At 67.8% G+C, this 112623-nt stretch carries 105 protein-coding genes, 1 tRNA gene, 1 pseudogene and 1 riboswitch (2 of these 108 running past the window's edge); of the genes and pseudogenes, 46 read left to right on the forward strand and 61 right to left on the reverse strand.

The window, feature by feature from the left end; translation table 11 throughout:
- The 7 genes in view from FKQ52_RS02210 to FKQ52_RS02240 are tightly spaced (at most 57 nt apart) and all read right to left on the reverse strand, a layout consistent with a single transcriptional unit that may run on beyond the window.
- Positions 1 to 208, reverse strand: partial view of a class I adenylate-forming enzyme family protein gene (locus FKQ52_RS02210; RefSeq protein WP_141625672.1) — the 5' portion only. It extends 1511 nt beyond the left edge of the window; 208 of the gene's 1719 nt are visible here — the first part of the coding sequence; it begins with the start codon at positions 206 to 208; its stop codon lies beyond the left edge, outside the window.
- On the reverse strand, positions 205 to 1695 hold the full coding sequence (locus tag FKQ52_RS02215) for a class I adenylate-forming enzyme family protein (protein ID WP_141625673.1): 1491 nt from the start codon (positions 1693 to 1695) through the stop codon (positions 205 to 207). The genes FKQ52_RS02210 and FKQ52_RS02215 overlap by 4 nt, the downstream gene beginning before the upstream one ends.
- Positions 1692 to 2933: a thiolase family protein gene (locus FKQ52_RS02220; RefSeq protein ID WP_141625674.1), complete on the reverse strand. Its 1242-nt coding sequence runs from the start codon at positions 2931 to 2933 to the stop codon at positions 1692 to 1694. The genes FKQ52_RS02215 and FKQ52_RS02220 overlap by 4 nt, the downstream gene beginning before the upstream one ends.
- Positions 2930 to 4612: an aldehyde dehydrogenase family protein gene (locus FKQ52_RS02225; RefSeq protein ID WP_141625675.1), complete on the reverse strand. Its 1683-nt coding sequence runs from the start codon at positions 4610 to 4612 to the stop codon at positions 2930 to 2932. The genes FKQ52_RS02220 and FKQ52_RS02225 overlap by 4 nt, the downstream gene beginning before the upstream one ends.
- A 2-nt stretch (positions 4613 to 4614) precedes the next feature.
- Complete coding sequence (locus FKQ52_RS02230; protein ID WP_141625676.1) at positions 4615 to 5763, reverse strand: acetyl-CoA C-acyltransferase; 1149 nt, start codon at positions 5761 to 5763, stop codon at positions 4615 to 4617.
- Between the two features lie 11 nt (positions 5764 to 5774).
- On the reverse strand, positions 5775 to 7244 hold the full coding sequence (locus FKQ52_RS02235) for a carotenoid oxygenase family protein (protein ID WP_141625677.1): 1470 nt from the start codon (positions 7242 to 7244) through the stop codon (positions 5775 to 5777).
- Positions 7245 to 7301: 57 nt separating this feature from the next.
- Positions 7302 to 8216: an SDR family NAD(P)-dependent oxidoreductase gene (locus FKQ52_RS02240; RefSeq protein WP_141625678.1), complete on the reverse strand. Its 915-nt coding sequence runs from the start codon at positions 8214 to 8216 to the stop codon at positions 7302 to 7304.
- Positions 8217 to 8331: 115 nt separating this feature from the next.
- Here FKQ52_RS02240 and FKQ52_RS02245 point away from each other — a divergent pair, with 115 nt between their 5' ends.
- Positions 8332 to 10536 (forward strand): TonB-dependent receptor, encoded by a 2205-nt coding sequence (locus tag FKQ52_RS02245; protein ID WP_141625679.1) that lies wholly within the window; start codon positions 8332 to 8334, stop codon positions 10534 to 10536.
- 13 nt (positions 10537 to 10549) lie between these two features.
- Here the strand turns inward: FKQ52_RS02245 and FKQ52_RS02250 are convergent, their stop codons facing one another.
- Positions 10550 to 11506: a helix-turn-helix domain-containing protein gene (locus FKQ52_RS02250; protein WP_240811714.1), complete on the reverse strand. Its 957-nt coding sequence runs from the start codon at positions 11504 to 11506 to the stop codon at positions 10550 to 10552.
- 371 nt (positions 11507 to 11877) lie between these two features.
- Between FKQ52_RS02250 and FKQ52_RS02255 the strand changes: the two genes are divergently transcribed.
- Positions 11878 to 13677, forward strand: coding sequence for an AMP-binding protein (locus FKQ52_RS02255; protein ID WP_240811783.1), 1800 nt, complete (start codon positions 11878 to 11880; stop codon positions 13675 to 13677).
- A 16-nt stretch (positions 13678 to 13693) separates the two neighbouring features.
- On the opposite strand, the gene FKQ52_RS02260 is transcribed toward FKQ52_RS02255, so the two are convergent.
- The 4 genes from FKQ52_RS02260 to FKQ52_RS02275 form a co-directional block, all read right to left on the reverse strand.
- Positions 13694 to 14734, reverse strand: coding sequence for a phosphotransferase family protein (locus FKQ52_RS02260; protein ID WP_205750824.1), 1041 nt, complete (start codon positions 14732 to 14734; stop codon positions 13694 to 13696).
- Positions 14735 to 14745: 11 nt separating this feature from the next.
- Positions 14746 to 15528 (reverse strand): SDR family NAD(P)-dependent oxidoreductase, encoded by a 783-nt coding sequence (locus FKQ52_RS02265; protein ID WP_141625682.1) that lies wholly within the window; start codon positions 15526 to 15528, stop codon positions 14746 to 14748.
- Complete coding sequence (locus tag FKQ52_RS02270; RefSeq protein ID WP_205750826.1) at positions 15518 to 15967, reverse strand: MerR family transcriptional regulator; 450 nt, start codon at positions 15965 to 15967, stop codon at positions 15518 to 15520. The genes FKQ52_RS02265 and FKQ52_RS02270 overlap by 11 nt, the downstream gene beginning before the upstream one ends.
- A gap of 188 nt (positions 15968 to 16155) precedes the next feature.
- Positions 16156 to 16232 (reverse strand) — tRNA-Arg (locus FKQ52_RS02275).
- Between the two features lie 166 nt (positions 16233 to 16398).
- Between FKQ52_RS02275 and FKQ52_RS02280 the strand changes: the two genes are divergently transcribed.
- On the forward strand, positions 16399 to 18162 hold the full coding sequence (locus FKQ52_RS02280) for a gamma-glutamyltransferase family protein (protein WP_141625683.1): 1764 nt from the start codon (positions 16399 to 16401) through the stop codon (positions 18160 to 18162).
- Positions 18163 to 18230: 68 nt separating this feature from the next.
- Here FKQ52_RS02280 and FKQ52_RS02285 read toward each other — a convergent pair whose 3' ends face one another.
- A complete protein-coding gene (locus tag FKQ52_RS02285; protein ID WP_240811715.1) occupies positions 18231 to 19112 on the reverse strand; it encodes a lipid A-modifier LpxR family protein in 882 nt (293 codons plus the stop codon).
- 215 nt (positions 19113 to 19327) lie between these two features.
- Positions 19328 to 21211 (reverse strand): ribonucleoside-diphosphate reductase subunit alpha, encoded by a 1884-nt coding sequence (locus tag FKQ52_RS02290; RefSeq protein ID WP_141625684.1) that lies wholly within the window; start codon positions 21209 to 21211, stop codon positions 19328 to 19330.
- A gap of 270 nt (positions 21212 to 21481) precedes the next feature.
- On the opposite strand from FKQ52_RS02290, the gene FKQ52_RS02295 reads away from it, so the two are divergent.
- On the forward strand, positions 21482 to 22219 hold the full coding sequence (locus FKQ52_RS02295; protein WP_141625685.1) for a phosphatase PAP2 family protein: 738 nt from the start codon (positions 21482 to 21484) through the stop codon (positions 22217 to 22219).
- 58 nt (positions 22220 to 22277) lie between these two features.
- Positions 22278 to 23843 (forward strand): restriction endonuclease, encoded by a 1566-nt coding sequence (locus FKQ52_RS02300; protein WP_141625686.1) that lies wholly within the window; start codon positions 22278 to 22280, stop codon positions 23841 to 23843.
- Here the strand turns inward: FKQ52_RS02300 and FKQ52_RS02305 are convergent.
- Positions 23840 to 24601: a metallophosphoesterase gene (locus FKQ52_RS02305; RefSeq protein ID WP_141625687.1), complete on the reverse strand. Its 762-nt coding sequence runs from the start codon at positions 24599 to 24601 to the stop codon at positions 23840 to 23842. The two genes, FKQ52_RS02300 and FKQ52_RS02305, sit on opposite strands and share 4 nt — an antisense overlap.
- Before the next feature lie 57 nt (positions 24602 to 24658).
- Positions 24659 to 25438 carry a nucleotidyltransferase family protein gene (locus FKQ52_RS02310; RefSeq protein ID WP_141625688.1) on the reverse strand — a complete coding sequence of 260 codons (780 nt, stop codon included), beginning with the start codon at positions 25436 to 25438 and terminating at the stop codon, positions 24659 to 24661.
- A 182-nt stretch (positions 25439 to 25620) separates the two neighbouring features.
- On the opposite strand from FKQ52_RS02310, the gene FKQ52_RS02315 reads away from it, so the two are divergent.
- Together FKQ52_RS02315 and FKQ52_RS02320 are read left to right on the forward strand one after the other, a co-directional pair.
- On the forward strand, positions 25621 to 27768 hold the full coding sequence (locus tag FKQ52_RS02315) for a response regulator (protein ID WP_168196767.1): 2148 nt from the start codon (positions 25621 to 25623) through the stop codon (positions 27766 to 27768).
- 212 nt (positions 27769 to 27980) lie between these two features.
- The gene (locus FKQ52_RS02320; protein WP_141625690.1) at positions 27981 to 29030 is read left to right on the forward strand and encodes a ribonucleotide-diphosphate reductase subunit beta; all 1050 of its coding nucleotides are present in this window, start codon (positions 27981 to 27983) and stop codon (positions 29028 to 29030) included.
- 16 nt (positions 29031 to 29046) lie between these two features.
- Here the strand turns inward: FKQ52_RS02320 and FKQ52_RS02325 are convergent, their stop codons facing one another.
- The gene (locus tag FKQ52_RS02325) at positions 29047 to 29808 is read right to left on the reverse strand and encodes an energy transducer TonB (protein ID WP_168196768.1); all 762 of its coding nucleotides are present in this window, start codon (positions 29806 to 29808) and stop codon (positions 29047 to 29049) included.
- Between the two features lie 157 nt (positions 29809 to 29965).
- Here FKQ52_RS02325 and FKQ52_RS02330 point away from each other — a divergent pair, with 157 nt between their 5' ends.
- Positions 29966 to 31006 (forward strand): oxidoreductase, encoded by a 1041-nt coding sequence (locus FKQ52_RS02330; protein ID WP_141625692.1) that lies wholly within the window; start codon positions 29966 to 29968, stop codon positions 31004 to 31006.
- Here FKQ52_RS02330 and FKQ52_RS02335 read toward each other — a convergent pair.
- From FKQ52_RS02335 to FKQ52_RS02355, 5 genes are all read right to left on the reverse strand, one after another.
- Complete coding sequence (locus FKQ52_RS02335) at positions 31003 to 31836, reverse strand: TonB family protein (protein WP_168196769.1); 834 nt, start codon at positions 31834 to 31836, stop codon at positions 31003 to 31005. The genes FKQ52_RS02330 and FKQ52_RS02335 overlap by 4 nt on opposite strands.
- A gap of 4 nt (positions 31837 to 31840) precedes the next feature.
- The gene (locus tag FKQ52_RS02340) at positions 31841 to 33418 is read right to left on the reverse strand and encodes a carboxylesterase/lipase family protein (protein ID WP_205750828.1); all 1578 of its coding nucleotides are present in this window, start codon (positions 33416 to 33418) and stop codon (positions 31841 to 31843) included.
- 26 nt (positions 33419 to 33444) lie between these two features.
- Positions 33445 to 33924, reverse strand: coding sequence for a hypothetical protein (locus tag FKQ52_RS02345; RefSeq protein WP_141625694.1), 480 nt, complete (start codon positions 33922 to 33924; stop codon positions 33445 to 33447).
- Positions 33925 to 34023: 99 nt separating this feature from the next.
- Positions 34024 to 35484, reverse strand: a complete 1461-nt coding sequence (locus FKQ52_RS02350) for a sensor histidine kinase (RefSeq protein ID WP_141625695.1) — start codon at positions 35482 to 35484, stop codon at positions 34024 to 34026.
- Positions 35485 to 35524: 40 nt separating this feature from the next.
- Positions 35525 to 36247, reverse strand: coding sequence for a TVP38/TMEM64 family protein (locus tag FKQ52_RS02355; protein WP_141625696.1), 723 nt, complete (start codon positions 36245 to 36247; stop codon positions 35525 to 35527).
- Between the two features lie 132 nt (positions 36248 to 36379).
- On the opposite strand from FKQ52_RS02355, the gene rpmH reads away from it, so the two are divergent.
- Genes rpmH through FKQ52_RS02380 form a run of 5 tightly spaced genes read left to right on the forward strand, consistent with a single transcriptional unit; the run spans position 36380 to position 40415 of the window.
- Entirely contained in the window at positions 36380 to 36514 is a 135-nt protein-coding gene (rpmH, locus tag FKQ52_RS02360) for a 50S ribosomal protein L34 (protein WP_123288089.1), read from the forward strand.
- Positions 36515 to 36538: 24 nt separating this feature from the next.
- The gene (gene rnpA / locus FKQ52_RS02365) at positions 36539 to 36940 is read left to right on the forward strand and encodes a ribonuclease P protein component (RefSeq protein ID WP_141625697.1); all 402 of its coding nucleotides are present in this window, start codon (positions 36539 to 36541) and stop codon (positions 36938 to 36940) included.
- A 5-nt stretch (positions 36941 to 36945) separates the two neighbouring features.
- On the forward strand, positions 36946 to 38772 hold the full coding sequence (gene yidC / locus FKQ52_RS02370; protein ID WP_141625698.1) for a membrane protein insertase YidC: 1827 nt from the start codon (positions 36946 to 36948) through the stop codon (positions 38770 to 38772).
- The gene (gene yihA / locus FKQ52_RS02375; RefSeq protein WP_141625699.1) at positions 38773 to 39414 is read left to right on the forward strand and encodes a ribosome biogenesis GTP-binding protein YihA/YsxC; all 642 of its coding nucleotides are present in this window, start codon (positions 38773 to 38775) and stop codon (positions 39412 to 39414) included.
- Between the two features lie 41 nt (positions 39415 to 39455).
- The gene (locus FKQ52_RS02380; RefSeq protein ID WP_141625700.1) at positions 39456 to 40415 is read left to right on the forward strand and encodes an alpha/beta fold hydrolase; all 960 of its coding nucleotides are present in this window, start codon (positions 39456 to 39458) and stop codon (positions 40413 to 40415) included.
- A gap of 200 nt (positions 40416 to 40615) precedes the next feature.
- Here FKQ52_RS02380 and FKQ52_RS02385 read toward each other — a convergent pair whose 3' ends face one another.
- Positions 40616 to 41602 (reverse strand): LLM class flavin-dependent oxidoreductase, encoded by a 987-nt coding sequence (locus FKQ52_RS02385; RefSeq protein WP_141625701.1) that lies wholly within the window; start codon positions 41600 to 41602, stop codon positions 40616 to 40618.
- Positions 41603 to 41828: 226 nt separating this feature from the next.
- On the opposite strand from FKQ52_RS02385, the gene FKQ52_RS02390 reads away from it, so the two are divergent.
- Positions 41829 to 43178 (forward strand): S9 family peptidase, encoded by a 1350-nt coding sequence (locus tag FKQ52_RS02390; protein WP_168196770.1) that lies wholly within the window; start codon positions 41829 to 41831, stop codon positions 43176 to 43178.
- 6 nt (positions 43179 to 43184) lie between these two features.
- Here FKQ52_RS02390 and FKQ52_RS02395 read toward each other — a convergent pair whose 3' ends face one another.
- Positions 43185 to 44117, reverse strand: coding sequence for a pirin family protein (locus tag FKQ52_RS02395; RefSeq protein ID WP_141625703.1), 933 nt, complete (start codon positions 44115 to 44117; stop codon positions 43185 to 43187).
- 37 nt (positions 44118 to 44154) lie between these two features.
- Positions 44155 to 44643, reverse strand: a complete 489-nt coding sequence (locus tag FKQ52_RS02400) for an Lrp/AsnC family transcriptional regulator (protein WP_141625704.1) — start codon at positions 44641 to 44643, stop codon at positions 44155 to 44157.
- Positions 44644 to 44790: 147 nt separating this feature from the next.
- On the opposite strand from FKQ52_RS02400, the gene FKQ52_RS02405 reads away from it, so the two are divergent.
- From FKQ52_RS02405 to FKQ52_RS02430, 6 genes are all read left to right on the forward strand, one after another.
- Complete coding sequence (locus FKQ52_RS02405; protein WP_141625705.1) at positions 44791 to 46026, forward strand: 3-methyl-2-oxobutanoate dehydrogenase (2-methylpropanoyl-transferring) subunit alpha; 1236 nt, start codon at positions 44791 to 44793, stop codon at positions 46024 to 46026.
- 59 nt (positions 46027 to 46085) lie between these two features.
- Positions 46086 to 47153 carry an alpha-ketoacid dehydrogenase subunit beta gene (locus FKQ52_RS02410; protein ID WP_168196889.1) on the forward strand — a complete coding sequence of 356 codons (1068 nt, stop codon included), beginning with the start codon at positions 46086 to 46088 and terminating at the stop codon, positions 47151 to 47153.
- Position 47154: 1 nt separating this feature from the next.
- Positions 47155 to 48867, forward strand: a complete 1713-nt coding sequence (locus FKQ52_RS02415; protein WP_141625707.1) for a 2-oxo acid dehydrogenase subunit E2 — start codon at positions 47155 to 47157, stop codon at positions 48865 to 48867.
- A 151-nt stretch (positions 48868 to 49018) separates the two neighbouring features.
- On the forward strand, positions 49019 to 49426 hold the full coding sequence (locus tag FKQ52_RS02420) for a hypothetical protein (protein WP_141625708.1): 408 nt from the start codon (positions 49019 to 49021) through the stop codon (positions 49424 to 49426).
- Positions 49427 to 49448: 22 nt separating this feature from the next.
- A complete protein-coding gene (gene lpdA / locus FKQ52_RS02425; RefSeq protein ID WP_141625709.1) occupies positions 49449 to 50846 on the forward strand; it encodes a dihydrolipoyl dehydrogenase in 1398 nt (465 codons plus the stop codon).
- 192 nt (positions 50847 to 51038) lie between these two features.
- The gene (locus tag FKQ52_RS02430; protein ID WP_141625710.1) at positions 51039 to 52091 is read left to right on the forward strand and encodes a substrate-binding domain-containing protein; all 1053 of its coding nucleotides are present in this window, start codon (positions 51039 to 51041) and stop codon (positions 52089 to 52091) included.
- 94 nt (positions 52092 to 52185) lie between these two features.
- On the opposite strand, the gene FKQ52_RS02435 is transcribed toward FKQ52_RS02430, so the two are convergent.
- Positions 52186 to 53271, reverse strand: coding sequence for a glycosyltransferase family 1 protein (locus tag FKQ52_RS02435; protein ID WP_141625711.1), 1086 nt, complete (start codon positions 53269 to 53271; stop codon positions 52186 to 52188).
- A gap of 85 nt (positions 53272 to 53356) precedes the next feature.
- Positions 53357 to 53818, reverse strand: coding sequence for an Lrp/AsnC ligand binding domain-containing protein (locus tag FKQ52_RS02440; protein WP_141625712.1), 462 nt, complete (start codon positions 53816 to 53818; stop codon positions 53357 to 53359).
- 109 nt (positions 53819 to 53927) lie between these two features.
- Between FKQ52_RS02440 and putA the strand changes: the two genes are divergently transcribed.
- Positions 53928 to 57053, forward strand: a complete 3126-nt coding sequence (gene putA, locus FKQ52_RS02445) for a bifunctional proline dehydrogenase/L-glutamate gamma-semialdehyde dehydrogenase PutA (RefSeq protein ID WP_141625713.1) — start codon at positions 53928 to 53930, stop codon at positions 57051 to 57053.
- 240 nt (positions 57054 to 57293) lie between these two features.
- On the opposite strand, the gene map is transcribed toward putA, so the two are convergent.
- Positions 57294 to 58061, reverse strand: a complete 768-nt coding sequence (gene map, locus FKQ52_RS02450; RefSeq protein ID WP_141625714.1) for a type I methionyl aminopeptidase — start codon at positions 58059 to 58061, stop codon at positions 57294 to 57296.
- Complete coding sequence (locus FKQ52_RS02455; RefSeq protein ID WP_141625715.1) at positions 58058 to 58270, reverse strand: ParD-like family protein; 213 nt, start codon at positions 58268 to 58270, stop codon at positions 58058 to 58060. Before FKQ52_RS02455 ends, map begins: the two co-directional genes overlap by 4 nt.
- Before the next feature lie 563 nt (positions 58271 to 58833).
- On the opposite strand from FKQ52_RS02455, the gene FKQ52_RS02460 reads away from it, so the two are divergent.
- Positions 58834 to 59616 carry a lysozyme inhibitor LprI family protein gene (locus FKQ52_RS02460; protein WP_168196771.1) on the forward strand — a complete coding sequence of 261 codons (783 nt, stop codon included), beginning with the start codon at positions 58834 to 58836 and terminating at the stop codon, positions 59614 to 59616.
- 8 nt (positions 59617 to 59624) lie between these two features.
- Here FKQ52_RS02460 and FKQ52_RS02465 read toward each other — a convergent pair whose 3' ends face one another.
- From FKQ52_RS02465 to FKQ52_RS02475, 3 genes are read right to left on the reverse strand one after another with little or no spacing between them, the layout of a single operon-like run.
- Complete coding sequence (locus FKQ52_RS02465) at positions 59625 to 59867, reverse strand: hypothetical protein (RefSeq protein WP_240811717.1); 243 nt, start codon at positions 59865 to 59867, stop codon at positions 59625 to 59627.
- 47 nt (positions 59868 to 59914) lie between these two features.
- Positions 59915 to 60832 carry a hydroxymethylglutaryl-CoA lyase gene (locus FKQ52_RS02470; RefSeq protein WP_141625717.1) on the reverse strand — a complete coding sequence of 306 codons (918 nt, stop codon included), beginning with the start codon at positions 60830 to 60832 and terminating at the stop codon, positions 59915 to 59917.
- Positions 60829 to 62505, reverse strand: coding sequence for a glycosyltransferase family 39 protein (locus FKQ52_RS02475; RefSeq protein ID WP_141625718.1), 1677 nt, complete (start codon positions 62503 to 62505; stop codon positions 60829 to 60831). The genes FKQ52_RS02470 and FKQ52_RS02475 overlap by 4 nt, the downstream gene beginning before the upstream one ends.
- Before the next feature lie 91 nt (positions 62506 to 62596).
- Here FKQ52_RS02475 and FKQ52_RS02480 point away from each other — a divergent pair, with 91 nt between their 5' ends.
- Both FKQ52_RS02480 and FKQ52_RS02485 read left to right on the forward strand, forming a co-directional pair.
- Entirely contained in the window at positions 62597 to 63325 is a 729-nt protein-coding gene (locus FKQ52_RS02480; protein ID WP_141625719.1) for a glycosyltransferase family 2 protein, read from the forward strand.
- A gap of 104 nt (positions 63326 to 63429) precedes the next feature.
- Positions 63430 to 63870 (forward strand): hypothetical protein, encoded by a 441-nt coding sequence (locus tag FKQ52_RS02485; protein WP_141625720.1) that lies wholly within the window; start codon positions 63430 to 63432, stop codon positions 63868 to 63870.
- A gap of 306 nt (positions 63871 to 64176) precedes the next feature.
- Here FKQ52_RS02485 and FKQ52_RS02490 read toward each other — a convergent pair whose 3' ends face one another.
- From FKQ52_RS02490 to FKQ52_RS02500, 3 genes are all read right to left on the reverse strand, one after another.
- Positions 64177 to 64524, reverse strand: a complete 348-nt coding sequence (locus FKQ52_RS02490; protein WP_141625721.1) for a hypothetical protein — start codon at positions 64522 to 64524, stop codon at positions 64177 to 64179.
- A complete protein-coding gene (phaR, locus tag FKQ52_RS02495) occupies positions 64521 to 65120 on the reverse strand; it encodes a polyhydroxyalkanoate synthesis repressor PhaR (protein WP_141625722.1) in 600 nt (199 codons plus the stop codon). Before phaR ends, FKQ52_RS02490 begins: the two co-directional genes overlap by 4 nt.
- A gap of 168 nt (positions 65121 to 65288) precedes the next feature.
- Positions 65289 to 66005, reverse strand: coding sequence for a hemolysin III family protein (locus FKQ52_RS02500; protein ID WP_141625723.1), 717 nt, complete (start codon positions 66003 to 66005; stop codon positions 65289 to 65291).
- Positions 66006 to 66153: 148 nt separating this feature from the next.
- Between FKQ52_RS02500 and FKQ52_RS02505 the strand changes: the two genes are divergently transcribed.
- Positions 66154 to 67329, forward strand: a complete 1176-nt coding sequence (locus FKQ52_RS02505) for an acetyl-CoA C-acetyltransferase (RefSeq protein ID WP_141625724.1) — start codon at positions 66154 to 66156, stop codon at positions 67327 to 67329.
- A gap of 139 nt (positions 67330 to 67468) precedes the next feature.
- Here FKQ52_RS02505 and FKQ52_RS02510 read toward each other — a convergent pair whose 3' ends face one another.
- The gene (locus tag FKQ52_RS02510; protein WP_141625725.1) at positions 67469 to 67660 is read right to left on the reverse strand and encodes a hypothetical protein; all 192 of its coding nucleotides are present in this window, start codon (positions 67658 to 67660) and stop codon (positions 67469 to 67471) included.
- 155 nt (positions 67661 to 67815) lie between these two features.
- Complete coding sequence (locus FKQ52_RS02515) at positions 67816 to 68622, reverse strand: DUF2461 domain-containing protein (protein WP_141625726.1); 807 nt, start codon at positions 68620 to 68622, stop codon at positions 67816 to 67818.
- A gap of 80 nt (positions 68623 to 68702) precedes the next feature.
- Between FKQ52_RS02515 and FKQ52_RS02520 the strand changes: the two genes are divergently transcribed.
- Positions 68703 to 69374 (forward strand): DsbA family oxidoreductase, encoded by a 672-nt coding sequence (locus tag FKQ52_RS02520; RefSeq protein ID WP_141625727.1) that lies wholly within the window; start codon positions 68703 to 68705, stop codon positions 69372 to 69374.
- 242 nt (positions 69375 to 69616) lie between these two features.
- On the opposite strand, the gene FKQ52_RS02525 is transcribed toward FKQ52_RS02520, so the two are convergent.
- The 4 genes and pseudogenes from FKQ52_RS02525 to FKQ52_RS16855 all read right to left on the reverse strand — a co-directional run.
- Complete coding sequence (locus FKQ52_RS02525) at positions 69617 to 70300, reverse strand: hypothetical protein (RefSeq protein ID WP_141625728.1); 684 nt, start codon at positions 70298 to 70300, stop codon at positions 69617 to 69619.
- 170 nt (positions 70301 to 70470) lie between these two features.
- Positions 70471 to 70692 carry a hypothetical protein gene (locus FKQ52_RS02530; protein WP_141625729.1) on the reverse strand — a complete coding sequence of 74 codons (222 nt, stop codon included), beginning with the start codon at positions 70690 to 70692 and terminating at the stop codon, positions 70471 to 70473.
- Between the two features lie 317 nt (positions 70693 to 71009).
- Positions 71010 to 72191, reverse strand: a complete 1182-nt coding sequence (locus FKQ52_RS02535; RefSeq protein ID WP_141625730.1) for a hypothetical protein — start codon at positions 72189 to 72191, stop codon at positions 71010 to 71012.
- 137 nt (positions 72192 to 72328) lie between these two features.
- Positions 72329 to 72421, reverse strand: a pseudogene (locus FKQ52_RS16855) (hypothetical protein); the annotation flags it as partial.
- A 146-nt stretch (positions 72422 to 72567) separates the two neighbouring features.
- Between FKQ52_RS16855 and FKQ52_RS02540 the strand changes: the two are divergent.
- Positions 72568 to 73026 (forward strand): peptidase S1, encoded by a 459-nt coding sequence (locus tag FKQ52_RS02540; protein WP_141625731.1) that lies wholly within the window; start codon positions 72568 to 72570, stop codon positions 73024 to 73026.
- Between the two features lie 73 nt (positions 73027 to 73099).
- On the opposite strand, the gene thiC is transcribed toward FKQ52_RS02540, so the two are convergent.
- The 4 genes from thiC to FKQ52_RS02560 form a co-directional block, all read right to left on the reverse strand.
- Entirely contained in the window at positions 73100 to 75103 is a 2004-nt protein-coding gene (gene thiC / locus FKQ52_RS02545) for a phosphomethylpyrimidine synthase ThiC (protein WP_240811718.1), read from the reverse strand.
- Between the two features lie 65 nt (positions 75104 to 75168).
- Positions 75169 to 75277: riboswitch (TPP riboswitch) on the reverse strand.
- 36 nt (positions 75278 to 75313) lie between these two features.
- Entirely contained in the window at positions 75314 to 75862 is a 549-nt protein-coding gene (locus FKQ52_RS02550) for a phage tail protein (protein WP_141625732.1), read from the reverse strand.
- Between the two features lie 30 nt (positions 75863 to 75892).
- Positions 75893 to 76441: a phage tail protein gene (locus FKQ52_RS02555; RefSeq protein ID WP_141625733.1), complete on the reverse strand. Its 549-nt coding sequence runs from the start codon at positions 76439 to 76441 to the stop codon at positions 75893 to 75895.
- 227 nt (positions 76442 to 76668) lie between these two features.
- Complete coding sequence (locus FKQ52_RS02560; RefSeq protein WP_141625734.1) at positions 76669 to 77280, reverse strand: TetR/AcrR family transcriptional regulator; 612 nt, start codon at positions 77278 to 77280, stop codon at positions 76669 to 76671.
- Between the two features lie 459 nt (positions 77281 to 77739).
- Between FKQ52_RS02560 and FKQ52_RS02565 the strand changes: the two genes are divergently transcribed.
- From FKQ52_RS02565 to FKQ52_RS02590, 6 genes are read left to right on the forward strand one after another with little or no spacing between them, the layout of a single operon-like run.
- Entirely contained in the window at positions 77740 to 78144 is a 405-nt protein-coding gene (locus FKQ52_RS02565; protein WP_141625735.1) for a BLUF domain-containing protein, read from the forward strand.
- A 60-nt stretch (positions 78145 to 78204) separates the two neighbouring features.
- A complete protein-coding gene (locus tag FKQ52_RS02570) occupies positions 78205 to 79203 on the forward strand; it encodes a D-cysteine desulfhydrase (protein ID WP_141625736.1) in 999 nt (332 codons plus the stop codon).
- On the forward strand, positions 79200 to 79562 hold the full coding sequence (locus FKQ52_RS02575) for an energy transducer TonB (RefSeq protein WP_141625737.1): 363 nt from the start codon (positions 79200 to 79202) through the stop codon (positions 79560 to 79562). The genes FKQ52_RS02570 and FKQ52_RS02575 overlap by 4 nt, the downstream gene beginning before the upstream one ends.
- 10 nt (positions 79563 to 79572) lie before the next feature.
- Complete coding sequence (locus FKQ52_RS02580; RefSeq protein WP_141625738.1) at positions 79573 to 80235, forward strand: aspartate/glutamate racemase family protein; 663 nt, start codon at positions 79573 to 79575, stop codon at positions 80233 to 80235.
- A 40-nt stretch (positions 80236 to 80275) separates the two neighbouring features.
- Positions 80276 to 81211, forward strand: coding sequence for a nucleoside hydrolase (locus tag FKQ52_RS02585; RefSeq protein ID WP_141625739.1), 936 nt, complete (start codon positions 80276 to 80278; stop codon positions 81209 to 81211).
- Positions 81208 to 82053 carry a ribokinase gene (locus tag FKQ52_RS02590; RefSeq protein ID WP_141625740.1) on the forward strand — a complete coding sequence of 282 codons (846 nt, stop codon included), beginning with the start codon at positions 81208 to 81210 and terminating at the stop codon, positions 82051 to 82053. Before FKQ52_RS02585 ends, FKQ52_RS02590 begins: the two co-directional genes overlap by 4 nt.
- On the opposite strand, the gene FKQ52_RS02595 is transcribed toward FKQ52_RS02590, so the two are convergent.
- The 3 genes from FKQ52_RS02595 to FKQ52_RS02605 form a co-directional block, all read right to left on the reverse strand.
- Positions 82050 to 82748, reverse strand: coding sequence for a Crp/Fnr family transcriptional regulator (locus tag FKQ52_RS02595; protein ID WP_141625741.1), 699 nt, complete (start codon positions 82746 to 82748; stop codon positions 82050 to 82052). The genes FKQ52_RS02590 and FKQ52_RS02595 overlap by 4 nt on opposite strands.
- 77 nt (positions 82749 to 82825) lie before the next feature.
- Positions 82826 to 83518 carry a Crp/Fnr family transcriptional regulator gene (locus FKQ52_RS02600; protein ID WP_141625742.1) on the reverse strand — a complete coding sequence of 231 codons (693 nt, stop codon included), beginning with the start codon at positions 83516 to 83518 and terminating at the stop codon, positions 82826 to 82828.
- 88 nt (positions 83519 to 83606) lie between these two features.
- The gene (locus tag FKQ52_RS02605) at positions 83607 to 83837 is read right to left on the reverse strand and encodes a hypothetical protein (RefSeq protein ID WP_141625743.1); all 231 of its coding nucleotides are present in this window, start codon (positions 83835 to 83837) and stop codon (positions 83607 to 83609) included.
- Between the two features lie 135 nt (positions 83838 to 83972).
- Here FKQ52_RS02605 and FKQ52_RS02610 point away from each other — a divergent pair, with 135 nt between their 5' ends.
- Positions 83973 to 86813 carry a pitrilysin family protein gene (locus tag FKQ52_RS02610; RefSeq protein ID WP_168196772.1) on the forward strand — a complete coding sequence of 947 codons (2841 nt, stop codon included), beginning with the start codon at positions 83973 to 83975 and terminating at the stop codon, positions 86811 to 86813.
- A 147-nt stretch (positions 86814 to 86960) separates the two neighbouring features.
- Here the strand turns inward: FKQ52_RS02610 and FKQ52_RS02615 are convergent, their stop codons facing one another.
- Positions 86961 to 87635, reverse strand: coding sequence for a bifunctional 4-hydroxy-2-oxoglutarate aldolase/2-dehydro-3-deoxy-phosphogluconate aldolase (locus FKQ52_RS02615; RefSeq protein WP_141625745.1), 675 nt, complete (start codon positions 87633 to 87635; stop codon positions 86961 to 86963).
- Positions 87636 to 87815: 180 nt separating this feature from the next.
- On the opposite strand from FKQ52_RS02615, the gene FKQ52_RS02620 reads away from it, so the two are divergent.
- Positions 87816 to 88475, forward strand: coding sequence for a hypothetical protein (locus FKQ52_RS02620; RefSeq protein ID WP_141625746.1), 660 nt, complete (start codon positions 87816 to 87818; stop codon positions 88473 to 88475).
- 18 nt (positions 88476 to 88493) lie between these two features.
- On the opposite strand, the gene FKQ52_RS02625 is transcribed toward FKQ52_RS02620, so the two are convergent.
- Positions 88494 to 89306, reverse strand: a complete 813-nt coding sequence (locus FKQ52_RS02625; RefSeq protein ID WP_240811719.1) for an alpha/beta hydrolase — start codon at positions 89304 to 89306, stop codon at positions 88494 to 88496.
- A 46-nt stretch (positions 89307 to 89352) separates the two neighbouring features.
- Between FKQ52_RS02625 and FKQ52_RS02630 the strand changes: the two genes are divergently transcribed.
- Complete coding sequence (locus FKQ52_RS02630) at positions 89353 to 89610, forward strand: Lrp/AsnC ligand binding domain-containing protein (RefSeq protein WP_141625748.1); 258 nt, start codon at positions 89353 to 89355, stop codon at positions 89608 to 89610.
- Between the two features lie 432 nt (positions 89611 to 90042).
- Here the strand turns inward: FKQ52_RS02630 and FKQ52_RS02635 are convergent, their stop codons facing one another.
- Positions 90043 to 90546 (reverse strand): GNAT family acetyltransferase, encoded by a 504-nt coding sequence (locus FKQ52_RS02635; RefSeq protein WP_141625749.1) that lies wholly within the window; start codon positions 90544 to 90546, stop codon positions 90043 to 90045.
- Positions 90547 to 90694: 148 nt separating this feature from the next.
- Here FKQ52_RS02635 and FKQ52_RS02640 point away from each other — a divergent pair, with 148 nt between their 5' ends.
- The 7 genes from FKQ52_RS02640 to FKQ52_RS02670 all read left to right on the forward strand — a co-directional run bounded on the left by FKQ52_RS02640 (position 90695) and on the right by FKQ52_RS02670 (position 96833).
- A complete protein-coding gene (locus tag FKQ52_RS02640) occupies positions 90695 to 91879 on the forward strand; it encodes an acyl-CoA dehydrogenase family protein (RefSeq protein ID WP_141625750.1) in 1185 nt (394 codons plus the stop codon).
- A gap of 1 nt (position 91880) precedes the next feature.
- A complete protein-coding gene (locus tag FKQ52_RS02645) occupies positions 91881 to 92180 on the forward strand; it encodes a hypothetical protein (protein ID WP_141625751.1) in 300 nt (99 codons plus the stop codon).
- Position 92181: 1 nt separating this feature from the next.
- On the forward strand, positions 92182 to 93303 hold the full coding sequence (locus FKQ52_RS02650; RefSeq protein WP_141625752.1) for an acyl-CoA dehydrogenase family protein: 1122 nt from the start codon (positions 92182 to 92184) through the stop codon (positions 93301 to 93303).
- Positions 93304 to 93376: 73 nt separating this feature from the next.
- Complete coding sequence (locus FKQ52_RS02655) at positions 93377 to 94630, forward strand: hypothetical protein (protein WP_205750830.1); 1254 nt, start codon at positions 93377 to 93379, stop codon at positions 94628 to 94630.
- A gap of 9 nt (positions 94631 to 94639) precedes the next feature.
- Positions 94640 to 94978, forward strand: coding sequence for a hypothetical protein (locus FKQ52_RS02660; RefSeq protein WP_141625753.1), 339 nt, complete (start codon positions 94640 to 94642; stop codon positions 94976 to 94978).
- Positions 94979 to 95139: 161 nt separating this feature from the next.
- Positions 95140 to 96441, forward strand: coding sequence for a homogentisate 1,2-dioxygenase (gene hmgA / locus FKQ52_RS02665; protein WP_141625754.1), 1302 nt, complete (start codon positions 95140 to 95142; stop codon positions 96439 to 96441).
- Positions 96438 to 96833, forward strand: a complete 396-nt coding sequence (locus FKQ52_RS02670; RefSeq protein ID WP_141625755.1) for a hypothetical protein — start codon at positions 96438 to 96440, stop codon at positions 96831 to 96833. The genes hmgA and FKQ52_RS02670 overlap by 4 nt, the downstream gene beginning before the upstream one ends.
- 185 nt (positions 96834 to 97018) lie before the next feature.
- Here FKQ52_RS02670 and FKQ52_RS02675 read toward each other — a convergent pair whose 3' ends face one another.
- The 6 genes from FKQ52_RS02675 to FKQ52_RS16520 all read right to left on the reverse strand — a co-directional run bounded on the left by FKQ52_RS02675 (position 97019) and on the right by FKQ52_RS16520 (position 103560).
- Entirely contained in the window at positions 97019 to 97297 is a 279-nt protein-coding gene (locus tag FKQ52_RS02675) for a hypothetical protein (protein WP_141625756.1), read from the reverse strand.
- A gap of 97 nt (positions 97298 to 97394) precedes the next feature.
- On the reverse strand, positions 97395 to 98372 hold the full coding sequence (gene glk, locus FKQ52_RS02680; RefSeq protein ID WP_141625757.1) for a glucokinase: 978 nt from the start codon (positions 98370 to 98372) through the stop codon (positions 97395 to 97397).
- Positions 98373 to 98436: 64 nt separating this feature from the next.
- Positions 98437 to 100329 (reverse strand): phosphogluconate dehydratase, encoded by a 1893-nt coding sequence (gene edd / locus FKQ52_RS02685; RefSeq protein WP_141625758.1) that lies wholly within the window; start codon positions 100327 to 100329, stop codon positions 98437 to 98439.
- A complete protein-coding gene (gene pgl, locus FKQ52_RS02690; protein WP_205750832.1) occupies positions 100329 to 101039 on the reverse strand; it encodes a 6-phosphogluconolactonase in 711 nt (236 codons plus the stop codon). The genes edd and pgl overlap by 1 nt, the downstream gene beginning before the upstream one ends.
- Complete coding sequence (gene zwf / locus FKQ52_RS02695) at positions 101032 to 102492, reverse strand: glucose-6-phosphate dehydrogenase (RefSeq protein ID WP_141625760.1); 1461 nt, start codon at positions 102490 to 102492, stop codon at positions 101032 to 101034. The genes pgl and zwf overlap by 8 nt, the downstream gene beginning before the upstream one ends.
- Before the next feature lie 180 nt (positions 102493 to 102672).
- Positions 102673 to 103560, reverse strand: a complete 888-nt coding sequence (locus tag FKQ52_RS16520; protein ID WP_205750834.1) for a peptidase — start codon at positions 103558 to 103560, stop codon at positions 102673 to 102675.
- A gap of 123 nt (positions 103561 to 103683) precedes the next feature.
- Between FKQ52_RS16520 and FKQ52_RS02705 the strand changes: the two genes are divergently transcribed.
- Positions 103684 to 104892 carry an NAD(P)/FAD-dependent oxidoreductase gene (locus tag FKQ52_RS02705; RefSeq protein WP_141625761.1) on the forward strand — a complete coding sequence of 403 codons (1209 nt, stop codon included), beginning with the start codon at positions 103684 to 103686 and terminating at the stop codon, positions 104890 to 104892.
- Positions 104893 to 104895: 3 nt separating this feature from the next.
- On the opposite strand, the gene FKQ52_RS02710 is transcribed toward FKQ52_RS02705, so the two are convergent.
- Entirely contained in the window at positions 104896 to 106431 is a 1536-nt protein-coding gene (locus tag FKQ52_RS02710; RefSeq protein WP_168196773.1) for a bifunctional diguanylate cyclase/phosphodiesterase, read from the reverse strand.
- 351 nt (positions 106432 to 106782) lie between these two features.
- On the opposite strand from FKQ52_RS02710, the gene FKQ52_RS02715 reads away from it, so the two are divergent.
- Entirely contained in the window at positions 106783 to 109086 is a 2304-nt protein-coding gene (locus FKQ52_RS02715; RefSeq protein WP_141625763.1) for a TonB-dependent siderophore receptor, read from the forward strand.
- A 108-nt stretch (positions 109087 to 109194) separates the two neighbouring features.
- The gene (locus FKQ52_RS02720; protein WP_141625764.1) at positions 109195 to 109872 is read left to right on the forward strand and encodes a Fe2+-dependent dioxygenase; all 678 of its coding nucleotides are present in this window, start codon (positions 109195 to 109197) and stop codon (positions 109870 to 109872) included.
- Positions 109873 to 110076: 204 nt separating this feature from the next.
- On the opposite strand, the gene FKQ52_RS02725 is transcribed toward FKQ52_RS02720, so the two are convergent.
- The 3 genes from FKQ52_RS02725 to FKQ52_RS02735 all read right to left on the reverse strand — a co-directional run.
- Complete coding sequence (locus FKQ52_RS02725; protein WP_240811720.1) at positions 110077 to 111438, reverse strand: sulfite reductase subunit alpha; 1362 nt, start codon at positions 111436 to 111438, stop codon at positions 110077 to 110079.
- Positions 111435 to 112439 carry an FAD:protein FMN transferase gene (locus FKQ52_RS02730; RefSeq protein ID WP_240811721.1) on the reverse strand — a complete coding sequence of 335 codons (1005 nt, stop codon included), beginning with the start codon at positions 112437 to 112439 and terminating at the stop codon, positions 111435 to 111437. The genes FKQ52_RS02725 and FKQ52_RS02730 overlap by 4 nt, the downstream gene beginning before the upstream one ends.
- A gap of 86 nt (positions 112440 to 112525) precedes the next feature.
- Positions 112526 to 112623: the final stretch of a DUF4198 domain-containing protein gene (locus FKQ52_RS02735; RefSeq protein ID WP_141625766.1), read on the reverse strand. 703 nt of this gene lie beyond the right edge of the window; only the last 98 of its 801 coding nucleotides appear in the window; the start codon falls outside the window, past its right edge; it ends in the stop codon at positions 112526 to 112528.

Below are 112623 nucleotides of genomic sequence, written 5' to 3' on the forward strand. Positions count from 1 at the left end.
AGAGGCGGTCGACGGCGTCGGCGGTCTGACGCCAGGTCAGACGCTCGGCGGTCCCGCCGACGATGTCAGGGGCGTTGAACGGATCGACCAGGGCCTCGGCGTCTGGATGGGCCTTCACATGCTTCAGGAACAGGTCGTCCAGGGTGACGTCGCCCCACCAGCCCCTGGCCTTCATCTCACGGATGCGGTGCTCGGGAATGACGATCATGGGCGGGCCTCCTCGGCGGTGTTGGCGTCGGGATAGAGCAGGCTGCGGACCTCGCCGCGCACGACCTTGCCGACCGGGTTGCGGGGCAGGGCGGGCATGAGGTGCAGGCGTTTGGGGGTACGGACGGGGCCGATGGCGTCGCGGACGAAGGCGCGGATGGCGTCGTCGTCCACGAAACGGGCGTCGACGGCCACGGCGGCCTCCAGACGCTCGCCCCAGACGTCGTCGGGCAGGCCGAAGGCGCAGGCTTCGCGCACGGCGGGGTGGGCGTTCAGCGCCGCCTCGACCTCGCCCGGATAGACGTTGTAGCCGCCGGTGATGATCAGCTCCTTTGAACGACCGATCAGGGTCAGGCGGCCGTCGGCGTCGATGCGGCCGATGTCGCCGGTCTTCAGCCAGCCCTCGTGACGCGAGGCGGCGGTCAGGTCGGGGGCGTCCAGATATTCGGTGCGGGCCAGATCGCCGCCGACCACCACCTCGCCCTCTCCGCGCGGGACGACGTGCCCCTCGCGGGTCAGCAGGCCGACGGGCGTGCCGGGGAAGGGGCGACCGACGCTGGATCGCAGGGCGGGATCGGCGGTCTCGGCGGCGGTCAGGCCGGTGATGGCCATGGGGGCCTCGGTCTGGCCGTAGAGGCTGGAGAGGACGGGGCCGAAGCGGCAGACGGCCTGCGCGACGCGGCCCGGCGACATGGGGGCGGCGGACCAGGTGAGGTGGCGCAAGCGCGGGAAGTCATCGGGGCCGAAGTCCGTCTCGCCCATAAGCAGGGCGATCAGGGTCGGGGGCATGAAGACGACGCTGACCCGATGCTTCAGCTCGGACAGGATGGCGGCGCGGTCGGGTGTGGCCAGCAGGACGTGGGCCCCGCCCGCCGCCAGCCCCGGCAGCACATAGTGGGCCGCGCCGTGGGTCAGGGGGGCGACGGCCAGGTTCACGTCATCGGCGGTGAAGCCGTAAAACTGTCGGAGCGAGCGCAGGGCGGCGGCGCCGCTGGCCTGAGACTGGATCACGCCCTTGGGCACGCCGGTCGAGCCGCCGGTGAATTTCAGGGCGAAGGGCGCGGCGGGGTCGTCGAAGATGGCGGGCGGGGCGACGTCGGGCAGGCTGTCCAGCCAGGCCTCCAGCGGCAGGGGGCGACGCGTGGCACCCAGCACGCCGATAGAGCCTGCGTCGTGCAGGGTCAGCGCCAGCCCGGCGCGACGCTGGAAGTCCCCGTTCAGCCCGGCGCCGTTGCGTGGATTGAGCGGCGTCCAGACCGCATTGGCGCGCAGGATGGCGAGGTAGGCGACGACATGCCGCCAACTGTTCGCCGCGCACAGGCCGATGCGGTCGCCGGGCTGGATCCCGCGGGCCGTCAGGTCGGCGGCGGCGCGCTCGACGAGGGCGATCAGCGCGCCGTGGGTCAGGGTCACGTCGCCGTCGTACAGGGCTGCCCGGTCGGCCTTGGCGGCGGCGTTTTCGTAAAGGGCGCGGATCGGGTGGGTCATGCGGCCCACCGTTCCAGAACGGTGACGACGGTGGCCGCTTCCTCGACGCCGAGGAAGCCGCCGCCGTTCTCGGCCACGGCGATGCGGGCCTGTTCGACCTGACGCGGGCCGGCCTCGTCGCGCAGCTGGGTGGTCAGTTCGAACAGCTGGGCGAGGCCCGTGGCGCCGACCGGATGACCCTTGGCGACGAGGCCGCCGGAGGGGTTCACGGGGGTCCGGCCGCCCAGCGCGAAATCGCCCGTCGCCACCCGGGCGCCGACCGTGCCGGGCTCGGCGAGGCCGAGGTTCTCGATCTGCTGAAGCTCGGCGTAGCTGGTGGCGTCATGGACCTCGACGACGTCGATGTCGGCGGGTCCGATTTCGGCCTGCTCACAGGCCTGTGTCGCGGCCCGGCGGCCGATGTGGTTCGCGAGGTCGTCGGGTGCGCGGACGCCGGCGCTGACCAGAGCGCAGCCCCGGACACGGACGGCGCGCCCGGCGGCGCCCAAGCGCTTCAGGCCTCTGGCCGAGCAGACGATGGCGGCGGCGGCGCCGTCGCTGACCGGGGCGCACATGGCGCGGGTGAAGGGGAAGACGATGGGCTTGTCGGCCAGCACCTGAGAGGCGGTCATGGCGGTGCGATACTGGCTGCGCGGATTGTGCGCGGCTGCGGTGTGGTTCTTGGCGGCCAGCAGGGCGAGGTCGAGCGGGGTCGAGCCGAAGCGGGCCAGGTGGGCGCGGGCCTGGGCCGCGTACAGGTCCATGAACAGGCTGCGCCCATCTGTCGGCGCCTCGCCGCCCATGGCGCGGATGTAGTCCAGAACGGCCTCGCGGTCGTGAATGTCGGTTCCGCCCGCGAAGGCGGCGGCGACCCGGTCGGGGCGGTCGGGGAAGACCATCTTCTCGACGCCGACGACGAGGCCGACATCGCCTGCTCCGGCGCGCAGCCAGTGGATGGCTTGCAGCAGGGCGGTGGAGCCGGAGGCGCAGGCGTTCTCGACATTGACGACGGGGATGCCCGTCAGACCGAGCGGACGCAGGGCGATCTGGCCGCGCACGGTGTTCTGTCCCTCCAGCATCGGCTGCCGGGTGTTGGAGAACCACGCGGCCTCAATGTCAGCGACGGCCGCGCCCGCGTCCGACAGGGCGGCGGTGACGGCCTCGGCGGTCAGCGTCTTGACGCTGTCGCCCGGCCGCTTGCCGAAGGCGGTCATGGAGACTCCGGCGAGGAAGACGTCCTGTGTCGGGGGGGCGCTCATGCCAGCGGCCGCCGTCGCTGGACGATGCGGAAGCGCGAGGCGACGAAGGCCAGATCGGCCAGGCAGGCGTTGCCCGCCGGATTCAGGCCGGTGACGTGATAGTCGCTGTAGGCGGCGGCGAAATTGATCCACATCGCGCCGGTCAGGTTGATCGACAGGTTGGCGCCGGCGGTTTCGTAGGCCGGAATGGCACGGTCGATAAAGGCCTCGTCGGTCGAGTAGAGGTAGGAGCTGATCGAGCCCTTCGTCTTCGCCAACCAGGTCGCCTCCATCACCGCCTCTTCGGCGGGACGGGAGACGAGGAACAGGACAGGGCCGAAGCGTTCCTCCGCATAGATTTCGGGATCGCTGTCGCCCTCGATGGCGATAACCAGCGGGGTCAGGGTGCGGGCGTTCGGGAATTCCGGATGCGGATAGGGCGCGGCCTCGCGCAGGATGCGGGCGCCGGGCGTGGCGACGGCGGCGCGGCGGGCCTCGGCCACGACGTCAAGGCTGACCTGCCCCTGAATGGCGCCCATAACCCCGGCGGCTTGAGCCGGGTCGGCGGCGAGGGCGTCGATCTGGTCCACGATGGCCGTGGACATCGTCTCGAACAGGTCCGGCGCGATGTAGATGACCTGGGGGCTGGTGCACATCTGGGCCGAGAACAGGCTGGACGAGCGGGCGATGGCGCGAGCCACGGGGTCCACGTCCGTCACGCTGTCGATGACGACGGTGTTCACGCCCGCCGTCTCGGTGAACAGCAGCTTGCCCGTCACTGTCCGCTCCAGATGGCCACCGTATCGGGGGCTGCCGGTGAAGTCGATGATCTGGACGTCCGGGTGATCGACGAACCGGCCCGCGACGGGCGCCGCCAACGTATCGACCGCCAGCGTCACGAGGTTCGGGTCGAAGCCGAAATCAGCCAGCACCTGACGGCAGGTCTCGACCCCGATGGCCATGGGCAGGATGGCGATGGGGTGCGGCTTCACGATCACCGGATTGCCGGTGGCGAGGCTGGCGAAGATGGCAGGCCAGGCGTTCCAGGTCGGGAAGGAGGCGCAGCAGATCACCAGCCCGACGCCGCGCGGAACCAGCGTGTAGGTCTTCTTCAGGGCGACCTGATCGGCGCCGAAGGGGCGGTGGTAGTCGGCCTCCGGCGTGACATCGCGCATGGCCTTGGCGGCGTAGGCGAGGGCCTCGACGCCGCGATCCAGCGCATTGGGGCCGGAGCCGCTGAAAGCCTGTACATAGCTTTGACCCGCCACATGCATGACGGCGTGGGCCATCTCGAAATTGCGGTCGTAGAGGCGCCGGGCCATCTCAAGGCAGAGGGCGAGGCGCAGTTCCGGATCGGCGTCCCGCCAGCCGGTCATGGCCTGTACGGCGGCGGCGGCGAGGGCGTCCGGATCGCTGACCGGATATCGGATGCCGAGCGGCTGTTGCGTGAAGGGGGAGACTTCTTCCCCCACCGTCTCGCCGGTCGCGCCGGGCTGGTTCAGGTCAAAGGTGGTGTTCAGCCGCGCCTCGAAGGCGGCCTTGCCCGCCCCCGGCTTGTCCGGGCCGTGGATCCTGGTCGAGGGCGAGTCGCTGAACGGACTCCACGCCTTGCGGGTGCGGACGGCCTCGATGGCGGCGTCCAGCGTCGCGGCATGGCGCGCGATCAGGTCTGCATGACGATCAGGCGAGGCCCCGTCCATGGTCAGCCGATCCGTTCGACGATCATGGCGGCGCCGACGCCCTGCGCTCCCGCGGCGACGACCAGACCATATCGGCCTTCGGCGGCGTCGAGCGCGTCGAGCAGGGTCGACAGCAGGATGGCGCCGGTCGCGCCCATCGGGTGTCCCTTGGCCAGATGGCCGCCGCCGACATTGACCTTGTCGGCGTCCACGTCCCGCTCGCGCAGGAATTTCACGATGGTGACGGCGAAGGCCTCCATGAACTCGATCCGGTCCATGTCGGACAGGCTGAGCCCGGCCTTGGCGAGCGCGCGGTCCATGGCGGTGAATCCGGCGGTCAGCGAAGCCTCGGGATCGCCACCGGCCTCGGCATAGGCGACGATCTTCGCGCGGGCGCCGTCGGCGGCGGCGCTGACCAGAGCCAGTCCGGCGCCGTCGCACATGGGCGGAGCGTGGGCGACGGTGTGGCGGTGGTCGATCTTCCGGCCGTTCAACGCCTCGGCGTACTGCTCGCCCAGCGGCGCGAAGGCGGCGGGCATGGCCGCGAGGCTTTCGGCGGTGGTCGAGGCGCGCGCGGGTTCCTCGGTGTTCAGGCCGTTCAGCGGGATGCGCGACTTCGTCAGGGCCGTGCCCTCGGCGGCGGCGGTGCGTTGCTGCGAGCGCAGGGCCGCATCGTCCATCTCCTGACGGGTGACGCCGATGTCCTCGGCCAGACGGTCGGCGGCGACCACGACCGGGATGTAGCGGGTGCGCGGCGGGAAGCTGGCGTCCTCATAGTAGTCGGCCTTGTCGCCCATGAAGGGCACGCGGCTCATCATCTCGACCCCGCCCGCAAGCGCGGTTTTCGCATCCCCGGCGGCGATCATGTTGGCCGCCTGTCCGATCGCGGTCAGGCCCGAGACGCAGTAGTTGTTCAGGCTGAAGGCGTAAGCCTCGTCCGGCAATCCGGCGTGCATCTTGGTGACGAGGGCGACATTGGCTCCCTGCGCGCCGACCTGCCCCACCGCGCCGAGGATCAGGGCGCCCACCTTGTGGGCGGCGCCGTCGTTTCGCTGGTCCAGTGCGTCGATCAGGCCGGAGACCAGTTCGTGTGGCTTGAGCGCGGCGAGGCCGCCGTCCGGGCGGGCCTTGGCGCGGGGCGTGCGGACGGCGTCGACGATGTAAGCGGTCATACTTTTGTCCTTCAGGCGACGATCTGGTCGCCGGGCGCCCATGTGCCGTGGAAGCCGGCGGGGACGCGGGCGGGCAGGGGGATGCGGGCGACGGGGCCGGCCTCAAAGTCCTTGGCCGCGATGACCTGGACCTCGGACTGGCCGGTGGCCTCGTCGGTGGTGAAGACGATGACGTAGCCGTCGTCCTCATCGACCGCGCCGATGCGGGGGGCGAAGGCGGGCTCGGAGCCGCCGACGCCGAGGGCGAAGTCATGCGTCTTCGCCGCGCCGGTATTGAGGTCATACTTGATCAGGCCCGAGAAGCGCTGAAGCTCCTGCGGGGCCATGGCGACGTGATAGGACCAGTTGGCCTTGCGGCCGGTGTAGTCGAGATTGACGACCGGGAACTCGCCGACGCGGTCGTCGAGCTGGCGCTTCTTCACCTGGCCGGTGACCATGTTCATCCGCCACTCGACCGGCACGGCGTTCAGGGCCAGCACGTTCACCATCGAGGCATAGGGGCCGTAAGCCGGGTTTGGCGGGAAGCCGTTCGGCGTCATCATGCAGGCGGTCATGACCACCTCGTCGCCGTCCTCCCAGCAGTTGGCGACGTGATAGATGTAGCAGGTGTCGGTCTCGAACCAGCGGACCTGATCGCCTGTCCCGGTCTTCGGCACGACGCCGAAGCGAGCGGGCTGGTCGGCGACCTTGATCTGCCACATCGCGTTGCGCAGCCCGGCGTCGGTGAATACCACGGGCAGGTCGTGCAGGATGATGTAGTTCTCGGTCAGCCCCATGTCGTGCGGCAGGCGCGGTCCGGGCAGATCGACCTTCTGGAAATTCGTCAGCTGATTGTCGGCGCTGACGACGCCGAAGCTCATCCACGGCTCGTAGAGCGAATAGTCGAAGAAGCAGAACTCGCCCGTCTTCGGATCGACCTTGCCGTGGGCCGAGACGTGGCGCGGCAGGGCGCCGCCGAAGGTCTCGTTGCCGATGGTTTCCAGCGTGCGGGCGTTCACCCGCACCGGCTTGCCCGAGATGTACCACAGGGCCATCAGCGAACCGTTGTGGAAGACCAGATCGGTGTTGGCGGTGTCCTTGTAGACGAGGTCGCCGCGACCCGAGGCCGGGTTGCTCCGGGCCGAGGGGGCCAGGACGCCGCCCGCCTGGATAGCGAAGCCGGCCTGTTCGGCGCGATAGTCGTCCGTGCCGACGTAGCGGTTGCGGTACTCGGCCTTGCCGTTCTCGAAGTGGATGGCGTGAACCATGCCGTCGCCGTCGAACCAGTGGTGCAGGCCCGCGGGAGCCTGGGCCGGGTTTGGGCCGTTGCGGACGAAGGCGCCGTACAGATCCTTCGGAAGCTCGCCGATGACGGGCAGGTCGAGCGCCGTCGTCTCCTTCGCCACGGGCTCATAGAGGCCCTGCAGATAGGGGTTCATCTCGTTCAAAGGGGTCAGTTCGCCGGTCTCGATCCGGCGCGACGCGGCGGCGTCATCGGCCATGGTGCGGCTCCTTGGGTCTTGAATTGCAATCTGCCGAAATCGGTCCATCTCTGCAAGTTACTGCAGTCGAACAGCGGTCGCGGGGCGGGCTTTCAGGAAGGCTTCGAAAGCCTGATTCCCGTCCGTCGGCAGGGTCCAGTCCTCCAGTGACATCAACGGCCCCATGGCGGCGGTGAGGTCGTCCGGGGACACCTCGCCGGGCGGCTGGAACTGGACGCCGGGGCCCTCGATCCGCACCGCGCGACGCACCTTTCCGGCGCCCGCGACGAGGGTTTCGCCGTTCAGCGGACAGGCCTCGCTCATCAGCCAGCTGACGACGGGAGCGACGTATTCGGGCGGCATGGCCGAGCCGACCTCGTCGGTGACATAGGCCTCGGTCATCCCGGTCAGGGCGTAGGGGGCGACGGCGTTGGCGTGGACGCCCTTTGCGGCCCCTTCCAGCGCGATCACCCGCATCAGACCGATCAGCGCGGCCTTGGACGACGAATAGGCCGCCATGCCGTGGACCCCGTGCAGGCCCGCCGCCGACGTGGTGATGACGATCCGCCCGGCGCCCTGATCGCGCATGCGCCGGTAGATCGGCAGGGTGGCGCTGACGGTGCCGAAATAGTTGATGTCGAAGACCGCGCGCAGCTCGGCCAGCGTCTGCTTGTGCAGGCTCTTCGCCTCGGGCGCGCCGGCGTTGTTCACCAGCCCGTCGATGCGGCCAAAGGCGGTCAGGGCGGCGTCCAGCAGGCGGTCGCCCGCGTCGTCCTGCTCCACCGCCAGCGGGCAGGCGACGGCCTCGCCGCCCATCTCCCGGATGCGCTCGACCACAGCCTCGGCCGAGGCCGGCTGGCCCGACGCGCGGGGACGGGTGTTGACCACCACCTTCGCGCCCCTGGACGCCAGATCCAGCGCATAGGCCAACCCCAGACCACGCCCCGCGCCCGTGACCACGATGACCCGATCTTTCAATGACCGTTGTTCCATCGGCTTCTCCCTACTTGCGTAAAAAGACTTGCAAACTTGGTCCATTGGCGCAAGTTACTATTCCTGTCGAGCTTCCGATCAACGAGAAGCCGCTGCCCTGGGGAGGGAAACGCCAATGAAATCAGTCCACGCCACCACTGCGTCCGTCGTCGCCCTGCTGATGGGCGCCGCGCTGGCCACGCCCGCGCTCGCGCAACAGGCCCCGCAGGATGAACCCGGCGCCACCGCGCTGGAGGATGTGGTCGTGACCGCGCAGCGGCGCGAGCAGAGCCTGCAGGAGGTGCCGATCGCCATCACCGCCTTCGACGCCGAGACGCTGGAGCGCACGGCGGCGACGGGTATCTCGGACATCGCGGCCAAGGCGCCGGGCGTGACCCTGACGCAGTTCAACATCGGCGAGCCGCAGCTCTACATCCGGGGTGTCGGCACCTCGAGCGACTCGGCGGCCAGCGACCCCTCCATCGGCTTCTCGATTGATGAAGTGTCCATCGGCCGGTCGGGCGCCAGCGCCCTGTCCTTCCTCGACATCGAGCGGGTGGAGATCCTGCGCGGGCCGCAGGGGACGCTGTACGGCCGCAACGCCTCGGGCGGGGCGCTGAATATCTACACGCGCAAGCCGGTGTTCGATAACACGGGCAATATCACCGCCCGCATCGGCAGCTTTGATGAGTACGGGCTGGAAGGCGTGATCAACCGGCAGGTCGGCGACGACGCCGCCATCCGGTTCGCCGCCCGCTACACCACCAATGACGGCTATGCCGAAAGCCTGCCCAGCGGCGACGGTCTGGAAGGCGGCACGTCCTGGGGCGCGCGCCTGTCGTTCCGTCGTGACGCGGGCGACTGGAGCTTCCTGTTCAGCGGCGACTATTCGCAGGACGACATGGACGGCCACGCGCGGATTCCGGTGACGGCGTCCGGCACGGCCCCGGCCTTCGTGACCCTGATCAACACCCTGCGCGCCGGTCTGGATGTGCGGCAGAGCTTCTCATCGCCGGACAATTTCCAGGAGCGGACCAACTACGGCCTGACCGCCCGGATCGAGCACTCGGGCGAGGGGTTCGACTTCGTCTCCCTGACGTCGTTCCGCGACAACGACTACAGCTGGCGCGATAATCTGGGCGGCCTGCCCTTCCCGGCCTTCCCTCTGGAAGTCGATGACCGCGCGAGCGAGGACGCCAAGCAGTTCAGTCAGGAGTTCCGTCTGGTGTCCAAGCCGGACTCGGCGATCAACTGGGTCGCCGGCGTCTATGCCTTCCAGGAAGAGATCGAGCGTACCGAGCGCTTCATCGTGCGCGCGGCCCTGCCGATCGCGCCGCCGTCGTTCGGTGGCGACACCACCTTCTTCCAGGAGGCGACCAACCGCAGCTTCGCGGTCTTCGGTCAGGCCAACATCCCGTTCGCGAACATCTGGGAGCTGACGCTGGGCGCCCGCTGGACGCATGACTATCGCGAGATCCATCAGGTCGCGATCGACAACGACGGTGGCGCCAATCCGCCGGTCGGCATTCCGCTGGGGCCGACGGGCTCGCCCTACAATGTGCGGGGCGACGAAAGCTTCTCGGAGCCGAGCTGGAAGATCGCGCTGGCGGTCGAGCCGATCGACAACGTCCGCTTCTATGCAAGCTATGACCGCGGCTACAAGGCGGGGTCCTTCCCGTCGACGGCGCAGTCGGGCGCGCAGGCGCTGATGCCGTTGGCGTCGGAGCTGCTGGACAACTACGAACTGGGCGTGAAGTCGACCCTGTTCGGGCGCTGGCGCTTCAACGCGGCCGCCTTCAAGCTCGAGTATCAGGACCTGCAGGTCTACGAACTACTGGGTCTGGCGCTGGTCACCTCCAATGCGCAGGCCGAGGTCGAGGGCTTCGAGATCGAGACCGCGCTGGCGATCACGAACAACATCACCATCGGCGGATCGTACACCAGCCTTGACGCGCAGTTCACCTCGAACGCCATCTCGGGCGCGCTGGTCCTGCCTTACGACGGCAATACCCTGCCGCGTTCGCCGGACAGCCAGTACACCCTGTATGTCGACAGCGAGTGGGACGTGGCCGGCGGCGTTCTGGCGGCGCGCGCCGACTACCAGTGGACCGACGACTTCTACTTCGACCCGTCGAACAATCCGGAAGTTCTGTCGCCCGCGCACGAACTCGTCAGCGCCTTCGTGTCGTGGGAAGCGCCCTCGGGCCTGAAGGTCTCGCTGTACGGGAAGAACCTGACGGACACCGAGTATCAGACCCACATCATCAAGAATGTGGGCGTCGGCTTCAGCGTCTTCGGCGCGCCGCGGTCGTTCGGCCTGGCCGTCACGCAGAGCTTCTGACGAATAAAGAGGATCAGGCGGCGCCGGTGGTTTCCGGCGCCGTCGCCTCGACCTCCCAGCGGATGTTTCGCGGGTCCAGCAAGCGGCCGGTCTTGAGGTCGCAGACGACCGGATGAATCGCCTCTCCGGTGCGGGTGTCGACCAGTTTCAGCGGCGGCCCGTCCGGGCACAGCCAGCGTTCGGCCCAACCGTGCATGGCCATGATCATCGGGAACAGGTCCAGTCCGGCCTGCGTCAGCCGGTACTCGAAGCGCGGCGGCGCATTCTGGTAGAGCCGCTTTTCGAGCACGCCGTGCAGCACCATCCGGTTCAGACGGTCGGCCAGGATGTTGGTCGCCACGCCCAACGCCTCGTGGAACTCATCGAACCGGCGCAGTCGGAAGAAGGCGGCGGCCAGCACCGCCCAACTCCAGTAGTCGCCCATGATGTCGGTCGAGCGGTCGATGATCGCCCGGTCCGTCTCGATCGGCTGGGTGCGGCGACGGCGGGAGGTCGGCGGCGCGATCGGCGTCAGACCCTCGCCCGCCTCGCCCCGGACATAGCGGGGATCGACCGGATGGCCGCGCTCATGATCGAAGATGGCGGGGGTGACGGCCTCGCCGGTGTGGCGATCATAGAAGGCGAGGGCGTAGCGTTCCTGCAGCGGGGAACGCGCCCATTTGCGTTCCCACTGACCCTGCATGACCGCGACCCCGAACATGTCGAGACCCATCTCGGTCAACCGGTATTCCATCCGGGTCGGGGACTCCTTCGCCGGGCGCTGCTCCAGCAGCCCCGAGGCGACCAGACGGTTCAGCCGGTCCGTCAGCACGCTGCGCGGCATGCCCAGTCGGTCGCGCCACTGGGAGAAACGGCGCGCCCCGTAGAAGGCTTCACGCAGGATGAGTTGCGTCCACGCATCCCCTGTCACCGCGAACGCGCGCGCGACGGGATTGCCCATGATCAGATCGCGGGTGGAGATGTGGTCCACGAGCCCTCGTTTCAGTCCTGCCCCGGACTGTTCTGGCATAAATTGCACTGTGCCGGGAGCCGCCGTGCATAGCGGCGCTCTCCCTGTCTGGGCTGCGTTTTGCTGCGCCGCAAGACACAATTGGGAAGCCCCCGCCATTGGGGGGATGGCGGGGGCTCGACGGTCACGCGGTCAGGCTGCGGGGGGGAACGTCGCCGACCGCTGAACGTGCTGATCAAACGTGGGGTCGCGCCGGGTCCGTCGCAACGGACCGGACTTTTTCGTCGCACCCTCTCCGAGGCGATAAATCCTGTTTTGCAAGTCAGTCGTCAGGGGTAGGGTGATCCCCAGATCCGGACAACCGGACGGTACGGGAGAGTGGCGTGCGGGATATGGTCGAGGACTTTCATCAGGCCCCCTGTCGGCCCATACGCTTCGGCGATGTCGGGCTGGAGATCGAGCGGCGCGACGACGGAACCCTGATCCTGTCGGCAAAGGCGCCGCTGGAGCCGTATGAGCAGAATCTGATGCGCCGCTTCTGGGCGCTGGGCGAGACGCAGGGCGACAAGACCTGGATCGCGGAGAGAGACGGCGACGGCTGGAAACGCCTGACCTATGGCGCGGCCCGACGTGACGTCTCGGCGGTGGCGAATTGGCTCAGGGCGCGGGGCGTCCCGGCCAGCCGGTCGATCCTCGTCCTGTCGGGCAATACACCGACCCATGCGCTGTGGATGTTCGGGGCCATGGCGGCGGGCGTGCCGATCTGCTCGGTCAGTGTGAACTACTCGCTGCTCAGCACGGACTTCGAGCGGCTGCGTCATGTGGTCGATCTGGTGCGTCCGGCCGTGATCTTCGCCGAGACCGCGGAATTCGCCCGCGCGGCGAAGGCTATCGCGCCTGCTGACGCGGTGATCGTCAGCGCCGAGGCGGATGCCTTCCCGGCTGGGACCGTTGCGATGTCAGGGGTGCTGTCGGAACCGGACGTGGACGGGATCGGGCAGGCGGTCGAGGCGCTCGATCCGACCGCGCCCGCCCGCTACCTGCTGACCTCCGGCTCGACTGGACGACCCAAGGCCGTGATCCACACCCAGGCCATGATGACCGGCAACACGGCCAGCGGCGCGCAGGCCATGGGCGACGCCTTCGACTGGGGCGGGACCATGCTGGACTGGCTGCCGTGGAGTCATATCGCGGGCTCGTCCCTGCTGACCAACATCACCTGGCTGGGCGGGACGCTGCATATCGATGACGGTCGTCCGACCGCGACCGGCTTCGCCGCCACCCTGCGCAATCTGAAGGAGGTGCCGGTCCGCTTCTACGGCACCATGCCCAGCGGCTACGCCATGCTGGCCGACGCGCTGGAGGCGGATGAGGAGCTGCGCCGGACCTTCTTCAGCGAACTGCGCGTCATGCTGTTCGGCGGGGCGGGCCTGCCGCAGCCTTTGCACGATCGGCTGCAACGGCTGGCGGTGGCGACGACGGGTCAGCGGTTCATGTTCGTGTCCGGCTATGGTTCGACGGAGACGGGCTCCGCCATCAGCTACACCTGGTGGGAAAGCACACGGGTGGGGATCGGGCTGCCGGTGCCGGGCGCGGCGCTGAAGCTGGTCCCGGCGGACGGCGCCTATGAGGTGCGGGTCAAGGCGGCCAGCGTAACGCCCGGCTATCACGGCGATGAGGCGCGGACGCGGGAGGCGTTCGACGAGGAGGGCTTCCTCCGGATGGACGACCTCGCCGACTTCCACGATCCGGATGAACCGCTGCTGGGTCTGTTTTTCGCCGGGCGTCGGGTGGAGCAGTTCAAGCTGGCCAACGGCACCTTCGTCGCGGCGGGGCGTCTGCGCACCGACCTGCTGGAGGCCCTGCCGGGGATGTTCCGGGACGTGGTCATCTGCGGCGAGGGACAGGCGGATTTGCGGGTTCTGGCCTGGGCCGACCCGGAGGCCGCGCGTCGGTTGGGCGATTGGGCGGCGGTGCAGGCCGCCGTGGCCGAGGGCCTGCGCCGCTACAACGCGACCCACACCGGCCAGAGCGAGCGGCTGGCGGGACTGCTGTTCCTCGAAACGCCGCCGGACGTCGAGGGGCATGAGGTGTCGGACAAGGGCTCGATCAACCGCGCCATGGTCCTGCGCCGCCGGGCCGGGGATGTGGCGCGGCTGTATGCGGGCGGCGAGGGCGTGATCCTGCCCTGAGCGCGGGGGAGAGGGCTCAGGCCCCCGCCCTGACCGCCTGCGCCCACGCCAGCCGGGCCAGTTCCGGGAACTCGTCCGCGCGCTTGCGGGCCTTGGGCGAGACGGCGTTGCCTCGGATCACCCGGCCGCGGATGCCGTGGATGATGGCGGCGAAGCGGAACATGTTGAACGCCACGAAGACGTCGAGGTCGGGCAGGTCGCCACGCCCGGTCCGCTCCGCATAGGCGGCGACATAGTCGGTCTCCGCCGGGATGCCGAGCGCCTGAAGATCACGGCCCGCCAGACCGCCCAGATGCGTCGGCATCCGGTACATCATCAGATGGTAGGCGAAGTCGGCCAGCGGATGGCCGAGGGTCGACAGCTCCCAGTCGATGACCGCCGCCACCTGGGGTTGATCCGGGCGCAGGATCAGGTTGTCGATGCGGAAGTCGCCGTGGATGATCGCGGTCTCATCCGGCAGTTCGCGGGCTGCCAGCCAGTCGGCCAGCCGGTCCATGTTGTCGTCGCGCCCGGCGTCGGCGTCCTCGCGATACTGGCGGGTCCAAAGGGCGGTCTGGCGCTGGACGAAGCCGCCGCGACGGCCGTAGTCGGACAGGCCCAGCGCATCAATGTCGAGGCTGTGCAGCCGCGCCAATGTCGCGTTCATGCCGTCGAAGGTCGCGGCGCGCTCGCCCGGATCGGCGATGTCGGTGGTCGGATCCCAGACGATCCGGCCCTCCACATGGGCCATCAGATAGAAGGCCGTGCCGATCACCCCGGGGTCCTCGCAGACGCCGAGGATGCGGGGGACGGGGAAGCCCGCCTCGCCCAGCGCGCCCATGACCCGCGCCTCACGCAGCACGTCGTGAGCCCCCTTCAGCAACGGCCCCGGCGGCTTGCGGCGCAGGACGAAGCTGTGCTCGCCGACGGTGACGCCATAGGTCGGATTGGACTGGCCGCCCGAGAACTGGGTGATCGTCAGCGGGCCGGGCGGGACGTCCATCCGCGCCCGCATCCACGCCTCCAGCGCCGCCGCGTCCAGCTCGAACCCGGCGCGCACGCCTGCATCTTCACTCACGGGAACATCACTCAAAGAGATTGGCCGTCGTCGATGACGAAGACCCCGCCGGTGATCGGCGCGGCGTCGTCGGAGCCCAGCAGGATCAGGGTCGGGTCCAGCCCGTCGCCCGGCATCAGGCGGCGGCGGGGGAAGCCCCTGATCTGCTTCTCGCCGCCGGGGCTGGAGAACCAGTCGGAATTCATCTCCGTCTCCAGATAGCCGGGGCAGACGGCGTTGACGTTGATCCCCTCGCGCGCCCATTCGCGCGCCAGTCCCTTGGCCAGCGACACGACCGCCGCCTTGGAGGCGCAGTAGCCGACGAGGCCCGGCAGCTGCAGCCGGGCGCCGATGGAGGCGATCAGGACGACGCGGCCGCGTCCGGCTTCCGCTGCGCCGTTCGCCCTGAACACCCGGGCCGCCTCGCGCGCGGTCAGGAAGGCGCCGCGCACATTGACGGTGAACATCTGGTCGAACTCGGCCACCGGCGCGTCGAGCGCGAGGCCCGGCAGGCCGATCCCGGCATTGGCGTAGACGGTGTGCAGCGGGCCCAGCGCCTGTTCGGCGGCGGCGATGCCGGCGATGACGCCGGCCTCGTCCACGACGTCCATCGCGACGGCGAAGGCTTCGCCGCCGTCGGCCCGGATCGCCTCGACGAGGCTGGCCAGACGGTCGGTGCGGCGGGCGGCGACGGTGACCTTCGCGCCTTCGCGCGCGGCGACGCGGGCCAGATGCTCGCCGATCCCGGACGAGGCGCCGGTGATCAGGATGTGGCGCCCCTCAAGGCGTCCGGACTGTTTGCCGTCAGCGGGCATGACGCAGCCTCGCCGAACGGTCCACGGTCGCCACCGAGGCGGGAGACGTGCCGGCGCCCAGCCCTTCCAGCCCGTCGGCTTCCAGCTCGACCAGGGCGGTGCGGAGGTCCTGGATGCGGGCGGCGGCGGCGGCGATCTCGGCGTCCAGGAAGCGGGCCACGCCATCGCCGCCGTCGGTGGCGGTCAGGGCGGCGTGGATATCCGGCGTCGGCATGCCCAGACGGCGCAGGCGGGCGATCAGGGCCGCTCGCTCGCGCTGGTCCACGTCATAGCAGCGCGCGCCCGAGGGACGCCGCCCGGCGGTCAGCAGGCCGATGTCCTCATAGTGCCGCAGCGCCCGCAGGGTGGTGCCCGTGCGCGCCGCCAGCTCGCGGATGCTGATCGCCGGCCGATGCGCCGGACTGGTGGGGGCCCTGTGGTGCAACGGTACGACCGTCATCATTTCCTCCGTCACTTGCGTAACCGAACCTGCCGTTATCAGTCCGTCTTTGCAAGTGACTTGGGCGCGCGATCTCGCATCTTTCGCGCGGGCGATCGCCGGACGCGCGGAAGCGACCCTGCGGCGCGGGCGAGGACACCAGATTTTCAGGGAAGGCCCAATCTTCCGGTTTCGGAAGACGGAGAGAATGGCGCACCCGGAGCGATTCGAACGCCCGACCCTCAGATTCGTAGTCTGATGCTCTATCCAGCTGAGCTACGGGTGCGGCTGCCTCTCGGCGAGGGCGGGTCTCTACCCCACGTGCGGCGGGGGGGCAAGACCCGATGCCATGCTTTTCTGCACGAAATCCACGAGTCCCGCTTCAAGGGGTTTCGTCGCCCCCCGGGAAGCGGCAGGGTGTTTCCCCTCCCCAAGCCTCCCCAGAGCCTGAAATGCGTCAGAGTCCCTTCCGTCCCTTCCGCACGTTGGCGGCGACCGCCGCGCTTTTCGGGATGGCGGTGGCGGGCTGTACGGGCGGGACGGGGGCGTCACCCGCCACTTCCACCCCCATTCCGGCGCAGGCCGAGGCTCCGCCCGCGCGCGGCCCGTTCGTGGCCGCCGCCAATCCGCTGGCGGTCGAGGCGGGGATGCGGGTGCTGCGCGACGGCGGTTCGGCCGTGGATGCGGCCGTGGCCGTGCAGGCGGTGCTGGGGCTGGTGGAGCCGCAATCGTCCGGTCTGGGCGGCGGCGCCTTCATGATGGTCTATGACGCCGCCTCGGGCGAGGTGACCAGCTATGACGGCCGCGAGACGGCGCCCGCCGCCGCCACGCCGGAACTCTTCTATGAAGACGGTCGCCCGCTGGACTTCGTGTCGGCGGTGCTCAGCGGCCGCTCGACCGGCGCGCCGGGCGCGGTGGCCATGCTGGCCGAGGCGCAGAAGGCGCACGGCCGCCTGCCCTGGAGCGCCCTGTTCAGCGACGCCGAGCGACTGGCGACCGACGGCTTCGTGGTCAGTCCGCGTCTGGCCGGGATGATTTCCGGGCAGGCGCCGCAGGCTCGCACGCGCTGGGCGACAGCCTATTTCACCAGGCCGGACGGCACGCGCTATGTCGCCGGAGACGTGCTGAAAAACCCCGCCTACGCCCGCACGGTCGCCGAACTGGCCGCGCAGGGGGCGGAGGTCTTCTACCACGGTCACATCGCCCGCGAGATCGCCGAAACGGTTGCGCAGGAGCCGCGTCCGGGCGCCCTGACCGCCGCCGACATCGGCGCCTATCAGCCGCTCGAGCGGGGCGCCCTGTGCCGCCCGTACCGGATCTATGTGGTCTGCGTGCCGCCTCCGCCTTCGTCCGGCGTAGCCGTGCTTCAGCTGTTGGCCATGGCCGAGCAAACGCCGGACATCTCGCGGGGACCGGACAGCGTCGCGGCCTGGACCGCCTTCGCCCAGCTGCAACGGCTGATGTACGCTGATCGCGATCGCTACGTCGGCGATCCGGCCTTCGTCGGCGTGCCGGTGCAGGGCCTGCTGGACCCGAGCTATGCCGCGTCGCGCGCGGCGCTCGCGCCCGGCCTGACCGGCGCGGCCCAGCCGGGCACGCCTCCGGGCGGCGTGATGCCGGGACCGGACGCCACGCATGAGCCGTCGGGCACGACCCACATGGTCATCGTCGACGCCGCCGGGAACGCCGTCAGCATGACAACGACGGTGGAAAGCATCTTCGGCTCGGGCCGGATGGTCGGGGGCTTCTTCCTGAACAACCAGCTGACCGACTTCTCCTTCGCCCCGACGCGGGCGGACGGCGGACCGGCGGCCAATGCGGTGGCGGCGGGCAAGCGACCGCGCTCGTCCATGTCGCCGATCATCGTGCTGGACCGTCAGGGGCGGCTGGTGGGCGCCTTCGGGTCGCCGGGCGGCCCTTCGATCCTCGCCTATAACACCAAGGCCCTGATCGGGGTGCTGGACTGGAACATGCCGGTGCAGTCGGCCTTCGCCCTGCCCAATCTGGTGGCGCGTGGGGCCGGCTTCGGCGCGGATACGGACCGCTTCAGCCCCGCCTTGCGCGAGGGGCTGGCGGCCAACGGCATCACCCTGCGTCCCAACGCCAGCGAGAACTCGGGCTTGCACGGCGGCATATGGCGTCAGCGCGCGGACGGACAATGGGGCTGGGACGGCGGCGCGGACGACCGCCGCGAGGGCGTGGCGCGGACGGAGTAGGAAACAGTGGTCAGGCAGCAGGCAGCAGGGTTGATCAGACGGCTGCCTGATCCCTGCTCACTGCTGCCTCATTCCGGCTTGATGCTGATCTGGAAGGCGATCATGCCTTCGTCGACCTTGGCGTCGATGTCCTGGTCGAGGCGCAGGCCCCGGCTCTCGATCTCGCGATACACCAGACCGATCGAACCCTGAACGGGGCCCCGGCGGATGGCCACGCCGATAGAGGCGTCGCCCATGAAATCGCCGGCGTCGTGGCTGACGCCGGACCGTGCATAGTCTCCGTCGCGGGTGCGGGCGAAATTATAGCCTACCGCCCGGCCCGAGCCGGCGATGTAGAGATACCAGCGCTGACGCTCGCCGAAGGCTTCCTGTCCCTCGGGCACCAGGGCCTCCAGATCGTCGCCGATGTCGCGGCCGATGCGCAGGGTGGCGCCGGCCTCGGTCGAGCCGCCCCGGCTGCCGACGCCCACGCCGATGTGCGGGGTCAGGGTGACGCTCAGCCCCGAAGGGGTGCGCCCCAGATTCTCGGTCCAGCCGCGGGTGTAGCTGACCTCATAGTGTTCGGCGTCGAAGGCGGCGACGTCCAGCGGTCCGGGCGGCAGCGGCGCGCCGTCGATCCGACGGATGCGGCCCTCGGTGCGCAGGCGCAGACGATCATTGTAGGCCCCGCCCTCGAACCAGACATCCCGGTTGCTGACCGCCCACGAGTTCGCACGGTCCTGCGGATCGTAGGCGTCGGCGTTGGGCGTGTCCTCGAAATCCACCGCTTCGGCGAAGCGGGCGTCACGGTCCATCCGGGTGAGCAGATCCGAGACGGTGGCCGGGCGCTCGCGGGTCACGGTCCACGGGTCAGGCATCGCGACCTGGCCTGAACGCTCTTCGCCCGCGACGGCGGAAGCCGCACAGGACCCGAACACCAGAACTCCGGCCAAGATCGCCGTACCACGCATCAACGGTCCCCTCAGTCCGTTAACAGATTCAACCCTGCACCAACGGGGCTGGTCCGCCAACAGACATTTTCACGACACTTCCTTGCCCTGATTACGATCCATCGGGGCTTCGGGTTCCGTATGGCCAAGCTGGGAGCAGGGCCTTGCGCCGCGCGCAAACGAAAGGGGCGGAAGCCGAAGCCTCCGCCCCTCGCGATGTCAGATCAGGCGACGCCCTACTGGCAGGCCAGGCACTCGTCGTAGTCTGTGCGGGCCGCCGAGAAGAGGTCGGGCTGGTTCGGATCGACCTCGGCCTCGGCTTTGTCTTCCGAACCGGCGAAGGCGGCCCGCTGCACCGACTTGGAGCGCAGGTAGTAGAGCGACTTCACGCCGGTCTCCCACGCGCGCCAGTGCAGCATGTGCAGGTCCCACTTATCCACGTCGCCGGGGATGAACAGGTTGATCGACTGGGCCTGGCAGATTTCCGGGGCGCGGTCGGCGGACAGTTCGACGACCCAGCGCTGGTCCAGTTCGAAGGCGGTCTTGAAGATGCCCTTCTCGTCCTCGGTCAGCTGATCGAGGTGCTGGACCGAACCCTCGTGCTCGAGGATCGAGTTCCACACCGCCTCGGTGTCGAGGCCCTTCTCGGCCAGCAGCTTCTTCAGATAGGGGTTCTTCACCGCGAAGGAGCCTGACAGGGTCTTGTGGGTGTAGATGTTGGCCGGGATCGGCTCGATACCCGCCGAGGTGCCGCCGCAGATGATCGAGATCGAGGCGGTCGGGGCGATGGCCATCTTGTGGCTGAAGCGCTCCATCACGCCCATCTCGGCGGCGTCCTCGCACGGGCCCTTCTCCTCGGCCAGCAGACGGCTGGCCTTGTCGGCCTCGCGACGCAGATGCTTGAACAGGCGCATGTTCCACGACTTGGCCATCGCGCTTTCGAAGGCCACGCCCTGCGATTGCAGGAAGGAATGGAAGCCCATCAGGCCCAGACCGACCGAACGTTCGCGCTTGGCCGAATAGACGGCGGCGGCCATGGCGGGCGGGGCGCGGCGGATGAAGTCTTCCAGGACATTGTCGAGGAAGCGCATCACGTCCTCGATGAATTTCGGCTCCTCGCGCCATTCCAGGAAGGTCTCGGCGTTGACCGACGACAGGCAGCAGACCGCGGTGCGGTCGACGCCCAGGTGGTCGCGGCCGGTGTGCAGCATGATCTCGGCGCACAGGTTCGACTGCTTGACCTTCAGGCCCAGCGCCTTCTGGTGCGGCGCCAGCTGACGGTTCACCGTGTCGGAGAAGATCAGATAGGGCTCGCCGGTCTGCATGCGGATCTCGAGGATCTTCTGCCACAGGTTCCGGGCGTCCACGGTCTTCATGACCTCGCCGTTCTTGGGCGAGAGCAGATCGAAGGTCTTGCCGTCGCGCACCGCTTCCATGAAGGCGTCGGTGATCGAGATGCCGTGGTGCAGGTTCAGGGACTTGCGGTTGAAGTCGCCCGACGGTTTGCGGATTTCGAGGAACTCCTCGATCTCCGGGTGGTGGATGTCCAGATAGACGGCGGCCGAGCCGCGACGCAGCGAACCCTGCGAGATCGCCAGCGTCAGCGAATCCATCACGCGGATGAAGGGGATGATGCCCGAGGTCTGGCCCGCGCCCTTGACCTTCTCGCCGATGGAGCGGACGCCGCCCCAGTAGGTGCCGATGCCGCCGCCGTTCGAGGCCAGGGCGACGTTCTCGTTCCAAACGTTCTGGATGCCGTCCAGCGAGTCGCCGACCGCGTTCAGGAAGCAGGAGATCGGCAGGCCGCGATCCGCGCCGCCGTTCGACAGCACCGGGGTGGCCGGCATGAACCACAGCTTCGACATATAGTCGTAGATGCGCTGGGCGTGTTCCGCGTCGTCCGAGAAGGCGGTCGAGACGCGGGCGAACATGTCCTGGTAGCTCTCACCGGCCAGCAGGTAGCGGTCCTCGAGGGTCTTCTTGCCGAAGTCCGTGAGCAGATCATCCCGCGAACGGTCAATCTGGATCGAGGGGACGAGCGACAGATGGGGGCGAGCCTCGCCCTCTGCGCCCGCAACCGTCTGGAATTCCACCGTCTTCAACGCTTCGCCGCCAGCCATTTGATCGCCGCCCTGAACAAAAAATCTTCGAGGTATCCCCGCGCTCTCAACCACAAGACCTAGTGGGTGAAGCGCGCCCCGAGCCAACATATGGGGCGCAGATGGCTAACCAACCGTCAACGGGCTTGACGATCACTTTCTGGGCGAATCGCGTTCAAGACGGGGGATGAGCCTGTGGACAGGCCGTAACGCGGGCATGACACGGTTGCGCCTTATTTGATCACGAACGCGTGAGGGGAACGTCTCACAGACGTGACCGTTAGCTTGGCCATGACCGGGGAACAGCAAGTCGTATTCTGGCGCCGCGCACTGCGCATCGCCCGAACCGAAATCGCCGCGCTGAGCGCGCTGCTGGTCATCGCCCTGGGGGTGATGGCCTTCGTGGAATTGGCTGACGACATGACCGAGGCGGACGGCCAGATGTTCGACCTGCAGGTCCTGCACTGGCTGCAGCCCGTGGCCGGAGAGCCGCGCGGGCCGTGGTGGCTGCACGAGGCGGCGGCGGACCTGACATCGCTGGGCGGGATTTCGGTCCTGACCCTGTTCGCGGTGATCGCCTTCAGCTTCCTGCTGATCCAGAGGAAGCGTTTGTCCGCCCTGCTGTTGGTGGTCGGCCTGCTGGGCGGCGTCTGTCTGAGCGAAGGCCTGAAGGCCCTGTTCGAGCGCGAGCGTCCGCCGTTGGCCTATCAGGCGGTCGAGACCCTGAACGCCAGCTTCCCCTCGGGCCACGCCCTGCTGTCGACGGTCTTCTATCTGACGGTGGGGGTCATGCTGACCCGCGCCTTCCCGCAAAAGCGGTTCAAGGCCTTCATTCTGGGGTGTGCGATCACCATTGCGATGCTGATCGGCCTGACCCGCGTCTATCTGGGCGCACACTGGGCCTCGGACGTCATCGCCGGCTGGTGCGCGGGCGCCGCCTGGGCCATGGCCCTGTGGCTGGTCGCCTACGCCGTCGAACGCCGCCAGAGCGCGGCGCACGCGCGGCTGCAGGACGAAGAGGCGGGGTAGAAATACTGGCTCGCCCAGAAGCTGTGTGCGAAGCTCCCCAAATACTCGGGGGAGTTAAATGGCAAGAAGCTTCACAGCGGCATTGATGAGGGCAGGACGGGCCGCCGAACGGGCCCATCGGGCGAATGTCCGGGCCCATGCTGCACATGGCCGGGCGATGGAAAGGCAAGCGCGGGCCGACGCCAAGGAGGCTCGGAAAGCCTACCTTGAAGATCGAGCGTATGAGGCCGAAGACCTCAACGAGGATCTTGATGCGCTGAACGACGAGTTGAACGGGTTGCTCCGTGATGGCCTTCAAAGTTGTCCGGCCATCGATATTTCCCGTCTTAAGAGGACATTCCAGCTATCCGAGTTGCCGCCGGCGCTTAGAGCGCTGCAGAGGCCGGACCCTGAACGCTTCACGCCCAAGGCGCTTACTTGGATCGACAAGCTGGTTCCGGGTGCAACGAAGCGGTTCGAGCTCGATGTAGCTAAGGGGCAGCGCCAGCTCGCAGTCGCCTTGGCCGAATACGAAAGCCTAGTTTCAAAGCGAAGCAACGCCGTCGAAGCGCTTCAGGCATCTGTGGAGCAGCACAATTCTGAGATCGACGCGTTTCAAGAGGGAGTCGATAGCGGGGATATCGACGCGATTACGGCTTACTTCGACCTCGTCCTTGCTAACTCAACCTATCCAGACTCTTTCCCCGTGTCTCACCGGGTCGGGTACATTCCAGAATCCAAGCAACTGATTGTGGACTTCCAGCTGCCGACGATGCTGGAGGCTATCCCCTCCGTTGAGCGCTACACCTTCGTCCGATCAACGGACCAAATCCGGGAGAAGGCAAGGAGCGAGCGTTCAAGGAAAGAGCAATACCTCACAGTCATTTCCCAGATCGCGCTGAGGACCGTTCACGAAGTGCTAGTCGCTTTGGAACCGTCTCCTTTGGACATCGTGGCATTCAATGGGTTTGTGGTCGCTATCGATCCCGCCACGGGCCGGGAAGTCCGTCCCTATGTTATTTCTCTGCGAACAACTCGCGAGGCTTTCACGGGGGTTGAGTTGCGCGCGGTTGATCCGGTGGCGTGTTTGAAAAGGCTGAACGCGACCGTGTCACGCAGTCCCGCGGAGCTTCTCGCGATTAAGCCTGTTGTGGATATCAACATGGCCGATCCTCGGTTTGTTGAAGAGCAAGATGTGCTGTCCGCATTGGATACCCGCCCGAACTTGATGGAGCTAACGCCGGGCGAGTTTGAATCCCTGATCACGAATCTCTTTCAGAGTATGGGTTTGGAAACAAAGCTGACCCAAGCGTCGCGAGACGGCGGTGTTGATTGCGTGGCCTTTGATCCTCGCCCCGTACTTGGCGGTAAGGTCGTTGTGCAGGCCAAACGTTACAAGAACACGGTTGGTGTCAGCGCGGTCAGAGACCTTTTCGGAACAATGCACAATGAGGGCGCCTCGAAGGGGATTCTCGTCACCACAAGCGGTTACGGTAAGGCAGCTTTCACCTTTGCGGATGGAAAGCCGATCGAACTCCTGTCGGGAAGCAACCTGCTCTATCTCCTAAAGGAGCACGCAGGTGTTGATGCCAAGATCGAGGCGCCCGCTGATTGGAAGGACCCGGTCGTGGACGTGTCGTCTTAGACTTCGAACACCCTATACGGCTGGTCGCCCAAGGTCCGCAGCACGGGCAGGGCCACGTTGTAGACCGGCACGCCCTTGTTCGTCCGGCCTTCGGGGGCCCCGCGGTGGGCGTGACCGTGTACGACCAGGCTGACGTTGTCATAGCGGTCGATGGTCTCGCCGAGGCGCGATGAGCCGAGGAAGGCGTGGATCTCCGGCGGCTCGCCCACCACGGTGTCGACCACCGGCGAGTAGTGCAGCAGCACGACCGACCGCTCGGTCCGCAGCATGCGGATGGAGTTCTCAATCTGGTTGGCGTCCTCGACCGCCTCCTGCACGAAGGTCTTGATGGTCGCTTCGCCGAACGAACTGAGCATGTAGCGGCCGAAGCCGCCGACGAAGCCCTTGCCGCCCGCGAAGCCGACGCCATCGATCTCGTAGGCTTGCCCGGTCAGCATCTGGACGCCTGCATCGCACAGCATCTTCGTCACGTGCTCGGGCTGGCCGCACTCATGCTCGTGATTACCCAGCACCCCGACCATGGGGATCTTGCAGGATCGGAGGTCCTCCAGAAGAATCTCGACCTCGCGCGTCTTGCCGAAATTCACGAGGTCGCCGCACAGGCACAGGACGTCCGCGTCGTCGCTGACCCGTTCGAACAGTTCGCGGTACGGCCGGTCGTGGTTTTCGCCGACGTGCAGATCGCCGACGGCGGCCACGCGCAGTTTCTTCTTCGGACCGGCGTCGAGGCCGGGCTGCGGGGTTTGCGGGTCGTTCATGCCACGCCCCCGCGCTCAAGCAGCGAGCGACCGCGTCGCGAGCGATAGCGCCCTTCTTCAATGTATGGGGTCATGACGCTCCTCCAGCCCCTTGCCCACCACGTCGCCGAAGCCCCATTCGCTGATGTCGGCGATATAGTCACGGGGGCTGAACAGGCGGCCGCGGCAGACCTTGACGCGCGGGGCGGGCAGATCGACCTGGGCGCGCAGGCGCTCGTTCAGCTCGACGATCAGCCAGCCGGGCACCCGGTCCCGCTCCGTGGGGTAGGCGAAGCGGAAGTTCAGCAGATGGGCGAACAGGACTTCCCAATAGAGGTCCATCTGGTCGAGCAGGCCCTTCCAGTTGATGGCGTCCGACTGCTTGAGAATGACGTGGTTCACATCCGCGCCGTCATAGCGGTAGCGGTCCTGGATGAAGACCTTGGACAGGATCAGGGCGGTCGGCGGGGTGATGCCGACTTCGTGGCCATAGACCTGGATCGTGTCGCCGCCGAACCAGCTGTCGTTCACGGCGATGGTGCCGTTCGACATGGCGAAGATCACGTCGAAGAAATGCTTCTCGTCCTTCCAGACCTTGGCGATCCAGCGTTCGTCCTCGACGTCGGTGCGGTAACCGCGCGCCTGGAAGAAGGAGAGAATGCGGGGGTAGTCGCCGGGCTTGCAGAAGACGTCCAGATCCTTGGTCGGACGACTGATGCCCGTATAGGCGGTCACGGCGTAGGTGCCCGACAGCAGGAAGGGAATGCCGCTTTCCTTCAGCAGCCGCAGGGATTCCTCATAGAAGGCGAGGGCGTCCTCCGGCGGATGGAAGCTCGGTGCGGCGATCAGGTCTGACATGGCGTTCCTCCGCGGCGCGGCAGGAAGGCGGCGCGGGTCAAAAAACGGTCGTCCCTCACTCACGGTTCCGTACAGGAGCCGACACCCGCGTTAGGTGAAATTCCTCATTCGACCTCAAGCAAGTTTGTTTACGGATCGAACCGTAACGGTAGTGCGACGGGATGGAGACGGGAGGCCTCCAGTTGCAGGGACGTTGGCGTCTGTTCAGGCATGAAGCGGGTCGGGTCGCCGGTCCGGCGCCCTGGGCCTATGTCCTGCTCTTCGCCGCCTCCCAGACCATCGGCCACTGGAGCACCGCCAATTTCGGCGCGGTCACGGTCTGGCTCTCGAACGGCATCATGGTGGCGGCCCTGCTGCAACTGCACCGCCGTCCGGCGATGCTGGTGATCACCGCCTGTTTCGCCATCAACCTGTTCTCCAATGTCCTGCGGGGCGACCCGGGCGTGCTGCTGTGGGTCAATGCGCTGATGAACATGGCGCTGGCCTGGCTGGTGGCCATCCAGACCCGCCGGTTCTGCGGAGCCGCGCTGGACATGCGCCGTCCGCGCCGCCTGATGCGCTTCGCCCTTATCGCCGTTGTCTCGGTCGCCGTCGTCGCCGCGGCGGGAGTCACCGTGCTGTGGGGGATGCGTCATCCGCCGCTGTCGCTGCTGTTCTTCACCTTCCGGTCGCTGGCCGGCGTCGAGCTGATGGGCCTGTTGCTGGTCACGCCGGTGCTGCTGCTTTTCGCCCGGGCGCACCGGTTCAGGGCCGTCGCCCCTCCCTCGCGGTTCGAAGCCGTCGCCCTGATGGGCGGGATGATGGTGGTGACCTTCGCCGTCTTCCTTCAGGACCAGGCGCCGCTGCAGTTCCTGACCTTCCTGCCGATGCTGGCGATCACCCTGCGCCTGTCGCCGACCCTGGCCGGGAGCGCCCTGCTGATCCAGGCCGCGATCAGCGGCGTGGCGACCCTGACCGGGAACGGGCCCGTCAGTCTTTATCAGCCCGTGCCGGTCGAGGGCCTTGAGGCTGTTCCGACCATCGTGCGGCAATTGGGCATCTACCACGTCTATATGCTGGCGATGGTCGCGACCGTTCTGCCGCTGTCGACGGTGATGAGCGAGCGGCGTCGGCTGGAAGCGCGGCTGCGCGCCCGCACCCTGGCCGCGCAGGAGGCCCGCCGCCGGGCCGAGGACGCCTCGGCCGCCCGCTCGCGCTTCCTGGCGGTGATGAGCCACGAGATGCGCACGCCGCTGAACGGGGTCGCCGGTTTCGCCGACCTGCTGTCCACCCGCGCCGACCTGCATCCCGATGCGCGGGGGCAGGTGGATCAGATCCGCGAGGCCGGGGCCGGCCTGCTGATGCTGGTCGAGGACATTCTGGACTTTGCCCATGGCGACGACGCCCTGTCGCCCGAGGCGCTTGATCTGGCCGCCGTGGCGCGGGAGGCGACGACCCCCAGCCGCGCCGCCGCCGATGCGCGGGGCCTGTCGCTGACGGTGGAGGACCACCTGCCGCCGGGCGCCCGCTTCGCCTGTGACCGCCGCGTCTTGCGCCAGACCCTGCATCCCCTGATCGCCAATGCGGTGAAATTCACCGAGACGGGCGACGTGACCGTGCGGCTGGATCATCATTCCGGCGGCGTGGTCATCCGCGTCACCGACACCGGCATCGGCATTCCCGACGCCGCCATGCCCGCCCTGTTCGAGGCGTTCGAACAGGTCGACGCCACCATCGGACGCCGTCACTCCGGCACGGGTCTGGGACTGGCGCTGGTGGCCCGCCATGTCGCCCGTATGGGCGGCCGGATCGAGGTCGAGAGCGAAGTGGGCGCCGGCTCGACCTTCATCCTGCATCTGCCGCTGGCGCGTCTGGAGGATGCCGCGCCGGCCGCTGTCGTGGACTTCCCCGAGCCCGTCCCGGCCGCGGCCGATGCGCCGGGGGATGAGCGCGCGCCCCGCATTCTGGTCGTGGACGATCATCCGGTGAACCGCGAGGTCGCCCGCATCATGCTGCAGGCCTGTGGCTGCGAGGTCGTGGAAGCCTGCGACGGCGTCGAGGCGGTCGAGGCCGTCCAGGCGAACATCTTCGATCTGGTGCTCATGGATGTGCGGATGCCGCGCATGGACGGGCTGGAGGCCACGCGTCGTATCCGGACCCTGCCGCAGGGCTGCGGACTGGCCGTCGTCGCCATGACCGCGGACGCCATGCCCGAGGATGTGGTCCGCTGTCTCGCCTCGGGCATGAACGCCCACATGGCCAAGCCGGTCAGTCAGGCGGGCCTGTTCGACGCCGTCAGTCGCGCCCTGTCCGGCGACCTGCCGGAAGCCCGGGTCGGCCGCGCGGCCTGATCGAGCGCTCCATGCTCAAGTCCTTGGCGGGCCGGCGCAAGTCCGCCCCGAACCATCCCCCGCTTCGTCCCCAGACGCGTATGGTTAAGCTACTACATCTAGGGGTCCTGAAAAAAGTGATCGCTAAATAGCCGCATTTCGGCTTGGCACCGGGGCCGCTCGCCCGCATGGTGAAAATCCATTTTCACGGATTCGCCGTCAGAGCTCCCACGATGAACGCGCACGTCTCGCCCACAGGTCTGATCACGCCCGGCCTGCTGACCCCGTCGGCCGCCTACAAGCCGTTCCGCTATCCGTGGGCGTTCGACATGTGGAAGAAGCAGCAGCAGGTCCACTGGATGCCCGAAGAGGTGCCGCTGGGCGAGGACGTCAAGGACTGGGCCGCCAATCTGGAGGACAGCGAGCGCAACCTGTTGACCCAGATCTTCCGCTTCTTCACCCAGGCGGACATCGAGGTCCAGGACAACTACATGGAACGCTACGGTCGGGTGTTCAAACCGACCGAGGTCAAGATGATGCTGGCGTCGTTCGCCAACATGGAGACCATCCACATCGCGGCCTACGCCCTGCTGCTCGAGACCATCGGCATGCCCGAGGCCGAGTTCGGCGCCTTCATGGAATATGAGGCCCTGCGCGACAAGCACGACTACATGGGCCAGTTCGGGGTGGATTCGGACGCCGACATCTGCCGGACGCTGGCCATGTTCGGCGGCTTCGCCGAGGGGCTTCAGCTGTTCGCCTCGTTCGCGATGCTGATGAACTTCCCGCGTCAGAACAAGATGAAGGGCATGGGCCAGATCGTGTCCTGGTCGGTGCGGGACGAGAGCCTGCATTGCGAGGGCATCATCAAGCTGTACCACGCCTTCAACAAGGAGACCGGCGCGGTCACCAAGTCGGTCGCGGACGACATCGTCGAGTGCTGCCGCACCGTCGTGAACATGGAAGACAAGTTCATCGACCTGGCCTTCGAGATGGGGCCGGTGAAGGGCATGACGCCGGACGACATCAAGAAATACATCCGCTTCATCGCCGACTGGCGCCTGCGCCAGCTGCAGCTGCCGGAACTGTACGGCGGTTCGAACGAGAACCCGCTGCCGTGGCTGCAGTCCCTGCTGTCGGGCGTCGAGCACGCCAACTTCTTTGAAGCCCGCGCCACCGAATACTCCAAGGCCGCGACCAAGGGTTCGTGGCACGGCGCCGACGGCGTCTGGGGCTCGTTCGACGCCCTGATGAAGAAGCGCACGGAAGACGCGGGGGCCTGAGCCCCCGCCTACTGACTTATTCGGCCGCCGTGGCCGGTAACTCGGTGCTGCACGAATAGGCGGCGCAGTAGGCGTTGCGCATATGCGCGGCCAGACGCTCGTTCGCGGCGAAGAACTCGGGGCTGGTCGCCTCGATCTGCCAGATCGTGGGCAGCATGATGTAGGCGTCCGGGCGCGACAGGCGGGCGCGATCGTCCGGCTGGATGGTCTGTACGACGGCCAGAGGCATGGTCGCCCGGCGTTGCGCGCCTTCCGCCTCGAAGGCGCGAGTGACCATCCCGCTGACGACGTTCATCCGATCCACCTCGACCGTACGGGCGGCGCGATAGGCGGCGGACTCCCCTTCGGCCGCGCCGATGTAGGACAGCTGACGGCGCAGGGACGCCACGTCGGCGTCGCGCACCGGTTCACCGGCGTAGGGCTGGGGCGCGGCGGGCGGGTCGAAGCTGATCACGAAGGTGATGGGGGCCGGCGCCGGGCGACCGTCATAGGTCTGGGGCGTGACCGTGTATTTCGCCAGCAGGCGCGACACGCTCTTTTCGAAATTCAGACCTTCCGGCGCGACCGCCACCTGACGGCACCGCTGAAGCGTGCCGGAGATGGTGTATTCACAGCGCATCTTCACCTTGCCGGGGATGCGCGCCATCCGGGCGAAGACGGGATAGGCCTCGTTGATGTCCGACACCGAGGGACGGGCGGCGAATTTGGCCGGGACCACTTCGGGACCCTTTTCGCACGATGCGAGCGTCAGGGTTCCGACGACGGCCGCCGCGGCCATCGCAAGTCTTCGATTCAACATGGCTTTCCCCCTGATACGCCCCGATCCCTCCAGACCGGATGACGTGTGACTTATCGCGTGTGTAGCGCGTGAATGGCAACGTCTTCGTGTCGCAGAAAGTGACCCCATTCCGGCGTCCGACGCGTTAGAACGGGGCATGAGCGCTCGTCCTGTCTCAAATGTCGCCGTCGTCGGCTTCGGCTACGCCGGCCGGACCTTTCATGCGCCGCTGATCGCCGCCTGCGGGGACCTGCGGCTGCACACCATCGTCACCAGCAAGCCGGACGAGGCGCGCGCGCTCTGGCTGGACGCCCGGGCTGAGGCGGACTTCGAGGCGGTGCTGGCCGATCCGGAGATTGATCTGGTCGTGCTGGCCACGCCCAACGACCTGCACGCCCCACAGGCCCGCGCCGCGCTGGAGGCGGGCAAGGCGGTGGTGATCGACAAGCCCTTCGCCCTGTCGCTGGAGGAGGCGCGGGGCGTGGCCGATCTGGCGCGCGACCGGGGGCTGCTCCTGTCGATCTTCCATAACCGCCGCTGGGACGCGGACTTCCTGGGCCTGCAACAGCAGATCGCCTCGGGGGCGCTGGGCGACATCCGCACCTTCGAAAGCCATTTCGACCGCTTCCGGCCCAAGGTCCGCGATCGCTGGCGGGAACGCGACGGACCGGGCGGCGGCATCTGGAACGATCTGGGGCCGCACCTGATCGATCAGGCTCTGGTCCTGTTCGGCATGCCGTCGGGCGTCACCTGCGAACTGGCGGTGCTGCGCGAGGGTGGTCAGGCGACCGACTGGGCCCATGCGGTTCTGCGCTACGCCGACAAGCGGGTGATCCTGCACGCTGACATGACCACCCCCGCCCCGGACATTCGCTTCGCCGTGCATGGCGCGACTGCCAGCTGGCTGAAGGGCGGTCTTGATGTGCAGGAAGACCAGCTGAAGGCGGGCGAGCGCGCCGGCGGTCCCGGCTGGGCCGTTGATCCGCGTCCGGCCACGGTGGTCGATGGGGAGACGGGGGCTCGAACCGAGGTCGCCTGCCCACCCGGTGACTATCCGGCCTATTACGCCGCCGTCGCGGCGGCGCTGGCCGGGCGCGGAGACAACCCCGTGCCGCCGGAACAGGCGCTGGCGGTCATGGCGGTGCTGGAAGCCGGACTCGAGAGCGACCGGCTAAGGGCCGAGGTGGCGGTGGGTTAGTTGCGCAGGCCGCCGCGAACGGCGTCCCGTGGCGGCGGGCCGATGGCCGGGCATTCGTATCGCGCGCAATAGAGGGTCTTCAGCCGCAGGGACTGTTCGGCGTCCAGAGCCATGGCCCGGTCTCCGGCCCGTGTCATCGTCTCTTCGGACGGCGGCGGCCCTGACGGAGGCAGGCCATTCGCGAATGCGGTCAGTTGGGACGGGTTGAGCAGGCGCGCCATGCCGAGCGCGGCGGCGGCCTTCTGCCGGTCGGCGAATTCCGCATCAACCTGACGAACGATGGCGCGGACCGCGTCCTCACGGTCGGTGTCGACGTCGAGGTGTCGCAGCTCTTCCTCGAAGTCCGCGGCCATGTCCGGCTCAAGCTGCGCCACCACGGCGGCGGCGTTGCGGATGTGCTCGGCCGCGGGCTCCGCGCCGGTCCATGGCAGGATCGGTTTGGGCTCTGGCGGCAGGAAGCGGATATTGAACTGAACCCGGGCGCCGACCTCGGCGCCGTTCACCGTGCGGGGACTGATCCGGAACTCCGGGATCAGGGACAGGGCCGCCCGGTCAAATCCCACGCCGGCGGGAGCGGCCCGAAGGACCGTGCATCCGGTCAGGTTTCCATCGGATCGGGCCAGACAGCTCAGGGTCACGATCCCGGGCAGACCGGCCATGCTCGCAAAGGCCGGGTGCGCCTCGGCCATGGTTTCGGCGTCGGGGATGGAGGCCCAGCTGGGGTTGGTGATCATCGCCGGGCGTTGCGGGGCGTTCTGGGCCGAGGCGGCCCCGGCCAGCAAGAGCGCGCAAACGGTCAGAGCCGCCGTCCGGCTATGCGTCATCGTCATCCCCTCAGCTTCCCGGCTGGATATACGGGATTCGACCAAAGAAGCGACGCTCATCCCCGCGCGGATCGTTCTCCATCCGGGAGGCGCGGTCCAGCACCATGGTTTCGCGATGAGCCAGCGAATAGGGCGTCCAGCGCGGCAGGCCGGGATGGTTCGGGTCGCCTGTGCGGGCGAAGGCCAGCAGGGCGTCGGTCATCCGGTCCGACATGGCCTGTCCGTCAAGGCCGGCGGCGCCCGACCCTTCGGCCTCGACATTGTCCAGCATCAGGGGGATGTCGGAGGTGTGGTAGGCGCCCGTTCGCCCGTTGGTCCTGAGGCTGGGGAAGTCCAGCTGGTAGACCCAGGCGGGCGAACCCTGCGCCGCGCGCATCTCCGCCTCGATCACCGCCGCCCGCCAGGACCGGGCCGCGGTGGTGGCGCGGATCAGGACCTGATCGGGGGTCAGTTCCGGATGCTCGGCGCGATACCAAGCGACTACCTCGTCCGGGGCGATGTCGATGCGCATCTGCGACGGGGTCAGTTTCGCGGGCAGGGTCTCCCACGTCAGACCGGCATTGGCCGGATCGTCGCCGAGGAAGGCCAGCGTCTCCTCACGGCAGTTGCCGATCATCATCGGGATGTGGGCCGATTGCGCCGGGGCGTCGGGGAAGAAGGGGTGGCGCGTCAGGCTGCGCCCATCCAGAACCGGCCCGAAATACAGAGAGCCGCCCAGGATGGGATCGGTCGCGCCGGCGGCCTCCAGCAGGCGGGCGACGGGCAGGGCGCGGACCTCGTCGGCGCGTTCCGCCGTCAGGCCAAGCGCCTCCAGCCAGACCTGTCCGCGCCGCGTGGCGTTCAACGGGCCGGAGGCGGTGACCTGCTGGCCGCTCATCGTCACGGCGCGGTGGAACAGGCCCGCGGCGGCGGGCATGGCCATCAGGGTGGCGATCTTGGCCCCGCCGCCCGACTGGCCGACGACGGTGACGCAGGCGGGGTCGCCGCCGAAGGCGGTGATGTTGTCCCGCACCCACTCCAGCGCCAGCACCAGATCAAGCTGACCGAGATTGCCGCTGTCCTCGAAGCCCGGCGCGATCCTGGCCAGTGGCGCATAGCCCAACGGCCCCAGCCGGTGGTTCACGGTGACGACGACCGCATCCCCTCGCGCCGCCAACCGCGCGCCATGGGTCAGGGGGCTGGAGCCCGAGCCGGTCGAATAGGCGCCGCCGTGGATGTAGACGATCACCGGACGGCGGGCCTGATCCAGCGCCGGCGTCCAGAGGTTCAGGCGCAGGCAATCCTCGGACTGGTTGGGCTCACGACCCCGCTGGGGCGAGGCGGGACCGAAGCGGGTGAAGTCAGGCCGACCGGTCCACGGCGCGGGCGGCCCGGGCCGCTCGAACCGGCGCGCCCGGCCATAGGGAACGCCCTTCGCCGACAGCACCCTCCCGTCCGGGGTGGTGCGGACTGATCCGTACCGGGTTTCGGCGACGACGCGCTGTCTGTCCCGCCCGAACGCCGGAGCGGCGCCCAGGGGCGTCGTCAGGGTCAGGGCCGCGCTCGCGGCCAGCCCCAGTCCTCGACGGGTCAGTCGGTGATCGTCCAATGCGTCCCCCGGCGCTTGAACCCGCCTCAGCGCGGCGAGGGCGGGGTGCAGCGGCGGCTGGCCACACAGGCGGCGACCTCGGCCTCATGGGCGGCGCGATCACGCTCGTACTGCTCCCGCGCGGCGTTGGCGGCGGCCACGTCGGACTCCCACTGAACGCGGGCGGTGTTGGCCCGCGAGGACTCTTCCTGCCAGCGCTGGTTCTCGGTGTTGAAGCGCGCCTGATCGGCGGCCTCTGTCGCCTCGGCCTCGGCGTTCCGGGCCGCGATGCCTTCGTTCAGCTTGGCGGTGGCCGAAACCTCGGCCGGGTCCTGCGCGGACTCCGGGGCTGAGTGATAGGTTTCACCCCGCTGGCGCAGCCATTCGTCGGAACCCGGCGTGGGCGCGGCCTGCTGCAGGGAGGCGGAGGGCGCCGTGGGCGTGGCGGTCGGCTTTGCCGTCTGGGCCAGGGCGGGCGTGGCGGCCAGCGTCAGGGCGGCGAGACAGCACAGGGTCATTCGGGTCATGTCGGGTCTCCTGAACAGAAGCGTCATTGACAAGCTGGACCGTTTCGAGGCGCTCCGCGAGCCTAAACGCCGGCCGGGCGATTTGGCTCACGCCTTGGCTCAGTGAGGGAAGCGCAGCTCGAAGGTGGTGCCGGTGGGGCCGGTCTCGATCAGGGTCAGGCTGCCGCCGTTGTTGACCGCCAGTTCGCGGGAGATGGTCAGGCCCAGCCCGCTGCCGCCCGAGGCCCGTCCGCTGACGAAGGCCTCGAACAGACGCTCCGAGATGCGCGGCGGAATGCCGGGGCCGTCGTCGGTGATCAGGATCACGCAGTCGCCGTCCTCAGTGGAGCCCGACACCCGCACGGAGCCCCGCCTGTCGGGGCGGGTGGCGTCGCTCTCGATGGCCTGCCGGGCGTTGCGCAGCAGGTTGACCAGAATGCGATACAGCTGATCCGGGTCGGCGTGGACGTTAAAGCGGGCGGGCAGGGCCTTCACCAGCTTCACGCCGTCGGGCGAGAGGCCCGCGTCCTCCGCCGCCAGCGTCAGGGTGGTCGACAGGGGCGCGCGCACCTTCTGCGGCGGCGGCTCCTCGCTGCGGCCGTACTCCAGCACATTGCGTGACAGGGCGGCGGCGCGGCTCAACGCCCGCTCCAGCCGGGGCAGGGCCTTCGCGACGGCGGGGTCCGGCGAATCGGCCAGCCGCTCCGACGCCATCTGGGCCGAGGTCAGCATGTTGCGCAGGTCGTGATTGATCTTGGCCACCGCCTCGCCCAGCGCCACCAGTCGGGCGCGCGAGCGCAGGGACTGGCGCACCTCCTCCTGCATCCGGGCCAGTTCGCGCTCGACGCGGCCGATCTCGTCCTGCCGCTTGCTGGGCGGATCGCCCTCGGCCTCGGGATCATGGGCGAAGCGCTCGATGGAGCGGGTCACGCGCCGCAGGGGCTGCAGCACCAGGAAGGCCAGGCCGGCGTAGAGCAGTCCCCCCGCGACCAGCGACACGAACAGGGAGGTCAGCAGGCTGTTGCGCAGGAAGGTCTTCAGCTCCGACTTCAGCGGCTGGGCGGGCGCCAGAATCTCGATGAAGTCGCCGGAGCGGTAACGGGGTCTCGCCTGCACCCGGATCGAGCGGTCGGGGTGGCCGAACAGGGTCTGCCACGGGTCCCACAGCCGGGCCAGCGGCCGCCGCTGGCGCAGGTCGATCAGGTCCGGGGTGCGGGGCAGATTGGGCGCCTGTAGCAACAGGCGGCGCACGCCCTGATCGCCGACGACCACGGCCTGCACGCCCCCGATGGCCAGCAGTTGCTCGGCGGTGTCGTCCTCGACCGCCGAATAGGGGAGGGCCTCGACGCCGACAGAGGCCAGTTCGGCCGATTGCAGGCGATCCAGCAGCCAGCGCTCATGGAAGCTGGCCGCGCTGGGTGCGACGATCAGCACCTCGACCGAGGCCGCGAACAGGAAGGTCAGGCCGAGCAGGCGCCAGGACAGGGCGTCGGGCGCATGAAAACGCACGCGCTCGCGCCAGTCGGCGGGAATGCGCAGGCCCTTGCGGACTTCGCTCAGAAAGGCGCGCAGCGGCGTCATTCTCCCCCTAACGCAAGGCTGGCCGGAAGGGCTGCTTCTCTCACGTCGCGGCCTTTCGGCCCAGAGCCGCCTGTATGCCCTTCATCGCGAAGGGAAGCACCACCGCCAGAATGAAGACGCCCGTCATCGGGGCCCAGAACTGGCCGAACAGGGCCTGGAAGTCGGGATCGGGGTTCTCGGCCAACAGGGTGTTCAGCCGCGCGCCGATCCAGCAGTAGATCGTATGGGCCGGCAGCAGGCCGATCACCGTGGCGATGGTGTAGGGCGTCAGGCGCACGGTCATCATGCCGGCGGCGATATTGATCATGTGGAACGGCACCACGACCGCAAGGCGGCTGGCCAGCACGTACCAGAAAGTATCCTTGTCGATGGCGACGCAGACCTTCTGCATCAGACCCTGATTCCGCTCGGCCCGCTCCCGCAGGCTGCGCCCCAGCGCCGAGGTCGCCACGCCATAGACGATCAGGGCCCCGACGGTGGCGGCGATGGAGGTCGAAATCCCGCCCACCCACGGGCCGAAGAGATAGCCCGCCGTGATGGTCACGAAGAAGACGCCGGGCACCACGCTGGCTGTCAGGATGGCGAAGACGGCCATCAGGATCAGCAGGCTCACTATATAGTGTTGGGCCGTGAAGGCGCGGAACCCGGCTCCGTGGTCGCGGATGGTGTCCAGCGACAGATAGCGGTTCCAGCCCATGCCGAAGATCAGGGCGATGACGGCCGCGAGGGCGATCAGGGGCAGAAAACGCTTCAGACGGGCCATATTCTCTCCGTACAGGGGGGATCAGAAGGGCGCTACGGCGTTGACTCCGTCGGATCGTCCCCGTATACGCCCGCCCTTCCTGCGGCGGACGCGTTTCGTCGTACTCGTATTCATTTATCTCAGGAGCCGACCGTGAAGCGGACCTATCAGCCGTCGCGACTCGTGCGCAAGCGCCGTCACGGCTTCCGTTCGCGGATGGCCACCAAGAACGGTCAGAAGATTGTTCAGCGCCGCCGCGCCAAGGGCCGCAAGCGCCTGACGGCCTAAGTCGTCAGCGCTCTGCGCGAGCGCATGGGCGATAAAATGAAAATTTGTCGCCTGACTTCGCGGCCCCAGTTTCTGGCGGCCGCGAAAGGCGTTTCAGAGGCCCGTGGCGCCGTGGTCGTCCAGCGACTGGATCGCGCGGACGGCGACGCCTCGATCCGCCTGGGCTTCACGGCCACGCGAAAGGTCGGCGGGGCCGTGATCCGCAACCGCGCCAAACGCCGTCTGCGCGAGGCCGCCCGCGCGCTTGCGCCGCAGTTCGGCGTGGCCGGCAGCGACTATGTGTTCATCGCCCGCATGGGCACGGTCGACCGTGACTGGGACCGTTTGCTTGACGATGTGAAATCGGCGCTTACAAGGCTGGCGACCCCGAGGTCGGCGCCCAAGTCCGCGCCCCCGACGCCCCCGCCAGCCGGCCAGGATTCCTGACTTCCATGCCCCCTCAGAACAACAGCCGCAACACGATCATCTTCTTCGTGCTCGCGGCGATCATGGTGACCCTCTATTCGGTCTTCGTCGTCGGTCCGCAGCGCAAGGCTGAAGAGACCAGGCGCGCCGCCGCGGTCGCCGAGAAGGCCGCCAACGCCGCGACCCCGGCGGGCGCCGCTGCGGGCTCGACCCCGGGCACGGTCTTCATCGCTGATCGTCGTCAGGCGCTGGCGACCTCGGTCCGCGTGCCGATCCGCACGCCGCAGCTGACGGGCTCGCTGTCGCTGACCGGCGGCCGCATCGACGACCTGTTCCTGACCAGCTACCGCGAGACCCTCGACAAGGACTCGCCCCCGGTCGAGCTGTTCCGTCCGCAGGGCATGCGCGACGCCTATCAGGCCCTGTTCTTCTGGAACGGCGCGAACGTTCGTGGCGGCGTGCCCGGCCCGAACACCGTCTGGCGTCTGACGCAGGGTTCGGTGCTGACCCCGACCACCCCGGTCACCCTGACCTGGGACAACAGCCAGGGCCTGCGCTTCACCCGCCGCATCTCGGTTGATGACCAGTATATGTTCCAGGTGACCGACACGGTCGCCAACTTCAGCGGCCAGCCGATCGTCATCGCCCCGGTCTCGCGCGTCGAGCGTCAGGGTGTGCCGCAGGTGGCCCGCAACCACATCGTCCACGAGGGCGCCTTGGGCGTGTTCGGCGGCGGTGACCAGAAATACGCCAGCCGTCCGCTGAAGTACGCCGACTGGGTCAAGAAGCCGGTCCAGACCTATCAGTCGACCGGCGGCTGGGCCGCGATCACCGACAAATTCTGGATGGCCGCCCTGATCCCGGATCAGGCCGAGCAGATCGAGGCCGAGTACCGCGTCCGCGACGTCAACGGCCTGAAGGTCCACGAGGTTAACGTCCAGGGCGCGCCGGTGACCATCGCCGCCAACGGCAACATCACCGAGACCCGCCGTCTGTTCGCGGGCGCCAAGCGCAATGAAATCCTGTCGGGCTACGAGAAGTCGCTGAACCTGCCGCGCTTCATCTACGCCATCGACTGGGGCTTCCTGTTCTTCCTGACCCGCCCGATCTTCCTGGTGATCGAGTTCTTCTACGGTGTCATCGGCAACTTCGGCCTGGCCATCCTGGCCCTGACCCTGACCGTGCGTCTCATCATGTTCCCGCTGGCGAACAAGAGCTACGAGAGCATGTCGAAGATGCGGACCCTCCAGCCCAAGATGGAGGAGATCAAGAAGAAGCACCCGGACGACGCGCCCAAGCAGCAACAGGAGCTGATGGCCCTGTACCAGAAGGAGAAGATCAATCCTCTGGCCGGCTGTCTGCCGCTGCTGCTCCAGATCCCGGTCTTCTACGCCGTGTACAAGATGCTGTCGGTCACCATCGAGATGCGGCACGCGCCCTTCTTCGGCTGGCTGCAGGACCTGTCGGCGACCGATCACACCACCATCTGGAACCTGTTCGGCCTGATCCCCTGGGATCCGTCGACCGCGCCCTTCATCGGCAACCTGCTGGTCAGCCACGTCGGCGGCGGCTTCAGCCTGGGCCTGAGCGTGCTGGCCATCATCTACGGCGCCACCATGTGGCTGCAGATGGCCATGAGCCCGCCCGCTCCGGACCCCGTCCAGCGCCGCATCTTCCAGTTCATGCCGGTGGTGTTCACCTTCATCATGGTCAACTTCCCGGCGGGCCTGCTGCTCTACTGGGGCTGGTCGAACGTGCTCACCATCCTGCAGCAGTACATCATCATGCACCGCCTGAAGGCCGAGAACCCGATCGACACCTTCCTGGCCCGGTTCAAGAAGGCGAAGGCCTAGGTGGACGATTTCTCGCCCGAGGAACTGGAGCAGGCGCGCATCCTGTTTGCGCGTCAGGCGACCTTCGTCATGGGCTGCGCCAAGATCGAGCAACTGCCCGATCCGGACCTGCCCGAGATCGCCTTCGCGGGTCGCTCGAACGTGGGCAAGTCCAGCCTGATCAACGGGCTGGTCGGCATGCACAAGCTGGCTCGCGCCTCGAACGAGCCGGGCCGGACGCGCGAGGTCAATTTCTTCGACCTCGACGGCAAGATGCGTCTGGTCGATCTGCCCGGCTACGGCTGGGCCAAGGCGTCCAAATCGACCGTCAAGAAGTTCCAGGATCTGGGCCGCGACTACCTGCGTGGCCGGGTGACGCTGAAGCGCGTCTATCTGCTGATCGACAGCCGTCACGGCCTGAAGTCGGTCGACACCGAAGCGCTGGATGCGCTGGATCTGGCCGCTGTCAGCTACCAGATCGTCCTGACCAAGGCCGACAAGCTGAAGAAGGGCGAGGCCGAAAAGGTTCAGGCCGAAACCCTGAAAGCCATCGCCAAACGCCCCGCCGCCTTCCCGGCGGTCATCGTGACCTCGGCCGAGAAGGGCGACGGCATGCCCGAACTGCGCGCCGAGATCATGCGCACGACGGGCGTGGTGCTCTAGAACGGGTTGCACGAGATCGCGCCCAGTGATTCGGTGCGACCATGCAAACCCGCCACATCCAGACCGACTCCCTCCGCCAGCAGGTTCTGGAGGCCGGCTCAGGCCCGCTCGTGCTGTTCATCCATGGCTTCCCCGAGCTGGGGATCAGCTGGCGCGCGCAGGTCGAGGCGCTGGGGCAGGCGGGCTATCACGCCGTCGCCCCGGACATGCGGGGCTATGGCGGGACGGACAAGCCTGAGCAGCGGGAGGCCTATTCGGTCCTGCATCTGGTCGGGGACATGGTCGATCTGGTGCGGGCGCTGGGGCATTCGACCTGCACCGTCGTCGGCCATGACTGGGGCGCGCCGGTCGCATGGCATTGCGCCCTGATGCGGCCGGACGTCTTCACCGCCGTGGCCTGCCTGTCGGTGCCGCTCCAGCCGCGCCGGGCCAAGGGACCGCCGACCGTAGCCATGGCCGCCATTTCGAAGCGGGCCGGGCTGGGCGAGCTCTACATCAACCAGTTCCAGGCTCCCGGCGCCCATTCCGTGTTCGAGGTCGATGTCGAGGCGGGCTTGCGCAAGGGCTTCTGGGCCTATGACGGCGCCACCCCGCCCGAGCTCCAGTCCACCGGCTTCATCCAGCCGGGTGAGAATTTCATCTCCACTGTCCCCGAAGATGCGCCCCTGCCGCCGTGGATGAGCGCCGACCATTTCGCAGAGTATGTCGCGGCGTTCGAGGCGGGCGGCTTCCGCGCTCCGCTGGACTGGTATCGCTGTATCGACCTGAACTGGTCGCTGACGGCCTTCCTGCAGGACGCGCAGGTGCGCGTGCCGGGCGCCTTCATGGTCGGCGACCGCGACCCGGTGCGGCACTACTCCGGCCAGCACGAGGCGGGGCTGAAGGCGCTGGTTCCGGACCTCCGCTCAGAGGTCGTCGTCCCCGGCGCAGGTCACTGGATCCAGCAGGAACGGCCCGAGGTGGTGAATGGGTGGCTGCTGAAGTTTCTGGACGGGCTGTGAGCCGGTTGACGGACCAATTTGCGGCGCCCGTGGATCGGTACGTCCAATTTTGACGTACCGGCGTGCCACACTGTGCCCCGGTCTTTGAAATCGCGATCCGAACCGTTCGCTTCCGGTTGAGTGGAGGCCTCAAGCTCTGCCAAGCGCGAAAAAGTGCACCTTTGTGCACTCAAAAAATATTTGAGTGCACCCTGTGCGGATTACAGGCCGGCGATGGCTTCCGCCGTCACCTCGAGGCTGTGCAGGCGTGCATCCAGATCGTGGATCATGCCGGTGACCATCACCTCGTTCACCCCGGTCGTGGCGATAAACTCGGCCAGCTTGGTTCGCACCGTGTCCACGCCGCCGATGGCGGCATAGGTCAGGCGGCTTTCGACCGCCGCGATCTGGCGGGCGTCCAGCACGGTGGTGATGTCGTCCACCGGCGGCTTCAGCTTGCCGGGCTTGCCCGTCACGACCGCCGCGAACGACTGTTGCATCGAGGTCGACAGGCGCTTCGCCTCCGCATCGCTGTCGGCGGCGAAGACGTTGATGGCGGCCATGGAGTAGGGCGCGGCCAGTTGCTTCGACGGTCGGAAACCGGCGCGATAGGTCTCCAGCGCCTGCAACAGGAGTTCCGGCGCGAAATGGCTGGCGAAGGCGAAGGGCAGGCCCAGATGGGCGGCCAGTTCGGCGCTGAACAGGCTGGAGCCCAGCAGCCAGATCGGCACCTTCGATCCGGCGCCCGGCCAGGCGGTGACGCGCTGGCCCTCGACCGGATCGCCGAGGAAGTTCTGAAGCTCGAACACATCGCGCGGGAACTGGTCGGCGGCGTCGAAATAGCGGCGCAGGGCGCGCGCGGTCTCACCGTCCGTGCCGGGCGCGCGGCCCAGCCCCAGATCGATCCGGTCGGGATAGAGGGCCGCCAGCGTCCCGAACTGCTCAGCCACCACCAGCGGCGCATGGTTGGGCAGCATGATGCCGCCGGAACCGACGCGGATAGTTTGCGTCTGGCCGGCCACGAAGCCCAGCGCCACGGCCGTCGCGGCGCTGGCGATGCCGGGCATGTTGTGGTGCTCGGCCAGCCAGAAGCGGTTGAAGCCGGTCCGTTCCGCCGTCTTCGCCAGTTCGGCGGTTTCCAGAAGGGCGCGGCGGGCGTCGCCGCCCTCAACGATGGGCGACAGGTCGAGCACGGAGAAAGCGGTCATGGCCGACAGATCGGGTCTCCCGCCGGTCATTCAAGTCCTGTCCGGTTACGGATTGCGACGAAACGGGGGTGAAGAGTGAGTGGTGCGTGGTGAGCAGTGCTTATTGGGGCAGCAGGAGGCGGCGGCTCACGGCGCGGCCAGCATCGCCCGCCTTCTCGACTCACCACTCACTCTTCACTCGCCACAAACGAGAGGCGCGCATAGGCTCCCCGGAATGGAGGGCTCCATGACCATTCTTTCGCCGATCCTCGCCGTCGCCGTGGCCGTCGCGCCCGCACAGGTCTCGCCCGACATCACAGGCGCCTGGGAGGGGCGGTTGTCGGTGGGCGGGCAGTCGATCCGCATCGTCTTCAACGTCGCCGCCGACGGCGCGACCACCATGGACAGCCCCGATCAGGGCGCGCGGGGCATTCCCGCGACCTCGGCGGTCGAAGGGCGCACGGTCCGCTTCACCGTCTCCGCCATCAACGGTCGTTTCGAGGGCTTGCTGGCCGAGGACGGGCGCAGTCTGTCCGGCACGCTGGCGCAGGGCGGCGTGAGCGCGCCCATGCAGTTCCAGCGGGGCGAGATCGCCGCCGGGCCGTCGCGTCCGCAAACGCCGCGGCCGCCGTTCGCCTATCGCAGCGAAGACGTGGCTTTCGACAACCCGGCCGCGCCGGGCGTGCGGCTGGCCGGAACCCTGACCCTGCCGCAGGGATCGGGGCCGTTCCCGGCGGCGGTGCTGGTCACCGGTTCGGGCGCGCAGGATCGGGACGAGACCATTCTGGATCACAAGCCCTTCGCCGTCTGGGCCGACGTCCTGACCAGGCGGGGCGTGGCCGTGCTGCGCTACGATGATCGGGGCGTGGCCGCCTCGACCGGCAGCTTCCTGGGCTCCACCGTCGCCGACTTCGCCGGCGACGCCCGCGCCGCCGTGGACTACCTGCTGACCCGGCAGGACATCGACCATGGCCGGATCGGGGTGATCGGTCACAGCGAGGGCGGGACCATCGCCCCGATGCTGGTGCAGGACGGCGCGCCGCTGGCGTGGATCGTGACGCTGGCGGGCCCGACCGTCTCCGGCGGTGCGATCATCGAGGAACAGGCCCACCTGATCCGCGTCGCCTCCGGTGCGACACCGGAACAGGATGCCGCTCTGGGCGACCTGCAGGCGTCCCTGATGCGCGCCGTCGCGGACAACGCCGATGATCCGGCGGCGGTCGCGCGCGAGGTCGAGGCCATTCTGGTTGCGGCGGGCCAGCCACAGGCGCAGGCCGCGTCGACGGCCGCCCAGATGAGCTCGGCCTACTATCGTCAGATGATCGCGCACGACCCGTCGGACTCCTTGCGCGCCGTCCGCGTGCCCATGCTGGCCCTGTACGGGAGCAAGGACCTTCAGGTCTCGGCTGATCAGAACGGTCCGGCCCTGCGTGCGCTCAAGCCGGATGCCGACATCGTCGTCCTGCCCGGCCTGAACCACCTGCTCCAGCCCGCGACGACCGGTCTGATGGCGGAGTACGGGCAGATCGAGACCACCCTCGCGCCAGAGGCGATCTCGACCGTGGTCGACTGGGTCGCGGCGCGCAGCGGGCTGTGAGCCGCCTCAGACGGGGTGGGTCGGTTCCGGCTTCTCCGGCGCCGGTTCCGGCGTGGCGGGCACGTCGGGCAGGGGGATGAACTCCAGGTCGTCCTCGGCGGGCAGGGCCATGCGTCCGGCCTTCCAGTCCGCCTTGGCCTGATCGATCCGCTCCTGCGAGGACGAGACGAAATTCCACCAGATCACGCGTGGCCCCACGGGCTCGCCGCCCAGCACCATGACCGACGACGGGCGGATCGCCTTCACGGTCGGTTCGGCGGTGGGCTCCAGCACGATCATCTGGCCTTCGTGGAAGGTGCGGTCGCCGACCTCGATCTCGCCCTTCACCACATAGAGGGCGCGTTCGGAATAGCCGCCCGCGCCCTTGCCCGGAGGCGGCGCGGTCCGCACGCCTTCGGCCAGTTCCCAGTGAACGTAGAACAGCGGCGACGACACGGGCGCCAAGGCCTTGGCGCCGTAGGCCTCGCCCGCGACCAGACGGGCGAACAGACCCGCGTTCTCATAGGCGGGCTGGCCGTCCTCGCCGAAGTGGTGGAAGGCGGGGGCGGTTTCTTCCAGTTCCTTGGGCAGGGCGACCCAGGCCTGCATTCCGTGCATCGCCCCGCCCTGGCTCTTCTTCAGCGGATCGGTGCGTTCGGAGTGGACGATCCCGCTGCCCGCGGTCATCCAGTTCACCTCGCCCGGGCGGATCGCCTCGGTGGCGCCGGTGTTGTCCCGGTGCATGATCTCGCCCTCGAACAGATAGGTCAGGGTCGACAGGCCGATATGCGGGTGAGGCCGCACATTGATCGCCTCGCTGCCCGGCGCGAACTCCGCCGGCCCCATCTGGTCCAGGAAGATGAACGGCCCCACCATCCGGCGCGAATGGAAGGGCAGCACGCGGCCGACCTCGAATCCGCCCAGGTCCTTGCGGCGCGCGTCGATCACCAGTTCGATCATGTCTGTGTCCCCCGGCCCGTCCCTGGGCCGACCGTCACTATCCGACGTGCGGGGTCACGATGCCAAGGGGGAGGGTGGTCACATTCTTCACGCCCCGGGTGACGATGTGGCTCTCGCAGTCCGACACGATGTTCAGGCTGAGCAGTTTCTCACGCAGGAACTTGTCGAAGGCGTGCATGTCGGAGGTGATGATCCGCAGCACATAGTCCTCGCGGCCGGTGATGGTGGCGCACTGCACCACCTCGGGCCAGTGAGCGACGGCGGCCTCGAAGGTGTCCAGATTCTCGCTTGAAGGCAGGCTCAGCTTGACGATGGCGTAGACCTCGAAGTCCAGGCCCAGTTTGTCGGCGTCCAGCAGCGTAACGCGCTTGCGGATGAAGCCGGTATCCTCCAGCCTCTTGATCCGTCGCCAGCAGGGCGAGGCGCTCAGACCGACACGGTCGGCGACCTCTGCAACCGACAATCCGGCGTCCTGTTGAAGGATGTCCAGAATTCGGGCGTCGACGGGATCCAGCTCTTCGGCCAATGCGTTTCTCCACTTATTATTATAGCGCAATAAAATACCCGCGATGTGCACAAGGCAAGGTCAAAATCGAGCGAGCCTTGGCGCCGACCTCGTGCTAGATCGCTGATTGAGGAAAACGCGCTCGGATCAACCGGACGGCAGGACGGAATGAAGAAGCCCAATACGCCCCAATTGTCATTGCGCGTGCCCGAGCCCTCGGGCCGGCCGGGCGACGCCCCGGATTTCAGCCACCTGCGGTTCGACGCCGCCGGGGCTGTGGATCGCCCGGACGTGGCGTCCACGCCGTATGAGATGCGCGATCACGCCTTCCAGCTGGTCCGCGTGCTGGACGATGACGGCAAGGCGGTCGGGCCCTGGAATCCGAATCTGGACCCGGAGACCCTGCGTCAGGGCCTGAAGGCCATGATCCTGACCCGCGCCTTCGACGACCGGATGCACCGCGCCCACCGTCAGGGGAAGACCAGCTTCTATATGAAGTGCACCGGCGAGGAGGCCATCGCGGTCGCGCAGGGGATGATCCTGCGCCGGGAGGACATGGGCTTCCCGACCTATCGCCAGCAGGGACTGCTGATCTCGCGCGGCTATCCGCTGGTCGAGATGATGAACCAGATCTATTCGAACGCTTCCGACCCGATCAAGGGCCGCCAGCTGCCGATCATGTACTCGTCGAAAGAGTACGGCTTCTTCACGATCTCGGGGAACCTGGGCACCCAGGTGCCGCAGGCCGTCGGCTGGGCCATGGCCAGCGCCTACAAGGGCGATGACAAGATCGCCATCAGCTGGATCGGTGACGGAGCCACGGCGGAAGGCGATTTCCACAACGCCCTGACCTTCGCCGCCGTCTACCGCGCGCCGGTGATCCTGAACGTTGTCAACAACCAGTGGGCCATCTCGTCCTTCATGGGCATCGCGGGCGGTCTGGAGACCACCTTCGCGTCCAAGGCCATCGGCTACGGCCTTCCGGCCCTGCGCGTGGACGGCAACGACTTCCTCGCCGTCTGGGCCGCCACCAAGTGGGCCGAGGAGCGGGCGCGCACCAATCAGGGCGCGACGGTCATCGAGCTGTTCACCTACCGGGGCGCGCCCCACTCCACCTCGGACGACCCCAGCCGCTACCGCCCGGGTGACGAGCACGAGAAGTGGCCGCTGGGTGATCCGGTGGACCGCCTGAAGCAGCACCTGATCGCGCTGGGCGAATGGTCCGAGGCGCAGCAGGAAGAGGCCGAGAAGGATGCGGTTGAACAGGTCCGCGCCGCCGGCAAGGAATCCGAAGCCATCGGCACGCTCGGCCAGTCGCGTCCCAGCGTGAAGACCATGTTCGAGGAAGTCTTCGCCACCGAGGACTGGCGCCTTGTGGAACAACGTCGCGAGGTCGGAGTCTGACCATGGCCGAGCAAACCACCTTCACCGAGGTCGACCGCACCGACGGCGTCGAGCCCGACATGGTCACTGCCTCCAACGCCCCGGCCTCGACGCCTGCGAGCGGCGACGTTGTGCCGATGAACATGATCCAGGCCCTGAACTCGGCCCTGGACGTCAAGATGGCCGAGGACGGCAACGTCCTGTCGTTCGGCGAGGACGCCGGGTATTTCGGCGGTGTCTTCCGCGTCACCGACCAGCTGCAGCAGAAGCACGGCCTGACCCGCAGCTTCGACGCCCCGATTTCGGAATGCGGCATCGTCGCCGCGGCCATCGGCATGGGCGCCTATGGCCTGCGTCCGGTCGTGGAGATCCAGTTCGCCGACTACATCTATCCGGCCTACGACCAGATCGTCTCGGAAGCCGCCAAGCTGCGCTACCGCTCGGGCGGGCAGTTCACGTCTCCGATCACCGTCCGCAGCCCCTACGGCGGCGGCATCTTCGGCGGCCAGACGCACAGCCAGTCGCCGGAAAGCCTGTTCACTCACATCGCCGGCCTGAAGGTCGTGGTGCCGTCCAACCCCTATGACGCCAAGGGCCTGCTGACGGCCTGCATCGAGGACGACGACCCCACCATCTTCTTCGAGCCCAAGCGCCTCTACAACGGCCCGTTCGACGGCTGGCACGAGAAGCCGGTCTCGCCGTGGAAGACGCAGGAGTTCGCCCAGGTCCCGACCGGCAAATACGTCGAGCCGATCGGCAAGGCCCGCGTCATGCGCGAGGGCAATGACGTCACCATCCTGGCCTGGGGCACCATGGTCTGGGTGTCGCTTGCGGGCGCCGAACACGCGGGCGTGGACGCCGAGGTCATCGATCTGCGCACCCTCGTGCCGCTGGACATCGAGACCATCGAGGCCTCGGTGAAGAAGACCGGCCGCTGCGTGATCGTGCACGAGGCGCCCAAGACCTCGGGCTACGGCGCCGAGCTGTCGGCGCTGGTGCAGGAGCGCTGCTTCTATCATCTGGAAGCCCCCATCGCCCGCGTCTGCGGCTGGGATACGCCTTATCCGCACGCCTTCGAGTGGGAATATTTCCCCGGCCCGCAACGCGTGGCCGACGCCCTGAAAGCCACCATGAGCGGGGGACGCTGAGATGGGTCGTTTCGTCTTCAAACTGCCCGACGTGGGTGAAGGCACCGCCGAGGCTGAACTGGTCGGCTGGCACGTGAAGGTCGGCGACGTGGTCGCCGAGGACCAGATCGTCGCCGACGTCATGACCGACAAGGCCACCGTCGAAATCACCGCCCCGGTCTCGGGCAAGGTCATCGCCATCCACGGCGAGCCCGGCCAGATGGTCCCCGTGCGCGGTCCGCTGGTGGAGTTCGAGGTCGAGGGCGCGGGCAATACCGATTCTTCTCCCTTCCCCCTCGAGGGGGGAAGGGCCGGGGATGGGGGTGGAGCCGCCACGTCTCAGGATGTAGCGCGTGAGGTGGCGTCGAGCCCCTCGGCGCAAGCCATTCAGCAGTCTGCCACCACCCCCACCCAACCCTCCCCCCTCGAGGGGGAGGGCTTGGCTGGAGCTGCCAACTACGTCTTCAAACTGCCCGACGTGGGCGAAGGCACGGCCGAGGCCGAACTGGTCGGCTGGCATGTGAAGGTCGGCGACGCCGTGTCCGAGGACCAGATCCTCGCCGACGTCATGACCGACAAGGCCACGGTCGAGATCACCTCGCCGGTGTCCGGCGTGGTCGTCGCCCTGCACGGCGAGCCCGGTCAGGCCTCCGCCGTCGGCGGTCCGCTGGTCAGCTTCAAGGTCGAGGGCAAGGGCAACGTTTCGGCCGCTCCGGAAGCCCCGAAACCGGCAGAGAATTCGACGACGGTTTCGGGTGGGAAAGCGGATACGGCGAAGGCCACTCCGAAGACTTCGACGACGGCTTCCGTGCCGGTCGCCGCCGACAGCAAGCCGCGCACCCTGTCCGACCGCAACCAGCGCCCGCTGGCCTCGCCCGCCGTGCGCAACCGCGCTCGCGATCTGGGTGTCGAGCTGCAGTTCGTGCCGGGCTCCGGCCCGGCCGGTCGCATCGAACACGCCGACCTCGACGCCTTTGTCGCCGGCGGCGCGCGGACGTCCACGTCCGCCTCTTCCTCTTCGACCTATGCGAAGGCTGAAGGAACCACCGAGGTCCGCATCATCGGCCTGCGCCGCAAGATCGCGGAGAAGATGGCCGAGAGCGTCCGTCGCATCCCGCACATCACCTATGTCGAGGAGATCGACGTCACGGCGCTGGAGGAGCTGCGCGCTCATCTGAACGCCGAGGCGAAGAAGACCGGCAAGGCCAAGCTGAACGTCCTGCCGTTCATCGCCCGCGCCATCGTGGTGGCGCTGCGCGACCAGCCGCAGATCAACGCCACCTACGACGACGAGGCGGGCATCCTGACCCAGCACGCCGCCGTGCATCTGGGCATCGCCGCCCAGACGCCGAACGGCCTGATGGTGCCGGTGGTTCGCCACGCCGAGGCCCGTGACCCCTACGACACCGCCCTTGAGATCGCTCGCGTCTCGGGCGCGGCCAAGGACGGTTCGGCCAAGCGCGAGGAGCTATCCGGCTCGACCATCACCATCACCTCGCTGGGCACGCTGGGCGGGGTGGTTCACACCCCGATCATCAACCACCCGGAAGTCGCCATCGTCGGTCCGAACAAGATCATCGAACGCGTCGTGGTGAAGGACGGCCAGATGGTCGTCCGCAAGATGATGAACCTGTCGTCGTCCTTCGATCACCGCATCGTCGACGGCCATGACGCGGCCGTCTTCGTGCAACGCATCAAGGGCCTGCTGGAGCATCCCGCGACGCTGTGGATGTAACCCCTGTCCGCTCATCCCGGCGAAAGTCGGGACCCAGTGCTTTGGGTGATGGAGCGGAGAGGCGTTTGATGAGGCGGCAAGCCTGAGGCTGCGGCGTCAGGCTGGACAGAACTGGGTCCGGGCTTTCGCCGGGATGAGCGGAGGAGAGAAGGTGCGTAAGATCAAAGCTTTGGCTTTTGTCGGCGCCGCTGTGAGCCTGGCTCTCCCGGGCGTGGCCATGGCGCAATGTCTTGAACCCTCGGGTTCGGTGCGTGATCGAAGCGATTTTGTTGTGCTGGGCGTCGTCACGGAAGCGTCCACCCGCGGTAATTTTTCCGATCTCGAACTGACCTATACGGTGCAGGTGAGGGAGGTCGTGAAAGGCGCGCCGTCGGCGTCGTTCACCTTCGTCACAGTCGAGCGTGGCGCTCAGCGCGGAGCGCCAGTGCTTGATGAATGTGGAGCCCGTCCGCACCCGAGGCTTCGACCGGGGCAGGAAGCTTTCTTCTTCATGGGAGGACGGCCAGATGATCTGCACGTCCTCCGGATTGACCGTATCACCGCGCTGACTACGAATTGATCAGCACGTTTTTGGACCTGCGATGACCCAGACTCTCAAAACCAAAGTCCTCATCATCGGCGCGGGCACCGGCGGCTATGTCGCGGGCATTCGCTGCGGCCAGCTGGGCCTCGACACCGTGCTGGTGGATGGCGGCAACGGCCTCGGCGGGACCTGCCTGAACGTCGGCTGCATTCCGTCCAAGGCCATCATCCACGCGGCCAACAAGTTCGAGACGGTGGCCAAGGCCGCTGACGGCGGGACGCTGGGCATCACGGCGGCCAAGCCGGCCATCGACCTGAAGCAGACCGTCGAGTGGAAGGACGGCATCGTCAGGAAGCTGAACAACGGCGTCGCGGCCCTGCTGAAGAAGGCCAAGGTCAAGGTCATCAACGGCTGGGCGACCTTCGCCGACGCCAAGACCTGCACGGTGAAGACCGCCGACGGCGACATCACCATCACCGCCGAGCACGTCATTCTGGCCACCGGCTCCGAGCCGGTCGAACTGCCCTTCCTGCCCTTCGGCGGCGACGTGATCTCGTCCACCGAGGCCCTGTCGTTGCCGGACGTGCCGAAGAAGCTGGTCGTCGTCGGCGGCGGCTATATCGGGCTGGAGCTGGGCATCGCCTTCCGCAAGCTGGGGGCCGAAGTCGCCATCGTGGAAATGGCCGACCGCCTGCTGCCGCTGTACGACAAGGCCCTGACCGAGCCGGTCGCCAAATGGCTGCAGAAGCACGGCGTCGAACTGCACCTCGGCGCCAAGGCGGGTTCGTTCGAGAACGGGGCCCTGAACGTCACCGGCGCCGATGGTCAGGCGCTGAAGATCAAGGCCGACAAGGTGCTGGTCACCGTCGGTCGCAAGCCGCGCACCAAGGGCTTCGGGCTGGAGAACATGGGCGTGGCCATGGCCGGGCCGTTCGTGAAGATCGACGACCGCTGCGCCACCTCGATGAAGAACGTCTGGGCGGTCGGCGACCTGACCGGCGAACCCATGCTGGCCCACAAGGGCTCGGCGCAGGGCGAGGTCGTCGCCGAGATCATCGCCGGCCATGACCGGAAGTTCGACCCGGTCACCATCGCCGCCGTCTGCTTCACCGAGCCGGAGATCGTCTCGGCGGGTCTCGGGCCGCAGGACGTCACGGGCCGCGACGATGTGATCCAGGCCGTCTTCCCCCTGATGGCCATCGGCCGGGCGCTGGCCATCGAAGCCGGCGAGGACGGCGGTTTCGTCCGTGTTCTGGCGTCCAAGACCGACCATCGCCTGCTGGGCGTGCAAGCCGTCGGGCAGCACGTCTCGGAACTGTCCAACAGCTTCGCCCAGATGCTGGAAATGGGCGCTGTGCTTGAGGACGTGGCCGGAACCATCCACGTCCACCCGACGCTCGGCGAGGCTTTCCATGAGGCGTCCCTGCGGGCGCTGGGGCATGCGATCCACATCTAGGGATTAGGGATTAGGGATTAGGGGAGAGGAGCGGGTTGGCGCCGGCGATCGCTGCAGCGCGCCATCGACCTGATCCCCAATCCCCAGTCCCTAATCCCTCCTCGTCGTCGAACCGTCACATCACCACCGGCCTCTCCGTCACAAACCTGTGGTCCAAGCCCTGCGAACCTAGGCTTTGTCCGGAGACTGACGATGACCCGCGCCCTGCTCGCCGCCGCCTCGGCGGTCGCCCTGCTCGCCCTCGGCGCCTGCGGCGACAACAACACCGCCACCCGCTCGGGCATCTGGGCCGCCGGCTCCTCGACGGTCTTCCCCTTCGCCACCCGCGTGGCCGAGAATTTCCAGCGCACCCAGGGCGGCGCCGCGCCGCGCGTTGAGGCGCTGGGCACCGGCGGCGGCATTCAGGCCTTCTGTCAGGGCGTCGGCCCGACCACCCCGGACATCGCCAACGCCTCGCGCCCGATGAAGAAGTCGGAGTTCGAGCTGTGCCAGAAGAACGGCGTCACCGACATCGTCGAGATCAAGATCGGCTATGACGGCATCGTCATCGCCACCGCCCGCACCGGCAACAGCTTCAACTTCCGTCTGGAAGACATCTATCTGGGTCTGGCCAAGGACGTTCCGGGCGCCGACGGCGCCTTCGTGCCGAACCCGGCCACCACCTGGAATCAGGTGAACCCGGCCCTGCCGAACCAGCGCATCCAGGTCTACGGCCCGCCGCCCACCTCGGGCACCCGCGACGCCTTCCTGGAGCTGGGCATGGCGCCGGGCGCCAAGCTGATCCCGGCTCTGGCCGCCCTGGCTGATGCCGACAAGGAGCGCTTCGAGACCCTCGCCCACACGGTTCGCGAGGACCAGCAGTGGATCGACTCGGGCGAGAACGACAACGCCATCGTCCAGACCCTGACCCGCACGCCGGGGTCGCTGGGCGTGTTCGGCTTCTCGTTCCTCGAGCAGAACATGGACACGGTGAAGGCCGAGACCATCAACGGCGTGGCCCCCTCGGCCGACACCATCGCGGACGGCACCTATCCGCTGGCGCGCAGCCTCTACATCTATGTGAAGAAGCAGCACGTCGGCGTGACGCCGGGCCTTGAGCAGTTCGTCATGGAGTTCATGTCGGAAGCCTCCGCCGGTCGCGGCGGCTATCTGCAGGACCGGGGTCTGGTGCCGCTCCCGGAAGACCAGCTGGCCGCCCAGCGCGCCATCGCCCAGGCGCTGACGGTCATGACCGCGCCGAACTGAGTTCGGACGTCGCCTGAAAAAACAGAAGGCCCCGGAGCGATCCGGGGCCTTTTTGTTTTCCTCTTCATTCTCCCTGGAGGGGAGAACGACGATATCACGCCGCCGCCCGTCTCCGCAGGCGGGCGATCCGGCGCAGGCGGCGCCAGAAGCGGCCGCGGTCCGGTTCGGGATAGGGCTGCAAGTTCTCGATGAACTGCTCGGCTGAGGCCCGCCAGCTGAACTTCTCGGCATAGGCGCGGACGGTGGCCCGGTCGCATTCCAGCGCCTTCAGACAGGCGGTGCGCAGGTCCTCGTCGATGGCCCCGGCGTCCGAGCCCGGAATGATGTCGATCGGGCCGTGGGCCGGATAGGCGGCGACCGGGGTGCCGGTGGCCATGGCCTCGAGGATCACCAGACCGAAGGTGTCGGTCCAGCTGGGGAAAACGAAGACGTCGGCGTCGCGGAAGCATCGCGCCAGTTCCTCGCCGAAGCGGGCGCCGAGGAATTTCGCTTCCGGATACTTGGCCTGAAGCTCCTCGCGCGCCGGACCGTCGCCGACCACGATCTTGGTGCCCGGCAGGTCCTGTTCGAGGAAGGATTCGATGTTCTTCTCGACTGCCACGCGGCCGACATTGAGGAAGAAGGGACGCGGCCAGTCCTTGCCGCCCAGCTCGTCATAGATGCGCGGCAGATCGGGGTTGAACTGCTCGGTGTCCACGCCCCGCGTCCACGGCGAGACGTTGCGGAAGCCGTGTGCCGTCAGCTCGTCACGCAGGGTCGGGGTGGCGACCATCAGCCGTCCCGACGGCTTGTGGAACCACTTCATATAGGCGTAGCCGACCTGCACCGGGATCGGGAATCGGGCCGAGACGTACTCGGGGAATTTGGTGTGGTAGCTGGTCGTGAACGGTAGCTTCCATTCCACGCAGATGCGGCGCGTGGCGATGCCGATGGGGCCTTCGGTGGCGATGTGAACAGCCTCGGGCTCAAAGGCGCGCAGGCGCTCGCGAATCTCTTCCTCCGCGCCCAGCGCCAGCCGGATCTCCGGATAGGTGGGGCAGGGGATGGTCTTGAATTGGCTCGGCTCAACGACCTCCACCTCATGACCCATGGCGCGGCATTCCGCCGTGATCCGGGACAGGGTGCGGACGACGCCGTTGACCTGGGGCTCCCAGGCGTCGGTGGCCAGAACGATGCGCATGTGGGCCGAAAGGCTCCGCCGTTGATCGGATGAATGGTCTAGCGCTTCGCGATGACGTTGGCGAGACGAAGCTACAGCGGCCCCATTAAAGAGGCAGGGCCGTCGTCGCCTTCACCTCTTCGAGAACGGCATAGGTTCGGGTCTCTCGGACCCCCGGCATCCGCACCAGAACGTCGCCCAGGAAGGCGCGATAGGCGTCCATGTCGCCGACGCGGGCCTTGATCAGATAGTCGAAGCCGCCGGCGACCATATGGCACTCCAGCACCTCGGGCTGGCGGCGCACGGCCTCGGCGAAGGCCTCGAACATGTCGCCGGTAGTGCGGTCCAGCAGGACCTCGACGAAGATCATCAGGCCCCGCCCCACCTTCGCCGGGTCGATCAGGGCGGCGTAGCCGGTGATGACCTTCTTCTCGCGCAGCCGCCGGACCCGTTCGAAGCAGGCGGCGGGCGACAGATTGCAGCGCCGCGCCAGTTCCGCGTTGGAGATACGGCCGTCCTCCTGCAGGGCCTTGAGCAGGCGGCGGTCGACGGGATCAAGCTTTTCCATCGGTTCAGACCCTGTGTGGCCGAACGATCTTCGACTCTGCGGTCCATCATACGATGCACATTCGGAGTTGTCCGCCATATATGGCCGATCACACAGGATATCCGCGCCCATGACCACCGTCGCCTTCACCCCCTCGAGCGTCGCCGGCTGGGATACGCTGGACCACGGCAAATTCGCCGATGAGACCGCGACCGTTCGCGGCCTGCTGGACCGCACGCCGCTTGACGCCGCCGAACGCGCCGCCGTGCTGGCCTCGGCCACCGATCTGGTCGAGCGCGCCCGCCGCAGCGTGAAGAAGCAGGGCGTGGTCGAAAGCTTCCTGCAGGAGTTCTCGCTGGGCACCCGCGAGGGTCTGGCCCTGATGTGCCTGGCCGAAGCCCTGCTGCGCACTCCGGACGAAGAGACCCGCGACCGCCTGATCGCAGAGAAGATCGGTTCGGCAGACTGGGCCTCGCACCTCGGCCAATCTGACAGCCTGTTCGTCAACGCCTCGACCTGGGGCCTGATGCTGACCGGCAAGCTAGTGGATGTCGACGAGGAGGCGAAGACGGACCTGCCCGGCTTCCTGAAGCGCATCGTCGGCCGTCTGGGCGAGCCGGTGATCCGCGAGGCCGTCGCCGCCGCCGTCCGCATCATGGGCGAGCAGTTCGTGGTCGGCCGCACCATCGAGGCGGCGCTGAAGCGCTCGAACAAGGAAGGCTGGCTGTGCTCGTTCGACATGCTGGGCGAGGGCGCCCGCACCGCCCATGACGCCGAACGCTATGAGAAGATCTATGCCGACGCCATCGAGGCCGTGGGCAAGACCGCCAAGGGTCAGGGGCCGGAAGTCGGCCACGGCGTCTCGGTCAAGCTGTCGGCCCTGTCGCCCCGCTATGAGGCGGTGCACGAGGATCGCGTCTGGTCCGAGCTGTATCCGCGCGTGAAGCGCCTCGCCCTGATCGCCGCGAAGTACGACATCAACTTCACCATGGACGCGGAGGAGGCCGACCGCCTCGCCCTGTCGCTGAAGCTGCTGGACCGGCTCGCCAACGAGGCGGAGCTGGGCGAATGGAGGGGCCTCGGTCTGGCCGTGCAGGCCTATCAGAAGCGCTGCCCGGAAGTGATCCGTCGCGTGGCCGAGCTGGCGAAGACCTCGGGCCGTCGCCTGATGGTCCGTCTTGTCAAGGGCGCCTACTGGGACACCGAGATCAAGCGGGCCCAGCAGTTCGGCCGCACCGACTATCCGGTCTTCACCACCAAGGCCGCGACCGATCTGAACTATCTGGTCTGCGCCCGACTGATGATCGAGGCCGCGCCGCATATCTACAGCCAGTTCGCGACCCACAACGCCCACTCGCTGGCCGCCGTTTACAAGATGGCGTCGGAGCGCGGTGTGAAGATCGAGTTCCAGCGGCTGCACGGCATGGGCGAGGCCCTGTACGACGCCGCCCGCGACGCCTTCGGGCCGGTGACCGTGCGCGCCTACGCCCCTGTCGGCGGGCATGAGGACCTGCTGCCCTATCTGGTGCGTCGCCTGCTGGAGAACGGCGCCAACTCCAGCTTCGTCCACGCCCTGCTGGACGAGCGCGTCCCCGCCGCGGCCGTCGCCGCCGACCCCATCACGACCGTCGAGGCTCATCCCGACCGTCACGCCAAGATCCCCGTTCCGAAGGATATGTACATGGACCGCCAGAACTCGCTCGGCCGCGACTACTCCCAGCTCGCCGACCGCGAGCGGCACGCCCTCGCCCTTCAGAAGGTGGACAGCGAGAAGCTGACCTCCGGCCCGATCATCGGCGGCAAGCTGAAGGCGGGAACGAACGCGCAGGACGTGACCAATCCGTTCGACACGACGCAGGTGCTGGGTCACGTCTCGGAAGCTTCGGCGGAAGACATTGATGCGGCCGTGGACGCCGCCGCCCGCGCCCAGATCGTCTGGGACCGCAAGGGCGGCGCGGGCCGCGCCCCGGTGCTGCGCGCCATGGCCGACGCGCTGGAAGCCGACATGGATCGTCTGGTCGCCCTGCTGTCGCGCGAAGCCGGCAAGACCCTGAACGACGGCGTCGCCGAGGTGCGCGAGGCGGCCGACTTCTGCCGCTACTACGCCATGCTGGCGGAGCGTGACTTCGGCGGCGCGCAGGAGCTGAAGGGCCCGGTGGGCGAGATCAACTCGCTGGTCCTGCACGGTCGCGGGATCTTCGCCTGCATCAGCCCGTGGAACTTCCCGCTGGCCATCTTCACCGGCCAGATCGCGGCCGCCCTGGCCGCCGGCAACGCCGTGCTGGCCAAGCCCGCCGAGCAGACCCCGCTGATCGCCGCCGAGGCTGTGCGCCTGTATTACAAGGCCGGTCTGGACGCCAATCTGCTGGCCCTCGTTCCGGGGCGCGGCGAGACCGTCGGCGCGGCTCTGGTCTCGCACCCCGGCATCGACGGCGTCGCCTTCACCGGCGGCACCGACACGGCCAATCTGATCAACCGCTCGCTGGCCGCGCGTCAGGGCGCCATCATCCCCTTCATCGCCGAGACCGGCGGCCTGAACGGCATGTTCGTGGACACCACGGCGCTGAAGGAACAGGTGATCGACGACGTCATCCTGTCGGCCTTCGGTTCGTCGGGCCAGCGCTGCTCGGCCCTGCGTATGCTCTACGTCCCGAACGAGGCGGCGGACGCCCTGATCGAGGGCCTGAAGGGCGCGCTGGCGGCGCAGGTCGTGGGCGACCCGACCGATCCGTCCACCGACATCGGCCCGGTCATCGACGCCGACGCCAAGGCCATGCTGGAGGCCCACCTGACCCGCCTCGAAGGCGATGCGAAGATCATCGCCCGCGCTGAACTGCCCGCCGGCTCGGAGAAGGGCCACCTGTTCGCCCCGACCATCGCCGAGATCCCGACCGCCGACTATCTGGAGCGCGAGGTCTTCGGCCCGATCCTGCACATCTGCCGTTACGAGCCGTCGAAGCTGAAGGAGACGGCGTCGAAGCTGGCGCAGCGCGGCTACGGCCTGACGCTGGGCGTGCACAGCCGCATCGAGGCCTTCGCCGAGGAAGTCACCCGTCTGGTCCCGGCGGGCAATGTCTACATCAACCGCTCGATCATCGGCGCGGTGGTCGGGGTCCAGCCCTTCGGCGGCGAGGGCCTGTCGGGCACCGGCCCCAAGGCCGGCGGCCCCTACAGCCTGATCCGCTATGCGTCCGAAAAGGCCATCAGCAACAACATCTCCGCCCAAGGCGGCGACCCGGCGCTGTTGAACCTGTAGGCCTGATCTCACCGGCTCACCTCCCCGTCGCCCCTTCAAGGCGATGGGGAGGACAGATCGGCGACTTCGCCGATCAGGTGGGGGCGGCGCAGGAGGTGGACGGTTAGCCGCCGACACCGGTGTTCGAGGCGTCTCCTGCCCTGACGGAGCCGCCCTCTCCTGATCGCCGCTGACGCGTCGATCTGTCCTCTCCATTCGCCTTCGCGAACGGAGAGGTGAGCGCCAGCTGCAATCTCAGCCCTACGCCGCCGCCTTCTCCTCGGCCCGGAGCGTCAGCACCCGCACGCCGGTCTTCGTGACCGCGACGGTATGCTCGAACTGGGCCGACAGCTTTCCGTCGACGGTTGTGACGGTCCAGCCGTCGTCGCCGGTCTCGACGCCCGCGCGGCCCTGATTCAGCATCGGCTCGATGGTGAAGGTCATGCCCTCGCGCAGGGTCAGGCCCCGGCCAGGCTTGCCGAAATGCAGGACCTGCGGGTCTTCGTGCATCTCGCGCCCGATGCCGTGCCCGCAGTAGTCGCGCACGACCGAATAGCCGGCCTTTTTCGCATGGCTTTCGATGGCGAAACCGATGTCGCCCAGCGTCGCGCCCGGCTTCACCGCCCGTATGCCCTTCCACATCGCTTCATAGGTGGTCCGCACCAGCCGCTTCGCCGGCGCCGCCACTTCCCCGATGAGATAGGTCTTGGAGGAGTCGGCGATGAAGCCGTTCTTCTCCAGCGTGATGTCCAGATTGACGATGTCGCCGTTTTTCAGAATCTCCTCCGTCGACGGCACGCCGTGGCAGACCACCTCATTGATCGAGCAGTTCAGCACGAAGCCGTAGCCGTACTGGCCCTTGGACGCGGGCCGCGACTTCAGGTCGTTGACGATGAAGGCCTCGACCCGGTCGTTGACCTCCATGGTGCTCATGCCGGTTAGCGGCAGGGTGTCGATGTGGGCGAATACGGACGCCAGCAGACGCCCGGACTCGGCCATCAGTTCGATCTCTTCGGGCGTCTTGGTCATGCCGCCACCGTCGCGGTCGGGGAGGCGTCGACGCCCGCCGCCTTCAGCTCACGGGCGGCCAGTTCCTGAAAGGTCAGGCCGGGGTTCAATTCGCCCAGCATGCCGATCCGCATCCAGAAGGCCGCCTGTCCGTTGATGGACCGGCACGACGCCTTGCTGGCCCGGCGCAACTGCTCGTGCAGCTCGTCCTCGATGTTGACGATGCCCATGGGGCGAACTCCGACTATACGTTTCGTATATGCGGCATATAGGTCTGACCGGGTGGTTTCAAGGCGGGGTCAGCGCCGTGTCAACCACGCAGGCGATGGCCGATCCTCCTCTCGCCGTGATGACGACGGGCATATCGAACCGTCCGCTACCGGTCTTGAGGGTCACGCTATCGTCCTCCGCCGGGGTCATCCGCAGGGGGCAGTTTCCAAGAACCTACCGCGTTGCAGGGCCTGTGTGTTCGCCTCGCCTGCGGCGAGGCAGGTCGCGAAGGGAGTTACGATGACCAGATCAACCCTCCCATGAAATCCCCCTCCTCCCATGACGGAGTGGCGTGAAAGGGGAGTGAACTCTTGGGCGGGGGCGGCGCCGTTGATACCGCTGGTTGATCCGTGAGTTCCGGCCCGCTAGGGCTAACGAGCTTGGCTTTTGAACTTCCGGGTGGAATATGTCGTATCTTCAAAAGGCTGCCTTGGCCGTCACCTTGGCTGTTAGCCTTATGGTCTCAGGTTGCGGGCTCGGTGGTCCTGCTGCCGGAACTTGCCTGAGCGAAGATTCTCAAGCCGTGATCATAGATCTCGTGCGAGAAGAAGTTGAGAAGCGAGCCGCCCGCGACTTGCGTGACGGTGATCGCCAGATCGCGTCGATGGCCAATCTGCGCGCCAGTCTGGCCCTCATCCAACTCGCCATCGAGGACGTCCGGACCTCGAAAGAAGACCCTGACAGCAGTCGCAAATTTTGCGCGGGGTCGTTTAAGGCCGTGTTCCCGGCAGCGATGATTGCGGACGCGGAGAAGAGCTATGAATTGATCGGCGCGGGCACGATTGAAACCCTTGCGGATCAGTACGGGGTTGAGCGGTCAGCCGATACCTTCACCTACGATCTCGATTTCTCGGTCCAGCCCACCGATGACGGTAAGAAAATCTACGGAGAGATCGAGCAGCCGGATTCGCTGGTGAACTTCCTCGCTGAAATGGTCGTCGCGCACCTGGCGAGTGGAGAAATCCAGAGGGTCAAGACAGCGGAGGCGCAGGCTGCGGCGGAACAGGACCGGTTGAACCTCGAAGCCCAGACCGCCCAGCGGCAGGCCGTGCTCTCCGAGGCTCGCACCGAGTATGACCTGTCCCGCCAGACCCTGACCGCGATGTGGGATGCCATGCCCAAGGATGCCCAGGATCAGCTTACCGCGAACCAGACCGCTTGGAACCAGCGCAAGCGCGCCGACTGCAATCTGGAGGCCGCCCAGTACTCGACCGAGCCCACCGAGCGCGAGGCCGCGCGGATGCGTTGCGATGCGCGAATGACGCGCGAGCGGGTAAGCGCCTTGAGGAGTTGGGCCGGCTACTGACGACCGCTCTAGCGAGTTGACTCAAAGCTCTTCTCTTCGGTCAGCGGGGCGATGAACAGCCGGTCACAGCGGTCATTCTCGTCCTTCAGGGGGATGACCTCGAAGCCGTCGGCGGCGGCCTCGACCTGTTCGGCGAGGGCGCTGAACGCCGCCTCATGGCCTTCACGACCGTAGAGCAGATAGCCGTCCCGGGCGTCGATGACGCCATAGGACGGACCGCCTTCGAGGAGGGTGTCGATGTCCATGGTCATAGGAAGGGAAAGCCGAAGCCCCGATCCGGTTTCAAACGGCCAAGGTCTCAGCCCTTCGGCCATCCGCCCGCGCGGCTGAGCGCGCTCGGAGCCGGACGGCCTATCTTCTCGCCGATCCAGCGGGCCGTTCCGATCAACTGGTCGAGGTCGTAGCCGGTCTCGAACCCGGCCCGTTCGAGCATGTAGACCAGATCCTCGGTGGCGATATTACCGGTCGCGCCGGGGGCGAAGGGGCAGCCGCCGATGCCGCCGACAGAGGCGTCAAGGATGTCCACGCCCGCTTCCACGCCCGCATAGGCGTTGGCCAGACCGGTGTTGCGGGTGTCGTGGAAATGCAGGCGCAGGATCGCCTCCGGCGCGGCCTTGCGGGCGGCCTCGACCTTGCGGGTGACGGCCCAAGGGTCACCGACGCCGATGGTGTCGGCCAGGGCGATCTCCTCGACGCCCAGGGCCGCGATCCGGCCGACCAGACCGGCCACCTGATCGACCCCGACCTCGCCGTCGAAGGGGCAGCCCCAGACGCAGGACAGGGTGGCCGACAGGGACGGTGCGTCGCCGGTCGCGGAGCCCGCATTGGCCCGACCGGTGATGATCCCGGCCAGCATCTCGACCTGCTGGTCCACGGTCAGACCCTGATTCCTGAGCCCGAAGCCGTCGGTGGCGGACATGGCGACGTTCACCTCATCCACCGCCGTGCCGAGGGCCCGGTCATAGCCCTTGCCGTTCAGGACCAGACCGATGCGGCTGCGGCCCTCCTGGTGCGGCAGGGCGGCCATGACCTCTTCAGCCCCGGCCATCTGCGGGACGTACTTCGGATGGACGAAGCTGACGGCCTCGATCCGACGCGCGCCGGCGGCCTCGAGCCGTTGGACGAAGTCGGCGCGGACGGCGGGCTCGAGCACCGCCTTCTCGTTCTGCAGGCCGTCGCGGGGGCCGACCTCGACGATGGTGATGCGGCGGCTCATTGGCCCGGCGCCGTCGTCAGGGCCGCGCCGGTGGGGGCGTAGAGGAACAGGTCCACGTCATCCCCCTGCGAGTAGTTGTGGCCGCGCACTTCGCGCACCACCCGGCCGGTGACGCCGATCCGGGCCGTGGCCGCGCGGAAGGCTTCGGCCTCACGCTCCTCGACGATGACCGGGCGGCCCTCGGCCAGAGCCTTGGCGGCGCCCTCGGCGTCGGTCAGCTCGGTGTCCCGCCCGGTCAGGAAGACGAAGCTGGGCTCGTGATAGCCGGCGATGGCGACAGGGCCGGGGCGACCCTGACGTGGGTGCAGGTCATTGTCGTACAGCGCCTTGTCGAGCTGGGGCGAGACCGACAGCGGGCGCAACTGGCGCAGGGTGCCCGCCAGCGCGCCGTGTGCGACGACACCCAGGGTGATGCTGACCAGCACGGCGGTGACCGCCGCCCGGTGCATCAGCAGGAAGGCCCCGATCAGGCCCGCCAGAACGGCGAAGACGATGGTGATGGTGGCCCAGGTCTGGGCGGTCGACTTGCCGAACTCGGTCAGGCCATAGACCACGCCCGCCGCCAGCAGGACGCCGACGAAGACGGACAGCCCGGCCCCGGTCCAGCGCGAGACCTTGCCGATGGGCCGGGTCAGGGCCGCGGCCGCCAGCAGGGCTAGGGCGCCGAAGGTGGGCAGGTTGTAGTGGATCAGCTTGGTCGGGGTCAGCTCGAAGATGATCCACGCCGGGACCAGCCAGCAGACGAGGAAGCGGATCGTCGGCTCGGCCCGACGATGCCAGCCGGTCGAGACCGCGGCAGGCAGCAGCAGGGTGGCCGGGAAGAAGGTGATCAGCGAGGCGATCAGATAGTAGCCCGGGGGGGCGCCGTGGCTTTCGTGGCCGCCCGCGATCTTGGGCGCCAGATCGCCCGCGATGGCCTCCCGCCAGAAACCGCCGTCGGTGGCGATGGTGATGGCGATGGCCCATGGCCCCACGAGCAGCGCCACCAGCGGCAGTCCCCAGCCCCAGCCGAGCCGCTTCAGCCAGCGGAAGTCGCGGTCCCAGGCCGAGACCAGCAGCATGGCCGGTGCGATGACGATCAGGCCGATCGGGCCCTTGATCAGGATCGACAGCCCCAGCCCGAACCAGAACATCAGCTTGTGAGGTCGTTGTGGAGCCTCTCCGGCCTTCGAGGCCAGATAGATGCGCGCCAGCCCGGCCATGGCGAGGGTGACGGCTCCGCACAGCATGGCGTCCGTCTTGGCGATGCCGGCCTCGGTGGAGAGCAGGAAGGAGGCGCCCATGATGGCGCCCGCCAAGAAGCCCGCCCGGTTGCCGAACATGGCCTGCCCCACCCAGGCGATGGCGGCGGCGGCCATCATGGCGCCGAGGATGGAGGGGATGCGGTAGGGCTGGATGTCCCGGTTCTCGACCCTGGACGTGGCGGCCACGGCGGCGGCCTGCATCCAGTAGATGCCGACCGGCTTTTTCCAGCGCGGATCGTCCTGGAAGCGGATGTCGACGTAGTCGCCGCTCTCCAGCATCTGGGAGGTCGCCTGGGCGTAGCGGCTCTCGTCCCGATCCAGCGGCGGCAACAGCGCCAGCACGGGCAGTCCAGCGAACAGGGCGATCAGCGCCGCCAGCAAGGGGCCGCGCCATCCGGCGATGTATTTGTCGAGGTCGGGACGGATCATGGATGCAGTCCTACCACGCCGGTTCCGGCGCCGTCATGCAGTGTGCGGAGCATGGCTCCCGTCCGGGCGCGAAACCGGCTAGAGAGCGATTATGACCGAAGCCGCTCCCGACATCTCCGTCGTCGTTCCCGTCCATGACGAGGAGGGCGCCGCCGGCCCGCTGGCCCGCGAGATCGCCGCCGCCTTCGCCGGGCGCTCGTTCGAGATGGTGTTCGTCAACGACGCCTCGAAGGACCGGACGCTGGATGAGCTGCGCGCCCTGCAGGGCGAGCTGCCGCAGCTGCGGGTGCTGAGCCATGGCTCCAACGCGGGCCAGAGCCGCGCCGTGCGGACCGGGGTGCTGGCCGCGCGGGGCGCCATCGTCGTCACGCTGGACGGCGATGGGCAGAACCCGCCCGCCGACGCGCCCAAGCTGGCCGACCTGCTGGCCGCCTCGCCGCCGAACGTGGCGCTGGTGGGCGGCGTGCGCGCCAGGCGGCAGGACTCGGAGGCCAAGCGCTGGGCCTCGCGCTGGGCCAACCGCATCCGCAAGAACCTGCTGTCGGACGATGCCGACGACACCGGCTGCGGGCTGAAGGCCTTCCGTCGGGACGTCTTCCTGCGCCTTCCGTACTTCGACCACATCCATCGCTATCTGCCCGCCCTGATGATCCGCGAGGGGTATGAGAACCGCTACCTCGATGTCGACCACCGCCATCGCGAGACCGGGCGATCGAAGTATACGAACTGGGGGCGGCTGATGGCCTCCTTCTCGGACCTGCTGGGCGTGATGTGGCTCAAGTCCCGGTCGCGCAAGCCGGGCGCGATCAGCGAGTTCTGAGCCCGGTTCGCCTGCCGGGGGAGCGGGCGTAGCGGTATGGAGCGATCCGGGGTATCTATCGTTAACAAGCGCGGCCGTGAGCGGCCGGGAATGGAGCCTCGCCGATGCTGGTCGCCTTGCCGCTGCTGCTGATCCCGGTGGTCCTGTACAACATCGTGGTGCTGTCGAACGTCATGTCGGGCGGGGATGTGAACCTGGCCGCGGGCGGCGCCGACGCCATTCTGCGCGACCCGATGTTCTCGATCCCGATGGCTTCGGGGACCAGCTGGAACGTGGGGGTGGGCGACCTGATCCTGCTGCTGTCGCTGATCCTGCTGTTCTTCGAGCTGCTGAAGTCGACCTCCAGCCAGAAAGTCGCGATCGTCAATCACGCCCTGTCGATGGTGCTGTTCATCATCGTGCTGGTCGAGTTCCTGCTGATGAAGGGCTTCGCCACCTCGACCTTCTTCCTGATCGTGGTGATGGTCATGCTGGACGTGCTGGCCGGTTTCATCGTGACGATCATCTCGGCCCGGAAGGATCTGGACTTCGGCGGCGGCGCGTAGGGGCTCCTTTTTGGGGCCTAACGCTCGCGACGCGGTCGCTCGCTGCTTGAGGCCCGTTGTTTGACGGCGCTTGTGTCGGGCGCCCCTCCACCACGTTTCGCGCGGTCCCCCTCCCCTGAAGGGGGAGGAACTTGTTCCGGCCTCAAGGAGCGAGGCTCCGCGAGCCGAGCGTTAGGCCACTCAGGTAAATGCCACGAAGATCAGGGTCACGACGGTGATGTCGAAGGCGCGGGTCAGGAAGCGGGGCATGACGGGTTCCGGAACGGGTCGATCTGACCTGTCGCCAGCAAGGACCGTGCCGGGCGTCTAGATGTCGGTGTCTTCCGTGCGGCCCGGTTTGGGGCGGCGGTCGACAGTTCCGGAATACTCGGTTCCCAGATAGGCGCTGCGGGCCGCGTCCAGCACGGGCTGACCGCCCTTGAGCCCGCGCTTCTGGCCGGTCTGTCCCATCATCTGGGCGGTGAAGATGGCCGCCGAGCCGTCCGGGTGCGGGGTCGCGGCAGCTCTTGCCGGGGGCTGGGCCTCTTCTGCCGCAGTCTCGACCGGCACCAGGGCGCGCGACGTCGAGCCGGCCCGGCGCTGGCGCTCCCGGCGTTCGGACGCGCGCCGCTCCGGAGCCTCCACCGGGCCGATGCCGTCGACCGGCCGGGTCATCCCTTGGACAGCTTGTCCAGCTGGGCGCGCATCTCGTCCATCTGGCGGCGCATGTCCTCCAGCGGATCGGGCGCGCCGGGCTCTTCAGCGGCGGGAGCCGGGGTCTGGGCCGGTGTGGCCTGGCGGGCGACGCCGCCGAAGCCGGGCCACATCTTCATGGCTTCCGCGAACATGGCCATGTTCCGCTTCACCGCCTCGTCCATCAAACCGGCGCCGGGGGCGCCGCCGAAGGCCTTGGAGAACTGGCCGCGGATCTGCTCCTGCTGGCGGGTGAAGTTGTCGAGCGACATCTCCAGATAGGAGGGCAGGACCCCCTGCATATGGCCGCCGTAGTAGCCGATCAGCTGGCGCAGGAACTGGACGGGCAGCAGGGCCTCGCCGCGGCTTTCTTCCTCGAAGATGATCTGGGTCAGGATCTGACGGGTCAGGTCCTCATTGGTCTTCGCATCGAAGACCACGAATTCGGTCCCCTCGCGGACCATTCGCGCGAGGTCTTCCAGTGTGACGTAGGCCGAAGTCGCCGTGTTGTAGAGCCGCCGGTTGGCGTACTTCTTGATGACGACGTTGTCTCCCGCACCGGACTTCTTGTCAGCCACGCGCTGTCCCCGTTCCTGTTGCAACGCCACAGTGTCCGCGTTGCGAGTGCGAAAGTCTAGACCATTATCGGTTCGGACCGAAACGGTTCGAAATCAGATAATGGTTCAGAATCAACATCTTGAGCGAAATCTGAATTCAAATTCGGCTGCATTCGAACCGATTTCGCTCTAGCCAGCCATTGCCGCGGGCGCGAGGACGACGCCGACCAGCACGGCGGCCCAGTGGACCGTGGCGCCGGTGACGACGAAGCCGTGCCAGATGGCGCGCCGGAACTTCACCTTGGGGCTGATGAAGACGAAGACGCCGGCGGTGTAGATCAGTCCGCCGATGACCAGCAGGGTCAGGGCGGCCGGGTGGACGGTCTCGATCATCGGCTTGAGGGCGATGACCACCAGCCAGCCGAAGGCCACGTAGATGGCGCTCCAGAAGGCGTCGGAGAGGCGCGGCAGCAGCACCTTGGCGAAGGCCCCGGACAGGCCGACGACCCAGACCAGCAGGGTGAAGCCGATGGCCCACCACCCCTCGAACCGCTGCGTGGTGAAGGGGGTGTAGCTGCCCGCGATCATCAGGAAGATGGCCGCCTCGTCCAGTCGTCGCAGGACCGGACGGGCCGCGCAGGGGCGTATCTGGTTGTAGAGGGTCGAGGCGCTGAGCATGCCGACCAGACACAGGGCATAGATGGCCGTGGCCACCGCCGCGCCGACCCCGGCGTAGACCATCGCCAGCACCGCCAGCAGGCCGCCGCCCACCACGGCGAGGGTCAGTCCGACGACGTGTACGACCAGATCCGCCGTCTTTTCGGCGGGTGACACGTAGTGCTCGATCATGTCGAGCTCGTCTGGGGTGCAGACGTGACGGAGGAGCCGTTTCAGACGCATCAGCATGGTCCCTTCAAGACCGGACTGCGTACTTCGTTCCTGCGAATATGGCGGGAAGCCGGTGACTATCCGGTGAATCCGCCGCGGGGGGCTGACGAACGTGCTGCGATGCGGCAAAAGCGCCACAAGATTATTCCCCGTGGAGTGAATTTAAATGACGGACGTTGTCATCGTCTCGGCCGCCCGCACCCCGGTCGGCAGCTTTCTGGGCACCCTGTCCAGCCTGAGCGCCGCGCAGTTGGGTTCGGTCGCCATCAAGGCCGCGCTGGAACGCGCGGGTGTCGCGCCCGAAGAGGTGGACGAGGTGGTGCTGGGCCATGTCCTGCAGGCGGCGAACGGACAGGGGCCTGGCCGCCAGGCGTCCATCGGCGCGGGGCTGCCGAAGGAGACCCCGGCCTGGACCCTGAACCAGATCTGCGGCTCGGGCCTGCGCGCGGTGGCCGTGGGCGCCCAGCAGATCGCGACGGGCGACGCGAGGATCGTCGTCGCCGGCGGACAGGAGAGCATGAGCCAGGCGGTGCACGCCCAGCAGCTGCGCGGCGGCCAGAAGATGGGCGACGTCACCCTGATCGACACCATGATCAAGGACGGCCTGTGGGACGCCTTCAACGGCTATCACATGGGCCAGACGGCAGAGAACATCGCGGCGAAGTTCGACATCGCCCGCGAGGCGCAGGACCGGTTCGCCCTGGCCAGTCAGCACAAGGCCGAGGCGGCGCAGCTGGCGGGCCGTTTCGATGACGAGATTACTCCGGTGGTCATCGCCTCGAAGAAGGGCGACACGGTTGTCGAGAAGGATGAGTACATCCGCCACGGCGCGACCCTCGAGGCGATGGAGAAACTGCGTCCGGCCTTCAACAAGGAGGGCAGCGTCACCGCCGCCAACGCCTCGGGCCTGAACGACGGCGCGGCGGCTCTGGTGCTGATGAGCGCGGACGAGGCGAAGGCACGGGGCCTGACCCCGCTGGCGCGCATCGCGTCGTCGGCCACGGCGGGCGTCGATCCGGCGGTGATGGGCACGGGCCCGATCCCGGCGTCGAAAAAGGCGCTGGAGAAGGCCGGCTGGACCGTCGCCGATCTGGACCTGATCGAGTCCAACGAAGCCTTCGCCGCCCAGTCGCTGTGCGTGGTCAAGGAACTGGGCCTCGACCCGGACAAGGTGAACGTCAACGGCGGCGCCATCGCTATCGGTCACCCGATCGGCGCCTCGGGCGCGCGCATCCTGACGACCCTGCTGTTTGAAATGCAGCGCCGGGACGCGAAGAAGGGGCTGGCGACCCTGTGCATCGGCGGCGGCATGGGCGTCGCCATGTGCGTCGAGCGGGCCTAGCGAAATCGGTCGTGCCGGATGTTGTCCGGTACGGCCCGGATTTCGCGTCTGTGTTCCGGGTTCAGAATGTCAAAGATCGGGTCCGGAGACGGACCCGGTCATTGAAGCACGCCCATGCGTCAAAAACGGACGTACCGGCTCAGCCGGGGTCGCGGGCGAAGACGTGCAGGGGCTCGCCGGCGCGGTGCAGCTCCACATGGCTGTAGTCGCGGGTGAGCAGCAGGCGGACGCGAGCCAGCTCGCGGGCTTCGCTCTCGTCGATGGCGTCGAGGGTCTCTTCAGTCGGGTCGCCGCCCGAGATGTAATGCAGGCGAAGGCTGAAGGCGGACATGGCTTTATCCCGTGTCTGGATGGAGCGGGAGTGTTCGAACGGCCCCATTATTCAGGCGGGGCGGGCCAATGTCTCTCAGTCGCGACGCGCTCAGGGGTACACCCGGCTCGCGATGAACGGACTATGCCCGATTTGCTCCGGGAAAGCCAGTTAAATCAACTGTGTACGCTACCGGACTGATCGATCCGATCCAGCGCCGACCAGCCGAAATCCAGCAGGGGTCTGGAGGACGCCGCGAAGCTCGCCAGCGTGGCCGGAAGGTCCGCAGAGGCGATTTCGGCGCCCGTGAGAGGGCGGGAGACGAGCCAGCGGGTGCGCTTCAGCGCCGGTTCCAGATCGGTCCCGGCCTGATCCTCGAACCCCTTGGGCATGCGTTTGACCGGGGCGCCGGGATCGAGCGTCAGCCCGGCCTTGGCCAGGGCGGCCTCGACGGCGGCCCAGCGGGCGGGTTGGGCGACGATGAAGCGGCGGACCGCGTCGATGTGGGGCCGCTCGTCCAGATAGAAGCCGCAGGCGACAAAGGGACCGTTGCCGAAGGGCCCGTCGTCAGCGCCTTGCGCCTGCGCCGAGGGATGGGTGGACGGGTCCAGCGGGTCGATGCTGTCCGGATCGAAGCCGGGGCGCGAGCCGCCCTCGGGCTCGATGTGGATGTACATCATGCCGGGGCTCATCTTCCGGCCGTCGCGGGTCAGGGTGCAGGAGACGTGGGTCTTGTAGGGCCGCTTGTCCTTCGCGAAGCGGGTGTCGCGGTGGATGCGGAAGACGCTGCGCTTCGGGTCGCCGGACAGGGGCAGGTCCAGCGCCGCGCAGGCGGTCGAGGTCTCGGCGATCAGGGCCGCCAGCGCGGGCTTGAGGCCGTCGTCATAGGCGGCGCGGTGGGCGGCGAACCAGTCGCGGTCGTTGTTGGCGGCCAGTCCGGTCAGGAAGGCCAGGTCGGCGGAGGCGAAGCCGGAAAAGGTCATGGCGTCAGCAATATCCGGGACGGCGTTGCGGGTGAAGCGGGGCTTCCCATATGCGCCTGAACCTGTTGCGGATGGCGAAGATGACCAAACCCCTGAAGATCGATTTCGTGTCGGACGTCGTCTGTCCGTGGTGCGTGGTGGGCCTGGGCGGCCTGGAGACCGCGCTGGACAAGCTGAAGTCCGAGGGCATCGAGGCGGAGATCGCCTTCAAGCCGTTCGAGCTGAACCCGCAGATGGCGCCCGAGGGCGAGAACATCGTCGAGCACATCGGCCGCAAATACGGATCGACGCCGGAGCAATCGGCGCAGAACCGGGCCATGATCATCGAGCGGGCCGGGTCGGTGGGCTTTGACATGCGAATGACCGCCGACAGCCGGATCTGGAACACCTTCGACGCCCACCGCCTGCTGCACTGGGCCGGGGAGACGGCGCCGGACAAACAGGGGGCGCTGAAGAAGGCCCTGTTCCGCATCCACTTCACCGAGGGCCGCAACCTGACCGACGCGGGCGAGCTGACCGCGGCCGCGCAGGCCGTGGGCCTGAACCGCGCCGAGGCCGCCGAGGTGCTGGCGTCGGACCGCTATGTGCAGGCGGTGCGGTCCGAAGAAGCCCTGTGGCAGTCGCGCGGCATCAGCTCGGTCCCCGCCGTGGTGGTCGAGGGCAAATACCTGATCTCGGGCGGCCAGCCGCCGGAGGTGTTCGAACAGGCCCTGCGGAACATCGCGAAGGAAGAGGCGGCGGGGGCTTCCTGATCTCCTGATTGCTTTCGTCATCCTCCAGCGCTCCGCAGGAGCGACCGGGGGACCCAGCGGCGCGCGAGAGCGCGACCCGAAGGGCGGCGCGTAGCAGCCAAGCTGCCGGGAGCGCTCGCGCCTGAACGTCAGACACGAGTCTTTCGCCGCCGTCGCGGCGCCGCTGGGTCCCGGATCGCGCGCCCGCTGCGCGAGCGCTTGTCCGGGATGACGATAGCTTTTGAGGACGTTCGGACACCCCCTCACGGCGGCCCCATGAAGGGCGCGCCGCCCGGCAGACCGGGCAGGACCCCCGTGGACGGGGGAGACGCCGGAGACGATGAAAATACACCGTCTATCCCGTCTATGTCGTCTATGCCGTCTATCGGATCGGCGATCACATCAGCCTCGCGGCGGCGGATGTCCGCCTCCATGATCCGGGTTTCTTCGCGCAGGCCCTTCATCAGGGCTTCGGTGGCGGCGCGGGCCTTTTCTTCGGCTCTGGCCTGTCGGGTTTTGGCCAGCCACTGGCGGCGCTCGATTTCCGCCGCCTCGGACTGGATGACGTTGTGCACGCGGCGCCAGCGCAGGGCCTCCATGGCGTTGCCGTGCAGGACGGCGCGCATCATCCGCTGGAAGGCGACGACCGACAGCTCGCCCAGCGGGATCTGCTCCAGATCGCCGTCGACGCTCTCCTCCAGCGCCAGCCCCTCGTCATCGCGGTCCAGCCCGTTGGGCGTGGTCCACGGCTGGTCCGTGCGCCGCCAGCCCTCCTCGGCCGCCCGCTTGCGCAAGGTGCTCAGGCCCACGCCGTGACGACGGCAACAGGCGGGCGCCGACCACCCGGCCAGATAGTCCGCCCGGACCTGCTCCCAGACCTCATCGGGGGCGGAGTGGAGGCCCGCGTCCGCGGGGACGGAAGGGGCGGTGGGGGATGTGTCGTTCACGGGAGCCTCCGGGTCTGGAGGCATTATGGAACGGCGGTACGTCGTTTTTGGACGTAGGGGGGAGGGGAGGGATTAGGGACTAGGGATTAGGGATTAGAAGGGCGAAAATTCGTGCTCCGGGAGCGGGCGCCGGCGCCTGCGGCAGCGACCTAATCCCTAATCCCTAGTCCCTAATCCCTTTCAATCCGCCCGATCCTCAACACCCCCACGCTCAGCTCATCGACGTGCAGCCGCCGCACGCGGGCCCCCTTCACCTTGAGTTGGCCGATCTTCAGCACCCCGATCGCCAGCATCCCGGCACCGACCGCCCCGACCGACGCCGCCCCGGCGGCCGTGGCCCCGACAGCGGAAGCCTTGCGGGCGGTGGAACGGAGCGTGCGGGGCTGGGGCATAGGCCGGAGGATGCGCCGATGGGGGCGGGGCGCAAGGGTTTCCTTCTCACCTTGCGTTAGAAGGTGGATCCCGGAGCGAGACAGATGAGGGGGATCCGCTCCGCACCCACCTCTCTGGCCCTCTTCCCACTCCTTTCTCTCTCAATGTCAGAAGAGAAGGAGGCGTGTTTGCGAACCGGGACGCCTCTGCCCTCGATACAGGAAGTGGTTGACGAAGGTGGCCGTCCCAAGGACTTCCACGCTGGCAGAAAAGAGCGCGAGACATGCGGTCGCTGCATGCGCCCGACTGCCAGCGATTGAGGATTTGGAGCTCGGGACTAAGACTTCGTGGCTAGACCGGGATTTCGTCGTCGTCTGGCCGGATTTGCCAGAGCAGATTCAGCAGATTCGGCGCTATCAACCGTCTTCTTAGTAATCATCACGCCCGAAATCGCACTATCGCCCTTCTTGCTCGGCGGAGGGCGCCGCAACGTTGATAGGGTAACTGCTCGGTCCCACCCAATCCTTTCTAAGAAGGCGTCGAATGAAAAATCCTTCTCGATCCCATCCATAAACTGATCGATCCAGCGATAATATTGCCAACTTTTCCCTGAAAATAACGATCTAAGCTTGTATTTCACAGAAACAGAAATGCTTGCTGAAAACGTTTTCGTTTCTATCTTGTTTCGACCCAAGTAAAGTGGTTCAAACAGGGTTGATGTGTTGGTGTTAAAGCCAGAGCATTTGGCGTTTATTGTAAGATCAAATCTGCTATTAGATAAAACTATTGATCCGTCTGAAATCTTTTTCACAACAGAGTTTATTGGAAGTGTCAGCTCAAATCGCTCGTATATTTCGCCATTCTCGCCGTATGCTAGGACGACCTCTTCATCAGGATCGTCGGGTGCGGCTTGATTCATGAACGCGGGTCGGTCTTTCATGAGTCTAGAGAACAATTCTAAGAATCTGTTTTCTAGCAATATTTGAGGAAGATCTTTTCGCCCCAGTTTGGTTATCAGCGGATCGTCTTCATTTCCACCCAGTTCGCGGCCGAGTTCATGGGAGAGATTTTTGAGGGCAAAATACTCAATAGACTCTTCGATGATCGCGTTAAATTCGCCTCTCGTGGTAACGAGGTGACCTTTCTCAAGGGATTCTACCCAGAGTTTCTTTTGGGCCGGGTTTTCGCTAAACAAGCCGACAATGGAATCGTAACTTGCCTGTCCAAACTCGTACCGGTGCACACGAATAATGTCGTGGCTTTCTTGGTCGCATATTATAACGCCTTTAGCTTCAAAGCTTCGGTTTAGAGAAAGAAAGTGCCTTCTCACGACTAGAGAAATGGCCAGTAATATAAGTATGGAGCCGCAGGCGAGCGTGATGGCGGAAGCTAAATTCCATTCTCCAAGTACTGGTGCTGTGGCCACTTCGACGCCGATGGACAAGAGAGCTGCTACGATGAGCAATTCGAGAATGCCTGATTGCACTTCGATAAGTGTGCGTGTCCGTCCACGAGCCATTGCGGTCCCCCCCAAATTCCCGATGCAACCGTAGCGGTATTCCGAAAGGCTTCCAAGGTTTAGGCGAGAACCAGCGATCCCAGCTGGACTCAGTCGGGCAGCTTTCTGGCGCGAGAGTTGGCCTCTGCTGATCTTTAGGAGCAGAATTTCAAGCCACGCATGGAGCAGAAGTGGGCGGCCTTGTGCGCTTCTTTGGACAGGGACTCGTCGTGATCCTTGCGAGCCGTCTCACATCTTCCCCATCCCTCCACCCCCATATCCATGGTGCTCCCCTCTCTCGCCGCCTCCGCCTAGACCCTGGAGCCGGGCGCGTCCGGTTGGGGCGGGCTGGTGTGGCGTCGGGGCGAGCTCCGGCGGTGAGTGGAGGACCTCCCCGATGATGAAGAGTGTGTTGGCCGCCGTTGCGCTGGCGGCGATGGTTCCGGCTGTGCCCGCGGTGGCGCAGGATGCGTCGCAGAGCCCGGTGTTCGGGGCGGTGACGCTGAGCGCCGGGTTTGATGATGATCCGCTGCAGCGGCGGTTCCGGGCGGGCGGGCCGAACAATGCGTCGCGGCTGCCGGGGGGCTGCTCGGGCTATGTCGGGACGGCGCCGGACTTTCGCGTGACCTATACGGCGGGGCGTGCGCCGCTGATTTTCCGCAGCGTGTCGCTGGCGGACACGACGCTGGTGATCAACGGGCCGGACGGGCGCTGGTACTGCGATGACGACAGCTTCGGCGATCTGGACGCCGAGTACCGGTTCAACAGCCCGCAGAGCGGCGTCTATGACGTGTGGATCGGCACGGTCGCGCGCGGCGAGGCCGATGCGACCCTGGTGGTGACCGAACGCCCCTGAGTGTCAGGCCGAGGCTTCGGCTGAAGATCGAGGGCGTCCCCGGCGTGGTCCGGGGACGCCCTTTCACTGTGGGTCAGACCTTGACCTCGATGGCGGCGCCGCCGGCGCGGAACTTCGCCGACATTTCGGCCATGCCGGCCTCGGCTTCCGTCAGCGAGGCGCCCGCGTCGTTCTGGCCGCGCGCGGCGTCCCGGATGTCCTGGCTGATCTTCATCGAGCAGAATTTCGGGCCGCACATGGAGCAGAAGTGGGCGGTCTTGTGGGCCTCCTTCGGCAGGGTCTCGTCGTGGTATTTGCGGGCCGTTTCGGGGTCGAGGCCGAGGTTGAACTGGTCTTCCCAGCGGAACTCGAAACGGGCGCGGGACAGGGCGTCGTCGTGGAGGCGGGCGGCCGGGTGGCCCTTGGCCAGATCGGCGGCGTGGGCGGCGATCTTGTAGGTGATGACGCCGTCCTTGACGTCCTGACGGTCGGGCAGGCCGAGGTGCTCCTTGGGCGTGACGTAGCAGAGCATGGCCGTGCCGAACCAGCCGATCATGGCGGCGCCGATGGCGCTGGTGATGTGGTCGTAGCCCGGGGCGATGTCGGTGGTCAGCGGCCCGAGGGTGTAGAAGGGCGCCTCGTGGCAGTGCTTCAGCTGCTCATCCATGTTGGCCTTGATCTTGTGCATCGGCACGTGGCCGGGGCCTTCGATCATGACCTGACAGCCCTTGGCCCAGGCGATCTTGGTCAGCTCGCCCAGGGTGCGCAGCTCGGCGAATTGGGCCTCGTCATTGGCGTCGGCGATGGAGCCGGGACGCAGGCCGTCGCCGAGGCTGAACGACACGTCGTAGGCCCGCATGATGTCGCAGATGTCCTCGAAATGCTCGTAGAGGAAGCTCTCCTTGTGGTGGGCCAGGCACCACTTGGCCATGATCGAGCCGCCGCGCGAGACGATGCCGGTGACGCGTTTGGCGGTCAGGGGCACGAAGGGCAGGCGGACGCCCGCGTGGATGGTGAAGTAGTCCACGCCCTGTTCGGCCTGTTCGATCAGGGTGTCGCGGAACACCTCCCACGTCAGATCCTCGGCGACGCCGTTCACCTTCTCCAGCGCCTGATAGATGGGCACGGTGCCGATGGGGACGCTGGAGTTGCGGATGATCCAGTCGCGGATGTTGTGGATGTTGCGGCCGGTCGACAGGTCCATGACGTTGTCGGCGCCCCAGCGGGTGGCCCAGACCAATTTGTCGACCTCGTCGTCGACGCTGGAGAGGACCGCCGAGTTGCCGATGTTGGCGTTGATCTTCACCAGGAAGTTGCGGCCGATGATCATCGGCTCGACTTCGGGGTGGTTGATGTTGTGCGGGATGATGGCGCGGCCGCGGGCGATTTCGGAGCGGACGAACTCGGGGGTCACATAGTCGGGAATCTCGGCGCCGAAGGACTCGCCGTCCCGGGTGTGGGGTGTGGGGTGTGGGGTGTCGGGGAGGGCGACGGTGGAGCCGTCGGCGAGGGTGATGTGCCGGCTGCCCCCCACACCCGACGCCCCATCCCCGACGCCCGGCGCAGCCCGCCGCATGTTCTCGCGGATGGCGACGTATTCCATCTCGGGCGTGATGATGCCCGCGCGGGCGTATTCGTACTGGGTGACGGGGCGGCCCTCGACGCCCTTGAAGACCTGATGGTTCGAGACGTCGAAGCGCGGGGCGAGGTGTTTGCCGCTGGCGTGGCCATTGTCCTCGGGCTTGACCTCGCGCGGGTGCTCGACGCGGGCGATGTCGCCGCGGTCCAGCTGCCAGCTCGACTTCACCTTCGGCAGGCCGCGCTTGATGTCGATGGTGACGGAGGGGTCGGTGTAGGGGCCGGAGGAGTCGTACATCGTCACCGGCGGCTCATTGGCGCTGGGGTGGACGGCGACCTCGCGGAAGGGGACGCGAATATCCGGATACAGCTCGCCCGCCACATAGACCTTCACGCCGCCGGCGCGGGGGCCGGTGGGGATGCGGCCGGTTTCCTTCTCGACTTGCTTGCGGGCGTCGGCCAGCGGCAGTTCGACGTTGGGTTCTTCCGGCAGGGCGGGGGGCGTAACCTGGATGTTCATTTGGCGGCCTCAAAGCGTTTGAGGTCCGCCGACGTCGGGCGTGCGGGTCCTGTGGCGTGAGGCCGTGACCCGAAGCGTACTCATCCCTTCGCCGGCATGACCCGGATCAGGTTCGACGGGTCAGAGGGCTACCTCAATCTCAGCGGCTCGAATGCCGCCCCCCGGAGAACGGAAGCAGCCTTACGCCTCCGGGGGGATCGGTTCAACGGATCAGTTGCGGCTGGGGAAGATGCCGTAGACGGCGATGCAGTAGTTGTTGACGAGGAAGGGCTGGTCGATCCCGACGGGCTGGCTGCCCCCGGCGGGCGTCAGATCGTTCATGGCGTTCATCGTGCCGCCCGCGGGGGCGTAGATGTGAACCGTCACGGCGTCGCCCGCGGTGGGGTCGCTGCCGTTCGCGCCGCTGAGCCACTCGCCCGCGCCGGGGGCGGGCAGGGTGGCTGACTGGAAGCTGGCCATCATCATATGGGTGTGCATGGGCAGGTTCTGCGACGTCAGGGTGACCGTCTCGAAACCGCCGGTCTGGCCCATGCTGTAGCTGTGCCCGAAGTAGGTCGCCCCTTGGCCGAGAAGCGTGCGGCCGCGGGTGTCGGGGATGGCGAAGGTGGTGACGCCGTCGCCGCCGTAGGTGGTGCCGATGAGGGCGAAGAGCGCATCGTACTGGGCGATGGACAGGAGCCTGCCGTTGCAGATCATCCAGCCGCGTGGGGCGAAATCGAAGCCGAAAGGCTGGATCGAGCCGATGAAGACCTCACTCATGAGGGATTCTCCCTGAAAAGATGAATGAAGTCAGTTGCGCGACGGGAAGATGCCCGTGGTCGCGATGCAGTAGTTCACCACCAGGAAGGGCTGCATGATGTTGAACGGCTGCGATCCGCCCGCGATGCCGATCGCGTTGGGCGCCAGGGTCGTGCTGGCCGGGCCGGGGCCGTAGACATGGACATTGACGGCGTCGCCGCTGGTCGGATCCGAACCGTTGGCGGACGCCAGGACGACGGTGGAGCCGGGCTCGTTGGTGGTGGCGGCGTTGGTCGTACCCATCAGGCCGTGGGTGTGCTGGGGCATCTGGGTCTGGATCAGGGTGGTGGTCTCCACCCCGGCCATCTCGCCCATGGAATAGGTCGTGCCGGTAGTGCTGGGGCCCTGACCCAGGATGGTGCGGCCGTTCAGGTTGGGCAGGGCGAAGGTGTTCTGGCCATTGCCGCCGTAGGTCGTGCCCAACAGCGAGAACAGGGCGGTATTGCTGGCGATCGCCAGAATCTGGCCGCTGCAGAACATCCAGCCGCGCGGCGCCCACTGGAACGCGAACGGCTGGATCGTGCCGATGTAGATATCCATGAAAACCTCCCCGACGAGGGCTTTTGCCGCCCCCGACCTGTGCCCCGCGCCCCCAATGACGTCAGGTTGCTTGTTGGCCTATCAATGCACGAATTTCGGGAATGGCAATGGCTCAGGGTTGTGTCGTGGGGAGAATTCGCACGACTGTCGTATTGGCGGTGGGGTGGGGACGCCAGCGATGGAACGGCGACGGCGTCCGCTATCCGAGCGCAGGGGGCGCCGCTCGGTCAGTCCGGGAAGGCGACCAGCAGGCGGTCCAGCGCGGTTTCGATGCGGGTCCAGCCCGCGTCGTCCAGGGCCACGCCGCCGACGCCGGGGCGGGCGTCCGCCGACAGGGCCAGATGCTGGACGGCGGCCAGAAGCACGGCGTTGAGCGCGGCGGGATCGCCCTCGGGCGGGACGCGCAGGCGGGGACGACGCTCCCGCATCCACGCCTGAAGCAGGGCCGCGCGCTCGTCCTCGATGCGGGTCAGCAGGGGCGAGGTCTCGACCAGCGCCCAGGCCATCAGACGCAGGGTCAGGGGGCTGGAGCGCAGCGCGGCGACCCAGGCCGAGAGGCTGAGCCGGGCGAAGGCGCGCAGGGACTCGGTCTCGACGGCGGGCGTCCGGTTCAGGCTGTCGGCCAGACTGGCGTGGGCGCGGGCGGCGATGCGGCCGACGACGCCGTCGGCGCCCTCGAAATAGCGATAGACCAGTTTGCGATCACAGCCCGCCTCGGAGGCCAGGGTCTGGACGTTCAGGCCCGGAAAGCCGTCACGCAGCAGGATACGCTCGCCCGCCTCGACGATGGCGGCTTCGGTCGCGCTTCGGTCGCGCAGGCGGAGAGGCGATTCGGCCATGCCGCCACTCTCGGGCCGGGCGGGTGAGTCGGGCAAGGGGAATGGGGCGCCTTGGGGTGTGGGGTGTGGGGTGTGGGGCGTCACCCCTCCACCATGCTTCGCCTTGCGGCTCGCATGGTCCCCCTCCCCAGCTTCACTGGAGAGGTGATGGCGACAGTTCACCTCTCCACGCACCGGAGAGACGGAGAGGTAGGGGGATGCCGGACAAGGTGCGGCCCCGGTCTGCGTCGGGGGGCGTGGCAGGGACCGGGGCCGCTTTATGCGGACTTTGTCGAGCGCGCATCGCCGCAAGGTCCGATGCGATAACAGCGAATGACGAGTTCGGTTCCGGACACAGGCGCGGCTTTTGCGTCTTTTTGTCAGGCCCTGTGTCGGCTTCCGTACGGAGGCTTGATTTTTCAATGTCTTGTTGGAGCGGGCGGCGCGGGTTGCTATTGCAGAGGTCAAGCTGGAGCGCGCATGCCGAACCCACTGGACCGCCTGATCTATCGCAGCGTCTCGACGCGGCCGACCCATGTGCTGGCCAATCTGGCCGAGTTGCTGGGGGAGGCGCAGCGCAACAATGCGCGCGCGGGCCTGACCGGGGCGCTGGCCGTGCACGGCGATGAGTTCCTGCAGGTGATCGAGGGCGATCCCGGCATGCTGGATACGCTGTTGCGACGGCTGGAGCGGGACAAGCGGCATCGGGACATCGTGTTGCTGGAGCGTCGACGCATCGACGAGCGCCGGTTCGAGGGCTGGAGCATGGCCAGCGCACGGATCACGCCCGATCTGGCGCCCGAACTGGCCACCCTGATGAACGACCGGTCGCCGGCGCCCGAGAGGCTGGTGATGTTGATGCAGAAGGCGGTCGGGCGCGCCTGAACCCCTTGGGGACCGGCGCTGATCGGAGTACCGGAGGATGTCGCAAACGGAGCCCCGATCATGCACCTCGCCCGCTTTCCCCGTGTCCGACTGGCGCATCTGCCGACGCCGCTGGAGCCGCTGCCGCGACTGGGCGAGGCGCTGGGCGTCGAGCTGTGGATCAAGCGCGATGACTGCACCGGGCTGGCCGGGGGCGGCAACAAGACCCGCAAGCTGGAGTTCCTGCTGGGCGAGGCGTTCGAGCAGGACGCCGATACGCTGGTGACGCAGGGGGCGGTGCAGTCGAACCACGTGCGGCAGACCGCGGCGGCCGCCGCCGCGCACGGGCTGAAGTGCGAGATCATTCTGGAGGAGCGCACCGGCTCGACCGCGACCGACTATGTCGAGAACGGCAATGTGCTGCTGGACCGGCTGTTCGGGGCCGGCATCCGGCGCGTGCCGGGCGGGACGGACATGGTCGCCGAGCTTGAGAAGACCGCGGCGGATGTACGGGCGCGGGGCGGCAAGCCCTATGTGATCCCGGGCGGCGGCTCGAACGCCGTGGGCGCGCTGGGCTATGTCGACTGCGCGCGCGAGATCGTGGTCGGGGCCGATGAGCTGGACGTGCGCATCGACCGGATCGTGACGGCCACGGGCAGCGCCGGGACCCACGCGGGTCTGGTGGCCGGGCTGGCGGTGATGGGGGCGGACATTCCGGTGCTGGGCATCGGGGTGCGGGCGCCGAAGCCGAAGCAGGAGGAGAACGTCCTGAAGCTGGCCCGCGAGACGGCGGCCTTGCTGGGACGGCCCGATGCGGTGACGCCGGAGATGGTCGTGGCCGACTGCGACCATGTCGGGGGCGGTTATGGCATCGTCGATAGCGCGGTGATCGAGGCCCTGACGCTGGCGGCGCGGACGGACGGGATCGTGCTGGACCCGGTCTATACGGGCAAGGCGATGAAGGGACTGATCGCCCTGGCGAAGGCGGGCCGGTTCGAGGGGGAGACGGTGGTCTTCCTGCACACCGGCGGGGCGCAGGGGCTGTTCGGGTATGAGAGTGAGATCGGGGGATCGCTGTGAAGCGTGCGCTGGGCGGGATGATCGGGCTGGCGCTGGTTCTGGCGACGCCGGCGATGGTCCTCGGGCAGGAAACGGCCTCTCCGCCGCACCCGATCCAAACGCCTGCGCCGCCCAGCCAGCCGCCCTCGTTGTCGTCCGCCCTCGAGCCGGGCGAGGGGCGGGTGGTGCTGAACTGCGGGGTGCAGCAGGACGGCAGCGTCACGGACTGCCGGGTCGAGTCGGAGGAGCCGGCGGGGCAAGGGTTCGGACCCGCGGCGCTGCGGGTGGCGGCTCAGACCCGGCTGTCCGAAGAGCAGGCTCGCAGAGCCGGGATCGGGGCCCGGGTCCGCTGGACCACGCGCTTCCGGCTGGACGATTGAGGGGCGTGGGGTGACCCGAACCCTCGGCATTCTCGGCGGCATGGGCCCTGTCGCGACGACGGCCTTCATGGCGCGGGTGCAGGCGCTGACGCCGGCGACGCGGGATGAGGATCACATCCGCATGCTGGTGGACCTGAATCCGCATGTGCCGAACCGGCATACGCAGCCGGAGGCGGCAGGGGTGACGCTGGGCGAGATGGCCGCGCGGCTGCGGGACGCCGGGGCGCAGGTGCTGGCCATGCCGTGCAATACGGCCCACGCCCATGCCGACGCGATCCGGGCGGCGGGGCTTCCGTTCATCGACATGATCGGCGCGACGGTGGAGGTCGCGGCGGCGACCGGCGCGACGCGGATCGGGGTGCTGGCCACGCCGGGCGGGGAGGCGCTGTACGCCGGTGCGCTGGCGAAAGCGGGGCTTCAGATCGTGCGGCTGGAGGGCGCGGACCGGGAAGCCTTCATGACGGCGGTGTTCGCGGTGAAGGCGGGCGACGACGGTGAGGGGCCGCGCGGCGAGATGCGGCGGTTGGCGGCGGCGCTGGTCAGCGCGGGGGCCGGGGCGGTGATCGCGGGCTGTACGGAGGTGCCGCTGCTGCTGCGGGCGGGAGGGGTGAGCGCGCCGCTGGTGGACTCGGCGGAGGTGCTGGCGGCGGCCTGTGTGGAGGCGTGCGGCTGAAGGGCTTGCCCCCGCACGCGACCCGCTGCACATCCGTGCGGTGACCAAACTTTCGCTGATTATCGACTGCGACCCCGGCGTGGATGACGCCGTGGCGCTGATGCTGGCCTTCGGAGCTGATGCGTTCGAGCTGCTGGCCGTGACCACGGTGGGCGGCAATGTGCCGGTGGTGAAGACCGCGCGGAATGCGCGGATGCTGAGGCAGATCGCGGGCCGTCCGGACGTGCCGGTGTTCATGGGCGCGGAGCAGCCGCTGGCGCGGACCCTGGGCACGGCGACCGACTTTCACGGGCCGGAAGGGACAGGTGATCTGGCGCCGTTTGAGCCCGATCTTCCGTGCGCGGACGGTCATGCGGCGGACGCCATCGTCGAACTGGTGATGAGCCGCCCGGCGAAGTCGGTGGCGATGGCCGTGCTGGGGCCGATGACCAATCTGGCGCTGGCGATCCGCAAGGAACCGGCGCTGGCCGAACGGCTGGGGCCGGTGGCGGTCATGGGCGGCGCGCGCAGCGAGGGCGGCAACATCACCGCCTCGGCCGAGTTCAACATCTGGGCCGACCCGGAGGCGGCTGCCGAGGTGCTGGCGACCGGGGCGGAGGTGGTGCTGTTCGGGCTGGACGCGACCCATCAGGTGCGGGCGACCGAGGCGCAGATCGCGGCGGTGGAGGCCATTGGTACTCCGATGGCGGAGACGGCGGCGAGCATGCTGCGCTTCTCGCAGCGGGTGGAGCGGACGATCGTCGGCTGGGACGCCTCGCCCCTGCATGATCCCTGCCCGGTGGCCTGGCTGCTGAAGCCGGAGCTGTTCGAGCTGAAGGACTGTCTGGTGCGGGTGGAGACGCAGAGCGATCTGACGCGCGGCCATACGGCGGTGGAGTTCCGCGAAGCGGTGGCGGGCGAGCCGCTGAAGCATCGCTGGGCGGTGAGGGCCGACGCGGACGGGGTGTTCGCGCTGATCGGGGAGAAGGTCGCATGAGGATCACGGTCGTCGGGTCGATCAATCTGGATTTCGTGGCGACGGCGCCGAAGCTGCCGCGCGCGGGCGAGACGGTGACGGGGGGCGTGCTGGCCCGGCATCCGGGCGGCAAGGGCGCCAATCAGGCGCTGGCGGCGCAGCGGCTGGGGGCGGACGTCTGCCTGATCGGGCGCGTCGGGCGGGACTCCATGGCCGAGGAGGCGCTGGCCCTGTTGCTGGCGGACGACGTGGACATCGGCGGGGTGCTGGCGGATGCGGAGCAGCCGACCGGCGTGGCCCTGATCGCGGTGGACCCGGACGGCGAGAACCAGATCGTGGTCGCGGCGGGGGCCAACCACAGCGCCTTCCCCGAACAGCTTCCGGCCCGGATCGAGGGGCCGCTGATCCTGCAACTGGAGCTGCCGATCGAGACGGTCGAGGCGGCGGTGGGCCGGGCGACGGACTTCGTTTGCGTGAACCTGGCGCCGGCGCAGCCGGTGTCGGACCAGCTGCTGCGACGGGCCGATCTGATCGTGGTCAATGAGACCGAGGCGGCCTTCTATGGTGATCTGCTGCATCACGGCGGCGGACGGGTGGTGGTGACGCAGGGCGCGGCGGGGGCGACCCTGTTCCAGCGCGGAGTCGAACTGGCCCACGCCACGCCGCCCAAGGTGCGGGCGGTGGATGCGACGGGGGCGGGCGACTGCTTCGTCGGGGCGATCTGCGTGGCCCTGCTGGAAGGCCTGGAGCCGGAGGCGGCGCTGAGCTTCGCCTGCGCGGCGGGGGCCATCGCGGCGACCCGCCCGGGCGCCCAGCCGTCCATGCCGACCCGCGAGGAGGTCGAGGCGATCCTTGAAGGCTAGGCCGCTTCGCCCGTTTCGGCGTGGTGGACGGTGATCTTGCGGTAGCATTCGCAGGCGGAGGCCTCGAGCGCCGAGCGGCTGAGGACCTGAATTTTGCCGCGCGCATAGCGGACGGCGCCGTTGGCCTGGAGGGTCTGGGCGGCCTCGTTCACCGTCGTCCGCTGGGAGCCCAGCATGGCGGCCATGTATTCCTGCGTCAGCTGGATGGTGTCGCTGTCGGCGCGGTCGTGGCAGCGGAGCAGCCATTTCGCCAGACGGCGCTCGGCCTGATGCAGGGCGTGGCAGGCGGCGGTCTGTTCCAGCTCGCGCTGGATGCCGGCGTGATAGAGGGCCAGCATCCGGCGGATGGCCGGGCGCTCGTTGGCCAGGGCGCGAACGCGGCCCGCGTCGATGCGCATGGCCTCGCCCGTCAACTGGATGGTCTGACGCGAGCCGGAGCGCATGGGGATGGTGGTGGCTTCGATTCCGGCGACGCCCTCACGCCCGACCATGAAGGCCTCGACCGAGCGACCGTCGGCCATCTCGTTCACCGTCGAGATGATGCCGGACAGGGGGAAGTGGACGGCCTCGATCATCTGGCCTGGCGTGATCAGATCCTCGCCGAGCTGGAAGCGGATGCGGGTGGCGGAGGTCAGCAGGGCCGCCCGGTCCGGCGGCGGCAGACTGTCCAGCAGGAGATTGGCGGGTTCGGTCACAGGAGCGTCCTTTCGTCAGGAAAGAAGGCGGCGGCTGAACCCGACATAACCGCCAGAGGGGGCGCCGGTTCCGACGGTCAGAGCGTCAGGTGGAAGACGTCGGCGGCGCGGTAGCACTCACAGGCCGCCCGTTCGAGCGCGGCCCGATCCGTCACGGTGATGCGGCCGCGCGAATAGGTGATGGCGCCGAGCTTCAGCAGGTTCTGGGCGGCCTCGTTCATCGTGGTGCGCTGGGAGCCGAGCATGGAAGCCATATACTCCTGCGTCAGGTTGAAGGCGGCGCCGTCGACACGGTCGTGGCAACGCAGCAGCCATTTGGCCAGCCGCTGCTCGGCCCGGTGCAGGGCGTTGCAGGCGGCGGATTGTTCCAGCTCGGCCTGAAGCGCGGCCAGATAGACCGACAGGACTTCGCGAATGGCCGGACGTTCCGCGACCAGGGCGCGCAGGCGGGCGGCGTCAATGCGACGGGCGGCGCCGGCCATCTGGGCGACATTGCGGGTGAAGGCCGGCTGTGGAACGGCGGCGGCCAGACCGCCCGCCACGCCCTCGAAACCGACCATGACGGTTTCGACCGTTCGACCGTCGTGCAGAACCGCCACGGCGGAGACGATCCCCTGATCGATGAAATAGACGTGGTCGATCGGGTCGCCCGGCTCGTGGAAAATCTGGCCGGGCGGAAACTCGACCGGAACAGTGTGCGCGAGCAGCGCCGCGCGGTCCGCCGGTCCGAGCGCTGCGATGAGTCGGTTGCCCGCCTGAATCCCGTTCATGTCCGGCGGATAGGATGATCCGACGCCCTGCGTCTGTCGGAAGTCGACTTAAGCGTGACTTTGGAGGCAAGCGCGCGCGGACAAGGGCTCAGCGCAGTCCGTGAAGGCCGGAACGGGCGTTCAGGAAAGCCTCGTCAGGGCGTTCCATGCGCGTGATCAGCCGGGTGTCGGCGAAGACTTCGACGGCGGTCACGGCGGGCGTGTCACGCAGGACGGAGAGGGCGGTCTGAACCGCGGCGCCGTCGTCGGCGGATTCGACCTCGCGGACCGACGGATCGGAGCCCCTGTCGGCGTGGAAGAGCAGTCGGTACAGCGCCATTCCCCTGCCTTAGGGCTTTGCGGGGGGAGGGGTCTGCCCGGCAGCCGACTTTCATTACGAAGTTGCAATCCGATGATCGCCGGGCCGCTGTTAGGGTCGCGACCGATCTGTTCAGTTCAGTCCTTGGGGGACCTCATGATGATCCGCACCGCCGCCCTGCTGGGCGCTTCGCTGCTGGCGCTGACCGCGCCGGCCTTCCCGGTTCTGGCGCAGGAGGCCGCGACCATCAGCGTGCCGCCTTTGCAGTACACGCACCGGACGCTGGCCAACGGACTGAACGTCTATTCCATGCCCGACGCGAGCGCCGGCACGGTGACGGTGCAGGTCTGGTACGACGTGGGCGGCAAGGACGATCCGGAGGGCCGCAGCGGCTTCGCCCACCTGTTTGAACACATCCTGAGCCGCAAGACGGTGAACCTTCCCTACGGCCAGATCTCGACCATCGTCGAGAACGCGGGCGGGACGCGCAACGCCTCCACCGGTCAGGACATGACCAACTACTACGAGACGGTGCCGCCCCAGTATCTGGAGACGATGCTGTGGACCCACGCCGAGCGGATGGCCCGGCCGGTGGTGGACGAGGCGGTGTTCAACGCCGAGCGCGACATCGTGAAGGAAGAGCTGCGCCAGCGGGTCTATGCGCCGCCTTACGGTCGTCTGGGCACCTTCGTGATCGGGGACAATGAGTTCGACCAGTCGATCTATCGCCGCAGCGTGATCGGCTCGATCGAGCAGCTGAATTCGGCGACCATCGAGGACGCCCGCGCCTTCCACGAGGCCTATTACCGCCCGTCGACCGCGACCCTGATCGTGTCGGGCAATTTCGATCAGGCGCAGCTGGACGCCTGGGTCGATCAGTATTTCGCGGGCATCCGGAATCCGGATCGTCCGGTGCCGGTGTTCGAACGTCCGGTCTCGCCGCCGCGCACCGAGCCGCGTCTGGTCGAGGCCTATGCGCCGAACGTGCCCCTGCCGGCCATCGCGGCCATCTATCCGGGCGTGGCGGCGAGCCATCCGGATGCGGCGGCGCTGGACGTGCTGGCCGGGATCATGTCGCGGGGCGAAAGCTCGCGCCTGTATCAGTCGCTGGTCTACGGCAGCCAGCTGGTCACGGGCGCCGGGCTGAGCTCGGGGTCGATGGAGGAGGCCGGGACGGTCACCGTCAATGCGACGGTGGCTCAGGGCAAGTCTATCGCTGACGTCGAGGCGGCGCTGGACGTCGAGCTGGACCGCATCCGCAATGAGCCGGTGACCGCCGCCGAACTGGCCGAGGCCAAGATGGAGATCGTGGCCTCGGAACTGCGTCAGCGCGAGACCGCGTCGGGCCGGGCCTTCATCCTGGGCCGGGCCCTGGTGGCGGAGAATGATCCGCGCGCGCCGGATAACCGGCTGGCGGCGATCCAGGCGGTGACGGCGGCGGACGTGCAGCGCGTGGCGCGGACCTATCTGAACGAACGGGCGCGGGTCTCGGTCCGCTATCAGGACGAGAGCCAGCGTCCGGCGGGCGTCAGCGAGGACAGCTGGAAGAACCCCGCGCCGATGCCGACCTTCGTCAGCGTGCCGCCCGCGATCCTGCCGCCCAACGAACTGCTGCCGGAAGGCCAGCGGATGGCGCCGCCGGAGCCGGGCGCGCCCCGGGCGATGGCGGCCCCCGTGATCGCCGAGCGCACCCTGTCGAACGGCCTGCGGGTGATCGCGGCCAGGTCGACCGATCTGCCGATCATCAACGCCCAGCTGGTCATCGCGGGCGGGGCTGCGGCGGACCCGGCGGATCGCGCCGGTCTGGCCTCGATGACGGCGGGGCTGGCGAGCGACGGGGCCGGCGGCCGCTCGGCCCCTGAGATCGCCCGCACGCTGGAGGCGCTGGGCGCCAATATCGGCGGCGGAGCGAGCGCGGACGCGACCACGGTCTTCATGTCGTCGCCTGTGGCCTCGGCCGATCAGGTGGGGGCGGTGCTGGCCGACGTGGTCCAGCGCCCCGACTTCGCCGAGGCCGAGGTGGCGCGCAACCGGACGCGGGCGGTGAACGGCCTGCGGGTCAATCTGCGCCAGCCGGGGCCGCTGGCCGGTCTGGTGCTGAACCGTCTGGCCTTCGGCGACGCCCCCTATGGCGCGCCGAACTCGGGCACGCCGACCAGCATCGGCGCCATCACGCGCGATGATCTGGTGGCCTTCCATGACCGCTGGTGGCGGCCGGACAACGCCGCCCTGATCATCACCGGAGGCATGGAGCCGGAGGAGGCCTTCGCCTTCGCCGAGCGGACGCTGGGCGGATGGGAACGGCCCGCGGGCGCCGCGCCGACGGTGACGAACCGGTCGGGCGCGGTCCTGCCGCCGCGCGTGGTGGTGGTGGACCTGCCGGGCGCCGGTCAGGCCGCGGTGGCGGCGGCGGTGCGCGCGCCGGGTCGTTCGGACGAGGCCTACTATCCGCTGGCGGTGGTCAACAGCATCATCGGCGGCGGTCAGAACGGCCACCTGTTCCAGGAGGTGCGGGCCAAGCGCGGCCTGAGCTACGGCGCCAACTCCTCGCTACAGGCGCGGGTGGACGGCGGCCTGCTGACCGCAACGACCCAGACCAAGAACGAGAGCGCCGCCGAGGTGGTGGGTCTGGTGCTGGCCGAGTTCGACCGGCTGCGCACGGAGCCGGTGACGGCGCAGGCGGTGACTGACCGCGAAGCCTTCGTGACCGGGAACTTCTCGCGCAGCGTGGAGACGACGGGCGGGCTGGGCGGGGTGCTGGCGGACGCCGTCACCTATGGTCTGCCGCTGAGCGAGGTGCAGACCTATGCGGGCCGCATCAACGCCAACACGCCCGAAACCGTGCGGGCGACGGCGCAGGCCGTCAGCTCGGAACAGGCCTATGTGGTCGTGGTCGGTCAGGCCGCGATGTTCATCGACGCCCTGCGCGCGGCGCACCCCGATCTGGTGGTGATTCCGGCGGCGGAGCTGAATCTGGACAGCGCGACGCTGCGCTGAAGGGGGGCGACCCCTCCGTCTCTCCGGCTTCGCCGTCGAGCCACCTCCCCACTGCGTGGAGAGGTGAACGCGAACTCTCACCTCTCCACCGAAGGTGGGGAGGGGGACCGTGCGAGCCGTAGGCGAAGCATGGTGGAGGGGTTGCGGCTACTTCGACGCGCGGAAGGCCGCGATGGCGTCGACGGTCTTGCGGACCTGGGCCTCGATGCTCGCCCAGTCGCCGGCTTTCACGGCGGCGTCGGTGATGAGTTTGGAGCCCATGCCGGCGGCGACGATGCCCGAGCCGAACCATTTGGCGATGCTGGCGTCATCCGGATCGACGCCGCCGGTCGGCATGATCTTGGTCCAGGGCATGGGGCCGAGCACCGCCTTGACGAAGTCCGGGCCGCCGACGCTGGCGCCCGGGAACAGCTTGACGATCTCGCAGCCCAGCTCGTGCGCCTGACCGATCTCGGTGACCGAGCCGCAGCCGGGGAAGTAGGCGGTCATGCGGCGGTTGCAGACCTTGGCCACGTCTTCCACCAGACAGGGGCTGACGATGAAGCGGGCGCCGCGGTTCAGGAACATCGCGGCGGTCGGGGCGTCGATGACCGAGCCGATGCCGAGAATGATGTCCGGGTCGGTCTTCTGAAGCTCGCGCGCCAGTTCGCCGAACAGGTCGACGGCGAAATCGCCCCGGTTGGTGAACTCGATGGCCCTGGCCCCGCCGCGCGCACAGGCGCGGATCACGTTCAGGCAGACCTCCGGGTCCGCATGATAGAAGACGGGGGCGACGCCCTGCGCCTCGAGGGCGTTGAGAACGGTCAGGCGGTCGTGGCGCATTTCAATCTCCGCTCCGGCTGTCACCGGTGTCGGTGATCTGTTTATCCCGGTGGATGCGGGAAGCGAAAGGACCGGGCCGCGGAACTTATTGTTTCGGGGATGGCCGAAGGTTCTGATTGCGATTCACCGTTCCTTACGCCCGGCCCTTCAGATTGGGCGCGCAGAAGCGGGGGCATGGGATTGAAGCGCGGGCTGTTGTGCGGGGCGATGCTGTTGCTGATGGGCGCCGGTTGCGACCTGCCCGAACGGCAGGACGACGCATTGATCGTCTATCGGACCCAACTGGGCGACAGGGTGTGGGGCTTCCCTAAAGCCTACATCGCGCCGTTGGCCCGCAATGATCCCGTTGCGCGTTGTCTCAGAACGACGAAAACGACCGTCCTTCTGGAAGGGGCCACACCTGAGTTCGTTGGTCTGACGCCTCAGACCCGCGACAAGTTTTTTGGCCGGAACTTCGATATCGTTCATGTCCTGATCTCGCACAGGGGCGCCGGGGCAGAGGCGGCGGTCCAACGCGCTGTGGAGGTTCGCCGGCGCGACGGTGTGGTCATCGCCCGTCATGAGACGCCGAACGGTGTCCATATCGAGCGGAGAATTCGGCATAACGAAATGGTCGATGAGTTGCCGAGCAAGGAGGCTGCTCTGGTTCAGTGCGCCCGGACCAGCACGGTGCCCAATCCCTACTGCAGAGCTTTCTTCGCCCATGACGGCCTGATGCTGAAGGTCTCCTTCGACGCGGACCACAAGGCGCGAGCGGACGAAATTCTGGCGAGGATCAAGGCTCGCATGGACGAGTGGCGCGTCGGTCGGACCGATCTGGCGCCGTGCCCGGTGCGGTAGTTCCGGGGGACGGAGAGCTCAGCCCTTCGCCAGTTCCACCACCCGCCGCACCATCGCGCTGTCTGCATCGAGCAGCGGGCCCAGAACGGTGAAATGGTTCAGGCCGGGGAGGGCTTCGTAGCGGGTCTGGACGCCGTTGTTGGCCCAGTGGTCGGCCATCATTTTCGACTGGCGCAGGAACTCCGGGCTTTCGTCGGCGCCGACGAGGCAGTCCAGCACCGTACCGCCCGGCGTCGAGCCGTTGGGGATGGGCCAGAAGATGGGGGACAGGGCGGCGGCCTCGTTGGCGTCGAGGTCCAGCGCGGTGTTGATCGAGGTTCCGATCAGGGGGCGAAGGTCGAAGACGCCGCTGATGGCGATGGCGGCGGAGGCGCGGGCCTCGGACAGCATGCAGGCCGACATATGCCCGCCCGCCGAGTGGCCGAAGACGACCGGGCGTTTGCCGCCGTTGCGGGCGCGGATCAGGTCCACAGCCTCGCGCACCTGTTTGAGGATGGTCCCGAGCCGCACGGTCGGCGCCAGATCATAGGAGGGGACGGCCAGGCTGACGCCGTGATGGAGCAGGGCGGGGGCGAGGCCGCTGAACCAGTCCTTGTCCAGCGCCTGCCAGTAGCCGCCGTGCAGGAAGACGACGATAGGCGCGTCCGGACCGGCGGAGAACAGGTCCATCACCTCGCGCGGGCCGGGGCCGTAGGCGATGACCTCGGGCGGATGCGCGGCGCGGGCGGCCTCGGCGGCGGCCTTCCACTGACCCATGGCCTGCATGTGGTCGGGCACGCGGGCGCGGTTGTTGTATTCGGCTTCGAAGTCGATCTCGGTCTTACCCGTCACGTCGCCATCCGCTAGACAGCCTCCGAAAGCCGGAGGAACCGCCGCCATGATGACCGCCATCTTCGTCTTCATCAAATGCGAGCTGGGCCACGCCAATGACGTGGCGGCCGACATCGTGGACAATGTCGAGTACGTCTCGGAGGTCTATTCGACCTCGGGTCAGTACGACCTGCTGGCCAAATTCTCGCTGCCGAAGGATCTCGACATCGGGACCTTCGTGACCAAGTCGGTGCAAACCCGCCCGAACATCCGCGACAGCTTCACCGTCATCACCTTCTCGCCCTTCCTGCCGACCGCTCGATGAGCGGAGACGCCGTTCTGGCGATGCCGGGACTGCCCGCGCTGATGAGGCAGGCGCTGGCGGCGTCGGGGCTGACGGGCGAACCGCTTCTGACGCCCGTGGGGTGATGCTTTGGAAATGTTCGGGGGGAGTGAACATGCAGGGAAGAGTTCTTCTGATCGTCTTGTTCGCCGTGGGTCTGGTGATCGGCGTGAAGGTGAGGCGCTGGCGCGATGTGTTCATCGCCTGCGCGTGCGCGTCGGGGGTCTGGGCGGTTCTGGTGACCGGCGTGCTGGTGCTTCAGGGGGCGGACAGACAGTACGGGTTCACCCCGGCGCTGTTCACGACGCCGGCGATGTTCTTGCTGGTCTCGGCCATAGCCTCCGCGACATTCGCGCTGAGGGGCGGGGGACGGCGTTCCGGCGCCGTGACTGATCCAGCGGTAGGCGCAAGGTCTCAGCGCTTGCGTTTGGGCCTGCCCTCTTCCGCCGCCTCTTCGGCCTCGTCGTCATCGCCGACCTTTTCCTCGACCGTGGCGGACAGGCGCTGGAAGACGCCCAGGCCAACCAGCACCAACACCGAGACGGCGATCATGGCGGCGGGATAGCCCATCAGGGCGACGTCCTCGCGGGCCGTCTTGAACACCAGAACCAGCCCTTCGAGGAACAGGGCGATGATGATGGTGGAGAGGAATTTGGTCAGGCTGCGCCGGGCTTCCGACGCGCTGCGCCGTTCGGAGCCGCGTCGCACCTCGTCCTCGAACAGGTATTTGGCCACGTCGAAGACGGCGATGGCGACGATGACATAGCCGAGGGTGTCGAGCACGGCGTCGGCGACGCTGTCGGTGTCGCTGGTGAAGGCGCCCACCGCCTCGCGCAGGCCGACCCCCACCAGGGCGAGGGCGAGCAGCAGCAGGAGCAGGCTGGCGGCGGCGAAGACGGCGCGGGTGATCAGGCTCATGGGCGCCTAACGCGGTCACCGGGGCGAGCGTTGCCGTGGCCGCGGCCTCCCCGTCTGCGAGAGGGAGGAAAACACCGTAGTCAAACGAGACTTATCGCTGCTAACCTTCGTCCAAGAGCTCCGGCAAACGGACATCAAGGGTTGGAAAATGGCTGATCTGGACGCATTCCGCGCCGAGGTGCGCGCGTGGTTGCAGGAGAACTGTCCGCCGGAGGTGCGCGGGCCGCTGGACAATGAGGAAGACCGGGTCTGGGGCGGGCGAAACGCCGAGTTCAAGACCTCGGCGCACAAGCTCTGGATGGAGCGGATGGGCGCGCGCGGCTGGACCGCGCCGGAGTGGCCCAAGGAATACGGCGGCGGCGGACTGAGCCGCGAGGAGGCCAAGGTGCTGGCGTCCGAACTGCGCCGCATCGACGCCCAGATGGCGCTGTCGAGCTTCGGCATCTGGATGCTGGGGCCGGCGCTGCTGCAGTTCGGCACCGAGGAACAGAAGAAGCGCTTCCTGCCCGAGATCGTGCGCGGCGAAATCCGATGGTGCCAGGGCTATTCGGAGCCGGGCGCGGGGTCGGACCTCGCCAATGTGCAGACGAAGGCGGAGGATCGCGGGGACCACTGGATCGTCAACGGCCAGAAGATCTGGACGTCCTATGCCGACAAGGCCGACTGGATCTTCTGTCTGGTGCGGACCGACCCGGAGGCGCCCAAGCATCTGGGCATTTCCTTCGTGCTGTTCGACATGGCGACCAAGGGCGTCACGACCAAGCCGATCACCCTGATCAGCGGCAAGAGCCCGTTCTGCGAGACCTTCTTCGATGACGTGCGCGTCGAGAAGGAGAACCTGGTCGGGACGCTGAACCGGGGCTGGGACGTGGCCAAGGCGCTGCTGGCCCATGAGCGGACGATGATCGGCGCCATCGGCGACGCGGGCGGCGGACGGCCGCTGGGGCAGGTGGCGACGGACTCGATCGGCAGCGATGAGGAAGGTCGTCTGGACGACCTGATGCTGCGCGCCAGGGTGGCCGAGCTGGAGATCGACGCGGCCGCCTTCCGTCTGGCGATGGAGCGGGCGGGCGATCAGATGAAGGCGCGTCAGGCCCATCCGGCCATCGCCTCGATGCTGAAATACTACGGCTCGGAGCTGAACAAGCGCCGCCATGAACTGCTGATGGCGGCCGGCGGCGCGGACGCGCTGGAGTGGGAAGGCGAGCGGTCACGCGAGGGCACGGTCGCCCGCGACTGGCTGCGCACCAAGGCCAACTCCATCGAAGGCGGCACCAGCGAGGTGCAGCTGAACATCATCGCCAAACACCTGCTGCAGCTGCCGGGAGCCTGACGTGGCGCAGGACATGCCGTGGTGGCGCGCCATCGCTCTTGTCGGCGTCGTGCTGTGGCTGATCGGCGCGATGTTCGTGTCGCTGAGCTACATCGGGATGCTGGCCTGGGCCTGGCCGAACTTCGTGGAGACGGCCCTGACGATCCAGGTGCTGGCCTGGACGGTCGTGCTGGCGCCGATCCTCGGCATCGCCCTGGCTGTGATCCTGTCGAAGACCCTGAAGAAACACGCCCTGACCGCGATCACGACGACGCTTGTGATCCAGTTGGTCGCCCTTTTCACCCCCATGCTGGTGAGTTGATATGCCCCTGATCCTGACCGAAGAGCAGACCATGCTGAAGGAGGCCGCCGACGGCTTCCTGAGCGAGCACGCGCCCATCACCCACCTGCGCAAGCTGCGCGACAGCCGCGACGCCGACGGGGTGTCGCGCGAGCTGTGGAAGGCGTTCGGCGAGATGGGTTTCGCCGGGGTCATCATCCCCGAGGAACATGGCGGATCGGCGCTGGGCGCCGTGGAAGCTGGTGTCGTGGCCGAGGCGCTGGGGCGGACCCTGACGCCGTCGCCCTTCATGGGCTCGGGCGTGCTGTCGGCCAAGGTGCTGGTGGACGGCGGCTCGGCGGAACAGCAGGCCGAATGGTTGCCGAAGATCGCGGCGGGCGAGGCGATCCTGTCGCTGGCCGTCGATGAGGGCGCCAAGCATGCGCCGTCGAAGATCGCCACCGTCGCCGAGCGCGCGGGCAACGGGTTCAAACTGAACGGCGCCAAGGGCTTCGTGCTGGACGGCCACGTCGCCGACGCCCTGATCGTCGCGGCCCTGACCGAGAACGGCCTGACCCTGTTCCTCGTCGATCCGAAGACGAAGGGTGTCGAGATCGAGCGGACGGTGATGGTCGACGCCCACAATGCGGCGCGGGTGACGCTGACGGACGTCGAGGTCGATGCGGACGCCGTGATCGGCTCGGTGGATGAAGGCGAGGCCCTGTTGGAGGGTGCGTTGAATCTGGGCCGGGCCTGCGCGGCGGCGTCGCTGAACGGCGCGGGCGATCAGGCCTTCCAGACGACGATGGAATACCTGCGGACCCGCAAACAGTTCGGCAAGCTGATCGGCGAGTTCCAGGCGCTGCAACACCGGGCGGCGCACTTGTACAGCGAGATCGAGATCGCCCGCGCGGCGGTGATCGGCGCCCTGCAGGCGCTGGACGCCGGCAAGGAGAAGGCCCCGCTGGCGGTGTCGGTCGCCAAGGCCAAGGCCGGGCGCGTCGCCGAACTGGCGGTGCAGGAGGCGGTGCAGATGCACGGCGGCGTCGGCATGACCGACGAGTTCGACGTCGGCCTGTTCATGAAACGGGTCCGGGTGCTGAACGAACTGCTGGGCGACGCCGGGTTCCATCAGGAACGGATGGCGCAGAGCCAAGGGTTCTAGGACTTTTTCGACCAGATGCAGCCGTAGAAGCGTCACAATAAGCAAGGGAAATGCGCGCAGGAGGAGTTTGCTCATGCGCGTACTCGCACTGGCCGGGCTTGCGGCCTTTATCGCCGCTCCGGTTCTGGCCCAGACCCCGACACCGGCTCTGACGCCGGCGGAGGTGTTCGCCGAGGCGCGGGCGGCTTGCGCGGCGGACGGGGACCTTTGGGGCGTCGAGCTGTGCACGCCCGTGCTGCTGGTCGATCCGGCGACCCGGACGATCCATACGGACCACAGGGGGACGAGCGACGCCCTGCAGTCCGACGACGACCTGTTCACAGCAACGCTGCCGGGAACGGTCAACATCGCCAATACGTCGCTGGACTGGGACGGGGTGCGCTGGGCGATGCTGATGCAGCCCCTTCCGCAGGATCCCGTGCGACGGCGGGCGCTGATGGCGCATGAGCGTTGGCACGGGGTGCAGGAGGCGCTCGGCCTTCCCGCCCGGTCTCCGACCCCGGCGCATCTGGACAGCGAGGACGGTCGCGCCCTGATGCGGCTGGAGTGGCGCGCGCTGGCGGCGGCGCTGAACGCGGACAGTGACGCCGCACGGCGGCAGGCGGTGTCCGATGCACTGGCCTTCCGGGCCGCCCGGCGGGCGTTGGGGAGCGCCGAGGACGAGCGGGCGCTGGAGATGAATGAGGGGCTGGCCGAATACACCGGGCTGAGGCTGTCAGGCGGGGATGCGAAGGCGCTGGCGGTGGCGGCGCTGGGTTCGGCGGAGGGCGGGGCGACCTATGTGCGTAGCTTCGCCTATGCGTCCGGACCGGCCTATGGCCTGCTGCTGGATCAGGCGGCGCCGGAATGGCGGCGAGGTCTGAAGGGGACCGATGATCTGGGCGTCCTACTGGCGACGGCGATGGGGCTGACGGCGGGAGAAACCGTGTCCGCCGACACGCGATACGGCGGGGCGGCGATCCGGATGGAGGAGGCCCTGCGCGCGGAACAGGCGCGGGTGGTCGCGGCGGGTTGGACGGCGAAGCTGGTGGACGGACCGCGCTTGCGGCTGCCGTTCCTGTCGATGCAGATCGCCTTCGATCCCGGCAAGATCATCGCCCTGCCGCCGCATGGCTCGGTCTATCCGACGCTGAGGGTGGTGGACGCCTGGGGCGTGCTGGAGGTCACCGACGGCGCCCTGATCGACGACAACTGGAGCGGGGTCACGGTGGTGGCGCCTGCGTCGGCGGAGGCGGTTGAAGGGCCGGGCTGGACGCTGAGGTTGAACGACGGGTGGCTGCTGACGGCCGGGGAGCGGGACGGGGACTTCCGGCTGGAGATGGAGTAGGGAACGCCCATGCTGCTCGCTGCCCTCGCTGTTCTCGCCCTTCAAAGTCCCCAAGTGGTGGACGGGGTGATCGTCAGCCCGCGATGGGCGGCGACGCCTCCGTCCGAGGCCCTGATCCCAATGGTCACCGAGTGGCCCGCGCAGGCGGATGCGGAACTGCTGTGTTCGGTTCTGGCCGACGGCGCCCTGCACGACTGTGTCGTGGAGCGGTCCAGTCCGCCGGGAGATGAGCGGGTGACGCGCCACGCCCTGCATCTAAGCCAGTTCTTCCGCCTTCACCCAAGGCTTGCGAATGGCCGGTCGGTCAGGGGGCTGAAGGTGCGGTTGCCGCTGCGGTGGGAGAGCTGAGGGCTGTCGGCGCCGGTGTTCGAGGCGTCTCCGGCCTCGACGAAGCCGCCGTCTCCTGATCGACGCTGCCGCGCCATTCTCCGCAAACTCCTTAGCGGCCTGTGCGGGGGTGGCCCGCCCCCGGGCGCGCCTGCTAAACCTCCCGCAAGGGAGAGCATCACATGACGACGCGAGCCAACGCGCCTCAGTACCTCAGCGGCTTCGGCAATCATTTCGCGACCGAGGCCGTGCCGGGCGCGCTGCCCGAGGGGCGGAATTCGCCGCAGCGGGCGCCGATGGGGCTGTATGCGGAGCAGCTGTCGGGGACGGCGTTCACCGCGCCGCGCACCGAGAACCGCCGCAGCTGGCTGTATCGCCTGCGTCCGTCGGCGCAGCATCCGGCCTACAGGCCCTTCCCGCAGAAGCTGGTGCGCTCCGGCCCCTTCCATGAGGCGCCGCCGAGCCCGAACCGGATGCGCTGGGATCCCCTGCCGCTGCCGACCGAACCGACCGACTGGGTCGAGGGGCTGGTGACCTATGGCGGGACCGGGGATGCGGAGGCGCTGACCGGCGTCGGCATCCACCTGTACGCCGCCAACCGGTCGATGACCGACCGGGTCTTCTATTGCGCCGACGGTGAAATGCTGATCGTGCCGCAGCAGGGCGAGCAGGCCTTCGTCACCGAGATGGGATGCATCGACGCCCGGCCGGGCGAGATCGTGGTCATCCCGCGCGGCGTGCGCTTCCGGGTCGAGGTCTCCGGGCCGGTGCGCGGCTATGTCTGCGAGAACTATGGCGCGGCCTTCCGCCTGCCGGATCTGGGACCGATCGGTTCGAACGGCCTGGCCAATCCGCGGGACTTCCAGACCCCGGTGGCGGCGTTCGAGGACGTGGATCGTCCGACCGAGTGCATCCAGAAATTCGGCGGGCGTCTGTACGTCACCACGTTCGATCACAGCCCGCTGGATGTGGTCGGCTGGCACGGCAACTACGCGCCCTGCAAATACGATACGGCGAAGTTCAACACGATCGGGACGGTCAGTTTTGACCACCCGGACCCCTCGATCTTCACGGTGCTGACCAGCCCGTCGGATACGCCGGGGACGGCCAACTGCGACTTCGTCATCTTCCCGCCGCGCTGGATGGTGGCCGAGGACACCTTCCGCCCGCCGTGGTTCCACCGGAACGTCATGAGTGAGTTCATGGGACTGGTGACGGGCGAATACGACGCCAAGGAGGGCGGCTTCGCCCCCGGCGGCGCCAGCCTGCACAATTGCATGAGCGGGCACGGGCCGGATCAGGCGTCCTATGACAAGGCGGTCGCCGCCGAGCTGAAGCCGGTGAAGATCGAGAACACCCTGGCCTTCATGTTCGAGACCCGAATGCCGATCCGCACCACGGAATGGGCGCAAACCTCGCCGACGATGCAGCTGGACTACGACGACGTCTGGACCGGCTTTGAAAAAGGACAAGTGAACCCATGAAGCGCGTGATCATCGCGGTTGCGGCCCTGTTCGCCGTCGCCTGCCAGCCGATGCCGGCGACGGACAACGCCTCGGCCTCGCCCGCGCCGCAGCCGACGCAGGCCAGCGCCGCCGGGACGACCGACGCGGCCCTATGTGATCGCGCGGGCGGCAAGATGCTGCCGCAGGGCCGGATGCAGTCGGTGCGCTGCGTGATCACCTACACGGACGCGGGCCGGCGCTGCACGACGGGCTCGGACTGTCAGGGCGACTGCCGGATCGAGGAAGCCGCCTCGGGCACGCCGCAGGCGGGCGCCGCCGCGGTCGGTACCTGCCAGCGCACCAGCAGCCGCTTCGGCTGCTACACCACGGTCGAGAACGGCAAGGCCGAGGCGACGATCTGCGTCGACTGAGTACCTCGTGTGGTTGGTGATTGGGTGATTGGTGATTGCCTGAAGTGAAGGGCAGCCAATCGAGCCGTCGGTCGGCCCACCTTCACCAATCACCAGTCACCAATCACCTCCCGGTCTGGCCCAAGCAAAAGGCCCCGTCGCGAGAGCGGCGGGGCCTTCGTCGTTCGTCCGTGGACGGAACGAGCTTACTGCGCCGGGGCCGGCGGCGTGGTCATTTCACCCGACGGCGTGGTGCTGGGGGTGTTGGAGGTGGTCATGCCGCCATCGGCGTTGCCGCCCTGTTGCTCGATACGGTCAGCCTCGGTGTTGAGGGCCTTTTCCTCGGCCTCGTTCGGCGTGGCGGCGGCCTGCGCTTCCAGTTGGTCGGCGGTGGCTTCAGCCTGCTTGTCGGCGGCGCTTTCGCCACAGGCGGCAAGGCCGGCGAAGGCGAAGGCGGCGGTAGCGGCGATGATCATCTTACGCATAGGAACAGTCCCTTTTTTCTCTTCCTGGGACCGGACCAACCTGCGGGAGTCAAAAAGGTTCACGCCGCCGTGAGGGCGACGTGAACCTGATCGTTGATTATTCCGACGCGGCGAAGGCCACGCGGGCGGCGCCCAGAAGGGCGGCGTGCTTGTGCAGGATCACATGGGTCGGGATGGCGGCCATGTAGTCCTTGAACCGGCCCTTGCGCTCGAACCGCTCGCGGAAGGGGCTGGCCTTGAGGAAGGGCAGGATGCGCGGAGCGATCCCGCCGGCGATATAGACGCCGCCGCGCGCGCCGGTGGTCAGGGCGATGTCGCCGGCCACGGCGCCCAGCAGGGCGCAGAAGCGGGCCAAGGTGGCGCCGCAGTGGCTGTTCGGGTTTTCCAGCGCCTCGGCGGTGATCTGGGCCGGGTCGTCGATGTGGGTCTCGCGACCGTCGATCTCGGCCAGGGCGCGGTGCATGTTCAGCAGGCCGGGGCCGCAGATCAGGCGCTCGATCGAGACGCGGTCATAGCGGCGGCGCAGGATGCGCAGGATTTCGTCCTCGATCGGGTCGCCCGGGGCGAAGCAGGCGTGGCCGCCCTCGGACGGCATGGCCAGTTCATTGCCGCGCGCATCGCGCACCAGAGCCGAGACGCCGAAGCCGGTGCCCGGCCCGAGCACGGCGATGGCCGCGTGCGGGTCGCCCTCTTCCGGCCCGCCCAGCGACGCCAGCTCGGCCTGCGGGACAACGGGAGCGCCCCAGGCCAGAGCCTCGAAATCGTTGATCAGGCGGACGGGCTTGAGGCCGAGCGTGCCCAGCTCGGTTTCCGACACCCGCCAGGGCGAGTTGGTCAGGTCGATCTCGCCGTCGGTGACCGGACCGGCCACGGCGATGACGCCGCCGGTCGGCTTGACCTCGCAGCCGTCGATGAAGGCCTTCACGCCTTCGAGGAAGGTCGGATAGGTCTCCGCCGGGAAGCTTTCATGGTGCTCGAGCACCGGCTTGCCGTTGACCATGTGGGCGATGGCGAAGCGGGCGTTGGTGCCGCCGACGTCGCCGACGAGCAGGGTGCGGTCCCAGTTGATGGTCATGGCCTTGTTCCTCCTGCCCGCTTGTCCCCGTCTGCGCGGGGATGAGCGGAATAAACAATATGCGTCACGCGTCGACAGCCCGGTCGACGATGTTCGGATCGGGCGGGGTGTCTTCGTTAACGGGCGCGCCGTGCGGCACGGCGAAGCAGACGGAGGCGCCTTCCTCGGCGGTCGAGACGACATGGCGGAAGGCCCCGAACAGCTCGCGGCCGTATCCCCATGCGGAACCGGTGGCGTGAGCCTCGGTGCGGTGGGCGGCGGGGCGGGCGGTCAGATCAGCGACGCCCACGGTGCTCAGCACCCCGGCCTCGGCGTCCAGACGGATGATGTCGCCGTCCCGCACATGCGCCAGAGGGCCGCCCGCGAGGGCTTCAGGCGATACGTGGATGGCGGCGGGCGTCTTGCCCGAGGCGCCGGACATGCGGCCGTCGGTGACGAAGGCGACCCTGAAGCCCTTGTCCTGAAGCACGGACAGGGCGGGTGACAGGCTGTGCAGTTCCGGCATCCCGTTGGCGCGGGGGCCCTGGAAGCGCAGGACCACGACGACGTCGCGGTTCAGCTTGCCGTCCTTGAAGGCCTGAAGGGCCTCTTCCTGCGATTCGAAGACAGCGGCGGGGGCCTCGACGATGCGGTTCTCCGGCTTGACCGCCGAGACCTTGATGACCGCGCGGCCCAGATCGCCCTTCACGAGGCGCAGGCCGCCGTCCTTCTGGAACGGATCGGAGGCGGGACGCAGGATGTCGGTGTCCAGGCTTTGCGCCACGCCGTCGCGCCACATCAGTTCGCCGTCGACCATGGACGGTTCCTGGAAATAGGCGTCCAGACCCTTGCCCATGACGGTTTCGACGTCGGCGTGGATGTTGCCGTGCTCGGCCAGTTCGCGGGTGACGAAGGCGACGCCGCCGGCGGCCTGGAAGGCGTTCACGTCCGCCGAGCCGTTCGGATAGACGCGGGCCAGAAGCGGGGTCGCCGAGGACAACTGGTCCATGTCGGTCCAGTCGATGATCACGCCCGCGGCGCGCGCCATGGCGACCAGATGGATGGCGTGGTTGGTCGAGCCGCCGGTGGCCAGCAGGGCCACGATCATGTTGACGATCGACTTCTCGGAAATGACGTCGGCCATACGGCCTGAGTCGGTGCGAGCCAGCTCGACCGAGCGCCTGGCGGCGGCGGCGGTCAGGGCGTCGCGCAGGCCGGTCTCCGGGTGCACGAAGGCGGTCGAGGGCAGATGCAGACCGGCCATCTCCATCATCATCTGGTTGGAGTTGGCGGTGCCGTAGAAGGTGCAGGTGCCGGGCGAGTGGTAGGAGCCGATCTCGCTTTCCAGCAGGGTCTGACGATCCACCTGATTTTGCGCGTAGAGGGCGCGGACGCGGGCCTTCTCGGCATTGGGGATGCCCGACGGCATCGGACCGGCCGGGGCGAAGATCACCGGCAGGTGGCCGAAGGCCAGGGCGCCGATGAACAGCCCCGGGACGATCTTGTCGCAGACCCCAAGCATCATGGCGGCGTCGAAGGCGTCATGGGTCAGGGCGACGCCGGTGGACATGGCGATGACGTCGCGGCTGAACAGCGACAGCTCCATGCCCGGGCGACCTTGGGTGACGCCGTCACACATGGCGGGCGTGCCGCCGGCGACCTGGGCCGTCGCGCCGACCTCGCGCGTGGCGGCGCGGATGATCTCGGGGAAGCGCTCGAATGGCTGGTGGGCCGAGAGCATGTCGTTGAAGGCGGTGACGATGCCGACGTTCGGCTGCTTGCCGCCCATGGCGGTGAGCTTGTCGGCGAGGGTCTGGCCCGCGAAGGCGTGGGCCCAGTTGGCGCAGGACAGCTTGGCGCGACCCGAGCCGCTGTCGCGGGCGGCGTCCATGCGGCGCAGGTAGTCCGTGCGGGTGGTCCGGGAACGCTCGACGATGCGGGCGGTGACCTCGGCCACGACGGGATGGAGCTTGGGCATCAGGCGGCGGCCTCCGTCCAGAGGACTTCGAGCGGAACGCTCGCGGCGATCAGGGCGGCGATGGGCTGGGTCGCGGGATCGCCCGCGGCCTCGCGCTCGAACACGGCGCGCTTCTGTTTGCCGGTCAGGGCCAGAACCACCCGGCGGGCCTGCATCAGGTACGGCAGGTTGATCGACAGGCGCTCAAGGCTGGGGGCCAGACCGTCGCGGCCTCGGGGAACGCCAAGCACGGTCGGCTTGAGCGTGGGGGTGAGCAGGGTCTTCAGCGTCGGGCTTTCGGGGAACATAGAGCAGATATGGCCATCCTCCCCCATGCCGAGAAGAACGGCGTCGAGACGGTCGGTCTCGGCGGCCAGAGCGTGGGCGGCGACGATGGCGGCGCGGTCGACGGTGACCTCCGGGGTGTACAGGGGCACGAAGCGGGCGGCTGCGGCTGAGCCGGTCAGCAGGGTCTGCTTCATCAGTGCGGCGTTGGACTCCGGCGAGGTCTCCGGAACGTAGCGCTCGTCCACCAAGGTCACCGCGACCTTCGACCAGTCGAGCGAGGCGGCGGCCATCAGGCGGTAGATGGGCGAGGGGGTCGAACCGCCCGCGCCCGCGAACACGCCCTTGCCGGTTTCGGCGATGGCGGCGGACAGGGTGTCAGTCAGGCGGGCGGCGCCGGCGTCGGCCCAACTCGCTCCATCAGCAAAGACTTCGATCTCAGGCATCGCTGACATTCCACTCCCGCCCCGTGCGCGCCATCAGCATGTCGGAAGAGTCGGGGCCCCAGGTTCCGGCGACGTATACCTGCGGCTTCACATCGCCGTCGGCCCAGGCCTCGGAGACCTCGTCGACCCATTTCCACGCGGCCTCGGCCTCGTCGCGACGGACGAAGAGGGTGCTGTCGCCGTGCAGGGCGTCGAGCAACAGGCGCTCGTAGGCGATGCGGCGGCGCGGCGCGGCGTCCCCCTTTCCGCCGACGCCCCACGACAGGCTCATCTTGATCGGTTGAAGCTGCATGCGCTGGTCCAGGCCGGGACGCTTGTTCATCACCGTCAGGGAGATGTCTTCCTCGGGCTGCAGCTCGATGATCATGCGGTTGGCCTGCACGTCGCCGCGGTCGTCGCGGTCGAAGATGGAGTGCGGCAGCGGCTTGAACTGGATGACGATCTCGGTGCGCTTCTCGGGCAGGCGCTTGCCGGTGCGCATGAAGAAGGGCACGCCCGCCCAGCGCCAGTTGTCGATATCGGCGCGGATGGCGACGAAGGTTTCGGTGTCCGAATCCTGACCGCGTTCCTCGTCATAGCCCTTGACCGGTTTGCCCTCGACGGTCCCGGCCACGTACTGGCCGCGCACGGTGACGCGTTCGGCTTCCTCGTGGGTGATGGGGCGCAGGGAGCGCAGGACCTTGACCTTCTCATTGCGAACCGAGTCCGGGTCGAGGTCGGACGGCGGCTCCATGGCGACCAGACACAGCAGCTGGAGCATGTGGTTCTGCAGCATATCCCGCAGGGCGCCGTACTCATCGTAGTAGGGCCAGCGATCACCGACGCCGACCGTCTCGCCGATGGTGATCTGGACGTGGTCGATGGACAGGTTGTTCCACAACGGTTCGAATACGGTGTTGCCGAAGCGCAGGGCGATCAGGTTCTGGACCGTCTCCTTGCCGAGGTAGTGGTCGATGCGGAAGACCTGATCCTCTCGGAAGGCCTGGCCCACGGCGTCGTCGATCTCGCGGAAGCTGGCGAGGTCGCGGCCGACCGGCTTCTCCAGCACCACGCGGCAGTTCCGGTCGGCCAGACCGGCGTCCTTCATCGCGGTGACGATGCGGGCGTAGAGGGAGGGAGAGACCGCCAGGAAGGAGGTGATCTCGCCGTCGCCGCACATGGCCTTGAGCGGCTTCAGACTGTCGGCGCTGGTGGCGTCGACGGGCAGGTATTCGAGGCGGGCCTCCATGCGGGCCCAGGCGGCGTCGGTCCAGGCGTTGTCGGCGCGGGCCTTGCTCTCGACCGTGGCGCGGACCTTGGCGACGTACTCGTCGCGGCTTTCGTCGGAGCGGGCGGCGCCGATGATCTTCAGATCGTCGGCCAGCAGGCCCTCGTGGTCGAGGAAATAGAGCGAAGGCAACAGCATCCGCATGGCGAGGTCGCCGCCGCCGCCGAACAGGACCAGGGCCGCCATTCGTGCTCCTTCACTTATTTGAACCCTTCAGGATGAAGGGTCTTTGGCCGCTTCCGCGCGCGGAGCCAACCGCCGGGCGCGCGCTGAAACACCATGTGACGGTCAAGGTGAGAAAGCGAAACGGGCGTCAGGGTCAATCCCCGACGCCCGTCAGCGGTTCCGAAAGCGGGACGTGCTGGCCTACGGCACCTCGGTGACCAGCAGGGTCGCCGGGTTGTTGCTGCCGCTGTAGACGCCGACCCAGATGTCATAGACGCCCGACGACGGCTTGGAGAAGTAGACCTGGGCGTTGGTGCCGCCGCCCGAGTCGTCGTCGCAGTACCACTGACCGTCGGGAGCGTTGACCACCAGCGTCGTGTCCGAGCCTGACTGCGTCTGGATGGCGAGCGGCAGGGAGCCGGCGGTGTAGGTGATCTGGTAGTCCGGCGCGACGGCGATGATGCCGCGGCACGAGGACGAGACGACGGAGGCCTGGATGCTGCCGCCCGCGGTCAGGCTGACCCGGTGGGGGTCGGGGGTGAAGCCCGAGCTGAGGTAGGTTTCGCCATAGGTCGCCCGGGCGCTGGTGTCCGGATAGCCACCGTCACCGCCGCCACCGCCGCCACCGTCGCCCGTCAGTTCGGTGATGGTCAGGGTCGCCGAAGCCGTGCCGCCGCCGAAGGTGCCGACCCAGATGTCATAGGTTCCGGAACGGGGCGTGTTGAAGGTGACCTGCGGGTTGGTTCCGCCGTTGGAGTCGTCGTCGCAGTACCAGAGGCCGTCCGGACCGTTGACGACCAGGGTGGTGTCCGAGGAGGCGCTGGCGACGATGTAGAGCGGCAGCGAACCGGCGTCGTAGGTCAGCTCGTAATCCGGCGCGCGGGCGATGGAGCCGGTGCAGGGCGAGCCGAGGTTCGAGGCGTCGATGGAGCCACCGGCGGTCAGGCTGACCGTATGCGGATCGGGGGTGAAGCCGGAGCTGAGTCGCACCGAGCCGTAGGTGGCGCGGGCGGAGGTGTCCTGCGCATGGGCGGCCGGAGCCACCAGAAGAACCGCGGCCGTCGCGGCGATGATGGACCTGAACAGCATATTTCACTCCCCGGTGAAAAAATTGGCAGAACAACGTTTGCATGACGCCGTGAATCCGACAAGCCGAAGCGGGCGTGCAGGAGACTCTTGGCGTTTTCCGGTGGATCGCACTACTTGCGAAACATGACAAAGGTTCTGATCATCGGCGCGGGACACGCGGGCGGTACGGCGGCGGCGCTGCTGCGCCAGTATGGACATGAGGGCGCGATCGTTCTGGCCGGTGACGAGGCCGCGCCCCCCTATCAGAGGCCACCGCTGTCGAAGGCCTGGCTGAAGGGCGAGGCCGATCTGGAGGCGCTGCTGCTGCGGCCCGAGAGCTTCTATGTCGAACAGAACATCACCCTGAGAACCGGGGTGACCGCGACGGCCATCGACCGGACGATGAAGACGGCGACGTTCAGCGACGGGACGGTAGAACCCTATGACGTGCTGATCCTGGCGACGGGATCGACGGCGCGTCGGCTGGCCATTCCGGGGGCGGATCGTCCGGACCTGCTGGAGCTGCGCACGCTGGTGGATGCGGAGAAGCTGAAGGCGGCGCTAGGGCCGGGCAAGCGTCTGGCGGTGGTCGGCGGCGGCTATGTGGGGCTGGAGGCGGCGGCATCCGCCCGCGCTCTGGGCGCCGAGGCGGTGGTCATCGAGCGGATGGACCGGGTGCTGGCGCGCGTCGCCTCGGAAACCCTGTCAGCCTTCTTCACCGGCTATCATCGCAGCCACGGGGTGGAGATCCTGACCTCGGCGGAGGTGACCGGGTTCGAGGATGCCGGCGTGCGGCTGGCGGACGGGCGGTTGATCGAGGCCGATGTCGTGCTGGTGGGCGTCGGCGCGCTGGCCAATGAAGGGTTGGCGCGGGCGGCCGGACTGGACTGCCTGAACGGGGTGGTGGTGGATGCGGAGGCCCGGACGTCGGACCCGTCGATCTTCGCCATCGGTGACATGACCTACCGGCCCGTGCCGGTCCACGGCGGCGCCATGCATCGTCTGGAAAGCGTGCCCAATGCGCTGGAGCAGGCCAAGCAGGCGGCTTCGGCCATCGTCGGGCGCGCGGCTCCGGCTCCGGAAGTCCCGTGGTTCTGGTCGGACCAGTATGATCTGAAGCTGCAGATCGCCGGACTGCCGAACGAGGCGGATCGTCAGGTGGTGCGCGGCGATGCGGCGACCGGCGGCTTCGCGGTCTTTCATCTGGCGGGAGACCGGATCGTGAGCGTCGAGGCGGTCAATGCGCCCGCCGAGTTCATGGCCGGACGTCTGATGATCGGCAAGCAGACGCCGGTGGATGCGGACCGGCTGGCCGATCCCTCCGTGACGATGAAGGCGGTGGCGGCAGGCTGAGCGTCAGTTCCGCGCGGCGATGGCGTCGGTCTCGGCCGATGGACCGTTCAGGCGCTCGATCAGCAGGTCCAGCGGCCTGGGGCGGCCGATCAGATAGCCCTGCGCCATGTCACAGCCCATGCCGCGCAGCAGGGACAGGGCGGTCGGCGTTTCGACGCCTTCGGCGGTGATCTTCAGGCCCAGACCGTGGGCCAGATCGATGGTCGACTTGACGAGCAGGGCGTCGCGGCCGGACTGGTCCATGTCGAGCACGAAGCTCTTGTCGATCTTCAGTTCATCGGCCTGGATGCGCTTCAGATAGGTCAGGGACGACAGGCCCGAACCGTAGTCGTCCAGCGAGATCAGCACCCCGGCGGCGGACAGGCGGTCGATGACGGCCAGGGCGCGTTCGGGGTCGTGCATGACCGCCGTCTCGGTGATCTCGAAACACAGGCGTGCGCCGGAGGCGCTGATCTGCTCCAGCGCGAAGTCGGCGAAGCTGTCGTCGGACAGCAAGCGGCCCGAGATGTTGATCGAGACGATGACCTCATGCCCGGCGGCGGCCATGACGGCCTGATCAAGAATGGCCTGACGCACCACCCATTCGGTCAAAGGGCGGATGTGGCCGGTTTCCTCGGCCATGCTGACGAACAGGTCCGGCGGAACCTCACCCCGACGCGGGTGTGTCCAGCGGGCGAGGGCCTCCACACCGGTAATACGCTCGGCGCGGAAGTCGTATTTGGGCTGATAGGCCAGAGAGAACTCGCCGTTGTCGAGCGCGGCCATCAGTTCGGAGATCAGGGACAGGTTCCCGGCCGGATCACCGTAGGCGGCGGCGTCGAAACCGGCGGCGGAACGGCGTAGACGGCGGGCGCGCTCGACGGCGATGGCGGCCCGGTCGACAGGGGATGTCAGATGGGCGCCGGTCTCGCCCCTGTGGGCGACCCCGGCGGTCAGGGCGATGTCGACGGGCGCGCCGGAGACATCGAACGGGGCGCGGGCGGCGTCGGACAGAGTGGTGGCGATGGAAAGAGCTTCGTCCTCATCCTTCGCGACGACGACGAGGCCCAGCACGGCGGCGCTGACGCGGGATATGGAGGCGCCGGACAGGGCGGCCAGACGGCGCCCGACAGCATTCACCAGACGGGCCGTGGCGTCGTAGCCGATCGCGTCCCGGACCACCTCGAAGCGGTCGATGCCGACAAGGATGACCCACAGGCCGTCCTGCGAGGCGGCCAGACGCTCCAGCGCCAGCCGGTTGGGCAGGCCCGTCTCCTGATCATGCAGGGCGATGTGGGTCAGTCGCTCCTCGCGGTCGCGCACGTCGCGTATCATGGTCCTGAACCCGATCAGCAGGACGATGAGGGCGACCACGGCGAAGGACAGGCCGCCAAACACCGCCGCCTCATGCGGCTTCATCGCGTCGGTGATCGGATGCAGCAGGGGCAGGAGCAGGGCCGAGATCAGCAGGGCCGCCCCGAACAGGCCGGCGCACAGGATCGCCAGCCGTGTCCGGACCCGACCGAAGCGCGGCAGGCGTGGCAGGGCCGGGGGCGGCATCAGCGCGTCTCCGGTCGTTGCTGGAGGCGGGATGTGGGGATGCGCGGGCGGTCGGCGGGGCCACGCCCGATCCGGGTCGACCAATACTGGCAGACGGACCGCGATTTCACGCGCCCAATCTGCTCGATACAGGTGAATCCTCCGTAAAGCGCTGTTCCGCAAGCGGAATGCGAGGCAGACGCAATCGCGAGCGACGGCGCGGCGATTGTCGGGGGACATTCCGTCACCTTGACGCGCCCTCGGGACACTCGACGAATTTTGAGAATGCGTCTCAAAAATGGTTGCGATGAGGAGGGAAGATGATATTGCGACCCGCTCGCAGAGATCATTCCCCTCCCCGGAACCGCTCCCATGACCAACCGCGCCGATGCGCTTCGTTCGCTTCTTTTCGCTTCCAGCGCCGCCGGCATGCTGCTGGCCGCCGCTCCGGCCCTCGCCGGTGATCCGGTGGTCGAGACGGCCGGCCCCCAGCAGGATCGCGAAGCGACGACCCTGGGCACTGTGACGGTGACGGGCGAGCGCGCCCGCCGCGAGCCGCAATCGCCCGAGTTCGTCGCGCCGCTGGTCGATACGCCGCGTTCGGTCACGATCATTCCGCACCAGATCATCGAGCAGACCGCCGCGACGTCGTTGCAGGACATTCTGCGCACGTCGCCGGGCATCACCTTCGGCGCCGGCGAAGGCGGTCAGCCGCTGTCGGATCGTCCGTTCATCCGCGGCCAGTCGTCGGGCAACAATATCTTCGTGGACGGCATCCGCGACACCGGCGGCCAGCAACGCGAAGTCTTCAATCTGGAGCAGGTCGAGGTCATCAAGGGGGCGGACTCGGTCTATTCGGGCCGCGGCTCGGGCGGCGGGTCGATCAACCTGGGCTCCAAGGTGCCGCGCCTGCAGAATTTCAGCCGCTACAGCGTCGGTCTGGGCACCGACAGCTATCTGCGCGGCACGGTCGACCAGAACTGGGCGCTGACCGATAACTCGGCCCTGCGCCTGAACCTGATGGCCGCCGAGGGCGACGTCCCGGGCCGTGACTCGGTCGATTACGACAAGTGGGGCCTGGGCCTGTCCTATGCGATCGGTCTGGGTCAGGCGACGACCCTGACCGCCAGCTACTATCATCTGGATTCAAACCAGATGCCTGACTACGGCATCCCGCTGTTCACCAAGATCGGCACGCGCACGACCGACAGCGGCATTCTGGATGTGCCGTACAGCAGCTTCTACGGCCTGTCAGACCGCGATTATCTGAACAATACGGTCGACAGCTTCACCGTCGCGGTCGAGCACCGGTTCAGCGAGACCCTGCGCATCCGCAACGTGACGCGCTACTCCGAGACGCTGAACGACTACATCGTCACGAACCCCGGCGACGGCGGCGCGGCCCAGTTCGTGGCGGGCGAATGGTGGATGAAGCGTGGGACCAAGACGCGCTGGAACCCGGTCGACACCCTGGCCAATGTCACGGACCTGACCGGCGCCTTCTCAACGGGCTCGATCCGCCACAACTTCAATGTGGGTCTGGAGCTGGCCCGCGAGAAGAACCGCAACGCGGCCTATTCGACCTACACCACGGCCGGTTCGGCCTGCCCGGCGGGCTTCGTGCTGACGACCGCGACCCTGAACAGCCTCGGCGCCGGCGACTGCACCCGCGTCTATGCGCCGAACACCGGCGACTCATGGACGGGCGTCATCAACCGCGGCCCGACCAGCCAGAGCACGACCGAGACGGTCGGCGTCTACGCCTTCGACAGCATCAATCTGACGGATCGCCTGATCCTGAACCTGGGCCTGCGCTGGGACAGCTATTCGGTCGAGGGCGTGAACCGCTCGGCCACCGCGACCGCCGGCGTCTATGGCGCTGTCACCGAGACACAGACGCCCTCGGCGGACTGGGACTTCGTCAACTACCAGATCGGTCTGGTTTACAAGCCGACCAGCAACACCAGCGTCTATGCGTCGTATTCGACCTCCTCGACGCCGCCGACCATCGCCGCCGGCGACCAGAACACCGCCCCGACCGCGGCGCAGTCGATCCTCGATCCGGAAGAGACCACCAGCTACGAGATCGGCGCCAAGGCCAGCCTGTTCCATGACCAGCTGCAACTGAGCGCCGCGATCTTCCGTCTGGACCGTGAGAACGCCGTGACCCAGACCACGCCGGTCGTGGTTCAGGACGGTGAGGTGCGGGTACAGGGTCTGGAGCTGGGCGTGTCGGGCAACATCACGCCGGAATGGCAGGTGTTCGGCGGCTACACCTGGATGGATTCGGAGCTGATCAAGGGCGCCCTGACCACGGGCGGTCTGCCGAACCCGCTGAACGGTCAGCGTCTGGCCAATACGCCGGAGCATTCGTTCAGCCTGTTCACCACCTATCGCGTGATGCCGAAGCTGAGCCTCGGCGGCGGGCTGTACTACGTCTCCGACAGCTTCGGCGGGAACCAGGGCGGCGCCGGCGGCGGCACGAACCGGATCTATGCGCCGGAATACACCCGCGTGGACCTGTTCGCCTCGTATGAAATCAACGACACGGCCTCGCTGCAGCTGAACATCCAGAACGCGGGTGATGAGGAGTACATCATCCGGACCAACGGCGTGCACCACGCCGATGTGGCCCCGGCTCGTCAGGCGCTGCTGACGCTGAACCTGCGCTACTAGGCCTAACGGTCTTCTGGCGTAGAACCCGGGGGGTTCAGGTGTCTTCCCTGATGACCTGATCCCCCGGGTTTTTCCGCGTCCGGAGACAGGCGCAACAAGGAGGCGGCCATGCTGCTGCACATTCCCGAAGTGTTCACCAAGGCCGAGGTCGCGGCCCTGCGCGCGACGCTGGACAAGGGCCCCTGGGCGGACGGCAACGTCACCTCGGGGCACCAGTCGGCGACGGCCAAGGTGAACCAGCAACTGCCGGAAGATTCGGCGGAGGCGCGCGAGGTCGGCGGGCTGATCCAGCAGGCGCTGAACGCCAATCCGATGTTCGTGTCGGCGGCCCTGCCGCACACGGTCTTTCCGCCCCTGTTCAACCGCTATCAGGGCGGGGAGCATTTCGGGGTGCATGTCGACAATGCAATCCGCCAACGCGGGAACACTCGCATCCGCAGCGACCTGTCCTGCACACTCTTCCTGTCCGAGCCCGAGGACTATGACGGCGGCGAGCTGATCATCGAGGAGATGTACGGGCCGCAGTCGGTGAAGCTGCCCGCCGGCGATCTGGTGCTGTATCCGTCCAAGAGCCTGCACCGGGTGACGCCGGTGACGCGCGGGCAGCGGGTGTCGAGCTTCTTCTGGCTGCAGAGCCTGATCCGGGATGACGCCGACCGCGAGACCCTGTTCCGACTGGACGTCGCGATCCAGCGCGTCAGTCTGGACAAGGGGCCCAAGGATCAGGCCGTGCTGGAGCTGACGGCGGTCTATCACAACCTGATGCGCCGCTGGGCGGAGGTGTGAGGGGGCGGCTGGCTCGGGCGGTGGTGCGTGGACGGCAGGCGCCGTGCGGGCAAGTGATTAGTGGTTAGTGATTAGTGGTTCGCGGCGTCACGGGCTGTTGTCGTCCTGGAACCGGCTGCAGGCCCAGCCACCCACTAATCACTAATCACTAACCACTAGTCACTTTCCGGGCTCACTGCCCGCCGTCCAAGCGCGGTCAGGGCGTCAGTAGACATCCCGCCGATACCTGCCCGCTTCGGTCAGACCCAGCAGGCCCTCGGCGCCGATGACGGTTTCTAGCGCCTCGTGGACGCCTTTGGACATCCCTTCAAGGCTGCCGCAGACCATGATCACGGCTCCGCGTGACAGCCAGTCCTTGAGCGCGCCAGCCTGTTCGGTGATCAACGTCTGGACATAGCGGCCGTCCCCTGCGTCGCGCGAGAAGACGCGATCAAGGCGGGTGAGCAGGCCGGAGGACAGCATCGCTTCCAGTTCATCGTCCAGCAGGGCGTCGTGGGCGCGGGTGCGCTCGCCGAACATCAGCCAGGCGCCGCCGTGGGCCTGACCCTCGCGGGCCTTGAGGTGGGCGCGCAGACCGGCCAGACCCGTGCCGTTGCCGATCAGGATCAGGGGCGTGGCGGCGTCGGGTCCGTGGAAGCTGCGGTTGACACGGATGCGCATGCCGACCTCGGCGCCGGGCTGGAGGTCGCCCGTCAGCCAACCGGAGGCCAGGCCGGGCGTGCCGTCCGGACGGGTCATGCGGCGGATGATGAACTCGGCCCGGCCGGCGGAGGGCAGGGAAGCGACGGAATACTCGCGGCTGCCCTGAGTGGGGTCGGGCAGGCCGATCTCGGCGATGTCGCCCGCGACCCAGTGGGGCGTGTGATCGATGGGTTCAAAGGCCAGCAGATGGACCTCGCCGCCGGGGCTGCCGGGGTTGAGCAGGCGGCGCTCGACCAGCCGCCAGCGGTCATAGGCGGGCGGCGTCCAGTCGGCCTGAACCGTCGAGCCGGTGATCAGGCCCAGCTGATGCTGCCAGTGGCGGACGGCGCCGGTGTCGCCGTTATCGACCTCGACGTGATCGAACAGGGGTTCGGCGCCCGAGCGCTTCAGCCAGCTGTCCAGCGCGCGGCCGAAACCGCAGTATTCGGCGTAGGTGCTGTCGCCGAGCGCCAGCAGGCCATAGGACAGGCCCGACAGATCGGCGGGGGCCTTCATCACGGTGCGGACGAACCACGACATGCTGTCGGGGGGATCGCCCTCGCCGGTGGTGGAGGCGATGACCAGCAGGCGTCCGGCGGCCTTCAGCTCGGCGGGTTCGAGATCGCCCAACAGGACCACGCGTGCGGGCGTTCCGGCGTCGGACAGGCTTTTGGCCGTCATCCACGCCAGTTCCTCGGCCAGACCGGTCTGGCTGGCGAAGGCCACCAGAACGGTGTCGGCGCCGTCCGGGCCGGACAGGGCCGCGGCCTTGCGCGCGGCGGCGCGTCTGGCCAGCGCGCGGGTGACGATCACCGCGAATATGCTTAGCAGCCACAGGCCGACCGCGACGGCGGCCCACATCAGACGCACGGGATCGGTGGTCACGCGCCCTCTTCCAACATGGCCCGGAAGGCCGGAGTGACGGTTTCAGTGAGCGCGCCGTCGGCGCCGCGCACGACGAAGGCGGCGGCGATCTTCATGTCGGTGGCGAAGGCCGGGCCTTCTGTCGGGCCCATGACGGTCAGGGCCGTGGCCATGGCGTCCGCATACATCGCGGTGTCGGTCAGTACGGTGACCCCCGCGACGCCGTTTTCGATCGGGCGACCGGTGCGGCCGTTGAGCGTGTGGCTGTAGCGGCGGCCTTCGACGGCGTAGCCGCGGACCCAGTCGCCGGAGGTGGCGACGGCGAGGTCGAACAGGGCGACGACGGTGCGAGGCGCGGGGGCTCCCGGCGGCTGTTGCAGCTCGACCCACCAGGGGTGGCCGTCCGGCTTCACCCCGCGACCGCGCAGTTCGCCGCCGATCTCGACCAGATGATGCCCGGCGCCCATATCGGAGAGCACTTCGGACAGGCGGTCGACGGCGTGGCCCTTGGCGATGCCGGACAGGTCGAGCTTCAGCCCGCCGATCTGCTGGACCGCGCGACGGTCGCGATTGAGGCGCAGGCGGTTCCAGCCGGAGACGGCGGCAGCGGCGGCGATCTCATCGTCGGAGGGAAGAGGGGAGGCGTCGGCGGGACGCGGACCGGGCGGGCCGAAGCCCCAGACATCGACCAGGGCGCCGAGGGTCGGGTCGACCGCGCCGTCGGTGTCGTCCGCCAGATCGAGCGAGCGGGTCAGCACCTGCCAGAAGGGTTCGGACACCGCCCAGAAACCTTCAGGCGCGGCGTTGAAGCGCGCCAGTTCGGAGCGACTGTCCCAATGGCTGAACAGGGCGATGAGTCGGGCCAGTTCCCCGTCGATGGCGGACTGGAAGGCGGCGCGCTCGGCGCCGTGCGGCGGGACCAGACGGACGGACCAGTCGGTGCCCATGGTCTGCCCTGCGAAATCCCAGATCAGGGCCGACGGCGGACGGGCCGGGGCGCGACCGTGGGTCGGGATCAGCACCCTGTTCGCAGGGCGCGGAACAGCATCGCCGCCCACGATGATCGTGGGCGGCGCGCTGTGGCGTGAGAGGGGGCCTCCCGGACGGGTCAGGGCAGGACTTCCAGGGCGCCGTTGTACTGGGCGTTGGCGGCCATCTGCCCGCCTTGGGCCGCGGTGCGGACCGAGGTGTTGATCCAGTACATGC

Source organism: Brevundimonas sp. M20 (genome assembly GCF_006547065.1).
Lineage (GTDB): Bacteria > Pseudomonadota > Alphaproteobacteria > Caulobacterales > Caulobacteraceae > Brevundimonas.

Coding starts and splice junctions, on each gene's coding strand:
- FKQ52_RS02215 (WP_141625673.1), bottom strand. CDS start 1,695: ATGACCCACCCGATCCGCGCCCTTTACGAAAACGCCGCCGCCAAGGCC.
- FKQ52_RS02220 (WP_141625674.1), bottom strand. CDS start 2,933: ATGAGCGCCCCCCCGACACAGGACGTCTTCCTCGCCGGAGTCTCCATG.
- FKQ52_RS02225 (WP_141625675.1), bottom strand. CDS start 4,612: ATGGACGGGGCCTCGCCTGATCGTCATGCAGACCTGATCGCGCGCCAT.
- FKQ52_RS02230 (WP_141625676.1), bottom strand. CDS start 5,763: ATGACCGCTTACATCGTCGACGCCGTCCGCACGCCCCGCGCCAAGGCC.
- FKQ52_RS02235 (WP_141625677.1), bottom strand. CDS start 7,244: ATGGCCGATGACGCCGCCGCGTCGCGCCGGATCGAGACCGGCGAACTG.
- FKQ52_RS02240 (WP_141625678.1), bottom strand. CDS start 8,216: ATGGAACAACGGTCATTGAAAGATCGGGTCATCGTGGTCACGGGCGCG.
- FKQ52_RS02245 (WP_141625679.1), top strand. CDS start 8,332: ATGAAATCAGTCCACGCCACCACTGCGTCCGTCGTCGCCCTGCTGATG.
- FKQ52_RS02255 (WP_240811783.1), top strand. CDS start 11,878: ATGGTCGAGGACTTTCATCAGGCCCCCTGTCGGCCCATACGCTTCGGC.
- FKQ52_RS02265 (WP_141625682.1), bottom strand. CDS start 15,528: ATGCCCGCTGACGGCAAACAGTCCGGACGCCTTGAGGGGCGCCACATC.
- FKQ52_RS02270 (WP_205750826.1), bottom strand. CDS start 15,967: ATGACGGTCGTACCGTTGCACCACAGGGCCCCCACCAGTCCGGCGCAT.
- FKQ52_RS02280 (WP_141625683.1), top strand. CDS start 16,399: ATGCGTCAGAGTCCCTTCCGTCCCTTCCGCACGTTGGCGGCGACCGCC.
- FKQ52_RS02285 (WP_240811715.1), bottom strand. CDS start 19,112: ATGCGTGGTACGGCGATCTTGGCCGGAGTTCTGGTGTTCGGGTCCTGT.
- FKQ52_RS02290 (WP_141625684.1), bottom strand. CDS start 21,211: ATGGCTGGCGGCGAAGCGTTGAAGACGGTGGAATTCCAGACGGTTGCG.
- FKQ52_RS02295 (WP_141625685.1), top strand. CDS start 21,482: ATGACCGGGGAACAGCAAGTCGTATTCTGGCGCCGCGCACTGCGCATC.
- FKQ52_RS02300 (WP_141625686.1), top strand. CDS start 22,278: ATGGCAAGAAGCTTCACAGCGGCATTGATGAGGGCAGGACGGGCCGCC.
- FKQ52_RS02305 (WP_141625687.1), bottom strand. CDS start 24,601: ATGAACGACCCGCAAACCCCGCAGCCCGGCCTCGACGCCGGTCCGAAG.
- FKQ52_RS02310 (WP_141625688.1), bottom strand. CDS start 25,438: ATGTCAGACCTGATCGCCGCACCGAGCTTCCATCCGCCGGAGGACGCC.
- FKQ52_RS02320 (WP_141625690.1), top strand. CDS start 27,981: ATGAACGCGCACGTCTCGCCCACAGGTCTGATCACGCCCGGCCTGCTG.
- FKQ52_RS02325 (WP_168196768.1), bottom strand. CDS start 29,808: ATGGCCGCGGCGGCCGTCGTCGGAACCCTGACGCTCGCATCGTGCGAA.
- FKQ52_RS02330 (WP_141625692.1), top strand. CDS start 29,966: ATGAGCGCTCGTCCTGTCTCAAATGTCGCCGTCGTCGGCTTCGGCTAC.
- FKQ52_RS02335 (WP_168196769.1), bottom strand. CDS start 31,836: ATGACGATGACGCATAGCCGGACGGCGGCTCTGACCGTTTGCGCGCTC.
- FKQ52_RS02345 (WP_141625694.1), bottom strand. CDS start 33,924: ATGACCCGAATGACCCTGTGCTGTCTCGCCGCCCTGACGCTGGCCGCC.
- FKQ52_RS02350 (WP_141625695.1), bottom strand. CDS start 35,484: ATGACGCCGCTGCGCGCCTTTCTGAGCGAAGTCCGCAAGGGCCTGCGC.
- FKQ52_RS02355 (WP_141625696.1), bottom strand. CDS start 36,247: ATGGCCCGTCTGAAGCGTTTTCTGCCCCTGATCGCCCTCGCGGCCGTC.
- rnpA (WP_141625697.1), top strand. CDS start 36,539: ATGGGCGATAAAATGAAAATTTGTCGCCTGACTTCGCGGCCCCAGTTT.
- yidC (WP_141625698.1), top strand. CDS start 36,946: ATGCCCCCTCAGAACAACAGCCGCAACACGATCATCTTCTTCGTGCTC.
- FKQ52_RS02380 (WP_141625700.1), top strand. CDS start 39,456: ATGCAAACCCGCCACATCCAGACCGACTCCCTCCGCCAGCAGGTTCTG.
- FKQ52_RS02385 (WP_141625701.1), bottom strand. CDS start 41,602: ATGACCGCTTTCTCCGTGCTCGACCTGTCGCCCATCGTTGAGGGCGGC.
- FKQ52_RS02390 (WP_168196770.1), top strand. CDS start 41,829: ATGACCATTCTTTCGCCGATCCTCGCCGTCGCCGTGGCCGTCGCGCCC.
- FKQ52_RS02395 (WP_141625703.1), bottom strand. CDS start 44,117: ATGATCGAACTGGTGATCGACGCGCGCCGCAAGGACCTGGGCGGATTC.
- FKQ52_RS02405 (WP_141625705.1), top strand. CDS start 44,791: ATGAAGAAGCCCAATACGCCCCAATTGTCATTGCGCGTGCCCGAGCCC.
- FKQ52_RS02410 (WP_168196889.1), top strand. CDS start 46,086: ATGGTCACTGCCTCCAACGCCCCGGCCTCGACGCCTGCGAGCGGCGAC.
- FKQ52_RS02415 (WP_141625707.1), top strand. CDS start 47,155: ATGGGTCGTTTCGTCTTCAAACTGCCCGACGTGGGTGAAGGCACCGCC.
- lpdA (WP_141625709.1), top strand. CDS start 49,449: ATGACCCAGACTCTCAAAACCAAAGTCCTCATCATCGGCGCGGGCACC.
- FKQ52_RS02430 (WP_141625710.1), top strand. CDS start 51,039: ATGACCCGCGCCCTGCTCGCCGCCGCCTCGGCGGTCGCCCTGCTCGCC.
- FKQ52_RS02435 (WP_141625711.1), bottom strand. CDS start 53,271: ATGCGCATCGTTCTGGCCACCGACGCCTGGGAGCCCCAGGTCAACGGC.
- FKQ52_RS02440 (WP_141625712.1), bottom strand. CDS start 53,818: ATGGAAAAGCTTGATCCCGTCGACCGCCGCCTGCTCAAGGCCCTGCAG.
- putA (WP_141625713.1), top strand. CDS start 53,928: ATGACCACCGTCGCCTTCACCCCCTCGAGCGTCGCCGGCTGGGATACG.
- map (WP_141625714.1), bottom strand. CDS start 58,061: ATGACCAAGACGCCCGAAGAGATCGAACTGATGGCCGAGTCCGGGCGT.
- FKQ52_RS02455 (WP_141625715.1), bottom strand. CDS start 58,270: ATGGGCATCGTCAACATCGAGGACGAGCTGCACGAGCAGTTGCGCCGG.
- FKQ52_RS02465 (WP_240811717.1), bottom strand. CDS start 59,867: ATGACCATGGACATCGACACCCTCCTCGAAGGCGGTCCGTCCTATGGC.
- FKQ52_RS02470 (WP_141625717.1), bottom strand. CDS start 60,832: ATGAGCCGCCGCATCACCATCGTCGAGGTCGGCCCCCGCGACGGCCTG.
- FKQ52_RS02475 (WP_141625718.1), bottom strand. CDS start 62,505: ATGATCCGTCCCGACCTCGACAAATACATCGCCGGATGGCGCGGCCCC.
- FKQ52_RS02480 (WP_141625719.1), top strand. CDS start 62,597: ATGACCGAAGCCGCTCCCGACATCTCCGTCGTCGTTCCCGTCCATGAC.
- FKQ52_RS02485 (WP_141625720.1), top strand. CDS start 63,430: ATGCTGGTCGCCTTGCCGCTGCTGCTGATCCCGGTGGTCCTGTACAAC.
- FKQ52_RS02490 (WP_141625721.1), bottom strand. CDS start 64,524: ATGACCCGGCCGGTCGACGGCATCGGCCCGGTGGAGGCTCCGGAGCGG.
- FKQ52_RS02500 (WP_141625723.1), bottom strand. CDS start 66,005: ATGCTGATGCGTCTGAAACGGCTCCTCCGTCACGTCTGCACCCCAGAC.
- FKQ52_RS02505 (WP_141625724.1), top strand. CDS start 66,154: ATGACGGACGTTGTCATCGTCTCGGCCGCCCGCACCCCGGTCGGCAGC.
- FKQ52_RS02510 (WP_141625725.1), bottom strand. CDS start 67,660: ATGTCCGCCTTCAGCCTTCGCCTGCATTACATCTCGGGCGGCGACCCG.
- FKQ52_RS02515 (WP_141625726.1), bottom strand. CDS start 68,622: ATGACCTTTTCCGGCTTCGCCTCCGCCGACCTGGCCTTCCTGACCGGA.
- FKQ52_RS02520 (WP_141625727.1), top strand. CDS start 68,703: ATGACCAAACCCCTGAAGATCGATTTCGTGTCGGACGTCGTCTGTCCG.
- FKQ52_RS02530 (WP_141625729.1), bottom strand. CDS start 70,692: ATGCCCCAGCCCCGCACGCTCCGTTCCACCGCCCGCAAGGCTTCCGCT.
- FKQ52_RS02535 (WP_141625730.1), bottom strand. CDS start 72,191: ATGGCTCGTGGACGGACACGCACACTTATCGAAGTGCAATCAGGCATT.
- FKQ52_RS02540 (WP_141625731.1), top strand. CDS start 72,568: ATGATGAAGAGTGTGTTGGCCGCCGTTGCGCTGGCGGCGATGGTTCCG.
- thiC (WP_240811718.1), bottom strand. CDS start 75,103: ATGAACATCCAGGTTACGCCCCCCGCCCTGCCGGAAGAACCCAACGTC.
- FKQ52_RS02550 (WP_141625732.1), bottom strand. CDS start 75,862: ATGAGTGAGGTCTTCATCGGCTCGATCCAGCCTTTCGGCTTCGATTTC.
- FKQ52_RS02555 (WP_141625733.1), bottom strand. CDS start 76,441: ATGGATATCTACATCGGCACGATCCAGCCGTTCGCGTTCCAGTGGGCG.
- FKQ52_RS02560 (WP_141625734.1), bottom strand. CDS start 77,280: ATGGCCGAATCGCCTCTCCGCCTGCGCGACCGAAGCGCGACCGAAGCC.
- FKQ52_RS02565 (WP_141625735.1), top strand. CDS start 77,740: ATGCCGAACCCACTGGACCGCCTGATCTATCGCAGCGTCTCGACGCGG.
- FKQ52_RS02570 (WP_141625736.1), top strand. CDS start 78,205: ATGCACCTCGCCCGCTTTCCCCGTGTCCGACTGGCGCATCTGCCGACG.
- FKQ52_RS02590 (WP_141625740.1), top strand. CDS start 81,208: ATGAGGATCACGGTCGTCGGGTCGATCAATCTGGATTTCGTGGCGACG.
- FKQ52_RS02600 (WP_141625742.1), bottom strand. CDS start 83,518: ATGAACGGGATTCAGGCGGGCAACCGACTCATCGCAGCGCTCGGACCG.
- FKQ52_RS02605 (WP_141625743.1), bottom strand. CDS start 83,837: ATGGCGCTGTACCGACTGCTCTTCCACGCCGACAGGGGCTCCGATCCG.
- FKQ52_RS02610 (WP_168196772.1), top strand. CDS start 83,973: ATGATGATCCGCACCGCCGCCCTGCTGGGCGCTTCGCTGCTGGCGCTG.
- FKQ52_RS02615 (WP_141625745.1), bottom strand. CDS start 87,635: ATGCGCCACGACCGCCTGACCGTTCTCAACGCCCTCGAGGCGCAGGGC.
- FKQ52_RS02630 (WP_141625748.1), top strand. CDS start 89,353: ATGATGACCGCCATCTTCGTCTTCATCAAATGCGAGCTGGGCCACGCC.
- FKQ52_RS02635 (WP_141625749.1), bottom strand. CDS start 90,546: ATGAGCCTGATCACCCGCGCCGTCTTCGCCGCCGCCAGCCTGCTCCTG.
- FKQ52_RS02640 (WP_141625750.1), top strand. CDS start 90,695: ATGGCTGATCTGGACGCATTCCGCGCCGAGGTGCGCGCGTGGTTGCAG.
- FKQ52_RS02650 (WP_141625752.1), top strand. CDS start 92,182: ATGCCCCTGATCCTGACCGAAGAGCAGACCATGCTGAAGGAGGCCGCC.
- FKQ52_RS02655 (WP_205750830.1), top strand. CDS start 93,377: ATGCGCGTACTCGCACTGGCCGGGCTTGCGGCCTTTATCGCCGCTCCG.
- FKQ52_RS02660 (WP_141625753.1), top strand. CDS start 94,640: ATGCTGCTCGCTGCCCTCGCTGTTCTCGCCCTTCAAAGTCCCCAAGTG.
- hmgA (WP_141625754.1), top strand. CDS start 95,140: ATGACGACGCGAGCCAACGCGCCTCAGTACCTCAGCGGCTTCGGCAAT.
- FKQ52_RS02670 (WP_141625755.1), top strand. CDS start 96,438: ATGAAGCGCGTGATCATCGCGGTTGCGGCCCTGTTCGCCGTCGCCTGC.
- FKQ52_RS02675 (WP_141625756.1), bottom strand. CDS start 97,297: ATGCGTAAGATGATCATCGCCGCTACCGCCGCCTTCGCCTTCGCCGGC.
- glk (WP_141625757.1), bottom strand. CDS start 98,372: ATGACCATCAACTGGGACCGCACCCTGCTCGTCGGCGACGTCGGCGGC.
- edd (WP_141625758.1), bottom strand. CDS start 100,329: ATGCCCAAGCTCCATCCCGTCGTGGCCGAGGTCACCGCCCGCATCGTC.
- pgl (WP_205750832.1), bottom strand. CDS start 101,039: ATGCCTGAGATCGAAGTCTTTGCTGATGGAGCGAGTTGGGCCGACGCC.
- zwf (WP_141625760.1), bottom strand. CDS start 102,492: ATGGCGGCCCTGGTCCTGTTCGGCGGCGGCGGCGACCTCGCCATGCGG.
- FKQ52_RS16520 (WP_205750834.1), bottom strand. CDS start 103,560: ATGCTGTTCAGGTCCATCATCGCCGCGACGGCCGCGGTTCTTCTGGTG.
- FKQ52_RS02705 (WP_141625761.1), top strand. CDS start 103,684: ATGACAAAGGTTCTGATCATCGGCGCGGGACACGCGGGCGGTACGGCG.
- FKQ52_RS02710 (WP_168196773.1), bottom strand. CDS start 106,431: ATGCCGCCCCCGGCCCTGCCACGCCTGCCGCGCTTCGGTCGGGTCCGG.
- FKQ52_RS02715 (WP_141625763.1), top strand. CDS start 106,783: ATGACCAACCGCGCCGATGCGCTTCGTTCGCTTCTTTTCGCTTCCAGC.
- FKQ52_RS02720 (WP_141625764.1), top strand. CDS start 109,195: ATGCTGCTGCACATTCCCGAAGTGTTCACCAAGGCCGAGGTCGCGGCC.